We start from the raw sequence: 115343 nt of genomic DNA on the forward strand, positions 1-115343 counted from the left end.
TAAATTAACGATTTAGCAGTAATAATCAAGATAATTTTTCGAATATAGAAAATTCAGAATCCGAATCAATAGAACGAATAAATTACCTGCATATATGCAAAATCACTACATCGTATTCATTATCCAAAACGAAGGAAAGGGTTATTAATTTCTATACATTTACAATTCATGTAAAAAATATTATCTCCTAAAATAAGAAAAGACGGCAAGCCGTCTCTCCATTCATGTGTTATAGGAATGCTACTTATTTTTTTCCGCTTTACTTTTTCCTTTAAAATGGTATTCCATTGGCAATAATTTATCTATGCCGCCTCTCATTTAGTTATAACTCCAACGTCTCAACCTGCTGGACTGCTACAGCGCATAAATATTTTCTAACCGAATAGATAAAAGAATAGCATTATTCTCCGGTAGGATCAGTTTCCGAATGCACTATAATTGCATCAGTCCAAAGACCCGGATAATCTGTTTGTACAATACGTACATAAGGGTATTTTTCCAAGAATGAACGGTAGACTTTTACCCCTTCCAGGCTTGCTTTTTCATCATCATCCTCCAGACTATTCATCCAGAAATAAACACCCTGCTGCCGCAGGGAATTAAGCCTTTCTGTATCCGTAAACGACTCATCAAGATGGATGATTGATGTCATCTTCATCTGTAGAATCGCATTCAGTTCCTTCATACTCCGTGCCCGTGGGAAAAGCGTGATTTTTGTATTGAGCTTATAGATGCCCGGCATATCTTTGTAATCATAAAGAAAAAATAACACCTGATCTTCCATCCCTTCTTGAGCGATAAGATCATAGGTTTTGGCGACAAATCCCTTCCGTTCTTCCTTAAAATCCAGGTCAACAATAATTTTTCCTTTACAGACACGCAGCGCTTCCTGCAACGTTGGAACTGACAAATTAGACATTTCACCTTCAGCGGGGCCACGCAAACGCATTTTCTGAATTTCGGCGTAGGTATGTTTACTGACCTCCCCACTTCCATTTGTGGTACGATTGAGTGTATTGTCATGCATCAGTACAAGTACACCATCTTTTGTGGCGCGAACATCCAACTCCACAACGGAAGTACCCAAGCGAATCGCCTCTTCAATTGCAGCGATAGAATTTTCTGGATACGTCAGGTGTGCACCCCGATGTGCCGCGATATGTATACTCTTTTGATCCAGATTTTTTAGTAAATTCACAGACTGAGCATATAACATGGTAAGGGACATTCGCACTATACCCACCAAGATAATACAATAAAAGCTTTTTTTCATCCTTATAAATTTGTTTATTCGACAACCAATACTCCTATGGATCAAGGTCCATCGACTTTGTTTTCAGACGGAAATGATCCATAAGCGTATGTTATGATTATTTTTTTGACAGCTCAAACGAATCAAACAATTGTCCATTGAGCTTATAACTTGCAAAATAGAGCTTATTCGCCCTGAATTTTATCACCTGGTAGAGTTGTGATTGCGCGGTTGCAACATCCATCCATCGCTCAGAATCGGATTCGTACATCTTTGGTCCCGCTACTGACAACAGGTATACAGGTCGTTTTCGGCCAAGGCTACCCCGGGCATAGGTATGATCGTGGCCCTGTAAGACCAAATCAACACCATATTTCTCGAAAATAGGTTTGAACCGTTCTCTTAATATGGTATTGTCTCGACTTTTTGCTGTAGAGTACACCGGATGATGCATCACAACAATATTCCATTTTTTCGTGGAAGAAGCCAGCACACTCTCCAGCCATTTTTCTTGTGTAGAAGCCGCTACCGAATCCAGCATAATTAATTGGGAGTTTAGAGAAACAATGCGCAGGTCCTGATAGTCCAAATAGTAAACCGCATCCTGAAGTCCCACAGGTCCATTTTTTGGTAGGTTAAACTGTACTTTCCAATGCGGATCCAAAACCAGACTTCCTGTCGAATCGCGTCGGTATTCATGATTCCCGGGCGTGGGGATAGCAGGTATCATTTGATGAATGAACCCTGCCCCTTCATACCATTCAGCCCATTCTTCATCCGTATTGGAGCGATTGATCAGATCACCGGCATGAACAATAAAACGTGCATTTGATTCCTGCTGAAAAGCACGGCGAATCGTCCGTGACCAGCGCGAACGCAAATCATTCTGAGCATCCCCCAGGTAGATAAAAGAAAAATCACCCGATTGTGCCGCTGTTTTAAATTGATTCCACGCACTCCAATGGGTACCGTCACCTACGCGATAGGTATAGGTTGTTCCGGGTTTTAAATTCCGAAAGCTAACATGGTTATAAATATCCTTCTGCTCGCCCCTTTCCAAATACGATTGGGTACCTTCTACTGTATGCGCATTTGTTTCAAAATCGGGATTGCTTTGCTCTTCGGCAATCTGTCCTATTATTTTATCGCCATTACCGGTCGCGCGCCAGGAGACCGACTGTGTGCTGCTCGGATCGTCAGACCAGGTCAACATAATACGATCCGGCTGTTTATCTGTCACACTGGACTGTGCCTGACCATGCGCCATGGAACACCATAACGCTATTGCTAAAAAAAGAGATTTTATTTTCATTGTTATTTTAATCTATGTATCCTGTATATTTTACCAAGGTTTACCCGTTCCTTGCAATAACCAAGGTTTGGACCATGCACTATTTTCATTATCAGCCTGCGAATACGCTGTTTTCTCGATACGGCTTAACGCTTCTTCGGCATTCTTCTGATTCACGCTCATTTCTGTCTGCATGTAAGGTACACGTACCGGAAGCTGTGCACGGATCGCTGCCGGTCCAGCTTTTAAGTTTGGATACCCCGTTCTCCGATAATCAAACCAGGCCTGTGCAGCGGTAGACCAGCTAGCGATCCATTTTTGCTCGATAATCTGTACTTGTGTATTTTCAAAAGTCACACCCTTTTGGCGAATATAATCTGCGTAATTTGACGCTTTTCCCCAGCTTGTCAGCGAGGCTTGAATACCACGTTCATAATATGCACGCGCAGTCTCGGGTACAGCCCAGCCCTTCCAGGCCGCTTCAGCCAAGATAAACTCCACTTCGGCCGCAGTCAACAACCTCGCTTTGAGCAAAGTTCCTTTAGCTGAGCGATAAATATCATTGAGATAAGATACATGGGGATTGATTGAAGTCTGTCCGGGTGTCGGATTCAAATTATAAGCGGAAGGATTTTTAGATCCACTCGGTGGCAAACCCACATAATCTTTATCTGTATCAATAGGTATTCCCTTGATTACATCGGGTGACAGGATGCGAATGCCGTTAACAATTTTATCAGTACCAGGGGGTACCGTGCTGCTCACTTCGATTGGTATCTCTACCCTTTTTGCCCAAACGGCCAGTCGTGGATCATTCAGTTCCTGAAGTCGGTCGACAAATGTAGCACACATTTTCATTCTTCTGAAATTGCTTCCACTGGCATCATACACCGTATTTGACGGCCAGGAATCGGCAGCATTATTGCCGGCAAAATCCATCAGTACCTCATCTGCCGAACTGGTAATCAGTGGAAACTTATCGGGATTGGCCAGCATGTTTTCAACTCCCTGCCTGGCAAAAGTATTCGCCTTCTCTGAAATACGCATATAATACCTCAAGGCTAGGGAATTGGCAAAACGGCGCCATTTGGAGGCTTTACCACCAAAATACACATCAGCGCCCGCCAATACTTCATAGGATGCATCCGGTCGCGACAGCAATTCATTTGCCTGTTTTAGTTCCTCGATAATCCCTTTGTAAATCACTTCCTGGCTATCGTATTTTGGAAAATTATATTTGGTGTCCCCAAGTTCTGCTTTCAAGGCATCCGTATAAGGCGCATCGCCCCATAAGTCGGTGATCAGGCCAAACAGATAGGCACGCATCACCAGGGCAACACCCTGATGAAAATTCAGGCCCAATTTCTCGGCCCGTTTACGCATCAATTCGTTATCCCGCAGAAAACCATAGTAACTGTCCCAGCTCAAAATTCCCCCCGTCCATTCATAGTCATTATGCGAGTTGAACCAAGCATCAAACTGCGTATGTTGCATCACTCCACCAAGATCGGAGAAACTTAATTCATTGTATTTTTTTGCTGCTCCCGTCAATATCGTTGGCAATAGCAAATTGGGATTTGCATCCTCTTCACTCACTCCATTCGGATTGATATTGAGTTCTGTCAAGTCTTTACACGCAGAAATACTCAAAATCATCCCTAGCGCAATGATCATTTTCGTTAATGTCTTCAACTGATTTTTCATCCTTATTACCGGTATTAAAATGTCACATTTACTTTAAATCCTATCGGCATTGACCAAGGCGTCACGTTATAACGCTCAATTCCTTGTTTAAATCCGATGCCTGTTTCGGGCTGGAAAGCCATTTCAGGATCTATTCCCACTTTTGCTTTGGTCCATAAGATCAGATTGCGCGTATAGACCCCTAGGCTTCCATTTGCTATGCCGAGCCGTTTCAACCATTTTCCCGACAGATCATAGCTAACAGAAAGTTCACGAAGTTTGACAAATGAAGCATCGAATGTTGCTGCATTCATAAAATCCCAGGGATAATTATCTGAGTAAGCAATATATTTGGTCCCCTCGGCACCTAGATTTTCAGTATACCCTGTGATATTGCCTTTATCATCGTATTGGGCAATCACCCCGGGATTAAATACACCGAAATTTCCGGTGACACCACCCACATTCACAGGATAACCGCCATACTCTTCCCCCGGCCCCCCAACAATCGGATAGCGATTCCCTTGGACACGCACCAGATTATTATCTATCAGGTAATTTCGAAGTGTCTCTCCTGTCATTCCCTTGGGGTTGATCAACTGATCAAGAAAACGCTGTGTGGTCAGGTTGGATTCAAAATAGCGATAAGTTTGCGACATGAATTTTCCACCAAAACGCATATCCGCCGCGATATTCATTGTCCATTTTTTATACCTTAGGCTGGACTGCAGCCCCATGGTAAAATCCGGATTAAAGTTTCCGATCTTATTCCGGCTATTATTGATCCGGACGGCCTGCCAGGAACCATTTTTGTTCAGGATTGGAAATCCGTAATAAGGCGATGACTGATCTTCAACTGTGACCAGCTTCGAATCGTATAAATCGCCTATTTCTTCCCCTACATAGGTACGTGCTCCTCCTCTGCCGTCGGTCCAAAAAGTATAAAATTCTACTCCTTCCGATAATTCATCAATACGGGTACGGTTGCGGTGCCAGTTGAGTCCGAGATCCCATGACCAATTTTCTTTGGCGATAGGCCGCCCCGAGAGTGCCAGCTCGATACCACGGCTACTCAATAAGCCGGCATTAATATTTTTTGAATTGAAACCACTTGAACTTGGGAGCGTCGTAGAGATGATCTGGTTTTTATTCGCCAACTTGTAGTAGGTCCCCTCAAACTTTAAGCGATTGTTCCACAGACCGAGATCCATCCCCAACTCATAAGATGTTGCGATCTCGGGTTTCAGGTCAGGAATCAAGAGTGCTCCGGAGCGTGTCAGGCGCAGTACATCACCCCAACTGCCCGGATTACTCAGCACATTGGATAGGTTATAGGGATAGGTATCATTTCCGACCCGTGCAACGCCAGCTCTAAGCTTCATTAAATGAATCGCTTTAGGCAGTTTCAATACCTGATTGGCCAGTAGACTTAGTGATGCCGAAGGATAAAAATAGGATCGGTTATCCACCGGAAGCGTACTTGACCAATCGTTACGTCCTGTCAGATCCAGATAGACCATATCACGATAACTTAGATTCACCAATCCATATACGCTGTTTATTGCTCTTTCCGAGATGGAGCTGTAGAAGTCCAGATTCAGCGGACTGATGTTTGCCAATGTATATAAGCCCGGCGTGATTAGACCGGCACCATTTTTTGATGTATTTTGCACAGACTTACCACGATTGTAACGTAGATTGCCTCCCAATGAACCCGTCGCATGGAAATCACCCATTTTCTGTGTGTAAGTAGTCAGAACATCAATATTCTGCTCCATATTCATCAGATTCACAATCCCATAGGCACCCCGGGGCTCATTGGTGTAGCTATAGGGAATTTTTGTTTCCCTATTTTCCCAGTAAACATCTGTGGCATAGCGCAGCATCGCCGTCCAGTCTTTTTTAATCGTCCAATCCAGCCGTAGATTTCCAAATACGCGATCCCGGGTAAAGGCATTATTAACGCCATAGGCCAAAAAATAGGGATTATTATGATTGCCTATAGACTGGGAACGCTGTTGTAGCTGTTCCTGTCCGGGGAGCCAATAATCCTTTAGATCGAGAATATTGATGTGTGGAGCAACCTCATAAGCCGCCTGAATAGGATTTGTCCCCCGATTTCCAGCTGGTCTGTTATTCGAATTATTTCGGCTGGCATCCAGAGAAAGGCCTAAAGTCAGATTATTTCGAAGTCGCATGGTTGAATTGATATTTAACGTATTTCGAAAAAGGTCTGCATTGGGAATAATCCCTTTATTAGCCATATTAGAATACGAAAAACGGTAATCCAATCGTTCACTGCGGTTACTCAGGGAAATACCATTGGAACTTGTTATACCCGTTTGCACAAAATTCTTGATATTGTCCGGATACGATTTCAATTCCGTTGGGATCGGTTTCCCCTGTTCATCAAGCGGGCTATTCCATTGAACAGCTTTATATCCTTTATCTAAGGCTGGGCCGACCATGACAGTTGACTCCTCTTCGATGATCAAATTGCCGGGCTGGTCACCTGGTCTCCAAGGCATGGTACCGCTAGCAAATTTATTATGCAGATCAATAAACTTATAGGGAATATCAAATACCGTGTTGCTATTGACAGCAATCGTCATTTTTTCTGCATTCTTCCCTGTTTTGGTTGTAATTAATACGACGCCATTGCCCGCTCTTGAACCATAAAGAGCAGCTGCACTGGGTCCCTTCAAGATGGAGATATGCTCGATATCTTCGGGGTTGATATTGGCAATGGCATTACCATAATCGACTTTATTGTCATCCCCTATTTGACCGATATTATTCAGACTATTCATTAACGGAACGCCATCCACGACAAAAAGCGGCTGATTGTCTGTACTCAACGAAGAAGCTCCCCGAATCACCATATTGACTGTCGAGCCTGTTGGTCCCGTTGAACTGATCGTGACTCCCGGAACTTTCCCCGCCATTCCAACCAAAAAATTATCATTGTTGACGCGGTTGAGATCCTCGCCTTTGATCTTTCCGACTGCATAACCCAGGGAACGATCCTGACGTTTAATCCCAAGTGCCGTTACCACGACTTCATCGAGCACACTATCATTTCTTTTTAAGATCACCTGACGTACAGCAGTATTGTTATCATCCAGTTTTACAGGATGGAGTTCCTTTTTCTCATAGCCAACATGTGTGATCACCACATGATATTCACCAGGACTCAACTTGACCGTTACCTCCCCTTTAGCATTAGACAAGCTACTCTGCCCGGTCTCAATCACATGCACAGACGCGCCGGCTACGGGTTTGTTGTCCACATCTAAAATCTGCAATTTCAACGGATAAGAGGTTTGTTTGCCCGCATTTCGAACAAGGACAATCCCGCCCGTGACTTTCCTTGATTGAATGTCGGTACCTCTCAAAATATAGTTCAATACCTCATCGAGATGCACGTTGCGGAATACCTTTTCAGTTATTGCTATACGCTCCAGGTGGAGAATATTTCGATCATAACCAATTGCCTGACCTGTTTCCTGCGAAAGCTGGAGAACAGCTTCCGCAGCATTGCCACTACGGAGATGAATATTGATCAGATCGCCAGGTATCAGCTGTACGCTATCCATTACCCCGGCACGACTATTTGCTCCCGAAATAGAAAGCACTGAACAGAGCGCGAGCTTTACTGCCAGGCTGGTGAGCTTTGTTATTTTATACATATATTTGTATGAATGTTTTTTAACATGACTTATTAAGGTGCTCACTGGTCGATTTAGCGGTTTGCCAGATGAGCACTTTTCCTTTGGTAGATTTTCCGTCGTTTTCTGCTGATGCAGCTTATTTGTGTAAGATTATTTCATTTTTTTCCCTCCTAAATTTGATTTGATGAATAGTGCAGATCATATTCAAGACCTGATCCAAGGACTCAACCTGAGGAATCATCAGGGAGTAGTTGAATTTATCCGTATCAAGGTTGTCTGCAATCAATACAACACCATAACGGTTATAAATAATTTCTTTTAGCGCATCGAATCCCACATTATTCAATAGCATACCACCTTGTGTCCATAGATTCACAGTACTTGGATGCTGATCAAAAATTTCAAAATGTTTTTTTGCCAGACTGTAACGTGCCGCTTTACCCCTAGTCAGGATATGTTGTTCCCCATTTTCTTCAGCGAACACCTTTACACGTCCGGTTTTAACTTCAACCGTAACTTGTCCGGAAGCGTGTGAACGATTGACATTGAATGAAGTCCCTAATACGGCGACAGAAATAGCCCCTGATGCTATCTTAAACGGATGCAAAGTATCACGCTTGACCTTGAAGAAGGCTTCGCCACGATCTAAAAAAATGGTTCTATTTTTTCCGTAGTTTATCTTATCATAGCGAATCTGTGCATTTCCATTGAGAAAAACAGAAGTTCCATCGGGAAGAAAAATCTCCCGCAATTCACCGGCTTTCGTCACTGTTTGCATAAGCTGCGTTTCGGATACTGTTGCCCCGGAATTGAGCGCTGATTGATTGTCCCGGAAAAATAGAAGAGCTGAGACACCTAGCAATACGAATGCGGCAGCGGCAGATAGCCATCGAAACCGTTGGTTTTGAGCTGCTTTTTTTCTCTCGGCCCGTACAGCCGGTACAAGTCGCTCAAACAATTCGTCCTTTACCGCATGACGATGGGCCGTATCATGAAACGGATTAATATCTTCATCTGTAATAGACTGATACCAACTATCCACCCGTTTATTTTCCCCTTCAGTTAATTTTCCCTGTAGGTAGTATTGTATTATGCGTTTAAAATTCTCAATATTCACTGTTATTATTTTTTATTCTAATACAGGCGAATACCCTCGAAGTACTTTAATTCAATGTGTTTTTTATATTAAATAATAATGAAGCAGATAACTGCCTGCGAAGAGTAGAAAAATAGAATCACGTTCTGCAAATCGTTGGGTCAATTCCTGACGCAGGATTCTTCTTGCATCCGATAAATAATTTTTGACAGTCTGTTCGGCCAGGTTTAACTCTTTGGCGATTTGCGTTATCGAATAGTTTTCATAGCGCATCAAATAAACCGATCGCATCAGCTTGGGCAACCGTCCAATAGAGTCTTCCACAATGACCTCCAATGCCTTGTACTTTGCTAAACTATGATCATCTAAATTGGTAAATAGCTCCATTCGTAAGGCAGCCTGATCAAACACCTGTTTACGAACCCGCTCCGTCGCATAATAATTGAGTACTTTGTTTTTAACAGAAGTATAGAGATAGGATTTCAAGGAGTTATATTCGGTATTAATGAGATTGCGCCTTTCCCAGATGTGTATAAAAACTTCCTGCACGAGATCTTTTGCGGAGGCTTCATCCCTAAGATGACGAAAGACTGTTGTGTACAGCTCCTCCCAATACAAATCAAAAAAATAGGTAAAGGCTTTGGGATCACCTGCTTTAAAAAGTGACAAATAGTGGTTATCTACATGGGCTTTGGTCGTTTTCACCTTACAAAGATAGTGGCACAAGATTACGGGAATGTTAATTTTTCCGGAAGATTTCAAACACAATCTTCCCATTTACATGAGATAAGATCGATATTGTACAATAAGCCTTTATTTTTGTTGATAACCATGTTAAGTACCTAAGTATTAAAAGACATTTTGTTGAAAACCTGCCCAGCATCGGGTGGGCGAAGCCCGATTCTTTCAAAGTACCGAGCAATCGCTTTGTATAAAAAAAAATGTTAACAACACTGTTAATTTACTCTATATAAGTGCTATTTATGTTAATAACATTTTTACCGCATCCTATTTTCAAAGACAAAATAAGTCTATTTAAAAAAATTATCCCGGTCGCTAAGGGTAAAACGAAAGTTCGCTGTCATAAAAATAAAGCTTAATCAATATGAAACTAACATCAATCTTAATCATAGCAATGGCGACCCAGGCCACGCAATCACTTGCGCAGGTTCAAGATTCGACGAAGACAAACCGACGGATGGTGACCGAAACTGTCAAAGGGACTGTCCTGGACAAAAATACAAGACTACCACTGATCGGTGCCACCATTATTCTTTCTTCCAACGGAGATACAAAATCCGTTAGTACAGATCAGCAGGGGGTATTTAGGCTGCTGCAAGTTCCTGTAGGGCGTCAAGTATTACGGGTACGTATGGCGGGCTATAGACAGGAAGAGCTATCAGAACTGCTCATCACCTCTGGCCGTGAGAATATCCTTAATATTGAAATGGAACCACAGGCAAACACCTTAAACGAAGCCGTGGTTTATGCCAACACCGGAAAGCAACCATTAAATCAAATGGCGATGACCAGTGGTCGCTCATTTTCACCAGAGGAGACCAATCGGTATGCAGGGGCTTTCTTTGACCCCGCAAGAATGGCACAGAGCTTTCCCGGAGTTGTTGCCGGTGGTGACGACAATGAGATAATTGTGCGTGGAAATTCGCCTAAAAGCTTACAATGGCGATTGGAAGGCATCGAAATTGTAAATCCCAACCACTTTGGGGCCGAAGGTGCCGCCGGTGGAGGGATCAGTATGCTTAATACGATGGTTTTGGGAAAATCTGATTTCTATACTGGTGGACTGGCTGCTGAATACAACAACGCCATATCGGGAGTATTTGACCTTAAATTTAGAAAGGGAAATACCGATAAACGCGAATATACATTCAACGTCGGTGTGTTGGGGGTAGGTGCAACTTTAGAGGGGCCTTTCAAAAAAGGAAGCGATGCCTCTTATTTGATCAGCTATCGTTACTCCTCATTGAGTCTATTGGAAAAAGTAGGGGTAAAAGTCTCGGATACCGGTATCCCAAAATACCAGGACCTCTCCTTTAATTTTGTATTTCCAACCAAAAAGGCCGGAACATTTTCATTGTTTGGGATAGGCGGTCTCGGAAAAATAAAGGAAACTGCCAAACGCAATTTCCAGGAATGGGAGGAACGCACAGATGCACAGGACATGAACCTGGGATTTAACGCCGGAAGCGCTGGACTAAAACATCAATATATCGCCAACGATAGGCTGTATTTCACCAATATTATTTCGGCATCGGTCAGCCGCAATTCCAATAAAACAGATACCCTGACACAGGATTATGTTACTAGCCTGTATCATAAAGATAAATTTACAAATACCGCAATCCGTTATGCTGGAAGCCTGAATTATAGAGCAAACAGTAAAAACACGATCCGGGCGGGAATCAATGCCAGTCTGCTTCGATATGACCTCTACGCCTTAACCTATGATACCGAACTTGCCGCATTAAAAGAACGGATCAATGAAAAAGGGAATACCAGTACCTATGACGCTTTTGCACAGCTCAAAACTGAACTGTCCGATCGCCTGACACTAAATACGGGGGTACACGCTAACTATTTTGCCTTAAGTAAAAGCTGGACTGCAGAACCTAGACTGGGCTTAAACTGGAAAGTCGCGGCAGACCAGACGATATCCTTTGGTACGGGGCTTTACAATCGTTTAGAACCACTCAGTTATTATTTTGCCAAGAACGGAACCGGTCAAAATACAACAGACAATACAGCGCTATCCCCTACCAAATCCGCGCAGGCTGTTATAGGCTATGAAAAAAATCTAAGCCGCACGCTGAGATTTAAAACCGAAGTCTATTATCAACATTTATACAATGTCCCTGTATCCTCAGATCCAGACATGAACTTCTCCCTACTCAACGTGTCGGATATTTCGGCAATCGGAACATCGACCTATCGTCAATTGGTCAATAAAGGTACAGGCAGAAACTATGGCATTGAGTTAACGGTTGAAAAATCACTCAGCAAGGGGTATTATTTTATGGCCACCACTTCAATATTTGATTCCAAATTCAAAGCACTCAATGGCAAAGAATACAATACAACATTCAATACACGCTATGTCGGTAATCTATTATTGGGAAAAGAATGGACAGTGGGAAAAAATAAAAATAACCTATTCGGGATGAACGCCAAACTGATCTACGCGGGTGGAAGAAAATACTCTCCGGTGCTGGAGGATGAATCCTTGCGCTTAGATGAGGAAATCATCGATCAAAGCCGGATTAATACGCTAACTGCCGATCCTTATATTCGACTTGATTTTTCATCAAGCTACCGCATCAACCGCAAAAAAGTGAGCCACCTCATCATCCTGGATATTCAAAATATCCTCAATAGAGAGAATACGGTCGGGATGCATTACAACTTCAGCAAACGTGTTATCGAACCGCAAAAATGGACCGGGATCATACCGACCATTAACTATAGGATCGAATTCTAATAGACTAGAAACGTGAATAGCAAATTTCGGCAAATGAATGAATGAATGAATAAGGTCCAAGCTCTGTGGAGAACTTGGACCTTACTTTTTAATATTCACGGCAATTCGAAAGAATTAAATCTTTATTTATTACCCGTCGGGATTGTTTCTGATGAGGTACTACCCGCGTACTCAGCCTGCGGAAGCTTGATCTCGACAATCTGATTTACTTTTGCATTTTTATTGATGAGATGAATACGTATAGCTTTTTCCTGTTGCAGTGGATCTGCCACATCCAGCTTGAAGACGCTATTTCCCTTTGTGATTTGCAGAATAACCGGCTTATCCACCTGAATAGACCAAGCTCCAATTTGATAGGTACCAGACTCATAAAACACGGCCTGAATAGCGGCCAGACCCAGATGTTCTACAGCTTGAATCGCAGGCGTATTGTGCCAAATTTTTAGCTGCTGCATAGCCCGCTTATCGATCTGATCCACACCAGGTACCACGATGTAAGCATAACTTCCATTTACAGGTTTCGCTGCGTGCTCAACCCATAACTTAAATACCTTACCATGTACAGCATCTTTTGATCGGGAACGATTGATGCGGTACCAAGAGCCCGATTGTTCTTTTGCCGTCAGAGCGATTTTCATCGCTTCTGGAAAGTAATAGCCGACCTGATTGTGCATGACATATTCACCTTGTTTGACATTTCGAACCAGTGAATCGGTTGACATCTGCTCTTTTCCATTCCATACGACAGGACCATTCAACCAAGTTTGATTCAGTGTTGTTACGACCGGTTCCGCAGCACTACAGTTAATTCCACTGCCCAGACAAACAATCTCCTTATCAAAAAAGAACCATGCTTTTTGTGCAGCCAGTCCATCGTATTGAACAGACATGGCCGATGCGCCGATTGTACCATTGCTGACCCCACCAGAGAAACTATTGGCAGCCAGTACACCCCACTGTTCTTTCAGTTCCTGATCACCCTGATAATCTCGGGTTGTTGTCCCCGGAATTTTGTCCCATTCCCATACTGGCATGATATTATAGTATTCTGGACCAAATACCTGAATATTGGTTACACCATCTGTCATATTTTTTCCAAGCATATTTTCACCGTTTCCTGATTCCGATTTGTTGGTTCGCTTGCTTGCCAGACGCAGGTTGAAATGAAACTGTTTTCTGAGGTGTGTTGTGTAGTCTCCTTTCCAATAATGTCGATGGAGGGATTGATCTTCTGCATTAAAAGCCTGTATACTATCTAATTTTGCCAATCCTTTCTTCCAGATCTCATTTTTAGCTGGATCAATCAATTGCATCTGCTGCAATATGGCGACTTCCTGGTCCTTGCGCAATATATCTGGTCGTGATATCCCGCGCCCATGCACATTAAAATCAATATAACGTGAGCGTATGATCGGCAGGTAGGTTTCCAAAAGAAATTTTTCGAAGAGGGCCAATTTCTCCTTATTAACCGCATAAGGTGTCTCGCGAACATAGGCCATTACCTTAGAAATTCCCTTTAAAAACTCTTCGCCATAGCCCGCGATATACAATTGTGGTCCATGCTGTAAGTAAGAGAAATCATATTGCAACCCCTCTTTCCCATCCACCAACTGGATGGGAAAAAGCAGTTGTTCCATAGCAGCAGTCAGTAGACTGGCATCTTCCAAGATTAGTGCACGATAGAAATAATGCATGGCAATATCACTTTTGTTCGCGCCCGTTCTCTTATAGGGATCCCCTCTCTCCATCAACTTGACCAGTGCTGTTTCCACTGTAGCTGGGATTTTCTCCTGACCGAATTTCATCAGGATCAGACAGACACCTATTGCTTTAGGAGAAGCGATTTCATTGTGCCACCAGTTCGTTGATTCAAATCGGTTATTTGCCCAGTACTGAGCCGCCCGTACAATCTTGTCATAAAGCGACTTTTGCTGATAAGATTTACTCTTGGGCGAGACATAAGCTACGATCAAAGCTCTCAAGCGATCCAAGTGTTCTCCTGGAGGCCAGAGTGAAATTGATTTACTCGTGTAATCTATATCAGACCAAGTACCAGCTTCAGTCAATTGATTGATCCAGATTGTGGTTTTATCACCGTGAGCAGCCGAACTTTGCAATTCGTCCTCGTACACATGTTTTTTGATGCGATCAAATGTATGACGGTCCTGGGCTTTAGCCATGACAAGTCCAAATGCGAGTAAAAGTATAAGTATGATTTTCATTCGTTTTTATTTAGCTATCCGATTAAGGATATTGTTTTTCTGTGGCTCATCTGACCACCTCCATTCTGTGCTTCATGATCTGGTTCTGGTCATTATCCAAAACAGAACTCAACCATTTGGGCTTTGCCATTTTTTGCTTCCCATTCGGCACGTGAGGATGCGCAAACCGATGCAGATGCATAAACACACTGGAAACGAATCCCCTGCTTTGCCAGTTGGTCAATATGTGGAGTATGACCTTCTTTTCCGCCAAAGCAGCCAAAATCATCATAACCGCCATCGTCGCTCAAAATCACAATGACATTGGGCCGCTGCTGTGCAAAAACAGAAATTTCAACTAGAGAAAGTACACTCAACACCGCAAGTATACGATAGAACGTTTTCCCGTAGATCATCGCATTAGATTTATCCCTAAATGTAACCTTAAATGTATTGGATTTTTTGTAAAAAATCGAAAACGATTTCGTTAAGTCAATTTTTTTTAGTCCTTTAGATAAGTAAATCTAATGTGAAGCAGATGGAAACAAACGACAGAAATCAACTCGCAGTTATTGCTAAAGTTTTGGTCGGAAATCTTCAGGAGCAGGCTTTAACAGAGCCCCTGACAAGCCTACGCGAAAGTAGTCGGGAGTCCATCCTGCCAGACCTTTTTCAGTTTGTGGACAAATGGTCAAAAGTACCATTTCCAATTATGGTAGCGGAGCTCTGGGCAGACTTTACGAAGCTCATTTCCCTTCATTCCGAATGGGGTTTTGTGGTTATTGAAGGCGCATGTATTGCGGATATTCCGAGTTTTTACGCCGAAATCAATCGGGTTTATATGGCCGATGAAAATTGGAAAATTGGCAGTCTGGATGGTTTCGATGACCTGCTGTACGGTGGCTTTGGAAAAGTTCAGAACGCAAAAAAACATACAATCATTTGGAAAGACATCGATCACAGCCGTGCGGCATTAGGAGTGACAACCACCCTCGCTTACTATCAGGAAAAACTCGCTGCTAATTCACCTTTCAATCAGACTTATTTCCAGCAAAGACTAAGTGATTTACAAGCTGGAAAAGGACAGACCTATTTTGATATCGTAGCGGAAATAATACAATCGCATCCAAAGATTGACTGGATTTACTAAAGGATTTAAAGATTTCAAAATGTTATCTTTATTGAACCTAAACAGAATACCATGAAACATATAGTAAAGATATTTTTTTTGTTGACGATGCTATTTCAGCATATTGCTTATGCGAATAGTCCACTGAAAGTCGCTGTTGCGGGGCTCAATCACGACCATGTATATCTCCTGCTGAATTTATACAAAGAGAAAAAGGTGGAGATTATTGGAATAGCAGAATCCAACAGCGTCCTGGCTGACAAGATTCAAGCGCAATACCATCTTCCGAAGTCCGTTTTTTTCCCAGATCTCTCTTCATTATTAAAAAGGGTAAAACCTGATGTGGTTCTTGCTTACAACCCCACCAATGAGCATATCAATGTAGCGGAAATCTGTCTGCCGCTCAAAATACCGGTCATGGTAGAGAAGCCAATGGCGACCACATTGGCTGATGCCAAACGTATCGCCACACTCTCCAGGGAAAACAAAACACCTTTTTTGGTCAATTATGAGACAACTTGGTACAGGAGCAACCAGCAGCTCAAGCAATTGGTAGACCAAAATGCCGTGGGCCGTGTGACACGGATGATTGTAAAAGATGGGCATGAGGGGCCGAAGGAAATCGGATGTAGCAGTTATTTTCTCGATTGGCTGACGGATCCGCAAAAAAATGGTGGTGGTGCATTAATGGATTTCGGCTGTTATGGGGCGAATCTCATGACATGGATCAAGAATGGCGAACGGCCTATTTCTGTCAGTGCCATTACACATCAATTGAAGCCCGAAGTTTATTCAAAAGTCGAAGATGATGCGACCATTATCTTAAAGTACCGCGATGGCAGTACTGGTATCATCCAGGCATCTTGGGCATGGCCTTACAGCGTAAAAGATCTTCAGGTATTTGGGACAAAAGCCCAGCTCTATGCACAAAATGAGAAAAGGCTGGTAAAGTATACACAGCATAATGAGGAGCCGACAGTTATTCCAACGGATCAGCCTTATTTTGAAAACCATATCCAATATTTGGAACATGTTCTAAACCGAAAGCAGCTAGCTGAAGGCGATCTAGGTTCCATCACTAATAATGTGACGGTAGTTGAGATCCTGGAAGCGGCCAAGCGTTCCGCAAAAGAAGGAAGGACGGTAACATTAAATTGATCTTTAATAGAAAAAGGTATATCAATAAGGAATCCACATACCTTTTTCTATATTTACCAACATCGTTGACAAAGACATGTTGGATTTGTTTTGTCTTGTTCAATCTGAGTTCTGAAGTGAACCGTTAGGGATCCAGCGGCTCATCCGGATCAATTGTGAATGCTTCTTCTTTCGCCTGAAATTCGATGATAACATCCGAAATTCGTTTTCCAAGGCTGTAGGGTACATAACCCAATTCGCGGATACAACGGTCGACCATTTTTTCTACAGCATCGATATGTGCCTTACTGCTGTTAACAATGGCAAATTTATCTTTAGGAAATCCATAGGTCAGTAGTATACGGGCAGTATTGCGCAGATTTGTTGTTGTATGGCGAGCATGCGGATCGATCAAGATCGCTTGTCCGGGAACTCCCATGACATTGATCAGGTACTTTTTCATCTCGATTGCCTCGATATAAGCCGTTTTATAGGGATGTACCTTTCCGCCGGAAAGTACAATAAAAGGGGCCAATTTTTCAAAATAACTACGGGCAGCCATGCGTGCACGTAACATTCCGCCCGGACTGATCGGCTGTCCATAGCTTTCGGGGCCTGCCCCCAGCGTCAGCAACAGGCTGTAAGGATAGGCTGAAAAATCCGTCTTTTTCACTTGTTCAAACGCCTTTTTATTTTCCAGAGCCATCAGTGGCTCCAATTGCGCAGCATCCCAACGTTCATTGATCTCAAGCAGCCTTACCGCTGTCATCATGGTCATAAAAAGCGCCTCCTTAACAGTCGGAATATCTTTTAGCACATCCTGACGTACATCATCCAAAAGCTGAAAGTACGCCTTACGATTCACATCAAAAGAAATTGAATCAATCTTGGGATAGTTGGGCTTCTTGCCACCGGCATAGACATCAACAACATAGTTCATGGCACCAAAGTCCTGTAACAGCGCTTTCTTAAGATACATTTTTGCAGTCTCATCCCTTGGTATACCATAAGTCCTTGATGGCATCAATGTCGATTCAACCATTTCCTCCAATTTCCTGCTGCCTTTGATCTGACTGGAAATTTGTTCAGCCATGAGTTCGATCTCAGAATTTCTCCATTTAAAAGCTTCCAGAAAACAGCTGAGATCCGTGCAATGATCACTTCGCTTAAAACGGTCAAACCGCTGGTTCAACAATGCCGAAACAGCCTGGGACGCACAAAGCTGCTGTGTTAAGGCGGAATCCTTTAGCAACAGATAGCTTGCGTAATAATTTTTACGGATTACCCAGTCCTGAGGTCCAGCGGGATCCGGGAGCTGGCCTTTGGAAATATGCATTCCGCATATTCCCAAAGTCAACAAAAAGACCTTTTTAATGATACCTGTCATATCCGATTCTATTAATAACCCGGATTTTGATACATACGCTGTGGATCCAATTTATATTCATCGAAAGGAATTGGAAAATACCGATCCTTTGTGGATATATTGGAGATTTTAGCGTTCCCATAATCCGCCTGGTTTTTAGTTTTAAAGTACGTAACCAATTCCTGCGGATTATAGTTCCGGATTAAATCAAACCAACGTTGATTTTCGAAAGCCAGTTCCACACGGCGCTCGTGCAAGATCGCCTCCTTTAATGTCGGGTATTTTGTACGGTAGTCATTGCTTAACATTGAGGCTGCATAAGAAGGCAGGCCAGCACGTTCGCGCACCTGATCCAATAGCGCAATAGCCTCAGCTTCTTTACCCAGATGGTATTTTGTTTCGGCCAATAATAACATCACATCGGCATAACGGATCAAGATCCAGTCATTACCTCCCCATCCGTTGGTTCCAGCCTCTGCACTACTGTCCCTAAATTTAGTCACAAACCAGTCATTTACTTTCGCATCCGGTGCAAATTTGACCGAAAAATCTTTCCGGATATCATTTGGTTCATAATCCTTGATGAGATCTAATTTTACAACTTCTCCCGCTCCTGTTGAAGTAAATCGCGAATTAATAGACTCTCCTCTAGCCTGATAGTTACGCGCGATGCTTGAACTATAATTTTGATCACCCTGTAGGTACTGAATCTGAAAAACCAATTCTTTACAAGCCATCTTTTGTTTCACATCAAAAACCTCTGTATAAGGGATTTCTTTTAGTTGACCAAAGGTCCGCATCCCATAAGAAGCATTGAGATACTGTTCTGCTTTAACCAGGTTTTCCGTTGCACCTGTGGGTTGTGTGGCTGCTAAAGTTAAATATACCTGTCCTAGAATAGCATTCACTGCTGCTTTTGATGTACGCCCCACGGCATACTCATGCTGCGTATTGGGCAAATCACTTGTTAGGGCTTCGGTAAGATCCTTAATAATCTGTTCATAAATAACCGATTCCTTCTGACGAAACGCCAGTTCATTTGCCTGCTCTTTGTTTATTACCTGGACGGTTGCCATGGGAATATCACCGAATTTACGCACCATATGGAACAGCAATAAGGCACGGACAAATTTTGTTTCGGCCATGTAACGTTGTTTTAGCGCCTCACTTGAAAAAGAGACTTCGTCAATATGAGTTAAGATAACATTACAACGACTAATCCCAGCATACATTGCAGCCCAATGTGTTTTCAGATAGGTGTTGCTCGGCAATAACGAAAAGTCATTGAACTGGAATGGCTCTCCGGCATTTGACTGGTTATCATTTCGCCCGGTATTATCCGAGCGTTCTTCATTATAGAGGGTACTACCTTCACCAATTGTGTTACCTGAACGTAACGTTTGATAAAGGCCATTAACAGCTAATAATACGTCGTTTTCAGATTTAAAGTAATCATCAATCTGTACTGCATTAGGATCTTTCTGGTTTAGAAAATCTTTGCTGCATGAAGACATAGTAAACAACACAAGCGGTAATAAATATCTTTTTTTCATTGAATTATTTTTTTATTAGTGTGGCCATTCGATATGTTGTAAAAAATCATAACGGCCTTATGAACATGAAGATTAGAAAGTTACTTTTACACCGAGATTATAGGATCTGACCAATGGGTACAGTCCATAATCGACACCCGGAGTTAGGTTTCCCCGTTGGTTATAATCCGGTTCGGGATTATAGCCTTTGTATTTGGAGATCGTAAAAGGATTGTCCACCGTTGCATACACCCGTATTCCGGATAAACTCAATTTTTCAGCGATGTTTTTTGGCATATTATACCCCAGGGCAATATTGGTCATCCGTAAAAACGAACCATCCTGAAGATAGAAATCCGACAGACGCGTACTGTTACTTTGTGTGCCACCACGAGAAGCACGGTACACCTTGCCGTTACCCGGGTTTTGTGCCGAGCGGTAACGTTGAGCAACATCGGCATACTGATTGCCTGAACCTTCCATGTTATAGAGGTAGTAATCATAGCCATCCAGTACTTTGTTGCCTTGTGATCCATTGAAAGATGCACGTAAATCAAATTCTCTGTAGCGCGTACTCAACGCAAAGCCATAGGTAAAATTCGGATGGGGATTACCGATCACCCGTTTGTCTGCATCATTAACAATACCGTTTCCATCAACGTCCTCAAAATAAAGGTCTCCGGGTTGCAGCGGCGTAGATGAAGCTGCTGATGGCGCTACTGTTTTGTAATTTTCCTCCGTTGCCACGCCAAGAACTTTAAAGCCATAGAACATACCGATTGGACTTCCTTCTTGTGTGATATGGGTCAGATAGGAACGTTCTGCTCCATTGGTTAGGATCGTCGATGATCCCCCCAGATCCAATACCTTATTGCGGTTGACATTAATATTTCCACTGATGCCCAATTCAAAGTCACTTTTACGGATCAATGTTGCGTCCACTTGTAGATCAAATCCTTTATTTTGCACCTTAGAATTTGGCAAATTTGTCAAGATTGTCGTTGATCCAGATACTGCAGAAATTGGTTGATCAAACAATAAATTAAAAGAGCGGCTCAGATAAAAATTGGCCATGATATTCAAGCGACCTTTCAACAAACCAAGGTCAAGACCCGCATTGTATTGCGAGGTTGTTTCCCAGCTTAGATTGGGATCAAATACATCACCTGAGGTATAACCGGTTTTTACATCATTCCCGATAATAACACCTGCCGGCGAGTTAAAGACCGAGACTGAACGATATTCTTTGATATTGTTATTACCGCTACGACCCCAACTCGCCCGCAACTTTAACGTCGACTGCTGTCCTAACCAATCCGTGTAAAAGTCTTCTTTAGAAATTGTCCAGCCTCCAGAAACAGAGGGAAAGGTTGCCCATTTATTATTCGGACCAAAGCGCGAAGAACCGTCCGTACGGATGGAAGCTGAAAGGAAATATTTCGAATCAAAATTATAGTTTACCCTGCTGAAATACGATTGAAGCGTTGTTATACGTTTAAAAGTATCATCTTTCAACAATTGGAAATTAGATGGATTAGCCCCTTTATCCGTAATTTCGCCTATAGCATCATTACTGAAGCCGTTGGCTCTGACTCCTTGATAGTCATAGTCGGTGCGCTGTGCAGAATATCCTAAGAGTGCTGAGATCTGATGTTTCCCACCAAAAGTTTTATTGTAATTCAACGTTGTTTCCAGCAACTTATCCAGTTCATTTTTTGTTTTGGCGTCTGCGTAAGCTGCAGTAATAGCCTCAGGAGAATAAGGTCTTTTATCACCATTTGAAATACTTGTTGGGCGGTAATAATCGTACTTTTCATCGTAGGTAGATAAACCGCCATTTACTTTTAAGTTCAGTCCATCAATAATTTTAAAATCGGCGAAGGCATTATACAAACCTCTTTTTCCACGGCGGTTATTTTTGATCTTGGTAACATAAGCCAAAGGGTTTTCAGGGTTTTGTATACCAAAACTACCAGCGGATAACTCGCCCATTAAGAATTGTGCATACGTACCATCCTCGTTATAGACAGGCAATGTTGGAAGATAGATCAGGGCCGCCATAGAAGGGCTACGGTCGTACCTTCCCGTGGTCACTTCATTGTTGTCGTTGTAAGTAAAGGAAACATTGGCGCCCACCGTCAATCTTTCGTTAACTTTGCTATCTATATTGGCGCGGAAGTTAAATGTCTTTTGATCCGTGCCCAACATAATACCCTGCTGATTCTGATACGAACCGCTTAAAAAATATCTGTTTTTTTCATTGCCTCCGTAGGTTGACAAGTTATGCCTTTGAAAAGGAGCATTACGGTATAACGCGTCCTGCCAATCGGTGTCGTATTTTGATTTTTTTGCCGTACCTGTTGCAAAATCATAATATTCTTCTGGAATACTGACCGAACCTGCATTTCCCACATTCGCTACACGAGTTTTGTTATCATCAAGACGCTTACTATCGGTCCATGCAATTCCTTTTGCTGCCAAAAGATCTCTATAAGAATTATTACGACCATCAATCAAAAGGTCGATAAACTGTTCTGCATTCAAAACATCAATTTTTTTGGAGAGCTGACCAAAGCCACCCAGCACTTCATAATCCACATTGTTTTTACTTTCTTTACCGCGCTTTGTCGTGATCAATACCACACCGCCTGCCGCACGGGATCCATAGATGGCAGCGGATGCCGCATCTTTAAGGATATCTATAGATTCAATATCATTGGGATTAATATTTAAATTATTTCCAGCGGGATAACCATCGATGACGTAAAGAGGATCCGAGCCAGCATTAATGGACCCCATACCGCGTACGCGGATCTTGGTTCCGTCATAAGGGGCACCGCTTGTTTGCATGACCTGTACGCCGGCTACTTTACCAACTAAAGCCTGGGATAGTTTTGGTGCACTGAGGTTTAATTCTTCAGCCTTCACACTTGCAATGGCACCAGTAACATCAGATTTTCGTATTCTCTGGTAACCGATTGAAATCGTCACCTCTTCAAGCGTGTTTTCACTAGTTTGTAGTGCGAAGACCTGCCCCTTGGATTGCCCAACTGCCTGTACAAGGCTACTAAATCCCACATAGGAAATACTGAGTTGATCACCGATCTGTGCGTCAATCTGAAAGTTTCCCTGCTCATCAGACTGAGCTGATTTTTTTGTTTTTAGATTTAGGATCGTTGCTCCCGAAATTGCATTTCCCTGTGCATCGACCACACGGCCTCTAATTGGACTCTGCATTATCAGGAACTGCGGTTCAGTTAGGGAGAGCGGTTTGGCTTGAACAGCGGATGAGCTTGCTGCAATGGCACATAACAACCAAAAGACATTGTTGGTTTTAATTTTCATAAGTAGTGCATTTGATTTACGGGTACAAGGTTACAAATGCAATATGAAGGTAGTGTCAATTAAAGGTTAATAGTTTTTAACTAAACCGAGTTAGCAAACAATATAAACTTAACAATAGGATAACAATAATGAAAGCAGTTAGCTCCTCTTCTTAGCGAAGCGCGCGCGAAGCAACAACCGCAACAGTATATACATGACTACTGCAAAAGGGACATTACCGATCAGTTTGGGTGGTTCAAAATTTTCGAAGCTGGCATATTCATCGCTTTCGACATTGTAGCCTGTCCCGCTTGAATAAAATTCCCAAGGAAATCCTATTGTTAACTTGCCATCCACAGGTTGGTCATTCTGATAAGAAATGACAGTCAAAATAGCAAAAATACAAATGGTACCAGCCACTCCTTTCAAAATGGTTGGTACCATTAATGTTCTATTGCTAGGAATCATTGTATTCATTGGAATAAATATAATGATTGTTTTTTCATTCAACGCCAGCCATTTAATTAATACTGTTTATGGCTAGCTTACTGAAAATCCGGCAATAAAAAAGAATAACTATTTTCGATATTTCTAACAACGAGTTTGTTCTGTTGGATGAAGCTATACAAGACATTTTTAAGGTGTCGTGGGAAAATCTTTAAATGAACAAGACCGGTATGTTCGACCTGTCGAAACATTTGCAACGCTGTTGCACCATTTTCAAAGTAATTATTCTCCAGTAATGCTTCTAGTTTTTGTCGGACATGGAGCATGGCATCCGATTCAAGTTGAAGATCTTTCTCAGCTTTCCATTCTTCAAATCTCAAACCTGGCGCAGGTGGCTTTTTTTTACCCGTTAAAAAGGTCCAAGGCACCTCAATGGAATAACTCCATTTCACCTCATCCTCTTCGATTTTAAGACGTACCAAACGCTCCTGGGAAACTTCAAATTCTTCGCGATGGAATTCCATGGCTTCTATGTGTGAACTCGCATATATCCGATCCAGTAAAATAGATTCCTGTGTTAAAAACTTCTGGACTTGAAACATTTTCTCAAAATCCAGATAGGCATGATCAGGCTTGCCCAGTAAGAATGAAAGCTCCTCGGGCCGCCATTCTTTTTTTATCCGCCGCTTGAAATACGTATACCAAAGCTGGAAATCGTGTGAATACATCATTCCGGAGCAGGAAGTTTTTATTGTAGATTCGGTATTCATACTAAGTATTTTCTTCTTTGTCATCATTTTTCATGATCTCATGAATTCGATCCTCCAATACCTTTTTATGCCATTTTTCAAGAAGCTCTTTGGTCTTCCCGATAGGATCATCACCACCGGTTTCCATCATTTCCACCCAACTTTTCGCAAAATCCTCATATTCAAACATTATCCCCTTCGATTTTGTATATTGAATCATATATTCCATGGCAAATAAATTGGCCCATCGGTGAGGATCAAGGAATTCACACATATACTGTGCAATATCAATTTTATTTATAAATTCTTGAACCACTTCTTCGGGTGTGAAATTGAAGATATCACAGAACTGTGTAAATTCGGTGGTTAAATTAATTTTTTCTAATGTTTTCATTGGTTTTTTATAATATGTTATCCTCCGCTCTATTCTCCAAAAAATCGTCTAGCCATTCCTGATAAACTGCAACCCGTTTTTCAAGCCCACGATAAAAAAAATAGCGTTTATTCAGTTCCTGAATTTCCATAATAAAATTTTTAAATCTGGCTGAATTACGATATTCCAAATTGTTAATATTACCATAACCATCGTGAACCCGAATAATAAATCCAAGAATAGGATTATATTCGCCTTCATCCAAATGAAGTTCCGCAAGATAATCGGGTATGGAAACCAGCTTCATCATACTATTGATATAACGGGAAGGATGTGTATTATTTAAAATGCAGGTCAATAATAAATCCTTGTTAAGTTTGAAACAAGTATTTTCATCCAGATAAATGATATCTTTCATTTTTCTTCCTTTTGATAAGATATCATAAATTTGCCCAGTAATTACACGCCCTCTATTCCTTCGCTCTGTAGTACTATAATTTCTATTTAGGCCCAATTTCACCTGACGTTGTATCAATTTTACACCCCGCTCTTTTTCCCTTTGGTCCAATTTAATAGATAAAGGATCTGTTCCAAGTTTGAACTTATCATCAATAAAATGAATACCTCTGGTAGCCAGATTGTAGCTTGAGTTATCCACAAAATTTTGATCCATAAAAGAATAATGATCCAAAAACAACTGTATAAATGCAGGTACCGCTATACCAAAGAGCTCGCAGATCAGTTTAAAATTCCGAGGTACCACCAAGGGTACAGATTGCATATCTTCCATTTTTCTATTTGTGTTGAATATAGCGGTAACCAAAACTTCTGGACTTAGATTTACGAAGGGGGGCTACTCCCTTCTTTCCTAGCATAAGTTCCAGTTCCTGCTTTAAAATGTTTACCCGAATTCCGTCTCCGATATTTTTTTCAGCGCAACGCCAGAGCTGAAGAGCCGTACAATATCTCTTAAAGTACCCCTCTTCCAATAAACTCATCAGCAGCAAATTCGTAGCAAGACGCTCTATTTTAATTGTTTCAGCATCACGAAATTTATCTTTATTTATTACTTCCATAAGCCGAAAAAAAACAATGCTCTCCACCTCATTGATAAAATATTCCATTTGGTAATAGCGGATCCCCTCCTCCTCCCAGATGGATAATTCAAATAGATAATCAGTCCGATTATCAAATGCATCAATCTGCAATTTCCCTCGAACAAATACCCACTGGAGATGAACCATAACTTCTAAAGCACCAATGGGTATTTTGAATTCCTCCATATCTTTGATATAGTCCTCATTTTGTCCCATCAAGAAGGCCAATTCTTCACGGGTATAGCCAAAACTTATTCGATTCAGTATCAAAAGATAAATTGCACTTGCATAGTGCATAGAAAATTCGGCTCGAAATTTTCCAATTAGAGGATTGGTAATTAAATTATTCATTCTTTCCCTCTTTAATTTTGATTCGCTCCCATTCCCGATTTCATTTCCATATATCTTAAACTCTGCTCGCACAGATCAGCAAAAAAGGCTACAATCCGATTAGCGTTGGATTTAAAGTACTCCATTTCCAGCTGGTTCAATTCAGGAGACAGCTCATGTATCCGCCCTTTCATATCTTTTAATAGCTCTTGGCACAATAGAGCTTCGGCAGGTTCATTTGAGGTAAAAAAATCGCTTACTTTTTTATCACAGATACAGCTCCATTCGACCAACTCCTCCAACGTTGCATTCATTGGCGTGTAACCGATCCGTAGGTAGAGGTAGCTATGTATTCCTATTAGAATCAACTGATTTAACAACAGCACCGCCACTTGCTTGTTCGAAGGACGAGCATCAGAAAATATGGCCAGCAGATCGTGCATGAGCTTTACGTTACGTGTCCAGACATTTGTCGTTTTCAACAGCGTATCAGGCCAATTTACAGGAGTTAGCGAATTTGTCGGCTTATAGCGTGGATTGCGGTAAAGGACAACAGAGTCATTCCAGATCGTGTGCGAAAAGCGACTTCCTATATTTAATTTCGCTGCGATAAAGCTGCTGCTTAAAAATGAAATAACTGCTGCCGCCCGACCAAAAGAAGCTTTACGGAAGTAACATTGTCCAACCCATTTTTTAATAACAACTATGTAAATGCTGACATTTCCAACATCTTTTTGGGGATAGTCGAATAATCCCTTACCATGAGTTTTACTCACATAATAATTGAGTAACATCATCTGTTCAACCTGATTGTCCCTGAGGATCTGATAAAGGAGTTGCTGTATATCGGACTGATATTGTTCAGGCCAAGGGAATGTGTGAAAAGTAGATGGAGGGACCAACGTTTCCTGCTGTGCAATTTTAACTTTTTCTTCTTTCACCAATTTAGTCTTTGCAAGCTCCGCCTGAACGGCCGCTTCAGTCGCCAAATTCTTTTCGTATTCAGCCTGCAATTCCTCCATAAAGTAACAGAAGAGCTTTTCTATCGCCGCCTGCATGACGGCACAATGATCGTATAACTGTGAAGCCGCTATGGCAGAAATCTCCAGATCTCTATTTTGATTGACGGCATTAAAGGAAGTATCCAATAAGCGGAAGCGCTCTTTCTCTTCATCTCCCTCACCCATAAATACTTTTTTAAACATCGAAAAGTGTGTATCGAGGCTTCTTATCCTACTGTCCAGACTATGTACATTATTACCTTTCCCCTCCACCATCACTTGCAGCAATTTTAAATGGCTTTCCAGACTTTGATGGACCATAAATAATGCACGGAGATAGTTTGCTGTACCGGCAAATGTCTGTGCCGCCTGTAAAAATTCAGCGGAAGCAGCCAGCACTTTTTGATAATGCTTATCAGAGAGATCCAGTATACCCCTTATCTCTTTCGGTTTACTGATTGCGGTATTGTTTTCACCGGAACTAAAAATCTCATGCTTGGGCAAAGCCGCATAACAATAGAATAAACTTCCCATCTTGATTTTATTTTTCAGTTCAGGGGTAAAAATCAACTCAAATGAGATACATTCCTGATCCAACAGACATAATTCCACAATAGGTTTTAATATCTTATGTGAAAGGCCGCTCACAGGCTTAAGCGTCAAAACCAGGTGCTGATATTCCTGATCCAAAAACTGATATTTAACGAGATAAACCCGATCGAGATCCATACGTTGGGATAAACGGTCGATAATCAATTGGTTATTAATTTCCATAATAATGACTTAATAAGTATAAAATTTTACAATATACAGCCTACTGAACAACAAATGGTTACAACCAATTATTGTAAAAAAACAACAGCTATATTGGAAAAAAATCAGAAGCAACTACCAAGGTGATTAAATAGAAAATCAACAGGTAACATACATTTGCGTTTGCACCTTGGTTTATTTTAGGAAAGGTCGGCAATCAACATAAAAATCGTATTGAAATTTCAAATACACTCATGAAAGATAGCTATCTGTCTGCCGACAAAGAGACAGATAAGTTATTCGTGTTTTACATTATTCAAAAAACACTATTGCAATACAATTATATAGTTTATATATACAAATGTAGTAATTAAAAATATATCACACAAATATTTTAGAATAAAATGGTTTCGCCACGAATCGCATACCTTTCTTTTGCTTGAGCTGTCGCCACTAGCGCCATTAGCGTATATGTTGTAGCACCGCTCAAATTATGATATCCATACCCAATGAGATCCTTTATCGATATCAAATCAGTACTTAATCTATACTTAGTCAGTACGACAAGGGTGCCTCATCCGGTTTTGACGTCCCGTTTATCGCACTCCTTCGATCAGGAAATATGTGCTAATTATTGTTATGTTTAAGCGTAAATTGCGAGAGCGGGAACATAAGCTCATAAGGTTATGTAATTTATCATAAACGAATCATAAATAGCCATAAGCGAATTGTAAACCGCTGTCGCGTGCGATGTCATAGCATCGTATTTTTATAGTAGATTAAAATAGTACCGTTTTGAAGAATTATAGCGTCTAACAAGCCGGAATAAAACTTAATCCATTCCCGATTGGATTGATTTTGCTGTTCACTATATCTACGAGTGGCAATACATCATCAGGGAGCAAATCATATAGAGGAGAGTATGAAAAATATTTTTAAAATGGGAATTCTCAGCACATGCATCGGCTTGTTCTTCTCCTGCAAAGAGCAGGTCAGCCCTTTGTCCGAAGACTACTATAAAAAAAATGGAGCGATCTATTTTATCCCCGGAGGCAATGGTTTTGAACGCGGCTCAAGAAAAACGGAAGCAGACATAAATAGTTTTTCTGTGATCAAAGGCGTCTATGCCCGCGATAAAGACAAGATCTATTTTATGGGCTGTCCACAACAATTTGTCGATGTAAAAACTTTTCGACTGAAAGGAAAAATCCCCGTCGATCAGTCTCATGTATTCGATTTTGTTGGGTTTCCATCAGCTACAGGAGCATGCAGCAAACAACAACTCACCGTCATTACAGGCGCGGATCCCGAAACGTATACTACGCTGTATGATTCGGTCGCATCCCTATCTAAAGATAAATCACATTATTTCTACAAGGCCCAACCATTAGCGGTTGACTACACCTCATTTAAAATTTTGAATAAAAATTTTGTAAAGGACAAGAATAGGCTCTATGTGGTCACGCAGAAAAGTATCAATCCGCTCAGTTACACAACGGACAAGATTAATGTACTCAACAGCGAATACCTCATTATAGATGGTAAAACATTACTTTATTACGAACCTTATCAGAATATCGGCGTACTTGAAACGACTTTGCCATCGGCCAATAAAATCAAATTGTTAGACAAAAAATCAATCATTATTGATCAATTTGTTATTATTCAAGGAAAACGTTTTCCGTTCGCGGATGTTGATGCCGAAAGTTTTAAAATATTGGAAGGGATCGGTGGGAACTCCTTTTGGTCCGGAGACAAAAATCATATTTTTTATAATGAACAGCCGTTGGCGGAAGCCGATCCAAAAACTTTTGAAGTTCTTAAACGTGCTGTCGCCAAAGACGCCAGACATATTTTCGTCGGCGATAAAATTTTTGAAGGCCCCGATGTCAAAAGTTTCAGAGTTGTAGATAAATCAAAAACAAATCATGATTTCGAAGATGATCTGGGCCACAAGTACTGGTACCGGCCCAAAGAGGGAGGAGCCGAACTCATTCCGGTAGAGAAGAAATGATGCTATCGCTTGAATCTATTCTTTTAAAATCGGTCGTCTAACGGAGTATAAGTTCATAACGTACGGATCTTCCAAGCCCAATTTGTTCAACTATACCTTGCTCTTGCAGGTATTGCAGATCTCTTGTTGCAGTAGCTTTTGAGGTCTTCGTAATGGACATATACTTTTTTGCTGTCATACCACCGACAAATCCTTCAATCCCCTGTTCTAGCATACGATTAATAACCTTCATTTGCCGCTCATTCAATAAATCCCTGTTTCGATCAAAAAACTTTGCTTTTATTACTGTAAACTCAATCAGTTCTTTTGCTTCTTTTTGAGATTCTAAAATAACTTCGGTAAAATAGCCTATCCAACCTGTGATATCCAAGCTAGCCTGAGCAATTTTTAGATTTTCATAATAAGCCTGCTTATTTTTTTCGATAGTCTTTGATATCGACAACAAGACAGGAGCCTGTAATGTATTGGATAAAGTGTATTCTGCCAGCGCTCTTCCGATCCGTCCATTCCCATCTTCAAAAGGATGAATAGATTCAAAATACAAATGGACAATAGCTGTCTTGATCAGGGCGCCAATAATATACTCCGACTCTTTAATTTCATAGGATTTAAACCAGTGAACCAGTTGCTCCATCTCTTTTGGAACAACAACAGATGGAGGAGCTTCATAATGGACAACTTCTTTACCATACGAGCCGGAAATTATCTGCATAGGTTCATCACCTGTACGCCATACTCCCGCATTAATTTTCGGAAATCCTGCCATAAGTATGGCATGCCACTCCTGGATCAAATCGACGCTTAATTCTTTTACCGCACTCTCCCGTACGGTTGTCATCAATTTCGCAACACCAGTAACTCTTTGGTCATGAACGACTACGTCATCTTTAATACCGAGATTTCTTTTGATGGAGGACATCACGTCCTCTCTACTCATATATTCGCCCTCGATCTCTGAAGTTTTAATTGCCTCAGCGATCAGAATTTCCACAAATGCTTCCTGTTTTAGTTCCGCATTTAATCCTGTTAACAAACCATTTAGCTCTCCCATTTCTTTAGCAAATGCAACAGCTATAGGTAGAATCTCTTCGATACTATAGCTGAAATGGGGCCATTCTTTATATTGCCAGTTATACATTTGAGCCGATTTTAAACTCTAATCGGCTCAAATATAAGTAAATTTTGAGCCGATTAACCAATTTAATCGGCTCATCGAAAAAAATAATGCAGGGACAAACGGACTTAATCTGGCTGTCCAGCAACCAATCAGGTCGCTTTATAATCACTGAATTCGGCTATTTTTCCAAAAGCTTTTTTCGTCTACTTTAGCCTCAGGATCACATCATTTTGCATGAATCCTATCATAAAGCGTTGCATTGGCACAATGAGCATATACGAAACTTTTCGTTGCTCTATTAAACAGCGAACACTTTCTATTAAAAAGAAAAAAGATGATCAAATCAATATTAGTAGGTTTAATAACCATTCTTTGTATGACGGCCTGTGCACAAGAGTCCACCATACATCCATCCTTGGAATCTATCCATTGGATTCCGATGCAGACCAAGGACAAACAATTCGTCTATGTGGACAGCTCGCTCCAGCAGCAGCTGACACAAAAATTCTACGGAGCCGAACCCTTTACCCCTACTGGTTACGCTATCGTCTCCAATGAGAAGAACCAGCAGGCTTTAATTAATTCAAAGGGAGATTTTATAGAACATTATTCTGATACCGATCTTGGGCTACAACCACTAGATCAGGTAACGCTACTCATGAAACGTCGGGAGCGTGAGAAAAAACTGCCTTTCTGGAACTGGAACTGGAATATCATGGGTGGTGGCGTAAAGAAAACAGCGACCTATGTTAAGGTAGAAATCCGTGTGCTTGAAACCGATCAGATCCTGTTGGACAAAGATGTTCCCTACGACGAAAACGAATACAGTTCGGCTGCATACAATCTGGATGATAAACATTTCGTCCTAAATGGGAATCTTTATGAACTAAAAAACCAGCATTTGAAAAAGCTTAGTACAAAAATTGATATGCTTTTGGAAAATGGCCGATATATTCCCCCTGCTGAAAATCGTTTTGAGATCTACGATATTCAACATAAGCGGCCTATTTATTCCAATCTGGTCGGTGTCGATAAAATAGACTTGCTTTGGAACGGCCAGCCCTTACAGTTGGATTCCATCAATCAGGATCGCTACAAACCAACAGTGCCCAAATTGTTAAAAGACAACAACACAGGTGCCATCTATGTTTTCCCGCAATATGAGAAAGCTTTGCCAAAACAGATCAAACAGGCTACTGCAGCACAGCTGGCTTTCCTGAAAGAAGTTTCTCTCGTGTATTCTGTCAATAATTCACCTTACTTTATTTTGGGGAGATTTAATTATGACCACGAGGTATGGGCTTATGACTGGCTGTATCTTGACAAGGATGGCAATTTATTGGATAAAATCAACGTTAAGGATTTCTTTATTTTGGATCAGGTAGGTTATCTGGTCTGGCCGGATAAACATATGTTGTTTACAAAGAACACCCTTGAAAAAGATTGGAAAACGGGAAAAATAAAATACGTCTATCAAACCGAAGCATTATACCTCATCAACGTCAAAAAAGGTGAGCAGGATCCCACCATGGGCCTCTGGAATGCTAAGGCCAAAACATGGGATCTACTGCCAAATTTTCAGCATATTGATATCTTGGATGGCAAACAACAAATCTTTTCCTTACAGATACAAAAAGATGGCCCTTTTACGTTGTACAATAATAAAACGAAACAGCAGATTGGAACAAAAAGTTATCACACGATCAATCCGAGTGGTTTGGTACGGGTAAAAGGCGCGGAAAATAGAGAGAATTACTATTACATAGATATCTATACCGGAAAAGAGTACAAGAAGTAGCTTCTTTCCTTCGTCGCCTTTTAAAAGCTTTTTATCAATAAAGCCCCGTTGTGATATGATACACAAACGGGGTTCGAAATACGAAATAATTTAAAAATAAATTTACAGGATTAATCCATAGCAGACAAAATATACTCTTTAAGATTTATTAACTTTAAAGGAACATACGGTTACTAGTTTTGTCCAATCAAATTGATCCTGTGAGCGAAATATTAATAGCATTATTAAAGAAAGGTGACCATTTTGCAATGGAACAGATTTTTAATCTGTATTGGGAAACCATTTTTGATGCGGCTTTAAAAAAAACTGGTGAAGAGAATGTAGCTCAGGATATCACGCAGGAAATTTTTATCTCTCTTTGGGAAAATCGTGAACGGATCGCCCTCTCAGGTGATCTCTCAGCCTATCTACACGGGGCTGTAAAATTCAAGGTAATCAATTATTTCAGAAATAATACGGTTAAAAATGGGCATCAAGCGGAATTCGCGACACTAATGAACCAACAATATGCAGACGCAGCCGACGATAAAATCATCCTACAAGATGCCCAACAGAAAGTTGAAGAAGCTCTAATGCAACTTCCTGAACGTATGCGGCAAGTAGTTCTGATGAGCCGCAAGCAAGAAAAATCAATCAAAGAGATAGCAACTGAGTTGAATATCTCCGTGCAAACTGTAAAAAACCAAATTACCTCGGCGATGAAACTGCTCAAAAAAAGCCTTTCTTAGCATCTTCCTAATCCATTGATCTGTAGTTAACAAAAAATTAATATAACGCTAATATTTTCCTCTAGTACCATTTGCCATTTGAAGTGACATGTATTCAAATGATGGAAGAAAAAGCAAAACAACTACTGCAAAAATATCTAAATGGCGAGGCGAATGCAGCCGAGATCAAACAGGTTGAAGATTGGTATGCTCAACTGGATAATACAAAGAATAAGGTTTCGGAAGAGCGCAAAACTGTGCTCCGCGAAAAATTGTTAGGTAATATTCAGTCTGCCATTTCAGAAAAACAAATCAAAAAGCATTTCTTCTCGCGCTATCCGATTCTGAAAATAGCAGCAGCGGTTTTAATCATAGTGTCCGCAAGCTTTCTTGTTGGACGACTGAACGAACAAACTGTTTCTGCCGTTTCGCAAATCGTGACAACAACGCAGGCTGGGCAACGTAAAAAAATTACACTAACGGATGGCTCAGAAATCATCCTAGAACCTTCGTCCAAAATCTGTTATCCTAGTAAATTCAATGGCAACATACGCGAAATTGAGCTTGCCGAAGGTGAAGCGTTTTTTACGATCGCACATGATGAAAAGCATCCTTTCCATGTACAGTTAGCTTCCGACCTAGCAGTAAAAGTGCTTGGGACATCATTTCGAATTAAAGCATACCAAGCTTCCCAAAACGTAGAGGTACTCGTTGCAACAGGTAAAGTTGCCGTACAACGGGGAGATAAAGTCCTGGGTTTGCTGACCAAAAACCAAAGTTTGCGCTACAGCACACAGACCAAACAAGCATCCCGCAGTTTAACAAAAGATACCACGCCAGTGGCAATCGAATTTAATGGGACATCGTTACGGGGGGTGATACAACAATTGGAATATGTCTACAACATCGAAATCGTATTGAAAGACAAAGCACTTTCCACTTTAAAAACTACAGCTACCTTCAATAGTACACAAAAACCAGAGGAGATTTTGGATATTCTCTGTAGCCTACACCATATTAAATATAGTACGACCGAAAACCATAAGATATTTAAAATCCATAAATAATGTATAAAAAATAACCGCAAAAAAATCTTAGTCACCATGCGTAATTCATTACCTAATTATTACAAAAAAATGAAAACACCTCCACTCAAAAGAGAACTCTCTTTTTATCGGATCCTGAAGTATCCGTGCTTAACATTTTCAATTACGTCCATATTCTGCAGTTCTCTGATGGCATCTCCAGGAATGGCTCAAAGATTGGATAAAAGTAGAATAAACATTAAAATAAGCAAGGGACAGCAACTTAAAGAGATCCTGCATAAAATGGAGTACCTTTCGGGGCTAAGTTTTGTTTACAATCCCGATCTTCTGCAAGAACGCAATACTGCTGTCAGTGGAAATTTTAAAACGGAGTCTGTACGATCCCTATTAAACAAACTTGGTATCAGCGCATTAGAAAAAGACGGCCACGTCATACTTACTACGCAAGCCAACAGCAAAGCACAAAGCATCGTTACTGGTATTGTCAGAGATACCTTAGGTGCCGCTATTGCTGGTGTATCTGTAAAAGTAGTCGGAACCCAAGTTGGTACAACGACTGACGCCAAAGGTTCTTTCCGTATCGAAGCAGGGTCACAGGCGGTACTTTCGTTTTCCATGATTGGTTTCCGCTCAAAAGAGGTGGTTGTGGGCGACAATGAAGTTATTAATGTAACCTTAAGTGAGGAACGTTCGACATTATCTGAAGTTGTCGTTGTTGGTTACGGAACACAGAAAAAAGAGACTTTAACTGGTGCTGTAAGTGTGGTATCACTTGATAAATTATCCTCACGGTCAGTAAACAGTGTTGGCGAAGTGCTCGCAGGAAAATCTCCCGGAGTGATTGTGACCAACGAAGGTGGTGATCCAACTTCACCGCCACGTATAAATATTAGGGGCGCCGGGGGTATCAATGGCGAAAATGTATTGTATGTTATTGATGGCTCAATTTTCTTAGGTACCCCACAATTAAATCCCAACGACATCGAGTCTATTTCAGTGTTAAAGGATGCCTCTGCTGCAATCTATGGTGCAAGGGCTTCAGGTGGTGTAGTTCTGATCACAACAAAAAAAGGTAAGAAAGGGCAAATGCAAATCAGTGTTGACGCCAAAATCGGCCAACAAAGTGCATGGCGCAAACTAAAACCTCTAAATGCCCAACAACGTGCCGAAGTGGCAGCGACTGCGGCAAAAAATGGAGGCACGACCATCTTGCCTGCCTTCGACCCGACCAAGTATCCCGATGGACTTGTAACAAAAACCAACTGGATGGATGAGGTCTTTAGAAATGCAACTTTACAGGACTACAACGCAGCTATCAATGGTGGAAATGAAAAATCCAATTTTTATCTGAGTTTCAATTACCGCAATGCGGAAGGTATTGTACTCAACACCAAAACACAACGTTATAATTTCAGGATAAACTCAGAACATCAAATTACCCCTTGGCTGAAAGTAGGTGAAAATATGTCCTATAGCAGCACCAATGGAAACGGTGCAAATACGAGTAGCGACTACACTGGAGCGCTTCTCTCCGCAATTTATTACCCAACCAATGGGACGCCTTATAATCCCGATGGCAGTTTTGCAGGCCTACCTGGACCTTTTCCGGGTGATTATGGCGATATCATTAACCCAGTGGCTGAATTAAAGCGTATCGACATCAACAATCCCGTCAATGTACTCGTCATCAATCCTTATGCAAATATTCAACTTGCAGAAGGATTAACATTCCGATCGAATTTAAGTATTACCAAATCCAATTCCAGATACAAAAGCTTTACGCCAAAACGTCCTGAAATTGGCAAACCTGTGATGAGTAATAGCCTTGTAGAAAGAGCGAATGACATCAATGACATCCTTGCGGAGCAAGTCCTGAGTTACAAAAACAAATTTGGTGTTCATCAGCTGGATTTGACAGGTGGTTATACATTTCAAAAAACCAAAAGCACTTCTTTGTATGCGTCAGGCACAGGATTCGATGACGAATCCAAACAATACAGGTACCTAAATAACGCCAATACAATACAACCGTCGGAAAGCGGATACGGAGCAACAGCTCTTTCGTCGCTTTTCTTACGGGCGAATTATAACTACGATGAAAAATACCTAATATCCTTAATTGGCCGAAGGGATGGTTCATCTATCATTCCCATGAAAGAAAATAGAACGCGATACTATTATTCTACATCTGCCGGATGGGCCCTGCATAAAGAAGATTTTTTGAAATCTGTCGAATGGCTGAATGAACTTAAGATACGGGGTAGCTATGGTAAATTGGGTGGTCTCGCCAATCTAAATCCACTGGATGTAAACCCTCTTCTTATTCGCGCAGATGCCTATTTTGGCGAAAACCCCAAGCTACAAAATGGCTATGCACAGAACGTTTTACCAAATCTGGATATGCGATGGGCCGAAAGTAAACAAACCAACATAGGCTTGGATCTCGGCATTTTGAATGGATTGAGTTTAGTAGCGGATTATTTTATTAAGGAGACAAATAATATGATCCTGACCAAACCACTTCCGGGAACAGCGGGTTTGAGCACACAAACCATTAACGGTGGATTGGTAAAAGATAAAGGCATTGAACTTGGACTAACCTATAGCAGCGCGAAAAATAAGGACTTTTCGTACTCCATCAATGCTACCTTAACTAAATTAACCAACAATGTTGAAGAATTGGCGCCCGGCCTAAACAATATTGCTGTAGGCACCAATTTTAGAAATGAATTGGCGCCGCTGACAATTACCGTGGGCCAACCACTTTACAGCTATTATGTATTAAAAACAGATGGAATCTTTCAAAGTCAGGCAGAAGCTGATAACTACAAAAATGCCAATGGACAAAAAATTCAGCCCAATGCAAAAGCCGGGGATTTCAAATTTGTGGATATCGATGGCAATGGCTCCATTGGTCCTGAAGATCGCTATTATGCAGGTAGCGCCTATCCAGATTTCTCTTATGGTCTGAGTTTTAATGCAAATTACAAAAATTTCGATTTCAATATTTTTGCTCAGGGTGTACAAGGCAACAAGCTGTTCAATGCTGTCAAGAGAACAACCTATAGCGCCAGTGGCCCCTCTTACAATAAATTAGAAGGCATTCTTGATGCTTGGTCGCCAGAAAACCCGAATGGAAAAGTTCCGATTATTTCGAGTTCGGACGCTAATGGTAACTTCAATGCTTCAGATTTCTATATCGAAAATGGTTCCTTTCTTCGCATCCGTAACGTTACGTTGGGCTACACTCTTCCAAAATCTTTAGCGGATAAATTTAAGCTCGGGAACGTGAGAGTCTATGCCACCACAAACAACTTGTTCACATTCACAAAATATACAGGGTTTGACCCGGAGATCGGTATGGATAACAACGGACTTGACGTGGGTCGTTACCCACAAGCCAGAAGCTTCATCTTCGGTCTAAATGTCAATTTTTAATCTTAAAATAATGCCAACAGGAGCGAAAGGGGGTATAGTTCATTCTATAGCAATTTGGTTAAGCTCCTTATCAATCATTAAAAAAGAAAATAAGCAAACGATGAAAACGAATATAAAATACGTCGCATTAGCAGCTACAGCGCTCTTTGCATCGTGTACGAAACAATTGGATATTTCACCTGAAGGTGCACCCTCTTCACAGAATTTTTGGAAAACAGAGCAAGATGCCATCAAGGCAGAGGCCGGTATGTACGAAAAATACAACGAAGAAGATTACTATGGCCGAGGAATGTTCTGGTTTATCAATGCAAGTGACGATATGGTCACAGGACGCAATAAACCTGAAGCAGACAACATTAAAAATTTTAATCGAAGCTACATTGGGGGTGGTTATACAGAAACGCAATGGAGCATGCGTTATGCAATTATAAAGCGAGCAAACGATATTATTACCAATGTTCCGCGAATCACAATGGATGAAAATCGGAAAAAGCAAATTATCGGTGATGCTTATTTCAATGCAGGCTTAGTTTATTTCCAACTGGCAGCAAACTATGGAAACGACAAGGCTGGTGTACCAATTGTCACACCAGAAACAGATGCTACTGTACCAGTTCCACGGGCCAATAATGTTAATGAAAATTACGACTACATCATCTCTTTATTTTTAAAAGCAGCTGAAAATCTACCTTATTTTTCAGACATGAACTCGTCTGATTATGGCAAAGGACACAAAACTGCTGCTTGGTCTTATCTGTCAAAAGTCTATTTATACAAAAAGGACTATACAAATGCCGTAAAATATGCGGATATGGTAATTAATTCAGGCAAACATGATTTGGTACCAGCCTTTGTCGATGTGTTTAAAGCAGCTAACAACTGGTCCAAAGAATACATCTGGTCAGTGGTTTGTACACCAAATGGTGGTGGTACGGGTTGGGGAAGTAAACTTCCGGGGGTTATGTTGACCAATAAAGCTTGGGGAATTTACAATGGATGGGGATACTATCTACCGACCAAAGAATTATACGATTCATTCGAAACGGGTGACTTACGTCGTGAAGCAACGATCTTAAAACCCGGCGACAAATTCCAGTTCTTCGGAGCCGAGCGTACCTTTACAAAAGATGGCGGTGCGACATCCAACTATCAATTCAAGAAGTACATGGAACCCTTTTCATACAAAGATCCTATTCCGACACATGTCAACCCAAATGGAGATAATGGGACAACAGATTTAAATGTTCCATTGATGCGTTATGCAGAAGTACTTCTGATTAAAGCCGAAGCAGCCATAAATTTAAATGGATCCGGTGCCGGTGATACCGAATTGAATAAAATCAGAAAAAGGGCCGGTTTATTACCAAAAAGTGGAATGACATTGGTAGATTTAAAGCGCGAACGCAGAAATGAGCTTGCAGGTGAATGGGCAGACCGTCACCGCGATCTCGTCAGATGGGGGGACGCGCAAGCCACTTATGCCAAACCCTTACATGATTTCGATGGCACGATTATCTGGCCAGCCAGAACCTTCAATCCACAGGTACATGATGTGTGGGCGGTACCGCAACGTGAGATTGACAACAGCATAGGTGTAATCAAACAAAATGCAGGATGGTAAAAGGCAGTAAGTTAATTTGGTATTTATTTGTCAGTCTAAGTATTCAGTCAGTTTCTGCTCAGCAGAAACTGACTGCTAATGCGGGACATAGCCATAACGATTACAAACAGCAAATCCCATTGTCGGAGGCCTACTACGCCGGCATGGGATCTATCGAAGCTGATGTCTTCTATCGCAATGGAGAACTCTACGTCGCACACGAGAGTGGTGAAATCAAACCTGGGAAAACCTTAAAGAGACTTTATATAGAGCCCTTGATTGCCTTTTTCAAAGCAAATGGTAACCGCCCTTACGCCGATCCTAATCAAACATTGCAATTGGTGATCGATATTAAGGAAAATTACGAACTGGTGCTTTCTACACTGTTGGAAAATCTGAAAGGGTATGAAGCTGTATTTGATCAGCAGAAAAATCCATCGGCAATTAAAATCGTGGTCAGTGGTAATATTCCACCGGTCGAAAAATTCAATCGTTATCCACAATTTATCTACTTTGACGGCAGACCCGAGGAAGATTATACGCCAGAGCAGCTAAAGCACATCGGAATGATTAGTCAGAATATTGCTCACTATTCGGTGTGGAACGGAAAGGGAACACCTACTCCGCCTGATCTCGAAAAAATGAAAACTGTCATTGACAAGGCACATAAAATGGGGAAACCTTTTCGTTTTTGGGCTACAAAAGATAGCCCAAACAGCTGGAAAGAATTGGCGCACATGGGCGTAGATTGGATCAATACGGATCATCCAACGGCATTAAAAAATTTTTACCTAAATAATGCCAAAGTCGAATACAGTAATCCACAAGCATATACTCCTTACATACCAACCTACAAAAGTGATGGTGCCACAACCAACATAAAAAATGTTATTTTGCTGATTGGAGATGGAATGGGATTAGCACAAATCCAAGCTGGGCTAAGCGCCAATTTCGGTCAATCCAATATCATTAACATGCGGCATATTGGTTTTTCCCGCACCGAAGCATCAAACTCTGATTTTACAGACTCCGCAGCCGGCGGAACGGCTTTAGCAACTGGGCATAAAACCAACAACCGCTATATTGCTGTGGATGAGCATGGTAAATTAATTGCCTCAATTCCCGATACCTTGGCCACCTATGGAATCAAAAGTGGCATCATTAGCTCTGGAGACATTACCGATGCGACACCAGCAGCATTTTATGCACATCAAATCGACAGGACAATGTCTCAAGAAATTGCTGCAGACTTCCTAAACAGCCATGTCGATATCTTAGTAGGCTCCCGCCGGGAAAGTTTTCTAAATAATAAGAACGGAAAACTGATCCAGCAATTGAATGAAAAAGGCTACCAGCTAAAGACCACATTGAGTGAATTCGAAAAAGCCACTTCGGGCAAACAACTGGTACTCTTGGCAGACTCGGCAACCAGGAAAGTACTTGACGGACGAGGAGACATGTTAAAAACCTCACTTCAAAAAACCATACAGCTGCTATCTAAAGATAAGCAGGGTTTCTTTATTATGGCTGAGGGTGCACAAATCGATTACGGCGGCCATGCAAATGACCTATCTTATGTTGTCACAGAACAACATGATTTTGACAGACTTGTGGGCGAAGCATTAAAGTTTGCGGACCAAGATGGTGAAACCCTAGTCATCGTGACCGCAGACCACGAAACTGGCGGTTTATCCTTATTAGACGCCAATTATAGAAAGGGTACAGTCAGAGGAAATTTTAGCAGTGACGATCATACCAACATTATGGTTCCAGTCTTTGCTTATGGTCCCGGTGCCCAGAATTTTATAGGTGTATACAACAACACGGAAATATTCAAAAAGATTCTGATGGCTTATAAGCTGAACTAAAAAATATCAATTTACTGATCGAAAAATCCGATCACAATACCCGAAATATCCAAGACGATTTCATTACTAAACATAAAATCCTCTGATTGTAAAAATCAGGGGATTTTATGTTTAAAAAGATATCAAAACACTGATGATTTATTCCTCCTTCCTTTAAAACTCGATTTAGCATATCTATTTTTTTACTTATCTTGTTATCAAAAAAGACAACAACCTGTATGATACCACAACTCAGAAGAATCGCGTTCTTATCTTTACTAATTCTCAGCACATCAATAAGACTTCTTGCTCAGGACGACCGAAAGGCAGACTGGTTTAAAGATGCCCGTTTTGGCATGTTTATTCACTGGGGGCTATACAGCGCTGCGGAAGGAATATGGAAAGGTGAACCCCTCCGTTATATGAACAACTATGCGGAATGGCTGCGCTACCGCAACCGGGTATCAAAGGAAGAATATGGAAACTTGGCCAAACGCTTTGACTGGAGCAAAATAGATCCTGAACAATGGGTGCTCCTCGCTAAAGAGGCCGGAATGAAATACATCATCATCACCACCAAACATCATGATGGTGTAGCACTTTGGGATACCAAAGTAGGCACTTACAGTTTACCTAAACTCAGCGGTGCTAACCGCGATGCGATTAAAGAAATCGCAGCAGCATGTAAAAAACATGGGATGAAGCTCGGCTTCTACTACTCACATTGGATCGATTGGGAACATCCTTATGGCTGGAACCATCAACAGGAACTCTCCGGGCATGTTACGGATCCACAGTACAACCAATACTGGCAAGAAAAAGTAATCCCCCAGCTCCGTGAACTCATGAGCAACTACGGCGATATTTCATTAATCTGGTTTGATATGTGGATCCCCTATCAAAAATCCATCATTAAAAAAGAACAACTGCTCCAAGTAGTCAGGCTGATCCGTGAACTACAGCCAAATTGCTTGATCAACTCGCGTCTCGGCCTTCCTACAGATGCCGAAAATGTAGATTTCGAAACTCTGGGTGACAACCAGTTCGGGAGCAACTTTATTGCACATCCTTGGGAAACACCCGGTACCATCGCCCACTCCTGGGGTTATAATGGTCAGGAAAACGAATGGAAATCAACCAGCCAGATTTTCCAGTCACTGATCTCAAACGTCAGTCTCAACGGCGGGTTTACCCTGAATATTGGCCCTCGCGCCGACGGAACTGTTCCTTATGAAAGCGTAAGCCGTCTACATGATGTAGGCTCCTGGTTAAATACCTATGGCCAAGGGATCTATGGCAGCACTGGTCTTTCTTTAAAAAACAACCATTTTGACTGGGGTTACTTGACCACCAAAACCGAACAGCATAAAACCGTTGTCTATGCGCATGTATTTAACTGGCCGCTGGATCATAAGCTACGCATTACAGGAATTCAATCCAAACCATCCAATGTATCGCTAATGAAAGGTAATACTTCAACACCTTTAAATTATGATCAGAGCCTGAGTCTAATCCATGTTGACCTACCGGCGGACCAACCGGATCATTATGTTTCAGAGGTAAAACTGACCTTTGACGGACCTTTAGAACTGGACAAAAATACAGTCCCTGAATCCACCTTCGGCGGCTTTTCATTAAAATCAACCAATAGCCTGAAGGATGACCTAAAAATCGTGCGCTATAACGGTAAAAATCCAACCCATGCCATACTCACAGGAAACACAAAGATCGACTGGGAAGTAACTATCCCCGAAGCAGGGAGCTATACAATCGACTTTTCAGCCCACAATCCGAACAAAGAGCCTATTCCATTCGAAATTAACGTTGCCAGTCAACAACTAAAAGGAAGTTTTGGTCCGAACAAAAAAATGGTTGTCGAGCCAAATGAAAATAACTACACCGAGGAATTTGTAGAAAAACGCATCGGGACGTTCAAATTTGATAAACCCGGAAAATATATTTTGACCTACAAATCCCAACAACAGCTTCCACTCTGGTTTAATTGGTTGTGGCTGGAAAAAACAAAAAATTAAATTCCTTCGCAGAAAACGATGTTAAAAAATCAGCAAAAACCTTTGACTATTTCCCAAAGGTTTTTGTTATATTAAAGTAACTATATGCATAATGCCTTTTTGTATATAAGTTGCCTAGTTTAATATTTTTTTATTATTTCGCAGCAAATGTTACCAATTTTGTAAATAAAGAACAGATAAATCTCCTATCTTTATACATGAGTAAAATGATCCTAAATATTGTTGGTTAATGCATCTGGAACAGAACTCTTTATCTACACCTTCCGCTCAAACACAACGTTCGGGATTGGAGGGATTGATTACAACTTTGGAAGACGGCACCATTCTACATCTCAATGAACGCGCATGTGAGCTTTTAGCGTTAGACAATATTGAAGCGAAAGGCAAGAAATTACATCAGTTGACTACATTCTATTCATCTGAGGACGCATCGCCTCTTACAGCAGAACAGACTCCCTTTCAAATCGCGCTTAAAAACAATCCTTACGACAAAGAAATAATCTTAGGAATCGCAACAGGGGGTACGTTTAAATGGTTTGTTTTCCATATCAGCCGGTTCTCCGAAGAAAGTAAGTCCGGCCTTCTGGTATCTTTCATCGATATTTCAAAAGTTATCAATCAGAACCATGCCCTGAAAGATAAACAACAGCAGTTGCAACTGCTGGTTGCCTCCCTCAACGATCTTGTCTTTGAAGTAACCGATACCGGAGTGTTTAAAAACTATTGGACCAATGACCCCGGTTTACTATTCTACCCACCGGAGGAATTTTTAAACAAAAGCCTGACCGAACTTTTCCCGGCAGACCTGGCTATACCAACGATTCAACTGATCCAGAAATCTCTACAGTTAAACAGGGAATTTAAAATGGAGTTTCAGTCTCCTTCCGAACAGCATAAAGACAAATGGTATAGTCTACAGATCAAACCTATTCATCGATCACAAAACCGGATCGCATTGGTTGTCTCCGATATTACAAAGCAGATTGAATCAACCGAAAAAATCCGATTTAACGAACATAAATTCAATCAGGCCTTCCATTTCTCTGGTTTAGGCATTGCTTTGACAAATCTAGATGGTTATTGTATTGAATCCAACCATACATTAACCAAGATCCTGGGGTACACACAGGAAGAGTTGTCGACAATGAAATTCTCACACAACGCCCATCCAGATGACGTCGAACGTGACATCGGGCTCAGGAGACAACTTATTCGTGGTGAAATTGAAACGTTTACCGTACAAAAACGTTACCGACACAAACTCGGTCATTATGTGTGGTGTTCAGTGACAATTGCAGCAGTCTTTGATAATGCCAATGCCCCCCTATTTTTGATCGTTCAGGTTCAGGATATTTCTGAATCAAAGAAAAATATCGAAATATTAAAGCGGCAAAAAATAGAATCTGATCTGGTTAAAATGGACCTCGAAACCAAAGTCAGACAACTGGAAGAATTTACGAATATCCTTGCACATAACTTAAAAGGACCGTTGAGTAATATGCCGATGCTCATCGATGAGCTTAAAGTCTCAACAGATGAAAAGGTAAAGGCTGATTTTCTGGACCTTTTGAAGATCAGCACGGAGCAACTTACCGAAACGTTACACGACTTGGGTGAGATACTCGAATTGAGGTCGAATAAATCGCTCGTATTTGAAGACTGTGATTTTCTCCAAGTATTTTATAAGGTAAAACAGCAGTATATTGGAGAAATACAGCAAAAGAATGCCGTAATTTCTGTCGAATTCAATGTGACCAATATCCACTATCCAAAAATTTATCTGGAAAGTATCCTTGGCAATCTCATCAGCAACTCACTTCGGTTTACAGCGAGCGATAAAGCGCCATGTATTGAAATTAGGACTTCCCTAGAGAAAAATGGAACATTATTGACCGTCAAGGATAATGGATTAGGCATCAATCTACCTAAATATAAATCTCAGCTCTTCATGTTTAAAAAGATTTTCCATCGCGGGTTTGAGAGCAAAGGCATTGGTTTATTTCTTACCCGGTATCAGGTAGAATCATTGGGCGGTAAAATAGATGTCCAAAGTAAACCGAACGAAGGAAGTATCTTTTCCGTCAAATTTTTAGAAAGAAAATAATGAATCAGGAAAACAATAGAAAAATCATCCTCATAGATGACAATGCGATCTTACGCACTATTTTTGGCTACATGCTACAGGGATTTTCGGATTATCCAATTGAATTTTACCCTTTCAAAAATGCATTGGACGCACTGGATTTTATGGAATCGCATGACATCAATGCATCATCCGGACCAGCCGTACTGTTTGTTGATATCAGCATGCCCTTTATGACAGGTTGGGAACTGATGGACGTTTTAGAGGATAAAACCGATTTTATCAATCAGACCAAGATCTTTATCATAAGCTCTTCCACCAGCCAGAGCGACCAGGAACAATTGGCAAATTATCCTTTTATAAGTGGTTTTATTTTGAAACCTTTTGGCAAAGAATTATTATATGAAATTCTGAGAGCGCCCCATTAAAGATGATCGCTTCATCTCCAGAATGTTGGATAAAAGCATTCAACAGAATGCCATACCTATCATTGATGAAAAGGAATAGTGGGAAGACCGACAACAATTAGCCTGTTCTTTAGAGGCAAAAAAGGAAATAGACATCAGTTAAAATACGGATGCTTATTTCCTTTTTTTGTCTGCATTGTTAGATTGCCTTACATTTCTCTGCAAGCCAGTTCTTTTCTTCACTTGAAAGATGTGTTGATAACTGATCAAATACCCATTGATTGTAATTATTCAGCCAAGAAAGATGCCTTTTTTCCAACAGGGATTTCTCAATCAAGTCTGTCGCAATATAACATATTGTCAATGTCTCAAAATCCAAGAAATCACCGAATTCCGAAGAACCCGCTTTACGCGTCAATACCAAATTCTCGATTCGGATGCCGTGTTTACCAACACGGTAAAGACCAGGTTCAATGGAGGTAATCATACCCGGTTCAACAGCAACATCTATTGCGGCAGCATTAAATGTCTGCGGCCCTTCATGCACATTCAGGAAAAATCCAACACCATGCCCTGTGCCATGACCATAATTGCGCAATGTTTCCCACAATGGGCGGCGGGTAATAGCATCGATTTGATATCCACGAGTGCCTGCAGGAAAAATTGCCTGCGACCCCTCTATCGTACCTTTCAGCACCAATGTATAATCTTCTTTTTCCTCCTGTGTAAGACCTCCCAGTGAAACAACCCGTGTAATATCTGTTGTTCCTGTTTTGTATTGACCACCAGAGTCCACCAACAACAAGCCCTTTGGGCGTAATGTATAATTGGATTTCTCATTCGCTGAATAATGTGGCAATGCACCATGATCTAGATATCCTGCAATTGTGGTGAAAGAAACATCCACAAATCCGTCTTGGTCCTCACGGAATCCGCGCAGCTTATCAGCGATCGATAACTCCGAAAGCTCTTCACTGCCGACATTTTCTTCCAACCATTTAAAAAACTTCGTAAGTGCAACACCGTCTTTTACAAAAGTATGCCTGTTATTTTCAATTTCAACTTTATTCTTAATTGCTTTTAAGGTCGTAGAAGGATTTATTTTTTCTACGATTTTAATGCTATCAGGCACGCTGTCAAATACAGCAAAGCAAGTACGTTTCGGGTCAATTAAGATGGCCTTTGCCGATAATGTTTCAATCGTTTGATAGATGCTTTCGTATGCAGCTATTTCCACACCATAGCCTTTTAGTTCAGCAATTGTTTCGGTGCTCAACTTCGACGGCTCAATGTAGAGTGTTGCTGTATCCGCTGTAATCAATACGAACCCTAAAACAACAGGATTGCAGGGTACATCCTGGCCACGGATATTAAGTAACCAGGCGAGATCATCCAGAGAAGATATTAAATGTGCATCGGCACGATTTTTCTTCATTTCAGCCCGAACAGCCTCAATCTTCGCAACAGTAGATTGCCCTGTAGTACTTTCTGGCAACAGGTAAGCCTGCTCCCTTGGTAAGTCCGGTCTGCCCTCCCATAAATCAGATAACAAATCGATATGACCATCCACCTGAATATCTAGAGGCTCCAATGCATTTTTGACAGACTGAGCCACCAAAAGTGACGCCAGATTGCCATCAAAAGCAACTTTTGCTCCTGCATTCAATTTCTCTCCTAACCAATCCGCATATTCCGCCGCTGCCTGGACTTTCAGTTTAACTAATTCAAAACCTGTTCCTTCCAATTGCTCCACCGCTTGGACAAAATAACGGGAATCTGTCCAAAGGCCAGCAAAATCTTGCGTGATAGCCAAAGTGCCTGCAGACCCTGTAAAACCTGAGGCCCAGGCAATACATTTGTAACGTTCTGGTAAATATTCACTGATATGAGGATCTGATGACGGGATAATATATCCATCGATTCCTTGAATCTTCATAGCCTCACGAATAGCAGCTAATTTTTCGATATGCTTCATGTCGTCTATACAATTTTATGCAAGTTAGGATTTTTTAGGGTCGAATGCCTAACTTTAAGGCAAATAAAACAAACGGATTAAATGCGTATATACGCTAATTAAAATTATACATACATTGGACCAACGGTACAATATCAAAGAATCGTACAGTTCATGTTCAAAGAAATTACTTGTTGATGAAAAAAATCGCCATATATTCCATTACACTATCGACCTATGCATTTACCGCGGTGACAAGCTCCCTGTTTGCTCAGGATATCAGAACCAAGATCCAAGAAGCATTCAATCAATTTCAAAACCAAGAAAGCCTGAAGAACGCAATAAGTTCTTTGACAGTATTTGACGGAAAGACAGGTCAAACCATTTTTGCTGCCAACGAAAATATCGGGCTGGCTACAGCTTCAACGATGAAAGTCATTACAGCTGCTACAGCATTGGATTTTCTGGGCAAGAACTATCAGTTTAAAACGACCTTATATTATACAGGTTCAATCGATGAAAACGGGGTCCTCAATGGAAATATCATTGTTTCGGGCACCGGTGACCCTACACTGGGGAGCGACCGTTATCCGGAGACCAAAGCAGCTATTGTGCTAAACAAATGGATTACGGCCATTCAAAATGCTGGAATACGAAGTATCAATGGAGCTGTTATTGCCGATGATCGCCTCTATAACGGCAATCAACTCCCTGGGGGATGGATCTGGACAGATATGGGTAATTATTATGGCGCAGGCATTTCATCACTTAACTGGCATGAAAATGCTTTCGGAATTGATTTTAGTCCGGCGGCCAAAGTAGGTGCAAAAGCTGAAATCGTCAATTACACGGTTCAGGTTCCCTACTTGCAGGTTATCAACGAAACCACAACAGGCAAAGCTGGAAGCGGTGACAATGTCTATGCCTATGCAGCCCCGTATTCCACTAAAATATTCGTTCGTGGTACCTATGGGCAGGATTTAAAGAAGACCATCGAACTCGCTTCCCCGGACCCTGCATATGATCTAGCCTTTCAATTGAATGAAGGACTCAACAAACAGGGCATTATTGCTATCCAACCTCCCGCAACAGGTGTGAAGATGGATTCAATAGACGTATCCCAGAAACAAACACTGGATGTGCACCTGTCCCCTACCATGGATAAAATTGTTTATTGGTTTAACCAAAAAAGCATCAACCTCTATGGGGAAGCCCTATTAAAAGCTATTGCCTATACTACTGCTGGAAAAACGGGAACGGATGATGGGGCCAATTACATCCAGAAATACTGGAATGCCAAGTTAGGGATCAAACCAGGCGAGATCAATAGTGTGGACGGCTCAGGGCTTTCGCCACAGAATAGAGTTACGACCCTGGCCATGAACAAAATTATGCAGTATGCGCAAAAGCAAAACTGGTATCCCGTATTCTACGAAAGTTTGCCGACCTACAATGAGATGAAGATGAAAAGCGGAACAATTGCTGGTGCCTTAGGCTATACCGGCGTACACACCGCTAAAAATGGACAGTCTTTTACCTATACATTATTGGTCAATAATTATTCGGGATCAGGGGCAAATATGCGCAGCCAAATGTTTAAATTGCTGGACGTTTTGAAATAACATATTATTGTCTATTTATAATAAGATATTGGCAAATATTTCCAATTGTCAAAAAGAATGATAGATTTGTAGCCTTAAATTAATAAAATCGTAATGAGTAACACTAATCGTAAACAGGCAGCGTTAAATTACCACTCAATGGGTAGACCTGGAAAAATAGCTGTTGTTCCGACAAAACCAACAAATTCGCAAAGAGACTTATCGTTAGCATATTCTCCTGGCGTAGCGGAGCCATGTTTGGCTATTGCCGAGAATAAAGAAGATGCTTATAAATATACCGCAAAAGGGAACCTTGTTGCTGTTATCAGTAACGGTACAGCTGTATTGGGCCTAGGTGATATCGGCGCTCAAGCAGGTAAACCCGTCATGGAAGGGAAAGGTTTATTGTTCAAAATTTTTGCTGACATTGATGTATTTGACATCGAAGTGGACACCAAAAATGTTGACGAGTTCGTCAAAATCGTAAAAGCATTGGAACCAACTTTCGGAGGTATCAACCTGGAAGATATCAAGGCTCCTGAATGTTTTGAAATTGAGCGTCGCCTGAAAGAGGAAATGAATATCCCGGTCATGCACGATGATCAACATGGTACAGCAATCATTTCCGGTGCAGCGCTGATCAATGCCTGTGAAATTATCGGAAAAGATATCTCCAAAGTAAAAATCGTCGTCAATGGTGCCGGTGCTGCTGCGATGTCCTGTACAGCAATGTATATTTCCGTAGGCGCAAGCAAAGAAAACATTGTGATGCTTGACAGTAAAGGTGTCATTCGTACGGATCGAGAAAATCTGGACAGCATGAAAGCACAATATGCTACGGATCGTGATATCCACACCCTAGCAGATGCTGTCAAAGACTCCGATGTGTTTATTGGTTTATCTGCAGCTGACGTCATGTCTGCAGAGATGTTGTTGACTATGGCTCCGAATCCGATTGTTTTGGCGATGGCCAATCCAAATCCAGAAATTGCCTACGATTTGGCAATGGCTACCCGTAGTGATATTATCATGGGTACTGGTCGTTCGGATTATCCAAATCAGGTAAACAACGTATTAGGCTTCCCTTACATCTTCCGTGGTGCTTTGGATGTACGCGCAACAGCAATTAATGAGGAAATGAAAATTGCAGCTGTACGTGCTATTGCTGACCTGGCAAAACAACCCGTTCCTGAAGAAGTCAATCAAGCTTACAATACCAACAATTTAAAATTCTCTGAAGAATATATCATTCCTAAACCTACCGACCCACGTTTGATCACAGAGGTTTCTATGGCTGTGGCAAAAGCAGCAATCGAATCTGGTGTAGCGAAAACGGCAATTGAAGATTGGGATAAATACCGCGATGCATTGCGTAAACGTCTGGGTAAAGATGATGCGATCATGCGTAACCTAACGATGGCCGCTAAAAGAGACCCAAAACGTGTTGTCTTTGCTGAAGCAGATAATTACAAAACATTACGTGCTGCTCAAATCGTAAAAGAAGAAGGTATTGCGATCCCGATCCTATTAGGTAAGAAAGAGAAAATCCAACGTTTGATCCAAGAGTATGCTTTTGAATTGGACGGTGTAGAAATCATTGATCCAGTCGCTGAGGTTGACGGTGAATCAGAGCGTTCAAAAAAATTCATTGAGCACCTTTATACCAAAAGACAACGTAGAGGAATCTCCCGTTACGATGCGCGCAAACTGATGTTTGACCGCAACTACTTCGGTGCTTCTCTGGTTGAGTTTGGCGAGGCAGATACATTGATTTCTGGTATGACCAAAAATTATGCAAACACCATTCGTCCGGCATTGCATGTCATCGGTGCCAAACCGGGCAGCCGTGTAGCAGGTATGTATATGATGTTAACCAAAAAAGGGCCTATTTTCATGGGCGATACGACCGTGAATGAGGATCCTACTGCACAAGAGCTAGCTGATATCACCTTACTTTTGGACAAAGCGGTTAAACGCATGAATATCCAACCACGTATTGCTTTGTTGTCTTACTCCAATTTTGGCTCCAGTGAAGGAAAAACTCCTACCAAAGTGAGAGCAGCAGCACAGATCATTCATGAGCAGCACCCTGACATCATTGCTGATGGCGATCTACAAGCTAACTTCGCCTTAAATAGTGATATGTTGACCGACAATTTCCCATTCAGCTGTCTAAATGGACAATCAGCAAACACACTTGTGTTCCCGAACCTGGAATCAGGTAATATTGCCTATAAACTATTACAAGAAGTCGGTGAAGCGGAAGCTGTAGGTCCTATTCTTTTGGGGATGAACAAACCGATCCATGTACTACAATTGGATAGCTCTGTACGTGAAATCGTCAATATGGTGACTATTGCCGTAGTTGATGTTCAAGCTCATCTTAAAAATTTATAGAATCGCTTAAAATCTTCCTATATTCGTAGTACTATGTACGAATATTTCAATGGAAAATTAGCATATAAAGCCCCCACTCATGTTATTATCGACGTGAGTGGGATTGGCTATTATGTTCACATCTCTCTTTATACCTTTTCCCAAATCAAGGATCAGGAAAACTGCAAATTATTTATTTCACTACAAGTTCGGGAAGATTCCCATACACTGTATGGTTTTGCCACAGAAGGTGAAAAAAAACTGTTCGAGAATCTGATCTCCGTTTCAGGTATTGGTCCCAATACAGGCCGGATGATCTTATCGTCCAATACACCTGATGAAATACAATCCGCCATTGTCAATGGTCAGGTTGCTTTAATTCAGAAAATTAAAGGAATCGGTCCTAAAACAGCGCAACGTCTGATCCTGGAACTTCAGGATAAATTGAAAAAACAAGGTGTGGAAACACTTTCAACTACGATTCAATCGCAGTCTGTACCTGATGAAGCTTTATCTGCTCTGGTCATGTTAGGCTTCAATAAAGCTGCTGCCGAAAAAGTATTGAATACGATTCTAAAAACAGAGGCGAACCTCTCTGTCGAGGATATGATCAAATTAGCGCTAAAGAGGCTTTAAAAAACGGCGGGCTCAATTCGCTTAACAAAAAGAGGCTTACAGGTTTGGCTCAAATAAAGTTTCATCTGCTGTACTCCAATTTCAGGATAACTAGGATGCATCTTTATAAATGCCATGGGATTTATAGGGACTTCACAGAAACCTTATACGGACCCCATTCGGACTTTATTCGGATCAAAGCGTATAAAGTCCGTTTTATATCCTTATCAGCCTCATAAAAAAATATCTTATACAAGAGCTAAATCTGCATTTTGTTCAATCATTGAAACGAACCATTTGCCTTTTAATGAATTAGGCTGTCTGATACTGTAAACTCCGATAAAATTACGGATGAAATAAACTTTATTCGACAATAAATGCGCATCCAAATCTGATCAATCATCGGTACCCTCAGCGGGAAACGCAAACGATTGTTTTAATTAAAAACACATTAAATCAAACCACTGCAAAATACAAAGAAGAGTATTCTATCCTATTTCAACAGGCTATTTGTTACATTAAGCTTTTGCTAAATCGTATTTATTCCTTTATTTTTAGGGCTTCTTATTTCAGTTATAATCGCACTCATGAAAAAACTATTTTCACTTGCGCTTGCTTTAAGTATAGGAGCAGCAGTATTTGCGCAGGAAAAAAAAGATGTCACATTGAATATTGTGCCTCTACCGCAACATGTCCAGATCAAAAATGGCTCATTCAAAATCAATGCAAATACAAAAATTGCTTTCGATAGTGAAGAGGACAAAAAAGTTGCCGCTTTATTCCAGGATTTTCTAAAAAGCAACTACAATCTCAATTTAACGCTGGCAAAGTCGGCAGGTAAAAACAGCATTTATTTCTCTTCTAAAAGTGCAAAATCAGGCAATACCGAAGCGTATGATCTTAACATTGCTTCTGACCAAATTACGGTCAGTGGAAAAGCAGCCGGCCTATTTTATGGTATGCAATCGTTGATTCAATTGCTACCTGTCGATAAAAAAGCAGGTATCGAAATTCCCCAGGCATCCATTCAGGATGAGCCTCGTTTTGCTTACCGTGGATTACATCTTGATGTTGGCCGTCACTTCTTCCCCGTAGCATTTGTCAAAAAGTACATTGATATTTTGGCATCCTACAAACTGAATACTTTTCATTGGCACTTGACTGATGATCAAGGCTGGCGCATTGAAATTAAATCCCACCCAAAACTGACACAGATCGGTGGCTATCGTAACCAGACTTTATTGGGCAACTATAAAACTGACGGTGACTACGACAATACCCCTTATGGTGGTTTCTATACCCAAGACCAGATTAAAGAGGTCGTCGCTTACGCAAAAGCGAAGTATGTCACTGTCATTCCTGAAATAGAGATGCCGGGCCACGCTTTGGCGGCACTTTCGGCTTACCCAGAGCTAGGTTGTGGTGATCAACCGGGGCCATACACAGCTGCCCAGACCTGGGGTGTATTTGATGATGTCTTTTGTGCTGGTAAAGAAGAGACATTCAAGCTATTGGAAGATGTTATCGACGAAGTCATTCCATTGTTCCCAAGCGAATACATTCACATCGGTGGTGATGAGTGTCCTAAGACCAAATGGAAGACTTGTCCACATTGTCAGAAAAGAATCAAGGATAATAACCTCAAAGACGAACATGAATTGCAGAGCTATTTTATTCAACGTATGGAAAAATACATTAATAGCAAAGGCAAACGTATCATTGGCTGGGATGAGATCTTAGAGGGTGGATTAGCACCAAATGCGACTGTTATGAGCTGGAGAGGAGACCAAGGAGCCATCGACGCGGCAAACCAAGGACATGACGTCATTATCACAGCCAACAGTTATGGACTTTACTTTGACCACAAACAAGGTGCTGATCAAAATAGAGAGCCATTGAGCATCGGTGGACTTTCGACATTGCATAAAGTATATGCTGCCGACCCTATGCCTACCAAAATTTCAGAAAACAACAAGAAACACGTTTTGGGTGTACAAGCAAATATTTGGACAGAATATATCGGCTCTTCCAACAAAGTAGAGTTTACCATCTTACCGCGTGTACTGGCTCTTTCGGAAATTGCCTGGACGCAACCGGAGAATAAAAACTGGAAGAATTTTTCCGAACAACGTGCGGCACGCCAATTGGCAAAACTCGATCAGACAAACACATTCTATCGTGTACCTGAGGTATATGGTATCACTGACACGACGATATACGCATCAGAATATACCATCCGGGATTTAAAGCCATCTGTCGAAGGTGCGAAAATCTATTATACCTTGGACAATTATGATCCTTCAGAATTGGACCTTGAATATACTGGGCCAGTCAAAGTGACGGTTCCAAATAGTAAAGAACGTGTGTTCAAAGCCGTAGTTGTGACGCCTTCCGGAAAACGGAGCAATTACATTCGGGTAAACATTATCAATACAAAGAAATAATATCATTTCGCCCATGCGAAAGCGCTAATATTCTGTTAACTTTGAACAGAATATTAGCGCTTTTTTATTGGCGTGCGGTATCACTACAAGAATATAAATACGAATTCTATGGCTGAAGATCTGTTGATTGCCAAAGGCAGCAAAGAAGAACAATATCAAAACTTACTTCCACAGATAGGTGGATTGTTACAGGGAGAAAATAATCAGATTGCAAACCTTGCCAATATTGCGGCAGCATTAAAGGAACAATTTAATTTTTTTTGGGTTGGTTTTTATCTCGTAGACGGTACTGAAGAGCTTGTTCTTGGCCCCTTCCAAGGCCCTGTTGCCTGTACGCGCATAAAAAAAGGAAGAGGTGTATGCGGCGGTGCTTGGGCGCAGGCGAAAGTCCTTATCGTACCTGATGTAGAACAATTTCCGGGACATATTGCCTGCAGCTCACTTTCACGTTCAGAAATCGTATTGCCTGTTTACAAAAAGGGGGAAATTATCGGTGTACTCGATGTGGACAGCAGTGAATTGGATAGCTTCGACGAAATAGACGAAAAATACCTTACCCAAGTCTTGCAGTTGTTGGATAAATAACGTATTAAGCATTATTAGCAAAAAATATATAAAGCAAAAACCTAATAATCAAAAGTCGAATCCATTCATACACATGATTTCTACTGGAGCACTTACGGTCTTTATATTATTGTAATTCCCAAATTTTAACAAGCTTGTCGTCGCTGACACTAAAGAAATATTGGCCGTCTTCGGACCATATTCCTGCATTGACGGATAGATGATGGCCATCCTGCATTTTGTCGCGGCTCATATTTTTCAGCAGTGCAAAATCAGCATTAGACCAAAATTTCAACGACTTATCGCGGCTTACTGTTGCAAAAAATGGTTCAAAAGGGTGTGGATAGATCCCATACACCGTGAACATGTGTGGTATAAAGGAGAAGTTATTGCTCAGTTGATTGACATCGGAAATAATAAGCTGAGCATCGCGTCCACCGCTTAAGAGTTTATTTTGAAGAAAAGCCAAAGAGGTTGTGGGCAGACTATGCAACTTCATCCGTTCGATGACATGGAAGTCCTCGCTAGCCAACAAATATACCCAGCCATCTTTATCACCCAGAGCAATCTTGGTTTCATCGGCATCCACGGCAATACTTCGTACTGTCGTTTGGGATAGCTGTAGGTCATAGATACGCTTGTATGTTGCGAGGTCGATTACATAAAGCCGTCCTTCCTCCCCTACGGCGAGCAGCTCATTCTTTTGCTGGATATAGGAAAGTGCAAAGATGGCTCTATTGCCGAGCTGCAAACTCGCCACAAGTTTCTGTTCCTGTACATCCACGAAAAGCAACTTTCCCTCCCGCAGCGCGATTGCCAGTATCGCAGTTCCCGGAATCAATTTTAAAGCATACACGGAGGAGGTCACCGCGCATAGGATACGCTTAAAACCATTCTTTTCAATATCCCATTCGACCACGCCCTTGTCATTACCGCCGGTAAAAAAAGTATTTAGGTAATACCCTTTTTCTACACAAAAAATTGGGTTCTGATGTCCAGTTAAAGTCGATTTTAATTTAATATCCATAGTTATTTATCAAGAGCAAACCGCATTCTTCCTGGCATTCACCTCCGTCCCAAAAAAGTGCAGTATATCTACAAATATACTGTACTTCTTAGATTATTTTGTCATCCTAGCTTAAAGCCTTTCGCCCGAATCGGATTTCGTCCGAATTAAAATGGCGCATTGTCAAATTTAAGCTCTGGGAAAACATTGCCATTTCACATTTGCTTTGACCCCGAACGGGATTATTTGGTCCTGAACCGATAATTAGTTTGCATCCAAGGCTTACACATGGAGCACCGAAGCAAACACTTGCGCGCTTAAAGCATTATATTCGGGTGTTTTCTTAAACCTTCAGCGTGCGACAGCAAATACATGCGGCACTACCCGGATCACATCGTTGTCCACTACATCTCAGTTTGGCGTACAAGCAAACATATATAGCACACATGTAAGGTATATGACGATCGAATTGTTTGTCGCTGTAGTGGAAATGTTTGCAAGGTGTACCGATCCAATCGTCCGGGTGGTAGAAGAGATCAAGAAGAAAGGCAAAGCACCCCAATGCAAAGAAAAATAGAATCAGTCGAACGAAGTTGGTAATACAATAGCGGGATTTGATTTGCTTTGAAAAAGCAACTGAATATTATCGGTATGTCATTGGATTACTTGGTGGGATAATACGGAGTCATCGGATGCTAAAGAAGTTCCGATCACACACGAAGTGATATTGAGCTAATAGAAAATGACATTGATCCAGCTTGAAGCAATATCGGTCTAGTGGGAAGAAATACCATAACAGCTATCTTTGGACGCCTCTTTAAGTCAAGATCAGTCTGTCAATGGAATTAAAAACTTACTCAGCTTACCCGGAATTGGCCCCTACAGTACAGCCCTACTTATTACGCTCAATGAGCGCAAGATGCAGACGATACTAAAGTAAAAGCCCAACCAATAGGTCGGGCTTCACTTTTTAAAATGGTCTAATCATTCTTTATAAACCTTTTTTTGACGCTCAGTTCTTCTTGGGTCGATCGCTTGAGGTCCCTAACTTTTGTCGAGCAGGCTATTGATGCCTACTTTCAAGATTTTTCGCAATTGTTTCCAACGAAAATCCCTTCTCACGCAACAATACGATCAAATGGAACAATAGGTCAGAAGTCTCATTGATAAAGTCGGTTTCAGTTTCAGTTAATGCGGCAATAACCGTTTCTACAGCTTCCTCACCTACCTTTTGCGCGATCTTATTAATTCCTCTGGACCGCAAACGGTTAACATAGGATTCGTCAGAAGGATTTTCATAACGATGATTGACGATACGTTCGAGCTCCAGTATAAAATTCTGATTGAATTCTGTGCTGAAACAGCTCCGGCTTCCCGTATGGCAAGTTGGACCCACAGGATCAGCCTTGATCAATACGGTATCTTTATCGCAATCGATATGGATACTCTTTACGTTTAAAAAGTTTCCACTCTCTTCCCCTTTTGTCCAGAGACGATTTTTGCTACGGGAGAAAAAAGTCACGCGCTTCTCCGCCTGTGTCTTTTGCCAAGCCTCTTCATTCATATAACCCAGCATCAACACCTCCAGGGTTTGGGCGTCTTGCACAATCACTGGGACAAGTCCGTCACTTTTTGCAAAATCTAACATTGTATTGTATTTAGTATTGAGCTATGAGTATTTGAAGCTTACTTATGTCAGCCTAGGGCTTAGAAGCTTTGTCCCTACTCCTTACTCATTAATCAATTTTCTTATTCTGCAAGCCCTGATAGCTTACCTAATAGTATCATTACTCCTTTATCCTTACTCTTAATTCTTTACTGTTTTATTCGCGCCTATCGCACGACAATACCATTATGGCGCAAAGTCTGCTTAAGATCCGGAATCAATATTTCTCCATAATGGAATACGGAAGCTGCTAATGCTGCATCCACGTTGGCCTGTTGGAAAACATCGACAAAATGCTGTTGATTACCAGCCCCACCAGATGCGATCAGCGGAATATGAATACGATCGTTAACAGCCTTTAAAAATTTATTGTCAAAACCGTTCTTAGTCCCATCATGATCCATTGAGGTCAACAGAACCTCTCCGGCCCCGCGTTCTTGCGCTTCAAGGATCCAATCCAGGGTATTGATTTCCGTCTTGATGCGTCCACCACTTAAATGGACAAAATCCTGTCCTTCAATAGATCTCGTATCGACAGCAACCACTACAAATTGGGCACCAAAAGCGGCGGCCATTTGATTGATCAGTCCCGGATTGCGCACTGCTGCAGAGTTAATGGAGATCTTGTCCGCCCCAGCATTTAATAGGATATCCGCGTCACTGATTTCATTGATACCACCTCCTATTGTAAAAGGAATATTCACCTGACGAGCTACCGCTTTTACGAGATCTATCGTCGTCTTACGTCCCTCATGTGTAGCTGTAATATCTAGAAACACAAGTTCATCAGCTCCTTGCTGGGAATATTCATAGGCGAGTTCAACAGGATCACCTGCGTCACGCAGGTCGACAAAGTTGACACCTTTTACCGTACGTCCGTCTTTGACATCCAAGCAGGGAATTATCCGTTTTGCCAGCATGTTAAAATCGGATTAATGATTTGAGATTCCAGTCTTTGACTTCATCGATAGAGATACGATTCTCATAGATTGCTTTTCCTACAACCACAGATTCTACTCCACCTAGCTCTTGAAGCTTTTGAATGTCATCCATTGAACTGATACCCCCAGAAGCAATCAGCTTGATAATCGGAGAGTGGTTTAACAATTTTTGATACAATTCCACACCTGCGCCCCCCAGTTTTCCATCTTTGCTAATGTCCGTACAAAGGAATCTAAAAAATCCCAAAGCCAAGCATTTATCAATATACTCAATCAATTTAATTGGTGAACTTTCTAACCAGCCAGAGTATTTAATGACTTCGTCCAACACATCAATTGCAATGACAATATGATCTGCGTATTTGACTTTCCCTTCGTTAAGCGTTGCCAGTTCCTCCAAAAAAGAAGGATTTGTGATCGCTTGCGTACCGACAATCACACGGTATACACCAGCATCCACCAATTCCTTTACCTTATCAATGCTTCTGACTCCACCGCCATACTGTATTTTCATATCTGTCTTTTGGATGATATCGAATAAATAGGCCTGATTGCTAAAGTCACCTTTTGCACCATTTAAATCTATGATATGAACCAACTCCGTACCGTTTGCACGATAGTTCTCGATCTGCTCCTCTAAACTTATAGCATAAGTTGTAACGTCGTTGTAGTTACCCTCTCTTAAACGGACAACTTTTTTGTCCAAAACGTCAATTGCTGGAATGATATACATAATCGAATATTTTTAGTCTACTTGAATAGTTGAAAAATTGAGCAACAACTGCTCACCTGCTTTTCCCGACTTCTCCGGGTGAAATTGTACGCCAAAGAAATTTTCTCTGGAAATTGCTGCTGAAAATGGCACTCCATATTCACATTTAGCGGCGGTAAATGTCGTATCATATTCGATATAATACGAATGGACAAAATAAAAATAAGTCTGATCTTCTATATTCGCAAATAAAGGATTATTTGCTTGTACCGAAACGCTATTCCAGCCCATATGAGGCACTTTACCCGCTATGCCAGCTTCAAAATGTAACGTTTTCAACGGGAACAACTTCAGCATCTCGGCATCACCTTCCTCCGAATATTCCGTCAGCAGCTGCATCCCAACACAGATTCCAAGCACAGGTTTACGCAAATCTTTAATATAGGGTACTAATCCCGACTCAAGCAACTTATTCATTGCCGCCCCAGCATGACCTACGCCCGGAATAATAATCCGATCATAACGATCCATCTCCTCAGCCGTATTGATCATACCATAAGTCAACCCTACTCGATCTAGCGCAGCAGTCAGGGAAAAGATATTCCCGGCACCGTAATTAATAATTCCTATCATCTTACAACACTCCTTTTGTACTTGGCAGTTGCATGTGATCTGCATCACGGCGAACAGCTTTCTTAATAGATTTGGCAAAAGCTTTAAAAATTGCTTCAATCTTATGGTGCTCATTATCCCCTTCGGCCTTGATATTTAGATTCGACCTAGAGGCATCAGAAAATGATTTAAAGAAATGAAAGAACATCTCTGTCGGCATGTCACCTATTTTCTCACGTTTAAATTCAGCATCCCATACGATCCAGTTGCGTCCGCCAAAATCCAGTGCAACCTGTGCCAGGCAATCATCCATTGGTAAGGTGTACGAGTAACGCTCAATACCACGCTTGTCTCCCAATACTTTCAAAAATACCTCACCCAAAGCTATCCCTGTATCTTCAATCGTATGATGCTCGTCTATATGAAGATCACCTTTCGCTTTGATCGTTAAGTCCAATGCACCATGTCGGGCTATTTGATCCAGCATATGGTCAAAAAAAGGCAATCCTGTTTCGATTTCCGATTTACCGGAGCCATCCAAGTTTAGTTGAATAAAAATATCCGTTTCATTTGTCTTACGATGATGTTCGGCAGTACGCGTGCCCAGTTTAAGAAATTCGTATATCGTCTTCCAGTCTGTGGTTTCCAACGCCACCACTTTCGGGTCAATGTCAACGTTCTCCAACGCCCCCAATTGATCATTGGCACGAAGCCATATTGCTTTGGCACCAAGATTTTGCGCGAGCTTTACATCATTGACTCGGTCACCGATAACGAACGATTCACTTAAATTATATTTTGACGGATCGAAATATTCACCGAGCATACCAATACCCGGTTTACGAGTGTCAGCATTTTCATGCGGAAAAGTCTTATCTATATGTTCTTTGGCAAATACTACACCCTCTGCTGCAAACGTATCTAGCACAAAATGATGGACGGGCCAGAAGTTTTCTTCCGGATGGGAAGATGTTCCCAGGCCATCTTGGTTTGAAACCAAGATCAATTCAAAATCCAGTTCCTTCGCGATACGTGGCAGGTACTGCAAGGCACCGGGATAGAATTTTAATTTTGCAAAAGAATCGATCTGCTCATCTTCTGGTTCCAAAATTAATGTTCCGTCGCGGTCTATAAACAGTACACGTTTTAAGTTATCAGGCATAGTATTATTTATTGATTTGATTAAGTTTTTCTAATAATGTTTGGTTCTCTGCAGGCGTCCCGACTGTAATGCGCAAACAGCCCTCACAAAGTTCGACTTTAGACCGATCCCTGACAATGATCCCATATTGAACTAGATAGTCATAAACTTCTCTCGGCTGTTCCATCTTGACCAAGATAAAATTGGCATCAGAAGGAGTGATATATTGCACATAATCCAGTTCGAGGAGCTCGCGTACCAGTCGTTCACGTTCAGCTACCGTCTCTTTGATCCAGTCATTGACCTGATCCACATTATTCAGGGCCTCCAACACAATATCCTGTGTTGCCTGATTAATGTTATAGGGTGGTTTAATTTTATTATAAACTCCTATAATTTCTTTACTTGCAAATGCCATGCCCAACCGCAATGCTGCAAGCCCCCAGGCTTTGGACAAAGTCTGCAATACCACCAAGTTAGGGTATTCAGCCAATTCCTGTGTAAATGATTTTACGGCAGAAAAATTGATATAAGCTTCATCGACGACAACAAGCCCCTGAAAATTATTCAATATCGTTTCGATGTCCTGACGACGGATAGAATTTCCGGTCGGATTATTCGGTGAGCAGATAAAAATCAACTTGGTATGTGCATCTACAGCATTCGCTATTCCATCCAGATCCAACTGATAGTCTGCTGTAAGGTTTACTTTTTTGAAAGCGACATCATTGATATTCGCCGACACCTCATACATACCATAGGTCGGTGGAACGAGGATAACATTATCCACACCGGGTGTACAAAATGCGCGGTACAAGATATCAATCGCTTCATCGCTCCCATTGCCTAAAAAAATATTTTCAGCGGGAACACCTTTTATTGTTGAAAGTTTTGCTTTGACTTGATGTTGGAGTGGGTCTGGGTATCGGTTGTAATCATGGTTGAGTGGGGATCCAAAAGGATTTTCATTGGCATCAATCCATATGGATGCCTCCCCTTTAAATTCATCTCTTGCGGACGAATACGGTACGAGCTTCTTGATATTTTCCCGTAATAGGTTGTTTAAGTTGAATGGATTATCCATTATAAAAAAATTAGAGCCGTAAACTTAGATAAATTGTTTATCAAATGCAATATAATAAGCAATTTAAAAGCATTTGGTCGTAGAAATGTGGTATAAAATTCACAAAAAACTAAACTAAAAACCACTTCCCTTCGATCGAAAGTTCGGTATTGGGAAATACTGTTCGGGCTTCTTCCAACAAGGGTGCTAAATCCCGGTACCGTGCAGAGTAATGACCGAGCAATAATTTCTTTGCATGGGTTTCTTTGGCTATCTCTCCAGCTTCCAATGCCGTTGTGTGGAAAGTTTCTTTTGCCCGGTCGACCATATCATGTAAAAATGTAGATTCATGGTACATGAGATCGGCATGCTGAACATAGGGAAGGTAATTTACTGTGCGTACCGTATCTGAACAATATACATAACTTCTGGATTTGGGTGCAGGCAGGCTCAATTGATCCGCTGGGTAAACATCCCCTTTTTCGTCCACATAATCCATCCCTTTCTTGATAGCGGGATAGTATACTGTGGGAATATTCAACGCTTGAACCACATCACCGAGCAAGGTCCTAGCCCGTGGTCCCTCATCAAAACGAAAACCCGTGCAGGCAATACGATGTGTTAAAGGAAATGCGCTCACTTTCATAGTCCGGTTTTCAAAAATAATACCGGGCCCGTCGGGTGAAATCGGATGAAAAATAAGATTATAGCGCAAGACTGTCTCCGAATGCAGAAATTGGACATCCAAAATCTCTTTTAAGGCAGCTGGTCCGTATAAATGAAGATCACTTTTGCGGCCAACGAGATGCATCGAAGAGAGCAACCCCACTAAACCTAAATAGTGATCTCCATGTAAGTGACTAATAAAAATATGTCCTATACGATTGCTTTTAATTCCATAACGGCTGAGCTGCATTTGCGTCCCCTCCCCGCAGTCTATTAAAAACAATTGTTCATTAAAGTTCAGCACTTGGCTAGTCGGATGGCGATCAAACATCGGTGTCGCGGAACTATTTCCTAATATCAGAACTTCAAACTTCATATTAATCTTCAATTGTCCCCCGGTATTCAGATTCCAGTTCGTGCGCGAAGATCAAATCTTCTGCGACCTTCAGTGATGGAGCGATCTTTATCGATTTATCCAGGTGCGACACCCGAACCATATCCATTAATTTGGGACAAAGATTGACCAAAATAAATACGCCACCAACAGACTGACATAGGCGGTGCGCCAATATGCCCAAACGGATCCCAACTTCATCCGTCTTTTGGACATGAATCATATCCAGAACAATGTTGCGCTGGCCAATTGTATTGCGCAACAAAAACTCACCCTTGAGTTTCGCTGCATTATCCGCATCTATCACTTCGACATGAGGCTCTATGACAATATAGCGATCGTGTTTATCAATAGTATACTTCATAAGTCTATTTCCTTAGTTTGAGGATACAATGTACTAATAATTTAGCTTTTTTAAGGCTTTTGTCACATTTCTTTCCACACGTTCCAGTACATTTTCCTGATCAGGGTAAACAAATTTTTCGCCCACGATGTGCTCATATAGCTCAATATAACGTTCGGAAATTGAAGCAATGATCTCATCTGTCATCTCTGGGACCACCTGTCCATCTTTACCCTGAAATCCATTATCGATCAACCACTTACGAACAAACTCTTTTGACAATTGCTTTTGTGCTTCCCCTTTGTCCTGACGTTCTTGATATCCGTCAGCATAGAAATAACGGGAAGAATCCGGCGTATGAATCTCGTCGATAAGGACTATTTTGCCGTCTTTTTTACCAAATTCATATTTGGTATCCACTAGGATCAGCCCTCTTTGTGCTGCAATTTCAGTTCCGCGTTGAAACAATGCTTTGGTATATTTCTCCAGTTGCACGTAATCTTCTTCACTTACAATACTTTTTTTCAAAATATCCACCCGGGAAATATCCTCATCGTGACCTACTGCAGCTTTGGTCGTCGGTGTGATAATCGGTTCAGGTAATTTGTCATTCTCCTTCAATCCCTCAGGAAGAGACTCCCCACAAACTTCCCGTTTACCGGCAGCATATTCACGCCAGGCATGTCCTGATAGGTAACCTCGGATAACCATTTCAACTTTAAACGGTTCGCACATTTGACCTATGGTCACACTAGGATCCGGTACAGATACGACCCAATTCGGGATAATATCGGCTGTCGCTTTCAAAAATTTAGCCGCAATTTGATTTAACACCTGTCCTTTGTACGGAATAGGACGAGGAAGTACCACATCAAATGCGGAAATACGGTCAGAAGCCACCATTGCCAAGTAGGTATCTGCAATCGTATACACGTCACGTACTTTTCCTCTGTAAAAAGCAGTCTGGTTTTCGAAATTGAAATTTGTTTCTTTTATAGCGTTCATGTTCAAAGTAAAATTCAAATAAATAATTATTGATCAGTCTTTGTTTTCATTTCCGTGGCTGAAAACAAAGACTCGATTATGCATCCATGGCCTTTTCTAATGGTCCAAATGAACCAGTTTATCGTGCCTTTTAAAGACGATATGAATATCCAGATCCTCTTGGTCCGTACTGGGCTTCCGATCGGGGATATTACAATTGATCTATTTTTGCAACGAACGATTAAATGTCGCCGTATGCTTCCAAAATGCGTCGCACCAATTTATGACGAACCACATCGCCACCACTAAGGTGGATAATATCAATACCTTCAATATTTTCCAGCAAACGGATCGATGTCGAAAGGCCCGATTGATTCTTTTTAGGGAGATCGACCTGTGTCATATCACCTGTAACAATGAATTTTGCGGTCGGCCCCATACGGGTCAAAAACATCTTTAACTGCATATCCGTTGCATTTTGGGCTTCATCCAAAATGACAAAACAATTATCCAGTGTGCGTCCCCGCATAAATGCCAGAGGCGCAACCTCGATGGTACGGTTTTCTAAATATCCTTTTAATTTTTCGGCCGGAATCATATCGTCCAATGCATCGTACAGAGGTCTTAAGTAGGGATCTACCTTTTCTTTCAGATCTCCGGGTAAAAAACCGAGGTTTTCTCCAGCTTCCACCGCTGGTCTTGTCAGGATAATACGTTTGATTTCTTTATTGCGAAGTGCCCGGACAGCAAGTGCAACAGCCGTATAGGTCTTTCCTGTTCCTGCCGGACCAATGGCAAATAAGATATCATTTTTCGAAATACTATCGACCATCCGTCGCTGATTGGCTGTCCGTGCGCGGACAATCAAACCATTGGGTCCATAAACTATGGGCTCAGAACCAAAGACAGCTTGCTTGGCAGCAATTTCCTTTTCCTGTTGGGCAGCAGAACCTGCACTTGCCCCAAGGAGATTTTCAAAATCCAACAACGTAATGTTGTTAAATTTCTCAAGGTGAGCCATGACTTCCTTAAACGATTGCTCAAACAGCTCCAACTCCTTCGCATCACCTAACACTTTCATTTCACTTCCACGAGCCACAATCCGCAGTTTTGGGAATTGCTTCTTTAAATAATCAAAGTGCTCATTGTCTGCTCCCCATAATACGGGCAAATTCAGACCATCTAATGCAATTAGTAATTCGTTCAAATTTTATCCTATTTTAGAATTAATTAGATTGTAGCTACCACGCAATAGCTCTTATGCGTAATACTATTCAAAATTAACGTATTCTAATGAGAAAATAGACCATACCAAAGAGATTTTTGCAAAAAGAAAACCAAATTATTTTTTTCGTATTTTATACTTGAGTTTTGCTTTTAAAAGTGGATCTTCAGGGTGCGGAAACCAATTCTTTATTATTTAAATCGAAGCTATGTTTGTGTGTATCAACCGGAAAAAGATATATTCAAAATAAGTTCTTCAATTAGCTTTACAAATCAGCTGATAAATAGTAATTTTGCTCTCTATTTAAATAGATTTTTTAGCATCAGAACAAGTAAGCAACAGAAGATCTATTTCTATTCATTCAAAAAGGGAATTCGACAGCAATTCGGTCTACTTTAGATTATAATGGCAGTAATTACGTTAACGACAGATCTAGGACATAAGGATTTTTATCAAGCTGCGCTAAAAGGGAGCCTTTTAACGCAGTTGTCTGATGTTAATATTGTCGATATCACCCACGAGATCCCAGCATTCAACATTCCGCGCGCAGCCTTTGTACTTGGTAACGCCTATCATTATTTTCCCAAAGGGACCGTACATATCATCGGTATCAACACCTTATTTCATGAAGAATCCAAATACATCGGCATGAAATACAAGGACCATTATTTTGTCGGCGCGGACAATGGTATTTTCAGTTTGCTGTTAAATGGAAATGAGCCCCAGGAATTGTATGAACTCAATCTGATGCAGGACCTGCGATACCTCCATTTCCCACTCGCTGACATTCTTTCAAAATCAGCCTGTCATATTGCAAAAGGGGGAAAACTGAAAGATGTGGGCACGCCGATGCATCAACTGATAGAAAAAGTTACATTACAGCCGATCTTTGATAAGGATATGATACGGGGCAATGTCATCTACGTTGACGCCTTTGGCAATGCCATTACCAATATTTCAAAAGACCTGTTCAATAAAGTCCAAAAAGGGCGAAATTTTGTCTTGTATTTCAAGCGCAACGAAACGATCACCAACCTTTCCTGGCATTACAATGAGGTCGGCGAAGGCGAAAAATTATGTCTCTTTGGAATCAGTAATTATCTGGAAATTGCGATCAACAAGGGCAACGCGAGCCAGCTTTTGGGACTTCACGATGACGACTCCAATGTCATCCGTATCGAATTTAAAGATTAATTTCATAAATTCATTCTTAGAAATTATTTGCCCACATGTGTCAAGCCCCAAAACAGGGATAGTGCTTGTAGCAGTTCTGCTGCCAAGGCAAAGCAATTTCAGCAAACTTAATATGGGATTGATTGGTTCATTGTTTATGAAGTCTTTAAAATACACGCTACTGCCCTTTCTTTTATTATTTAACCTCGCGTATTTGATGGCGCAGGAAAATGCAGATTCTAGTGCTTTTGAAGTACAGCGCAAACGTGTCAATAGCCTGCTTGAGGCAAGACAACAGAAGTTCGGCGCTTATGATACGAGCCTCACTCAGAAAACAGGACTTTTTGGACTGTTTAAATCCAAGGGTGATATGCAAAAAAGCATCGATATCCTCAAAGATGTCGTGATCACAGATAACAACATCTTTTTGGAAACCCAACAGCTGCTCAAAATCAAAGATTTCGAAAAGGACAAATTCCGGCAGATGGCCACAGAATATGATAAGCAGATCTCAGCCTATATGGGCACAATTAATAAACTTCAGCTTGAAAATGAAAGACTCAGGACACAATTGGACAAATCAGCCGGAAACGGACTGTCCGGCAATGTATGGCTTTACCTGGCCTTGCTCGTCATCCTAGTGCTAGCAGTCTTATTGTATCGTAGCCGTACACAAAAATCAGTCCCCATCCCTAAAAATACGGACTAGTGCTTTTGGGCGTATAGCGATGACATGCACCACGAGAATTGGCTAAATGATAATTATTGTTGATTAAAAGCAGTCAAAAGCCAAAAAATTGACCAAAGTATGATAGCAAAATATTTTTAATCTCTTTACATTTGTCCTCGCAACAAAACATTGAAGTAGCGGATTATGGCAAGAGGTTTCAATAGTGGTAATAAACAAGAAGAAGATCTACCAAAACCAAAGTTAAATAAGGAGCTCCTGTTACGGGCTTCGAAAATAATGACCTATTTAAGGCCTTATCGGGTTAAGTTTGGAATCGGCATGTTATTTTTGGTATTATCCAGTCTTTCCATGCTAGCTTTCCCTGCACTTTTGGGTGCGATGATTGATGCCGCCCAAGGCAAGCAAAAATACACCTGGCTACCCCCTGAAGTGTATTACATTGGTGGAATAGCCTTTATCATTCTATCGTTTACGTCCGTCGTTTCTTTTTTCCGAATCCGTATCTTCGTCGAGATCGCTGAACGCGCTTTGTCCAAAATTCGTAAAGATACCTACCATAAGCTTATCTCCTTGCCGATTGAATTTTTCGCCAATCGCCGTGTTGGAGAATTAAATAGCAGACTTTCCGCTGATCTATCCCAGATCCAGGACACCTTAACCACTACATTGGCTGAAATTTTAAGACAATTGATCAGTCTTTGTTTTGGAGTATTTCTGCTCGTCTGGGTATCGCCCAAATTGGCCTTGATGAATCTCTGCATATTACCCGTCATCGTGGTTGCCGCAATTGTCTTCGGAAAATTTATTCGTGAATTATCCAGACAGGCGCAGGATAAGATGGCGGAATCAAATAGCATAGTTCAAGAAACTTTATTGGGCATTAGCAATGTAAAAGCTTTTGTGAACGAATACTTTGAATTCAACCGTTACAGTAATCAGATGGATTCTGTTGTCAAATTAGCGGTCAAGGGAGCAACATTCCGAGGAGCCTTTGCTTCATTTATCATATTCTGTATTTTCGGTGCTGTTATCGCCGTTATTTGGTATGGAGCCGCATTGGTTTCTATCCATGAGATGTCTGTCGGTGATCTAACAACATATATCCTTTATTCGATGTTTGTTGCCGGATCGATGGGTAGTTTCCCTGAATTATACGCAAACATACAGCGCTCACTTGGCGCCAGCGAAAGGATCCTGGAAATTCTTGATGAACCACAGGAGGATATCAAAGTTGAACCGAGTTGCAAGGAGATCAGTAAAAAGATGAGTGGAAATCTCCGTTTTAATCATGTGGCATTCGCCTACCCTAGCCGTCCGGATATTGAAATTCTCAAAGACATTAATTTTACCGCCAATGCTGGCGATAAAATCGCCATCGTCGGCCCTAGCGGCACCGGTAAATCAACCATTGCCTCTTTAATACTACAGTTCTATACCAGCAATAAGGGAGAAGTACTTTATGATGGCAAGCCTGCGTCGGACTTTGAGCTGTGCGATATACGCAACCAGGTAGCCATAGTACCGCAGGACGTACTGCTCTTCGGCGGAACAATCCGCGAGAATATTGCCTATGGTAAATTAGACGCCACGGAAAATGAAATAACAGAAGCTGCCAAACGCGCCAACGCCCATCAATTTATATTAAATTTCCCTGAAGAGTATGATACCGTGGTCGGAGAACGTGGTGTAAAACTCTCGGGAGGACAGCGTCAACGCATCGCTATTGCCCGGGCTTTACTCAAAGACCCAGCGATTCTGATTCTGGATGAAGCAACGTCTTCATTGGATTCCGAATCAGAACGTCAGGTACAAGATGCGCTGGAAGAATTAATGCGTGGCCGTACATCCATCATCATTGCCCACCGTTTATCGACGATAGTCGATGCAGACAAAATTATCGTGGTCGAAAATGGCATCGTCTCAGAAAGCGGAACACATTTCGAATTATTACAGAAAGAAACCGGGCTGTACCGCCACCTCTATACCCTACAATCCAAACAGCAGAAAGTAGATATGTAAAATTTTGTTAATTATTGATTCTTTTTAAACAAATTGTTCCAGTGATTGTTCATTTGGTATCATACTTGATTATCATTTGAATACACAATAAAATAGAAGAATTATGAAAAATAGCAAAAATGGATTAGTGGCATTTGCTTTGGTAGGATTGGCTGCGGGAGCTGCTGCATGGTATCTTTTAGGAACAGATGACGGGAAAAAGCAATTAGATCGTGCAAATGATGGCATCAAAAGCTTAACTAAGTCATTGAAAGATCTTTCGAAAAAAGAAGCTAGAAAAGCCCAAAAGTTAGCCAATAGAGCTTCGGCTGAGCTGGACAACTTAAAATCAAAAGCACAGGCTGCTTTCAGTAAAGCGACGGACGATGCAGATGCATTGAAAAACAAGGCAAAAGAAGCAGGCAGAGAAGCTTTGGACCACGCCAACAATGCAGCACAAAATTTAGCAAGTAAAATCGACAACACAACCGATGCTGCTAAATCAAAAATTTCTAATGCATAAGTAAAAAAAACGTTTTTTTAAGAATTGGTGGTTTGGCCGCCTTCGGTGGTTAAAATACATTTGTATCTTTGCGGAATATGACTTTACTGCAACAGGTAAAAACCTTAATTCTTAAAGACATCATTCTGGAATGGCGATCAAAATACGCCATCAACGGAATCCTACTATATGTCGTATCTACTGTATTTGTTTGTTACCAAGCATTCAAGTCAGTAGATACCACAGTTTGGAATGCTTTGTTCTGGATTATCATGTTATTTGCATCCATCAATGCCATCAACAAGAGCTTCGTTCAGGAAAATCCCAACCGACAACTCTATTATTATTCCGTAGTTGACCCACGGGCAATTATTCTCGCCAAAGTCATTTACAACATGTTATTGATGACCATCCTGGCTACCATTGCTTATTTCGTTTATTCGATCATATTTCAAAATCCTCTCGGGGATCCCACGCTATATTTCATTTCGGTCATTTTGGGCAGCATCAGTTTTGCCAGTGTATTTACTATGATTTCGGGCATCAGTTCAAAAGCCGGAAATAACAGCACGCTAATGGCCATTTTAAGTTTTCCGGCAATCATACCGCTGTTGATCGTACTGATCAAACTCTCCCGCAATGCAATAGAAGGTTTGGAAAGAGCAGCAAGCATGAGAGAAATAATCGTATTACTCGCAATTAATGTAATCACGATCACTATTTCTTTATTGTTATTTCCGTACCTTTGGCGAGATTAAATTTTAGGATTGAAACACATTAAATTCAATTTACCATGAGAAAAAAATGGTGGAAAATATTAGCTGTTCTGATTATCTGCGCAGTCATTATCAATGGTCTTTTAGGCCCTGTCCCCCGCCTATTTATCCTTCACGAAAGTATCCGTAATGTCTATTTCCATGTTCCGATGTGGTCTGCGATGATTGTGATGTACCTGATTTCTGTTATTTATAGTGTCAAATACCTTAATACAGGTAAACAAGAATACGATTTAATGGCCATAGAAGCCGTAAATACAGGTATTACCTTTTGTTTTTTTGGCCTGGCAACGGGAATGCTGTGGGCCAACATCACCTGGGGAGAGCCTTGGCCAAATGATCCCAAGTTAAATGGTTCGGCAATCGCGACATTAATGTACCTGGCCTATCTCGTACTCCGCAATGCACTCGAAGAAGAGCAGAAACGGGCGAAAATATCTGCTGTCTATAATATCTTTGCATTTCCGATCATTATTGTATTGCTTTATATTCTTCCAAAAATGACAGATTCTCTTCATCCCGGAAGCGGTGGCAACGCTACCTTTGGCCAGCTACAAATGAGCAACGAGCTCCGCCCGACATTCTATGCTGCAATGATCGGATGGCCAATTATTGCTTTTTGGATCTGTTCGATGCGTTACAGGGTGCGTCTATTGGAAAGAAAAGAGCAGGAAATCGATTCATAAAATAATAGAAACAGGCTATAACTGCCTTAAAATAGGCATTAGGACAATAAGTCCTAAGCTCATGAAATAAAATGGAAAAATAAGCATAAGCCCTTTGATTATAGCGGATCAAATGGCGATAACACTGATCAAAAATAAATTCTGATGAAACCGGAGATTTACCCGATTACTCATCAGTCATTAAAAGACAAATAATAGGATGAAAAAAATAACATTGTCAATTGCATTATTAATCTTATCAACTGTAAGCACCTTCGCTCAGGATGACGTTGATATGGCAACAGGATTACGTAGTGAGGGCAAAATCTATGTGGTTGTGCTCGTGATGCTGGTCATTTTTTTAGGTTTGGCCTTCTTTCTTTTCTTGCTCGATCGCCGCATTACGAAATTGGAGAAAAAGAATAAATAGTCAGCTATCAATCGCATACCATGATTATAAGTCAGTTCAGAAATTATACACCAATAAATATCCTATTTTTATCCTTTGTGGGTTTTGTATTATGCCTCGGCATATTCCTGCACCTTCCGGATAAACTGGATTCTGTTATTTTTGAACCGGCGCTTGGCAATCTATTGGGGGAAAACAATTTAATCAATCTATCTCCGGCAACCAATGTCTTTATCACGCTCATTCTGACCATTTTTCAGGCAACCATACTTAACCGGATCACAAGCCACTTCAACCTGCTCGGAAAACCTAGTTTTCTGGTTGCTTTGATGTACATGACATTGGCCAGTTTATTTTTACCTTTTCTGGTGCTGTCGCCTACGCTCATCTGTAACTTTATCTCAATATGGATGCTGAGTAAATTGCTTTCTTTGTATCGTCAGACCGATGTGAAAGCAGAAATGTTTGACTTGGGTATGATTGTCGGCATAGGAAGTCTGATTTATTTTCCTTTTTTGAGCATGTTCTTCTTGCTGTGGATAAGTCTGCTTATATTCAGACCATTCAATTGGCGCGAATGGATCACACCGCTTTTGGGATTGGTCACTGTTTATTTTATACTCGCCGTCATCTATCTATGGGTAGGTAAAATGGAATTATTTTACACCATATGGTTACCATTCACGTATAAGTTCCCAACTGCCATACGGATTCAATTGTTTGATTACCTCGTATTGGTCCCGATACTTTTTACACTGATCCTTTTCCTGTTGATCCTCAAGGATAATTTTTTCAAAAGCATCGTGCACATCCGGAAATCTTTCCAACTGTTGTTTTTCATGTTATGTCTGGCCGTGGCATCTTTCTATTGGAACAAGAAACTAACAGAAGCCCATTTTTTACTCTGTGCCCCCCCTATCGCTATTTATATGGCCTATTACTTCACCTATGCCAAAAAGAAATGGTTTTTTGAAGTTGTTTACGCCATTATTGTATTAACGATAATCTACTTCCAATTTTTCTAAACAACTGTACAACAGGTGTTTAACCTTTTTTAACAAAATCGGCTTAACAAGCTCACAAAAATTGAATAGTTTTGTATGCGAATAAAAGCAAAGAACATTTAATTACAGGAGTCAAAAAACTCAAAGATTTCACAAAAACTAAATAAACATTAGTTTCTCAATTTTATAGGTTGACCATGCAGAAACGCTTTATAAGCTCTCTAAGAAATAAATCACTCCAACTGTTGTTAGCAGGTGGAATTTTAGCTAGTTCTACTACCGCATTTGCCCAAAAAACAACATCAGCTTCGCCATATTCTCAATTGGGAATAGGTCAGATCCGTGAAGATTTATTGCCTCAGTACAGAGCTATGGGGGGAATTAATACAGGTATCCGTACATTTGACGGGGTATATAATACCAACCCAAGCAACCCTGCCTCTTACTCTGCAGCACGAGTGAGTATCTTCGATGCAGGTCTATATGGAAACTATACACAACTCAAATCCACTACCAGAGCGGACAATACCGCTGATTTTGCTTTTAGCCACATCACGATGACTTTTCCAATGAAGAAGTTCGGCGGTATCAGTATGGGTATATTGCCATTCTCAGATGTGGGTTATCGCACAAGTTCGCAGGAGGGTATTAATTCCGAAATCTATAACAAGGTATTTACCGGTGAAGGCGGTCTGACAAAAGCTTACGCCGGATGGGGTGTACGTGTTTACAAAGGGTTGAGCATCGGTGCGAATATGTCATACTTATTCGGTACCTTAAATGACTATAGCCGTGTTGAATTTCCGGTCACCTCTGGAGCTTTAAACCCGCAACGCCAGAATAAGCGTGAAATCCAAGGTATTATCTTTGATTACGGTTTACAATATGAACAACCTCTAGGTAAAGAGCATGTATTGAGCTTCGGCTATTCAGGATCACTGAACAACGATATCAAGGAACGCACAACAATTATCGACACAAGGACCGCTCCATCATCTGATCCGGACAATCAAAATATTCCGATAGATACGACTAATATGTCTGACCGAATCAGCAGGCATCTGACCCTTCCGTTAAAACACAATGTGGGGGTTACACTTGCTCGAAATGGCAAATGGCTAGTTGGAGCAGATTTCAAATATGCAGACTGGTCAAGATTTCAGGTCAGAAATGGTGAAAATAGACTCCGTAAAAATTATGGTGTAGCTCTTGGTGGACAATTGACTCCGGACAAATCGTCTCTTAACTATTTAAAACAGGTAGACTACCGTCTTGGATTCAGATACAACAAAACACAGTATTTTCAGGCCGGCGAAAACATCAATGATATGGCTGTGACTGTAGGTGTGGGATTACCATTAGCTAGAACGCTATATTTAGGTGCATTTTCAAAAGTCAATTTATCGGCAGAATTCGGACAGATGGGAAAAGCAGCCAATGGTCTCTTACGGGAACGTTATATCAACTTCAATATTGGCTTTACGCTCAATGACCGTTGGTTTAGAAGAAACCCAATTGACTAAAATCATGGTACGCAAAGTATCCGCAAGATCCATATTTCAAAATATATCGCCCCTGGTAATTCTATTTTTGCTAGGGGCGCTCTTATTGACTTCCTGTGAGCCGGACCTAAAGGAAGTTGACCGGATCGCTAATCTAAAAAAAGAGGAAGCCGTGGATATCTCACGTCATGTGGATATCATCTATAGTGATTCAACCCGGGTCAAAGCCAACCTCACGGCCCCCGAAATGCGAATCAAACATGATAGCACTGAAATCTATGAGTTTCCAAAGAGCATAAAAATCATATTTTATGATGAAAACCTCAAGGAAACCCAACGTATTACTTCTGACCATGCCGTCCGGAGAGAAAAAGAAAAAACAACAATCTTTACCAAAAATGTGGTTGTGACCATGGCTGATGGATCTATTCTGAAAACGGAGGAAATCGTCTATGACGAAGGTGCAAAAGACCCCAATAGGACTTTTTACAATAATCTACCAGTCACAGCATTCTTTAAGGACCAACGTGGTAACCTGTCAGGATCATCATTTACGTCTGACAAGGATTTACTGCATGCCAACATACAGAACGCCACTGGTGTCGTCATTATTAAAGACAACAGTTTATTCCCATCAATAGGTAGATAAACCGCCCCTGCTATTTATTTGTTTCAGGTATTGTTGCACCGCTACTTTTCCCCATCGCTTATATGAGGCCGGAAAACAACGTTCCGAATGGGAGTTAAGCCCCATGAGCAATAAATGGCTGTGACAAGCAAATCACGCTGCTACAGATGGCTTACAGCAGATTATGCTGACCTGATCATAAACTTTGTAATAAAAAACAGCAGAATACAAATAGTTTTCAAATTTGTTTTATTACATTCAGGAAAATATTCCGTTTTTTTTTATAAAAATTGTATCTTGCACCGCATTTTGCTATGCTATGCATAAATTAACGAAATACAAGTATTTACACAATATAAACACAATAAGCAGACTATGGGATTAATGGGCTTTTTGCGTAACAAAGCTGGTGTCATCTTGACCGCAGCGATGGCTATCGCAATTTTAGCATTTTTACTAGGCGATGTCGTTCGAGGAGGAGCCCCTTTTTGGGCGAGACATCAAAATCGTGTAGGGGAAGTCAACGGAACAGAAATTGAGTATCCTGCGTTCAACCAACAAGTGGAACAGGCCGAAGAAATGTTCAAACAACAAATGGGCGGAGCAGTTACTCCTCAAATGAGAACTTATGCTGTACAACAGGTTTGGAATCAATTCCTATCCAGAGAGATCTTGAAAAAAGAGATTGAAAAAATCGGTTTGACAGTAGGTAAAGATGAATTAAATGATCTAGTAAAAGGACCAAATCCTTCTCCTCAGATCGTACAGGCATTTACCAATCCACAAACAGGACAGTTTGACCATGGCCAATTGATGACTTTTATAAGTCAAATGAATACATCCGGTAACCAAGCGGTGGCACAGCAATGGGAAGTACTACTTGAAGGTGTAAGAGACGAACGCCTAAGCAGCAAGTATGGCGAATTGCTTTCGAACAGTGTTTACGTAACTTCATTGGAAGCTAACGAAGAATACCAAGAACGCAATAAATTGGCCAACTTCAAATACATCCTTTTAGATTACGCTTCTGTAAAAGATGCTGAAGCTAAAGTAACTGATGCGGATTTCCAGGAATACTATAATGAGCATAAAAACATGTTCAAAACACAAGAGGAAACACGTGCGATCCAATACGTTACTGTAGATGCAAAACCTCTTGCAAAAGATTCATTAGCTGTCAAAGAAGCGATCGACAAGTTAAAACAAGATCTTATTGTTGCGAAGGATGACTCACTATTTGCTTCCATCAATTCTGATAACAAATACCCATTCACCTACGTAAAAAAAGGTCAATTGAGCCCTTCACTGGATTCAGTTGTCTTTAACGTAGCAGCAGGTACTACGGTAGGTCCATTCTTAAGCAATGGTGCTTATGAAATTGCGAAAGTGGTTTCAACAGTGGTTGGTCCAGATTCAGTAAAAGCTTCTCATATCCTATTGGATGCTACGGCAGAAGGTGGTGTTGACAAAGCGTTGGCAAAAGCTGATTCAATCAAAGGCTTAATTCAAAAAGGAGATAACTTCGCAGCATTGGCCGTTCAGTTCAGCAGTGACCCGGGCAGTAAAACAAATGGTGGCGAACTTGGTACTTTTACAAGAGGCCGCATGGTACCGGAATTTGAAAAAGCCGTATTTGAAGGTAAAACCGGAGACATTAAAGTGGTAAAATCCCAGTTTGGCGTACACATCATCAAAATCGAGAAACAGATCGGTACTGCAAAATACGCTAAAGTTGCGGTTATCGACAAGGTTATCAACAGCGGCAAAGAAACTTTAAACAATGCACATAGCAAAGCGACAGCATTCTTATCTGCAGCTACTGCACAAAACTTCGCGCAAGAGGCTAAAAAACTTGGTTTAGAAGCTCGTACAGCATCGCGTGTTACAGCAATGGACAATGTGCTTGATGGTACTGAAGCGCCACGTGATTTGATAAAATGGGCTTTTGAAGCTAAAAAAGGTGATGTTTCAGACAAAGTCTTTGAAACTGAAACTTCTTATATCCTGGCGAGCTTAGTAAATGTACAACCGAAAGGGGTACTTTCTTTGGACGCGGTGAAAAAAGACATCGAGCCTGCAGTTAAAAATAAGGTTAAAGCTAAAGTCTTAAAAGAAAGATTTGACAAAGCTTTAGCTGGAGCTTCTTCAATTGACCAAGTGGCTCAAAAAGTGGGTAAATCGGCTATCCATGTGGAGAATGTGGTATTTGCCAACCCTGTTATTCCGGGTGTAGCCCTGGAAAATGCGGTAGTAGGTACTGTATTTGGTCTTCAACCAAATAAACCTTCGAAAGCAATTGAAGGAAACACAGGTGTTTATGTCGTGCAGGTGAATGGTTTCACAAATCCATCAGCAATCTCTGACATCAACGGACAAAAGAAACAAATGCTTGCAGCTAAAGCACAACGCGCTTGGGGATCTATTTTCCGCGCATTGCAAGACAAAGCTGAAATCATTGACAATAGAGTGAAATTCTTTTAGAAGATTTTTAAGTAAATTTGTAGCCGGACGAATTATCGTCCGGCTTTTTTTTGATAGAATAACTATGGAAATTCAAACAAATATTGTCAATAAAGTTGCGCAAAGTGGATTAATAACCGTTGATCTGGCGGATTATCATCCGAAGACCGACAATGTCCTATATGATATCAAGGACAATTTGTTCCATGGTCTGATGTTACGGGAAAAAGATTTCCGAGAATTCATCAAAACACATGATTGGTCACTGTATACCGACAAACATGTTGCCATCACCTGTACTGCTGATGCTATTGTGCCCACATGGGCCTATATGTTGCTGGCAAATAAGCTAGAGCCTTATGCTGCGGCTGTTATCTTCGGAGATTTAGATGAGCTCGTACGCATACAGTACGCTGCCGCTATTGACCAAATTGACATGGAGCAGTTTCGCGATCAACGGGTGGTCGTGAAGGGCTGTGGAGACACCTTCATTCCGGAATCGTCATTTGTTCAGTTCACGGTAAAACTTAGCAAAGTAGCTAAAAGTATTATGTACGGAGAACCCTGTTCAACAGTTCCAGTTTTTAAAAGAAGTCCTCAAGCGCCAAAAGCAGCTGACAAACAAGTATAAGCTACTGGCTCATGTGGGTTTCATCACCTTAAAAAGACAATTTATTCTGATGAAATTAACATTTCTTTTCAAACAATTTTCGTAAACTTACGTACATGAAACTTATATCGACATTGCTCCTATACTTATCAGTTTTTGTAAGTACAGTTTTCGCTCAGGATTTACCCCATTTAAAGGAATCGGCATTTAAAGGTGGAGAGAAATTAAAGTACAAACTCCGCTATGGTATAATTTCCGCAGCAACGGGAACGTTGACTGTCGGTGATACGAAAGACGGATTTGGGAATCCCTCCTTTCATCTGTATGCCGCAGGTAAAACAGCGGGAGCATTTGCCATTTATACTGTAAGAAACGAATATAACTCGTATATCAATAGTAAGACATTCTTGCCTTACTACTATACGGAAAACATCCGTGAAGGTGGTTACAGAAGGAACGATAAAGTACGTTTCAATCAGGATACACATACAGTGGTTGGTAATAAAGGAACATTTACATCCAAGGTGGATCAGACCTTTGATTTGCTGTCCTCCTACTACTTTGCCCGCAATCTGGACTTAAGTTCGGTAAAGCCCGGGGAATCCTTTAAACTGACCTATTTCCTGAATGACGAAATTGCGACACTGGGCATACAGTATATCGGAATCGAAAAAATAAAAACCGAATTGGGTACATTGGAGTGCCTTAAATTCAGCCCCGAAATTAAACCGGGACGTATCTTTAAAAAAAATAGCAAGCTATACCTTTGGGTAACCAACGATGGTAACCGCATTCCAGTGAAGGCCAATGTCGATATATTAATTGGCTCTGTCACGTTAGAACTTCTGGAAGCAAGCGGACTAAAATATAAATTGGGCCAAAAAGCAAGCTACTCAAAATAAATAGAATGATTGAAGTAGGAAATGTGTTGGTACACGAAGATCTGATCAATAATGACTTTGTGTGCAATCTATCAAAATGTAAGGGAATCTGTTGTATCGAGGGGGACTCGGGTGCACCTTTACTGGAAAGCGAAAAGGCCGTTCTGGAGGAGATCTATCCGAAGGTAAAACCCTATATGACAGAGAAGGGTATCGAGGCCATCGAAGAACAAGGCAAATATGTCGTCGATGTAGATGGTGATCTAACCACAACATGTGTTGATGGCAACAAAGAATGTGCCTATGTCACCTGGGAAAATGGCATTACCAAATGTGCGATCGAGAAAGCTTATGAGCTAGGCGAAGTTCACTGGCGGAAACCAGTCTCCTGCCACCTCTATCCTATCCGGACGACGCATTATCCAGAATTTGACGTACTTCATTACGACCGCTGGCATATCTGTAAAGATGCCTGTAGTTTTGGAAAGGAACTTCAGGTGCCAGTCTATAAATTTCTAAAGGATCCCCTGATCCGCACCTATGGCGAAGAATGGTACAAAAATCTTGAGCGGGCAGTCGACGAGTTGTAACAAAATTACTATCTTTAAGCTTTAACTTTTTTGGTATTTCATTCCAATTCATGTCAAAATTAACAGAGATCCAACGCCCTATTATACACGAACTTGAGGCTTTTGAAAAGAAATTCAAAGCATCTATGAAAAGCTCCGTACCATTGTTGGACCGTATCACGCAATATCTGATCAAACGCAAAGGCAAACAAATGCGGCCAATGTTTGTCTTTTTCTCAGCGGGCATCTGCAATGGGATTAATGAATCGACTTACCGGGGAGCCGCTTTGGTCGAATTATTACATACAGCTTCACTGGTACATGATGATGTTGTTGACAACTCGTATGAACGTAGGGGGTTCTTTTCCATCAATGCACTATGGAAAAATAAGATCGCCGTGCTGGTCGGTGATTTCTTGCTTTCAAGAGGTTTGTTGCTTTCTGTAAAACATCAGGATTATCACCTGTTAAAAATTGTTTCAGAAGCAGTCGATCAAATGAGTGAAGGTGAATTACTTCAGATCGAAAAGGCCCGCAAGCTGGACATCGAAGAATCCATTTACTTTGAAGTCATACGGAAAAAAACGGCTTCGTTAATCGCATCCTGTTGTGCCTGCGGTTCGGCTTCATCCAATGCGAATCAAGAGACGGTGGAGAAACTCCATCAATTTGGTGAAAAAATTGGCATTGCGTTTCAGATTAAAGATGACTTGTTCGATTTTGGATTAGATGATGTGGGCAAACCGCTCGGCAATGATATCAGAGAGAAAAAGATGACTTTACCCTTGATTCATGCCTTAAATCAGACAAGTTCCAGCGAAAAGCGGAGGATCATCAATCTGGTTCGAAACCATAATGAAGATCCGAAAAAGGTTGCTGAAGTCATCGATTTTGTACGCAACAGCGGTGGACTGGAATACGCAACGGACAAAATGCTGGAATACCAACAAGATGCTTTTCGGATCCTGGAGGATTTCCCTGATAACGAATACAAAGAAGGATTATTACAATTGGTAAAATATACAACAGAAAGAAAAAAATAATGAGTCACGAATTAATGTTTTTTGGAGGTTTTTTAATCTTCATCGCACTGATGCTAGCCATTGACCTTGGATTATTCTCCAAGGGTGATAAGCCTGTTAGCTTAAAGACCGCAGCAATTATGAGCGCAGTATGGGTATTGTTCTCTTTAGGCTTCTATTGGCTGCTACGCCACTATGGATTTGAATTGCATAATATCCATGATTTAAATCATCTACAAGAAGTCATCACCAAACATCACCACGAGATCAAAATTATTCCCGGCGATCTGGCGGCAAGTTTAGATGTCTATAATAAAAACCTGGGGTTGGAATATTTGACAGGTTATGTGGTTGAATATGCACTTTCAGTGGATAATATTTTCGTGATGGTACTCCTGTTCACCTCATTTGGAATTCCTGAGCGCTATTACCATAAAGTCTTGGTTTGGGGTATTTTGGGCGCAATCATTATGCGGTTCTTGTTTATTTTCCTCGGAGCAACCCTGATCGCTAAATTTGGCTGGATTCTATATGTCTTTGGTGCCTTCCTTGTCTTCACTGGTATCAAGATGTTTATCAACCGCAACCAAGAGGAAGAAGTCGATCCGCAAAACCACCCGGTGGTCAAATTTGCCTCTAAATATTTTAAGGTAACACCAAAATTGGATGGTGGTCATTTTTTCCATATCGAGAATGGCGTAAAATACATGACACCGCTATTCTTGGTCTTGTTAGTGATTGAATTTACCGATCTTATTTTCGCCGTGGATTCTATCCCAGCTATTTTCTCGGTGACCAAAGATCCGTATGTGGTATTCTTCTCGAATATCTTCGCCATCCTTGGATTGCGCTCCATGTTCTTCTTATTGGTAAATATTATTCATAAGTTCCAATATCTAAAAGTTGGTTTAGCATTTTTATTAGTCTTTATTGGTTTGAAGATGTTATTGCATCACTGGCTGGCAGAAGTTGGCTTTACAACGACGCATTCCCTGATTGTGATCATCAGTATACTTGCCTTAAGCATTATTGCTTCGCTGCTCTTTCCTAAGCATAAAGAAATTGCCGAATAAACATAAAAGCAAGGGGTCGTAAAAATTACGACCCTTTGCTTTTCAATAATTTAAGCCTAGTTTTTACGCCTATAATCCAACCTAGAATAAGGATGGAATTACAGCCTATTTTTAAGAACAATTATTTTACAGAGGAATTTACCTTACTAAATTTAATTTATTTAATTTAGCACCACTTTAAATTAACAAAATACTAACAAATGAATTGGAATAAATCGATTGTACTAGCCGCGTCTCTTTTTGCAGCTTCATTCCAAGTACAAGCACAGGACAATTTGATCAATGCCTTAAAAGCAAATCAAAATGACAATAGCAAATCCGGATTTACATTTACAGAAGTTATCAATTTAGGTAACACCTCGATCAAGGATCAAGGTTCTTCAGGTACATGTTGGTCTTATTCAGGAAACTCGTTTTTAGAATCCGAGATGATTCGTATGGGTAAAAAACCTGTGGAGATCTCTCAGATATATACAGCACGTAATACATATTTAGATAAAGCACGTACTTATGTACGTCTTCATGGCGGATTATCTCTGGGCGAAGGCGGTCAATTCCACGATGTGCTGAATTCATTCCGCAAATATGGTACGATGCCACAATCGGCCTATACTGGTCTTCACTACGGCAGCACACGCAATAACTTCGGTGAAATGACCTCCATGCTCGACGCGATGTTAGGTTCGATTGTAAAAGGTAAAGCTTTGACTCCAAACTGGGAAAAAGCCTATACGGCAGCAATGGACTCTTACTTAGGTGAAGTGCCTGAAAAATTCGATTACAACGGTAAATCATATACGCCACGTACATTCGCAGATCAGGTAATCGGGATTAATCCAGATGATTATGTTGGTATCGCTTCGGTGACCGATCACCCTTATTACAGCCAATTTGTACTGTTGATTCCAGACAACTGGTCATTTGACCGTTTCTACAACGTTCAGATGAATGATTTAACAGACATCATTGACAATGCTTTACAAAAGGGGTATACTGTTGCTTGGGCAACTGACGTGTCAGAAAAAGGATTCTCCTGGAAAAATGGCGTGGCGTATGTGCCAGAAAAACCATTCGAGCAAATGAGCGAGCAAGAAAAAGCAAGTATGTTTGTTGGTCCTAAACCCGAAATGAAAATCACGCCAGAGGAGCGCCAGAAAGCTTTCGACAATTGGCAAACAACAGACGATCACGGTATGCATATCGTAGGTCTGGTGAAAGATCAAAACGGAAAAGAATACTATATCGTTAAAAATTCATGGGGAACATCCAATGATTACAAAGGATATCTGTATGCTTCCAAAGAATTTGTACGCTACAAAACAACTTCTTTACTGTTACATAAAGACGGTCTGACCAAAGATTTAAAATCAAAGATAAATATCAAATAAGCGATTTAAAGATCCTTTAAAACACCTCTGAAATTAATCTTTCAGAGGTGTTTTTGTTTTCAGATTAATTTGATAACTTAAACATAAATTATAAATCTAGTTGTTCAGTGAGTATGAGAAGTATAATCACATTATGCCTTGCAATTTTATTTGGGAATTTAGCACAGTCCCAGACCAAAGGGGTGAAATTTGTAGAAGGATTAAGTTGGAAACAGGTCAAAGAAAGAGCGAAGGCAGAAAATAAGTTTATCTTCGTAGAACTTTTTGCAACCTGGTGTGGCCCTTGCCAATACATGAGTAATGAAATTTTCCCTTTGGAACAGGTTGGTGAGCCCATCAATCAAAATTTTATCAGTGTCCGGGTTCAGATGGACTCCACCGAAGCGGACAATGCTGCTGTCAAGAAATGGTACGCTGACGCCCGTGCCATTTCCAATGAGTACAATATCCAGTCCTTTCCGACCTTTTTAATCTTCAATCCAAACGGGGAAGCTGTACACCGCATTGTTGGTGCGAGCGATGCCCCTGAGTTTGTCGAACATGTATCGGACGGACTGTATCCAGAAACACAGTATTATACCCTATTAAAAAAATTCGAAAAAAGGCCTCAGGATATCTACACGGCCAAACAGATGTTAAAAGCGGCAAATATCGCTTATGATGAGAATACCGCCCGTAAAGCCGAGAATACTTTAGCCAACTCCTTGGGCACCGACGAGCTTTTTAAGAAAGAAAATGTACATATTCTATTGGCTGCGGCAAAGTTTACAAATTCAAAAGCTTTTAACCTGATTCGCAACAATAAGGAAAAAATAGATATTCTGCTGGAATCTCCGGGAATCGCCAACCGTACACTGGCAAACGTCGTTGTCAATGAGCTTTTCCAAATTAAAATAGACGCCAAACACGAGCCTAATTGGGATAGTTACCAAAGCGAGCTATCCGCAAAATATCCGGACATAGACTTTGTCCCCATGTTTAAAAAGATCAAGGCACACTATTATCTTCAGGTCAAGAATTATGTGGCCATGAAAAATACCATCAATGATTATCTATCGTCAGAGGATTTTACGGCCCATCAATTAAACACCTTTGCATGGACGATCTTTAATAACAGCAGTGATCCTGAATGTATCGACGCAGCGATCAGCTGGAGTAAAAAATCGATTATAGAGGACCCCAGTTCTGCATTCTTAGACACATATGCCAACCTACTGTATAAAAAAGGTGAAAAAGACAAGGCGATCAAGTGGCAAAATAAAGCGATCGAAATGGCCAGTGACGACGATCGACCGATCTATCAGGAGACATTGGACAAAATGACCAAAGGGATAAAAACCTGGGAAAATTAGAGATCGCCTTCAGGGATCCCGCGCTTGACTTTTTAAAGAATATGCTTTAAATGCAATGACCGGATCTTTAATATGTGGAATATAAAATAAGGCAATGTCGCAGAGGCATTGCCTTATTTTATTGATCCGGGTTTTAATTAGACCGATGCATCCATCGATGCCTCAAAATAGTAAACTCCTTGATTAATTTTTTTTACAATATTTTTCTCGATCGCAATTTTAATTCCGTAAATTAACATCTAAATATCAACGGATTATGAAAAAGTTAATTTTAATGTTATTCCTGATTCCAACACTCCTATTTGCGCAAAGTGAAGGTGTAAAATTTGAGCATGGCCTCAATTGGAATCAGATAAAAGAAAAAGCGGCCAAAGAAAACAAATTTATTTTTGTGGATTGTTTCACCACCTGGTGCGGTCCCTGTAAGTATATGGCAAGTACAATCTTTCCACAGGCAAAAGTAGGAGATTTCTTCAATGCCAAATTTATCAACGCCAAAATCCAGATGGATAAAACCAAGGACGACAGCGAGGAAATAAAATCCTGGTATGCAGAAGCAGATCGTTTTGCCAAAGATTATACAGTAAGAGCCTATCCTACATTCCTGATCTTCGATTCAAAGGGCAATCTTGTCCATCGGATTGTCGGTGGCGGAGAAGCAGATGCTTTTATCGCTAAAGCCCAAAAAGCGCTTGACCCAAATACGCAATATGAAACCCTATTGGCAAAATTCAATGCTGACCCCAAAAATATAACGATTGCAAAAGCCATGGCTGCGGCAGCAAAAGATGCCTATGATAAGGAAACACAGGCAAAAGCAGAAGGCGTTGTATTGGCTTCGCTATCAACGGATCAGATCTTTACCAAAGACAATGTCGAGTTGTTGCTTTCTTCGGCAAGTATTAAGGATTCAAAGGCATTTAACTTAATAAAAGATAACCCAGCCAAATTTGACGCCATCAGTGAGAAGATTAAAGCAAATGATTTCTTAGCTAAACTATTGATCGGTGAAGCTGTCAATACCAAAATACAGGCTAAAGAAGCCGTGGATTTTGCTGCTATCGAAAAAGAACTGGCTCAGAAATACCCAACGGTCAATACCGAAAAGGCGAGTCTGGAAATGCAACCCCGCTATTTCTCCTATACCAAAAACTATCCCGGTTTGAGAGACAGTTTTAACAAGTATATTGCCAAATACGGTTCAACGATCACTGCGATGGAACTCAACAATATGGCTTGGTCTATTTTTGAAAACTGTGATGACCCCGCTTGTTTAAAAGCAGCTTCGGAATGGAGCAAATTATCACTGGAGAAGGAAAAAGATACACCAATGTATCTGGATACCTTTGCAAATCTTCTTTATCGTCTAGGTGATAAAGATCAGGCTATCAAAACACAGGAGAAAGCGATCTCACTTTTGACAGCAAATGATAAAAAAGAGGATTATGTAGCAACGCTGCAAAAAATGAAAAAAGGCGAAAAAACCTGGGAATAATTCTTGTCTCCAAAATAAAAATATAAAGTCCAGATCAAGCATGTTGGTCTGGACTTTTTTATTGTCTTCGGATAAGCGCAATCGACAACGAAATCAAGCTGTGGAAAGTTCCTCCCGATATCCTTATTTCAATTCTTTGACCCCCATATTCCAGAGCGCAAAAGCATATTTATCAACTGTACTATTGATCAGCACCTCGGTAGATCGGCCAGCACCATGTCCGGCCTTTGTTTCGATACGGATCAATACGGGATTATCACAAGCCTGTTTGGCCTGTAATTCGGATGCAAACTTATAAGAGTGTGCCGGCACAACGCGGTCATCATGATCGCCGGTCAATACCATGGTTGCCGGATAACAAACACCTGCTTTCACATTGTGCACGGGTGAATAGGCTTTCAGATAGTCAAACATCTCTTTACTATCCGCAACTGTTCCATAGTCGTATGACCAGCCCGCGCCAGCGGTAAATGTATGGTAACGCAACATATCCAAGACACCCACTTCCGGCAATGCGACTTTGGCAACCTTAGGATCTATGGTCATTGTTGCTCCAACAAGCAAACCACCATTGGAACCACCAGACAATGCCGTGTATTCGGGTGAAGTATAACCATTCTCTTGCAGATAATGTGCCGCAGCGATAAAATCGTTAAATACATTCAGCTTGTTGAACTGTCTTCCACCATCATGCCATTTTTGACCATATTCGCCACCACCACGTAAGTTTGGAACTGCATATACACCCCCATTTGCCAGCCAAACCGCAACAGAAGTGCTGAAAGATGGTGTCAGGCTGATATTAAAACCACCATAGCCATATACAATTGTTGGATTTTTACCGTTCAGAGCGATGCCCTTTTTATACGTAATAATCATGGGCACTTTCGTTCCGTCCTTGGAAGTATAAAACACCTGCTTCGATTCATATTGATCACTGTCAAACTTGACATTCGGTTTGATATAGAGCGTCGATTGTCCCGAGTTGACATCAAACTTATAGCTTGATGAAGGCGTAATATAATTCGAGAAACCAAAGTAGATCTCTTTTTCCTTTTTCTTGCCCGAGAAACCACTTGCGGTTCCTACACCCGGCAATTCGATCTGTCTGATTTTTTTACCGGTATAGTCGTATTGGATCACAACCGAGACGGCATCTTTCAGGTAATTTGCGAATAGATAACCACCACCAGTACTGATTGAAAGTACATTTTCAGTTTCCGGAATCACGTCTTTCCAGTTTTCTTTGGCCGGATTTTTCAGATCTACTTTGACTAATCTATTATTGGCCGCCTTATAATTTGTTTCCAATAGAAAAGTATCCCCGATATTATCCACTACGCCTGTATTTGCATCAAAATGATCCTGTAGGCAGATGATTTTGCTATTGGGTTTACTCAGATCTTGGTAATAAAGCTCATTCCCCGTAGTTGTATTGGCTGCAGAGATAATCAGATAGCGTTGATCATCCGTTAATGAAGCGCCCACATAACGTCTCGGCGTTGCCGAACCGCCAAAAATCAGCTGATCCGTAGACTGTGCTGTTTTGAGCTTATGGTAATACAATTTATGCTGGTCTGTTTTTTCCGACAGTTCAGACCCCTTGGGTTTGTCATAACTCGAATAGTAAAATCCGTCGTTTCCTTTCCAGGCGATGCCTGAGAATTTCACATCCACAAGCGTCTCTCCCACTGGCGCTTTATCCTTAGCATTCAACACAATCACCTTTCTCCAGTCCGAACCGCCCTCAGAGATCGAATAAGCAACCAGACTTCCGTCCTTTGAAAAAGAAACATCGGCCAAAGAAGTCGATCCATCTTTTGAAAAGGTATTTGGATCAAGGAAAACCTCCTCTACACCATTCTCACCTTGTTTACGATAAAGTACGGAATGCTGCTGAAGTCCATTATTTTTAAAGAAATAGGTATATGCCCCCTCCTTGAAAGGAGTTCCTATTTTTTCATAATTCCAGATTTCCGTTAATTGCTCTTTCAATTTTGTCCGGAAAGGAATGGTATTTAGATAATCAAAAGTGACTTTATTTTCGGCTTGGACCCAACTTTTAGTTTCTGCTGACCGATCGTCCTCCAACCAACGGTAGGGATCGGCTACTTTCTCGCCCCAGAATTCGTCTACGACAGAGCCTTTGCTCGTCGTTGGATATTTCAACTGTTGTCCACAAACAGTAGTTGCTGTACCAGCCATACCGATCATCATCAGGATAAGACCAATTTTTTTGTTTATCATAAAAAACTTTATACTTGTTTCACCCAAAAATAACAAATATAATTTCAGATTTCATAACGATAGCTTAAAGTAATGTCATTATCAGGGGATATTGAACAATAATTCACGTCTTCAGACCAAAGGCCGGATCTCATCCTGATGAAATTTTCAGAATCCTTATTTTTACATCAGCTGAAATTTTTTTAGCTTTATTTAAATCTTTTAAATATTCAACAATGCGCAAAAGAATCGCTTTCCTTTACTTGGCCATTACCCTTTCTGCTATCGGTATGAGTCAAGCGCAGCAGCTTTCGGAAGATCAGCAATATCGTGCTACCCCCACGAAGGTCAACAACCTCGTCCATACCAAACTCGATGTCCGTTTTGACTATAAAAATCAATTTTTGAACGGGAAAGAATGGGTCACATTACAGCCGCATTTCTATCCGACAGATTCACTGCGCTTGGATGCCAAGGGCATGGATATCAAACAAATCGCGCTGGTCAATGGGCAGCAACTCGTTCCCCTAAAATATACTTACGACGATAATTCTCTTCTGATCAAACTGGACCGAAATTATCTTTCAAGCGAAAAATACACCATATACCTGGACTATACCGCCAAACCGAACCTGCTTAAAGTACAGGGCAGTGCGGCAATCAATGATGCGAAAGGACTCTATTTTATTAATCCCGACGAACGGACGCCCAATAAACCCCGACAGATCTGGACTCAGGGCGAAACAGAGGCTTCGTCTGCCTGGTTCCCAACCATTGACCGTCCCAACCAAAAGACGACGGCCGAAATTTCAATGACTGTACTGGATAATTATGTCAGTCTGTCCAATGGAGCTTTGGTCAACCAGCATAAAAACAACAATGGAACACGTACCGATACCTGGAAAATGGATCTTCCCCATGCGCCGTACCTCTTTATGATGGCCGTCGGAGATTTTAAGATTTACCGGGATAAATACAATAATATTCCTGTGGATTACTACCTGGAACCGAAGTATGCCCCTTATGCCAAAGATATCTTTGGTAAAACCCCAGCCATGATGGATTTCTATGGCAAAACCTTGGGAGTTCCCTATCCTTGGAACAAATATGCGCAGATCGTCTGTCGCGATTATGTCTCCGGAGCCATGGAAAACACCACGGCGACGTTACATGGTGAGCATGTGCAAAAGACCAAAAGAGAACTTTTGGATGAAAATGAAGAAGGCACCATTGCCCATGAGCTGTTTCACCAATGGTTTGGTGATCTGGTTACCGCCGAATCCTGGTCCAACCTAACGATGAACGAATCTTTCGCAACCTTTGGCGAGGTCATCTGGCATGAGCATGACGGTGGCAAAGAAAAAGGGGATAAATCAAGATTCGAAAAGTTACAGTCGTACCTCAAATCAACTCAGAACGGTAATAGTCCGGCACTTGCACGTTACTACTACCACGACAAAGAAGATATGTTTGATAATATCAGCTATGCCAAAGGTTCGTTGATATTATACGCCTTAAAAGAACAGATGGGGGATACAGCGTTCTATCAATCACTCAAAAAATACCTTACGGAAAATTCTTTCAAAACCGGCGAGCCACAGCAATTACGTCTGGCCATGGAAGAAGTTACTGGTAAAGACTGGGCTCCTTATTTTAACCAGTGGTATTACAAAGGCGGCCATCCGATCCTCAACGTGACACGCAAAAATGAGAACAATACACTTGTCCTCAACATCGATCAAGTACAAGATTCAAGTGTTCAAACATTCCAATTGCCACTCACCATTGACGTTTATACCAAAGAAGGCAAAATCCGTAAAACGATACAGCTCAACAAACGGGCGACAAAGCTGACGATTCCCTTGGCCAGTCCTCTTGAATTTATTGATATCGATCCCGAAAAAACGCTTGTCGGCGAGATCCGGATCGACAAAAGCGACGCGGACTATCTTTATCAATATAAACATGCACCATCTTTTACCAACCGTGTTACCGCGTTACTATTTGCGATGAAAAATCCAAAAACAACAGTCGGACGGGAACTACTGACACAGGCATTGGCTGATAAGGATGCTGACCTAATAGCGATGGCCATTCAGGGCACCGATCCAACCGATCCTGAAGTTAGGAAATCTACTGGGAACATCATCGCTTCATTGGCTGAAAAATCCACCGTCTCGGTCGTACGCGCTTCTGCGATCCGGAAGCTGGGACAAATCAAAGACAAAAAGTATAAAAATTTATTGTTTAACGGAATTAAAGATCAGTCTTATATGGTCATCGCAAGTTCACTCATGGCCATTAAGGATGCCTATCCTGATCAACTCCAGCAGGCTGCCAAGAATATAGATCCCGAGGCTTCGGAATATTTGAAATCCCTCCTGACAGATCTGTCCAAATTGTAAAAAATATATTGTGGAAGCGAATTTTGTATTCGCTTCCATTTTCTTTAGATTTGGGCACATGTCAACAAGAAAAAAAATCTATTTTGCCTCAGACTTCCACCTTGGATCCTATCCACTGGAGCACTCGCGCGAAAGAGAACAGGCTATTATTCAGTGGCTCGACGAAATCAAAGTCGACGCAGCACAGCTCTACCTTGTTGGCGATATTTTTGATTTTTGGTTTGAATATGCGACCGTAGTACCCAAAGGTTACATTCGCTTTTTGGGCAAACTGGCAGAAATTGCCGACCTGGGTATCCCGATCACTTTATTTAAGGGTAACCACGATATGTGGATGTTTGATTACCTCAAAAAGGAGTTAAATGCGCAGATCATTGCCAATGAACTCGAGCTTGAACTTGACAATAAACTTTTCTACATCCATCATGGGGATGGACTAGGCTCCGGGGACTACAAGTATAAATTGCTCAAGAAAGTATTTCGGAGTCGTTTCTGCCAATGGTTATTTGCCCGATTGCACCCCAATCTAGGAATAGGCATCGCCACCCGATGGTCCAAGCATAGCAGACTCTCCAATAATGAAGATGAAAAATTCCTAGGCGAAGACAAGGAATGGCTGATCGGTTATGCCAAAGAAATCGAGCGTAAACAACATCACGACTTCTATCTATTTGGTCATAGGCATCTTCCCTACGATGTCCAACTGGGTACTGAAAGCCGTATTGTCAACTTGGGTGAATGGATCAATTATTATACCTACGCCGTATGGGATGGGGAAACTTTACGTTTGGAAAAATGGGCGAAAAAGTTGTAATTTCTTTGGCAGACTGCTTCCAGGGTTACCATTTTCTCAACCCCCTGAGCATTGATCGGCTGGAGCAGATCAGTGAAAAACTTATCTGCAAAAGGAATAGTGTATTGATCCGGCAAGATAAAATACAGAAAGATATTTATTTCTTGGCTTCCGGATTAGCCCGTGTCTATTACGAAACTGCAGACCGGCAGATCACATTGGACTTTGTCTCTCCCGGTGGCACTTTAATCTCAATGAACAGCTATGTGCATGACACACCGGGCTACGAAAACATCGACCTCCTGGAAGACAGCATAGTTTACAAAATTGACCAGAAAAAGCTATTTATGCTCTATGAGAGCGACATTGCCATTGCTAACTGGGGCAGAAAAATGGCTGAACTAGAATTTATCAAAGCAGAGCAGCGCACAATGTCCAAACTTTTTAATACAGCCCAGGAACGATACGCCGAGTTGCTCGAAAAATATCCTCAATATATACAACGGATCAAACTTGGTTACATTGCCTCTTATCTGGGCGTTAGCCAAGTGACCCTCAGCCGCATCCGGGCAAATATCCTTTAAAATTTTTAACATTTGTTAAAATTATTCTGCGGAAAAACGTAGACCTTTGTTCCTGAAACAAAAAAACAGATATATGAACTGGGTATTTTTAATTCTTGGCGGAATATGTGAAATTGGTTTTACAACCTGTCTGGGAAAAGCCAAGGATGCAGAGGGCAGTGAGCAATGGCTCTGGTATGGAGCCTTTGTTGTCTTCCTATTTGCAAGTATGGGCTTGTTGATCAAAGCAACGCAGACACTTCCGCTCGGAACAGCCTATGCTGTTTGGACAGGTATCGGTGCTGTCGGAACGGTTTTAATGGGTATTATCTTCTTTAAAGAACCGGCAGATTTCTGGCGCATATTCTTTATTTTCACGCTGATTGCTTCCATTGTTGGACTAAAAGCAGTTTCCTCTCATTAATAGCTGGCTAGGTAGTTCAAAAGCAACAAAATTTCCTTACTTTTGTACTCTCAATAGTAATCTAGGTCATAAATTCCTAGAAGAAGCATTTTTGATATATGTTAGATAAATTACAAGCGATCAAAGAAAGATGGGAAGAAGTGGAAGCTGAGTTAAGCAACCCTGACACCATGCAAGATATGAAACGTTTTGCCAAATTGAATAAAGAATACAAAGATTTGGGCAAAATCGTGGATCAATACCATATTTATAGAAATATGGTCAGTAATATTGATACCAATAAAGACATCATCATGAACGAGAAGGATCAGGAACTTCGTGAGATGGCAAAGGAAGAGCTGGATATTTTATTGGTTGAAAAAGAGGAAAAAGAAGAAGAAATCCGTTTGATGCTGATCCCTAAAGATCCTGAGGATGCCAAAAATGCCATTATCGAGATCCGTGGTGGAACGGGCGGTGACGAGGCAGCTCTATTTGCCGGTGACCTTTACCGTATGTACACCCGTTATTTTGAAACAAAAGGCTGGCGCAATGAGGTGATGGACGTTACCGAAGGAACTTCAGGTGGTTATAAGGAGGTTATCCTTAAAGTAATCGGCGAGGATGCATATGGTCAATTGAAATATGAGTCTGGTGTACACCGCGTACAACGTGTTCCTGATACAGAGACACAAGGACGTGTACATACATCAGCAGCTTCAGTTGCCGTATTGCCAGAAGCAGAAGATGTGGATGTTGAAATCAATCCGGGTGATATCGAATTACAGACATCCCGCTCGGGGGGTGCCGGAGGTCAGAACGTCAATAAAGTAGAAACAAAAGTACAATTGACACATAAACCAACAGGTATTGTCGTCGTTTGTCAGGTAGAACGCTCCCAATTGGCCAACCGCGAGTTAGCGATGGAGATGCTTCGTAACAAACTTTATGAACTTGAACTGAACAAAAAGAACGGTGATATTGCTGCAAAAAGAAAAACTTTGGTGTCCACAGGTGACCGTTCAGCAAAAATCCGTACCTATAACTATCCACAAGGTCGCGTAACAGAGCATCGTATTGGTATGACGATGTACAACCTACCGGCGATCATGGACGGTGATATTCAAGGAATTATCGACGCATTACAATTTGCAGAGAATGCGGAGAAGATGAAAGACGGTCAAGTAGACTAGTTTTTTTCAAAAAATCTTTGCAGATACGTAAACAAACGCTATATTTGCACACCTTCTGAGGAGAAGGGTTGAGGTCTGGTAGTTCAGCTGGTTAGAATACATGCCTGTCACGCATGGGGTCGCGGGTTCGAGTCCCGTCCAGACCGCTTCAAAAAAGAGAGTAATCTCGGTAAGTTCTTTAACAAAATAAGTTTTTAAGATTTTTAGGTCTGGTAGTTCAGCTGGTTAGAATACATGCCTGTCACGCATGGGGTCGCGGGTTCGAGTCCCGTCCAGACCGCCAAAAATTATTAAAAACAATCTTTAAGATTTTAGGTCTGGTAGTTCAGCTGGTTAGAATACATGCCTGTCACGCATGGGGTCGCGGGTTCGAGTCCCGTCCAGACCGCTAAAATTTTAAAAACACACCTTGTTGGTCTGGTAGTTCAGCTGGTTAGAATACATGCCTGTCACGCATGGGGTCGCGGGTTCGAGTCCCGTCCAGACCGCCAACAAAAAAAGCATCATTTGAATAAAATGATGCTTTTTTTTGTTACACGAATTTCCTCCCTTATTTTTTTAATTCATACTGCAGCGCTCCCGAAGGACAACGCTTAATCTGATCAATCAGTTCCGCTGTGCTTGCATTTTGAACCGTAATCCAAGGCCTATCTTTTGGATGGTATACCTGTGGTAAACTTTTAACACAGACAGCGGCGTGTTCACATCGCTCAGGAATCCAAAGCACAGCGATCTCCCCATTGGGATGATCATATCTAACAATCCTTTCTTCCATAATAAAAATCTCTCCTGAAATACTAATGTCAATACGTACGATTTTGTTTTATGAAATCGGACGTCTCCGTTTGATCATCCTACTGACACGATAGAGCATAAAAATAGCCACTATAGAGAGTAACACGACAATGACACCCAAGCTTGGGTAATGTTCCAATGGGCTTTCCTTCGTCTGTTGAACAATGATCACACCGGCAAGTGACGCTGCTACTCCCCCAGCCAGCTGCTGCAGGGATGAGCTGATGCTCATAAATGCGCCCCTGTCTTTCATCTCGGGAACCGCACTGATCAAAGCCGAAGAAGGTGTCATACGGCTCAGGATACCAGCCATCATCAATATATTCAAAAAGATAACCAGATAAAACGGCGTAACTCCCAGATTGGTATAAATCAATACGACGACCATCAGCCATATCGAAGCTAGCGCAAAGATTTTAAATTTATCATAGCGGTCACTCAATTTCCCAACGATAGGCATAATAATCAATGAGGCGACACCGGATATCATAAATAATAGGGGCAATTGTTCATGACTAACTTTCAGGTTATTGACGGCAAAGGCACTTCCAAAAGGCATCATCATATAACCACCGATGGAGAGCAGCGCCGTCGCCAGAAAACCAACGCGGTACTCCTTTTGCGAAAAAGTAGTCCACAGATGCTTAAGTGCCGATTGATGTTTCTGCAGGCCGATATGTGCAGTTATAGGAATCAGTTTAACCGCAATAATAATGACAATGACCAAGGCCATCACAGCGATCCATAGGAAAGCACTATGCCAGCCCCAGTTGTTTGCAATATACAGGCCTATTGGAATCCCAAGTACCTGACTGGCGCCAAAGCCCATCTGCACAAAACCCATGACGCGCCCTCTTTGTTGCAGCGTAAATATATCCGTAATGATAGCCATCGAAATCGACCCAATGACACCACCAAACAAACCGGTCACCACACGGGCAGCAACCAAAGTCCAATAGTCATTGGCGAAACTGCAAAAAAAGGTTCCGATGATAAAACCCGAGTAAAAAAACAGCAAGAGCTTCTTCCGGTCGAAGCGATCGGCAAATCCCGCCGTCAGCAAACCCGATGCGCCGGCACTAAAAGCATAGGCTGAAACCGCTACACCAAATTGAGCTGGTTTTAGATCGATAGCCTTCATCAAAATATCGCCCATCGGTGACATCACCATAAAATCAAGCACGACGGTAAATTGTGTTATTGCCAGCAAAAATACAACGAGTTTTTGGTACGCCGTAAAGGGGGCATTCGCCTGTTGGTCTATTTCCATATGATAATGATGATCTTGGTTTGAACTGAGTAAAAATACAGAAGCGTCCGAACATTCTACGCAATAAGTCTATAAAAATTATTCAATATACTTTTTGACAGCTTTAGGGCCAATTTTCACCAAACCTACATGAGGTAAATAGCCCTGCCGCCGACTTTTTCCGCCCCTTAGTATCCTTTCTGCTTTAGCGATAGCTGGGACTCAACCGTCAGTCTTATCATGCAATAAACGCGCGCAACTGGTTTACTTAACACCTATTGAAACCGTGGAAGCAGCTGCGTTTGCTAAAAGCTGACCCACAAAATAAAAAAGCCAGCACTTGTGTTTCAGGTGCTGGCTTTGATCGCTTTTAATGTATTTTTTATTCGGCAATAACAGCAAATTCTGCGCCTGAAGCGAAATCATCGCCACGCTGCGAACTCAATGCGGTAAAGCGGATATAACGTCCCTTGACAGGCTTTTCGAACCGAACGGTTTTGAGCTTCTTATTCCGTTCGAATGCGCCCGACATCACGTCTTCCCAGTTTTTACCGTCTTGACTCACCTGAATCTTATAATCCTTGATATCACCATTTGCGCCATCCGGTCTCGGCAAAAATGTAAAACCTTTGATCGTCTTCACACTCGCGGCATCGAAATCAACCCAATGCGGATATTGTGCGACAGTGACTGAATACATCGTATGCCAGATCGACGAAGGATCTCCATCCAATAGGTTCTTGGCATCACCTTCACCGGTCTCCTGGCTGGAAGCAAAGACCACTTCCATCGGAACCGTCTCGATCTTGCTGTATTGTTGGGTTACTTTTAATTTTTCATTTCCCCGATACCAGGCCGTTATTGTTCCGCCTTGACGCAGATCAAAAGAATTCTTATAAATGTTTGCTTTTCCATTGTTCACCGTATACAGTACGGTCTCCGCTTTATTTCCCGAAAGAATGGATACCTCACCTGTTGAACTTCTGGCAAAAGAAATGGGGGCATCACCTGCGGTAGCCACCTGTGCTTTGGCCAAGTAGTCATTTTGTCGCACCGGACGGATAATAAATCCTATTGACGTGGGAACAGCTTTCACACGGTCTTTTTCCAATGGCGGCCCTTGACCGCAACTATTACCGCCGAGACCAGTGACTGCAGCGTCCAAGTGTAAATGCACACCGGAACTCTTTGGTAGCTGATAAGGGTGCGGTGCAAATGTCAATTCCAGTTCGCTGTATTCCAAAGCGGACGTCGCAAGATGATCTTTCGCAATAAAGATCGCTCCTTGTCCATCCGTATTGGTCAGGGATGTCCAGCGCACATCCTCATTGTTACTCATATTCTGCGGATTGGGCCATGGTACGAACTGATCTTTTACTGTACTTTTATGCAATTCGATAAATTGTGCCGTTTTACGATCCGCATAGTTATTGATCGGGCCACGTCCATAATAGGTATAGTTGCCAAATTCACCCGGCAATTGCAAGGAATAGCCCAGTCTTGCCAATACGACGCTTGCATTGTTCGAAGTGATACTAGATGACAATTCAATCGAACCATCCTGGTATATCGTCCAGATCTGATTGCTCGTAAACTTGAAATCATCATTGCCAAACGGTTTATCCGTATGCGCTTTGAGTGTATATCTTCCAGATGTTCCACCTAACAATGAAGCACCATGGGGAGCCTGAGACTCAATCGTAAATGCCAAAACTACTGTCCCGTCTTTCTTCGTATAGCTATTTGAAGATAAAACGTTATGTTTTAAGTTGTGCAAGCCCTTTTCAAACCATTGCTGATAAGCCCAGTTATCGTTATCAACAGGCGCACGCAAAGCATCCAGTTTAGGTCCTTCGCCGTCACGAATAATTTGCTTGCCAGCATAAGCCAAACTGTAGATTGACCCAGTCTTATTGTCAAATTTTGCGACAAACTGATCCCCTTTCACAACCTGAAGCTCACCTTCCTTGGAAAGTACGGGATTTTCACCTTTGGCAACAGTCGAAATCAACGGTTTATTTTCCGCGGCTTTGACAAACAGCTGCTCTTCCATTTGGACAAAGCCCCTATTTGCCCATGGCTTATCCTCGTTGAGCAGAAATTGAACCTTGACAAAATATTCAGATCCCGCATCCAATTTAGCATATTCGATCGGCAGGACAACCTGTTTTTTCTGACGTGCTTTGGGCAGATCAGCAGTGGCTATTGTACCTGTACTTCCGGCAACGGCTATCCCATCTTTGAACAGTGACCATTGAACCCGATAGTCACTAAGATCTTTGAAATAGTTTTTATTGAATAGCTCAATTTTTCCCTGTTGAATATCAATGGCCTTAATACCAACATTTTGATAAACCATTTTTACCTCATAATATTGCGGTTTGGGTTTCATATCGGCAAAGATCAACCCATTGTTGACAAATGTACCATCATTCGGCTTGTCACCAAAGTCACCACCATAAGCCAAAAACCGTTCACCTGTCTTTTTATCGTAATAATACATCGCTTGGTCAATCCAGTCCCAGATTGCTCCACCCATAAAGAAGTTGGTCGATTCGATGGCTTCCCAGTAATCAATTAAGTTGCCGACGGCATTTCCCATCGAGTGCGAGTACTCGGAGATATGAAAAGGGTACTTCAACTTGTAGGTTCCTTTGACAGCCCCTCTGACCCAGTCAATAGATGGATACTGATTTGAGCCCATATCCACAATCGCGTTGTTACGTTCGTACTGGACAGGTCTTGAGGTATCTATTTTTTTGATCGCATCATAAGCCGCTACAAAATTATCTCCGGGACCAGCCTCGTTACCAAGCGACCAGATCACGACAGAAGGATGGTTGATAGTAGCATGCACCATTTCGATATTCCGTGCTACATGGGCATTTTTCCATTCGGGAACATGAGAAAGCGATTCCTTTCCATAATAGTATTGATGGCTTTCAATATTAGCTTCATCCTCAAGATAGATGCCGTATTTATCACAGAGGTAGTACCAATAGGGCGGCTCCGGATAGTGTGAATTACGCACGTGATTGATATTGGCGCTTTTCATCAGCTTTACTTCGGCTTCCATCTGCTCCCTGGTAACGACTTTTCCATGTTCAGGATTCGTCTCATGGCGGTTCACACCTTTCAGTTTAACCGTTTTTCCGTTGATGTAGTAATAACGTCCGGCAAGGCCAAATTCGTCATCAGAAGCCTTGGTATCTTTAATTTCGACCTTCCGAAACCCGACATAAGTGGAAACCGTTTCAATCGTTTTATTTTTCCTGTCCTTCAATTCCGCAACCAAGGTATACCGATAGGGAAGTTCAGCGGACCATTTATCCGGATTTTTTACAGCTAATGTTGCTTCGATGCTATTCGAAGCATTCGCATCCAACTGTGGAATAATAGCAGACACTTCAGCCCGCTCTACCAAGGTATTTTCATCGCTATACAGTTTATTCTTATACAAGGAATAAACAAGGGTATAACCATCAGCTTTCTTACGGCTCAAATTACGGACGGTACCGGTAATTTTCAGGGCACCATCCTCATAGCGGTCATCCAATGTCGGAATTGCTGCCAGATCACGAATTTGGATTTTGGGTGTTGAAGTCAGTGAGACATCGCGAAATATTCCCGGCAGGCGAAACATATCCTGGGCTTCCAAGAATGATGCATCAGAGCTGCGGTAGACTTCTACCGCCAACACGTTCTCCCCTTCTTTTTTTAAGAAAGGAGAGATATTAAAGGAAGCAAGGTTTCTTGAATTTTTTGAAAAGCCAACATATTTGCCATTCACCCAAAGGTAGAAAAAGGAGTCTACCCCGTCAAAATTGAGAAATACCTCGCGACCGTCCCAATCCTTCGGAACGGTAAAATTACGGCGGTATGAGCCGACTTCATTACGGTATACATAAGTCGTCCAATCTTGTGGTGGCGTACGCATCACCCCTCCACGCCAGTCATCCACCTTCACCTGATGTTGAAAAATCACGCGCTGGTTGGTGTAAATAGGCACACCATATTTTAGGCTGCCATCCTTCTGAATACCGAAGATGTTCCAGCTCATTGGAACAGGTACGAATTCCCAAGCATTGACATCATAGTTAGGATCATAAAAATCTTTTGGTCGTTCTTCCGGTGTCTTTACCCAATGAAACTTCCAGGAACCGTTGAGCGAGCGCCAAAAGTTACTATGCTCGGGAAGTACTTTTCTCGCAGTTTCAACGTTTGAAAAGGAGAAGAACGAAGCGTGTGGCAATTCTTTGTTGAGTGATAATAACTGTGGTGATTCCCATTCATTACCTTTTGGAGATAAGATATCTTCATACTGGAAGCCTGCTATAGGAGCTGTGAATGACTGTCCTGTCGTCGAGGTCGAATGAAGGGACAGCAACGAAGCCAGTAAGGTTGGAAAAATAACGGATTTTCTTAACATCATGTATTTAAGCATTTTAGTTCAGGAAACCAAATGTAACTTCATTTTAGAGGAATAACAAGCAGATTATTAAAGCACTCGATTGCGAAACTTTTTCGATACATAAATAAACAACGGATGATTCAAGGGTCATCTGAAAATCGAAGCAAAAACAAATGCTTTCGGTTTCAGGGAATAAGCAGTATTTTTGGGCGTAGATTTCGCATTAAACAAATAAAAGTTTACGTTTGAAAATATTTTGAAGATTTTCATTTTTCAAAGGGTTACAATTTAGGCATTAAGGTATTAATAGGTGAGTAAATTCAGTAAATCAGTCCTGCTAGAAAATGATGAGCAGATCATTGAAGGCCTCAAACAAGGCAATAGCTTGGCGATAGATAGTATCTATAAACGATATTATCCATCCATAAGCCATATGATACTGCAAAACAATGGAAGTGAGGATGAAGCAAAAGATATCTTTCAGGAGGCTGTAATTGTGCTCTACGATAAAGTTGCCAAAGGTGACTTTGAGCTCAGCAGCAAACTCAAAACATATCTTTACTCGATTTGCCGAAGGCTTTGGCTTAAGCAACTCAATCGTGCTGGTTTTGGCAATAGTGACATTAGCGGTTATGAAGACTCTTTATTTGAGGAAGAAGATTTACAACAGCACCAAGAACTTGAAAAAAAGTTCGATCAAATGGAACTCGCGCTAGAGAAAATGGGGGAACCTTGTAAGACGATCTTACATGATTTCTATATCTTAAACCACTCGATGCAGGACATCTGTGAAAAATTTGGTTATACCAATACAGATAATGCCAAGACTCAAAAATATAAATGCCTACAACGGCTGAAAAAAATATTTTTTTCAACAGATTAAAATTTGAGTAACACCATGGGAACAATGAATCAAAAAGAATTTTTCGAATTGGCTGACCAATATCTGCGCGGGGAATTACCTACAGCGGAAAAAGCGGCGTTCGAATCTTTTTGTGCTGAAAACCCTTCGTATGCTGCCCAATTACAACAACACCGCAACTTTGTTGCCAATATGAAAGAAACTAGCCAAAGGCTCGATTTCAAAAAGGTATTGGCTAACTCAGCCAAGGAATATCATACATCCCAAGGTACGACCGCAAAAGTGGTTCCGATAAAACAATCTACCGTTATATCACTTTGGGAACGGATCAAAGCAAGCTCTTTAGTAGCTGCAGTTGTGGCAGTATTTGCGGTATTTGGCACTTTATGGCTTAGTGGCTATTATAGCAACCTGGAAAAAGCCTCTTCGGATTACAGCGCGTTGCGCCGTGACATGAATAATGTCAAAAAGAACGTCAATGCACATAATGCCGCAATAAAAGATATCAACGATAAAAAGTCGGTTAAAAGTAGCGAAAGCCAATTTGGAGCAACCGGTTTTATGTTGACAACAGATGGCTACGTCGTAACAAACTATCACGTCGTCAGTGGCGCTGATTCCATTTATCTGCAAAATAGTAAAGGGAACTCCTACAAAGCGCAAGTTGTTCATACCGATGCCAGCAAAGATTTAGCAATCCTATATATTGCCGATAAAAACTTCAAAAAGGCCAAAAGCTTGCCTTATACCTTCAAAACGTCTACTTCGGATTTAGGAGAAGATATCTATACAATCGGCTTTCCACGTGATGAAGCAGTATATGGACAAGGATACTTAAGCTCGTCAACAGGTTACGCAGGTGACACGATCGCTTATCAAATATCCGTTCCGGTCAACCCCGGAAACAGCGGTGGCCCCGTATTGGATAGCAGAGGCAATGTGATCGGTATTATCTCCGGTAAACAAAGAGGAATAGACGGTGCTGCTTTTGCCATCAAAACCAAGTCAATCATGAATGCGATTGCTGATATTCCGAGCGACTCATTAACCACGGGCGTAAAAATCAATAAAAAGAATGCTTTGGCAGGTTTACCAAGAACAGAACAGATCAAAAGAATACAAGACTATATTTATATGGTTAAGGTCTATTAAGACTGTATCTTTAATGCTTATAAAAAGGGCGGTACGTAAGTATCGCCTTTTCTTTTTTATCAAACGCTGGTTAAAGGCTGGATCCTGTCATTTTAAGCGACACAAAAGCTTGTCCAACGAACACAGCACCTCAAAAGGAATTCCCGATTCATCTTGTATAGGAACGCTCAAAATGATGTAGTCCAAAAAGAAACAGCAGACTCCGCTGCGTATGACAGCGGAAAAGGAGTATGTGAAAAAAAGGCAAAAATCAAAAAGGGAGTGTCCAAAAAGATAGGACACTCCCTTTTTATATCGGAATTTCACCTAATTGACTATAAATTAGGCTGTGGCGTTGTTCTCAAATAAGGTTTGATCTCCTTAAATCCTTTCGGGAATTTTGCCGGGATATCTTCTGTCTTGATTGCAGGTACAACAATTACGTCTTCTCCATGTTTCCAATCAGCCGGTGTGGCAACCTGATAATCAGCGGTGAGTTGCAATGAATCTATCACCCGCAAGATCTCATCAAAATTACGGCCAGTAGATGCGGGGTAAGTCAAGGTCAATTTTATCTTTTTATCTGGGCCAATAATGAACACCGAACGTACAGTAGCCGTTACCGAAGCATTCGGGTGAATCATATCGTAAAGCTCAGAAATATGATGATCTTCATCGGCAATAACCGGAAAATTCACTTCCGTCTGCTGTGTTTCATTGATATCCTTGATCCAGTTCAAATGATCATTTACATTGTCTACGCTCAACGCGATTGCTTTGACACCCCTTTTGTCAAATTCAGATTTCAATTTCGCCGTACGCCCCAGCTCAGTTGTACATACAGGTGTATAGTCAGAAGGATGTGAGAAAAATACCACCCAGCTATCTTTAATATAATCGTGAAAATCTATTTCACCGATAGTCGTTTGCGCTTTAAAATTTGGCGCTTCGTCTCCTAATCTTAAACTCATAATCTTATGTTTTAAATATGTTCAAAACCACATACTCTACAAATATAGTAGATTAAATTTAGCAAACAAATAATTCCCTACTTTTTTAGATTCAGATGAAAAAACAGAACTTATATACTATGCAAGCATAATATATATTTTGTATATTTGATTATAAGCGAGCGACTTTCAAATTGCCTTGAGAAACAGGGCCAAGGATACAACGTAAAATATTTTTGCTTCAAGGCTAGTTGTTCACGTAGGACTGAAGGAGTACATTACTGGAGAAATAAAGTTATAGACCATAAAATTGAGATATCATGAACTTTGAATTAAGCGAAGAACATAAAATGATCCGTGATGCAGCACGGGAGTTTGCTCAGGAACTAAAAGCAGGTGTCATACAACGGGATGAAGAAGCCCAATTTCCAACAGATTTTGTCAGACAAATGGCCGAACTTGGATTTATGGGTATCATGACCCCAGAGGCCTACGGCGGTGCCGGCATGGATACACTGGCCTATGTACTGGTATTGGAAGAAATTGCCAAAATTGATGCATCTGCGGCCGTTATTGTTTCAGCACATAATTCGTTGGTGCTTTATGGACTCAACGCCTACGGAACTGAAGAGCAAAAACAAAAGTATCTGGTTCCACTTGCCAAGGGAGAGAAACTGGGTGCATTTGCACTTTCGGAACCTGAGGCTGGCTCGGACGCTTCCTCGCAACATACAATAGCCGAAGACAAAGGCGACCACTATCTATTGAATGGCACGAAGAACTGGATTACAAACGGTGGTCACGCCGATATCTACCTCGTTATTGCACAGACTCATCCAGAAAAAGGTCATAAAGGAATCAATGTGTTGATTGTCGAAAAGGGATTACCGGGTTTCACCATTGGGCCAAAGGAAAATAAATTGGGAATTCGAAGTTCAGACACACATTCCTTGCTATTTTCGGATGTTAAAGTTCCAAAGGAAAACCGTATCGGTGAGGATGGTTTTGGATTTAAATTTGCCATGAAAACCCTTGATGGAGGCCGAATAGGCATCGCGGCGCAAGCCTTGGGTATTGCCGCCGGCGCTTACAATCTGGCACTTGCCTACGCCAAGGAACGCAAAACATTTGGAAAACCCATTTCAGAACATCAGGCTATCCAATTTAAACTGGCCGATATGGAAGTCGATATCGAAACGGCCCGACTGTTGACCTATAAGGCTGCATGGACCAAAGATCAGGGACTGCCGTATGGAAAGGAGGCCGCAATGGCCAAGCTTCATGCCTCTGAGGTAGCCATGAAACATACCGTCGAAGCTGTTCAGGTCCACGGTGGTTACGGTTATGTGAAAGAATATCATGTAGAAAGACTAATGCGTGATGCCAAAATCACCCAGATCTATGAGGGTACATCCGAGATACAACGGCTGGTCATTGCGCGGGAAATCTTGCGGTAAGAACGTACAGCATTGCTTAGCATAAAAAAATTCAGTTCGCATTTAAAGAAACGGACTGATTTTTTTTATTGGTTATTCAATTTACTATCTATCATCGATAGGTACTGATAATCCTGAAAAGAAAAACTCGCCGTCTCAGCCATCGCCAAATTTAAGAGGAGCTTTGCTTTACGCAATAAATTATGCTGTTCTTCACCCTGTACATTCAACCCATCAAAGAAGAAGGTCAATGCCAGTGGATGTAGTTGCTGTCCTTGCAATTCTTCTCTTGAATAGGATGTAAGTTCATCGTCAGAGAGCTGCAGATAAAAATTGCGATCTTTGTCAAAAAACTTTTGATAGGCATCTGCAAATAAAGCGGGGTCACTGGGTTCGGCAAAAGCATCATATCCTTCGATCCAAATACGAAGAAATTTTCCGATATCTTCAACCCAACGCACCATTAAATCTTTTTTAAAACTTACTCCCATTTTGAAATCTATTATCGGATCTGTCCATTGCCACGGACAATCCATTTTTCTGTTACCAATTTTTCCAGTGCAAAGGGACCACGTGCGTGCAATTTTTGCGTTGAAATACCTATTTCAGCCCCCAGTCCAAATTCCCCACCGTCCGTAAAACGCGTCGAAGCATTTGCATAGACTGCTGCAGCGTCCACTTCATTCAAAAACCGTTCAATAGCCAACTCATTTGAAGACACAATACACTCCGAATGTTTTGAAGAATACTTTTCGATATGCTCCAATGCTTCGTCCAATCCATTGACTGTTTTTATCGAACACTTCAAATCTAGAAATTCTCTTCCAAAATCCGCTTCTTCCGCCGCCACTAAATTTGAAAATCCATGCTGCTCCAATAGCTCAAATGCAAAAGGATCGGCGAAAACTTCCACGCCGGCATGCTCAAAATAAGGTGCCAGTTTAATTAAAAACTCTGGTGCCACCTGCTGATCCACTAAAACTGTATCCAAAGAATTGCAGACTGACGGTCTGGAGATCTTTGCATTGGCGACAATTTTTGCTGCCATTTCGAGATCGGCAGTTTGATCCACATAGGTATGACATACTCCTGCACCAGTTTCAATCACCGGAACTTTCGCATTTGCCCGTACAAAATTTATCAGGGATTGTGAGCCTCGCGGAATAATAATATCCACATATTTAGTTGCCTCCAGCAATTCAGACACATGTTTGCGATCGACCGGTAATAATTGTACGATATCTTTTGGTATCTCCTGCTCTTCGAGGACAGCATAAATGACCTCCAGCAAGGCCACATTTGTATAGAGCGCATCAGAACCACCCCGCAACAGACAAACATTCCCAGATTGTATGCAAAGGGCTGCGACATCAATTGTCACATTTGGACGGGATTCATAGATCACACCAACCACACCAAGAGGCACGGTAATTTTCTCTATTTCCAGTCCATTGGGCAGCACTTTCTTCAGCAACAGCTGATCCGTCGGGTCTGCCAAATCAGCAATCTGCTTTACACTATCGGACAGCGCTCTCAAACGATCACTATTCAGTAGAAGACGGTCTTTTTTGGGATCTTCATCGTCCATACGATCCAGATCCATTTTATTAGCCTTCAGGATCGGCGCTTCTTCTTCAATAAGAGCAGCAGCAATCGCATCTAATGTTTTCTTTTTACCTTCTGGAGAAAGCTGCTGCAAGAACTGTTTTGCCTTCGTTGCCGCCTTCAGTTGTTCAATTATTGTTTCACTCATAACAACACGATATCATTTGCATGCGCAATTTCTAAATTCTTTTTACTGGACTGGGATAACAAGGATGAATCCATTTTCGCCCGGGCCACAGCCACCGTCAGACCTTCGAGGTTCACAATATTCAGCACCTCCCCCTTCTCAAAATGTTCAACAATACGGGTTACCCCAACAGCCAATAAGCTTTTATGTTTTAATAAAGCCTCTTCGGCTCCACGATCAATCATCAATTCACCCTTAATTAAGCTTCCGCTCGCTAGCCATTTTTTTCGTGAAGAGATCTTTTTACTCTCAGGCAAGCACAAGGTACCCGTCTCATGTTTGATGGCTTTTGTGATTGCATCTTCGGTCTGCATGCTAAAAATAACCACCCCGATCCCCATCTGATTGGCAAGCCGTGCAAAATTCAGTTTTGAGGTCATACCACCTAATCCGACGGCAGATTTATCTTTCCTTGCCAATCCCAGAATATTCCGGTCAATGGTCTCAATAGTTTCTATAATTTTATTATTCGCATCCAATACCCCCGGAACAGAAGTACTAAACAATAATTTTTCAGCTCCAAATCCAACAGCAATAAGTGTTGCTAGTTCGTCGTTATCCGAAAACTTCAGCTCTTTATTGCTCACCACATCATTTTCATTGGCTACAGGGATAACATTGTTGCGCCACAGTTCCTCATAGGTATTCTTTAACTGCAGGAACTGATCCCTATTGGAAAAATGATGTCGCTCACATAAGCTTTGTGCCAATGAAATCTTAAAAGGCCTGAAATAGGTGGAATACGTATTAATCAATATCGGATTCCCAATGGCAGCTGCGGCTTTCCGCTCGGACAGCGTGCCTGTGTAACTGGGGAGAAAACGCTTGCCGGCAGCAACAGCACCCGAAGATACCAGGACAATATTGTACTTCCTCTGTAAAGAAGCGATCTGCCTGGCAATCTCCAAAACAATACGTTCATCAACTTCTCCCTCTTTCGTGGTAATAGAAGCCGATCCAAATTTGACAACGAGAATAGGCTTTTTCATTGTAAGTATGCTTTAGTTTAGATTAAAGCTCTAATTTAGTGAGAAGAATTTGATTTTTGCAAAATATGTTAATATTTGAACAATATAGCGCAATAAAATACCAGACCTTTCTGTCCAAAAAAACAGCTTACATGACGAATACATGGAAGATGTTTTAAAATAATATAGACTCTCAAAGAATAAATAGCTGAAATAAGCTGTGGAGAAATTCCGGTAAAGAAAACTGTCCAACCTTATTGGACAGCCTTCTTTTAAAGCAATTGTATCTTTACGATGAAAAGCGCTCTTCGTAGAGCTTCTCCAAAGAGAACATTTCGTCACGGTATTTTGCTGCTTCCAAGAAGTCCATTTCTTTTGCCGCTTTATCCATTTTCTTCCGCACATTGTCGATCGCTTTCTTCAGATCTTTCTCGCTCAGGTACTGCATGACTGGGTCCGCTGCAATAACCTGTGTAGGGTCTGGCTCAACGTAAATCTTCTGTTCAACGCCTGAAAAATCAGCAACAGAGGTCTGTTCCAGGATCTCTTCCCTGGTCTTACCAACCGTGCGTGGCGTAATACCATGTTCTATATTATAGTTCATCTGCTTATCCCGGCGCCGGTTGGTTTCGTCTATCGTGACACGCATACTATCCGTCATTTTATCAGCGTACATAATAACCCGCCCTTTATCATTCCGGGCAGCACGTCCGATGGTTTGGATCAGCGAACGCTCCGAACGTAAAAACCCTTCTTTATCAGCGTCGAGAATAGCTACAAGTGTGACTTCAGGCAAATCCAATCCCTCCCGAAGCAAATTCACTCCCACCAATATATCAAATTCACCCAAGCGTAATCCCCTTAAAATCTCCACACGTTCCAAGGTTTTAATTTCGGAGTGTATATAACGTACTTTCAGATTCAGCTTGGTCATGTATTTGGACAGCTCCTCCGCCATCCGTTTGGTTAGGGTCGTAGCCAAGACACGCCCCCCTTCCTTGATTGTTTTATCGACCTCCTCCAAGAAATCATCGACCTGATTGATCGCCGGACGAACCTCAATAACAGGATCCAATAAGCCTGTCGGACGGATCACCTGCTCAACAACAATACCTTCTGTCTGCTGCAATTCATAGTCTCCGGGAGTAGCTGAAACATAAATGGTCTGATTGGTCAGCGATTCAAACTCCGGAAAATTGAGCGGTCTATTGTCCAATGCTGCCGGCAATCGAAAACCATGCTCCACCAAAGATACTTTTCGAGACCGGTCACCGCCATACATAGCCCGTAGCTGAGGCAGGGTAACATGACTTTCATCAATAACAAGTAGGTAGTCTTCAGGAAAATAATCCAGCAAACAGAAGGGACGCATACCCGGTTTTCTACCATCAAAGAAGCGTGAATAATTTTCTATTCCTGAACAATAGCCCAGTTCACGCATCATTTCAAGATCATAATTCACCCGCTCTTCCAGACGTTTGGCCTCTAGCATAAGTCCTTCCTCTTCCAACTGTGTCTTACGCTGCATCAATTCATCTTGAATGGCCCAGATGGATTCCTTGAATTTTTCCTTCGGCGTAACGAAAAGGTTCGCGGGAAAAAGCGCCAAATCTTCCATTTTATTCAAGGTTTTACCGGATACCGGGTCGATCTCACTCAATTCATCAATCTCATCCCCAAAAAATGAAATACGTATTGCAAAATCCAGATAAGCTGGATATACATCAACTGTATCCCCTTTCACACGAAATGTACCACGTTTAAATTCAGTTGTTGTTCTGGAATAGAGTATCTCGACCAATTTATGCAAAAAAGCATTCCGGGTGATTGTCATCCCTACACCAAAACGAAAAATTGACCGCGAGAAATCCTCAGGATTCCCCATACCATAAATACAGGACACCGAAGAGACCACAACAATATCCCGTCGTCCGGACATCAGTGAAGAAGTCGTTGCCAATCGCAACTTTTCGATTTCCTCATTGATAGCCAAGTCTTTTTCAATGTAGGTATTCGTTGAAGCGATAAATGCTTCCGGTTGGTAATAATCATAATAAGAAACAAAATAGTTGACCGAATTATTCGGGAAGAACTGTTTAAATTCGCCATACAGCTGCGCTGCCAATGTTTTATTATGACTTAATATCAGGGTAGGCTTTTGGGTTTCTTGAATTACATTGGCTACAGTAAATGTTTTACCGGATCCCGTAACCCCCAAGAGCGTCTGATATTGCTCGCCCTGCTCAACACCTGCTACCAATTCTTTGATTGCCTCTGGCTGATCACCCGTCGGTCTATACTCTGATGTCAATTCAAATCTCATACAATTCCTATTTCTTAAAGAAGACTATTTTGACCTTTCGGTACACATCACAGCAGGAGCTTCACTGAATTTCTGCTAAAAAAGTCCTTCACACTAACACCATGATGTAATCTACTGACGCTGCGATTTTGCAGTATACGGTCCAGGCCCATATTTTAGATGGTCTTCATACAAATTTACTAATTTTTTTACCATTTTATATCAAACTATAATTATGCTGAAGATGTTATTACTTTCAGTTGATTATTTACTATCTTTAGCTTTAACTGAACTAGCACGCACGTCATGGTCACTATTCTATCTACCCAAAACAGCATTGCAAATCATTTTATTGCAGAATTGAGAGATGTCACGATTCAGCGTGACCGCATGCGCTTCCGTCGGAACCTGGAGCGACTCGGAGAAGTATTTGCTTATGAGATCAGCAAAACCATGGCATTTAAACCTGTTGAAGTTGAAACACCATTGGGCGTCGCCAAAACACATCTATTAATGGAACAACCGGTATTGGCGACCATTCTGAGAGCCGGACTTCCCTTCCATCAAGGCTTATTAAATATCTTTGACCAAGCAGACAACACCTTTATCGCGGCCTATCGGCACACCAAAAAGAGTGGTGAGTTTGAAGTTCATAAAGAATATGTAAATACCCCCAATTTAGATAATAGAACGGTCATCATCGTCGACCCGATGCTGGCAACCGGAAAGAGCCTCGTCTTATGCTGCAAAGATCTACTGGCTGAATACGAGATTAAAGAGCTTCATATTGTTGCAGCAATTGCTTCGGAAGAAGGGTTAAACCATGTCAAGGCTTTCGTTCCTACTGCGCATATCTGGGTAGGCGATGTCGACCACGAATTGACAACAAAAGCCTATATTGTTCCCGGTCTTGGCGATGCAGGAGATCTGGCCTATGGTGAAAAACTTCATTAATGTGGATAATTATTTAAAATTAAATTAACACTCAGCTCATTGAAATTCAGTAAATTTATGTCAATGATGAAGTTTAATTTTTTTATATCTAATTTATACCACTATGAGATGGCAAAAATACAATGGCGAATCCATTCGCTCCACGATTTTCGATGCTGTTGAGGAAGTCATTAAACGAGAAGATGCCCTCGGGAACAAGCTCAAGGTTTATATCGGTACCGATTCCCAAGTAAAGAGAGGAATCATCGACTTCGCCACCGTCATCGTCTTTCTCAGGGAACATAAAGGTGGATTTATGTTTATCCAACGGGACAAAAGGCATCACCGGATGAGTATTAAAGAACGGATGCTACTCGAAGTCCAAAAATCCATCGACATCGCCTACCAACTCTGCCCCCTCCTCGAAAAACACAAAGTAGACCTCGAAGTCCACGCCGACATCAACACCAATCCAAATTTTCAGTCAAATGTTGCCCTCAAAGAAGCCATGGGATATATTATGGGTATGGGTTTTGTATTTAAGGCCAAACCGGAGTCGTTTGCGAGTACCAATTGCGCCAATAAACAGGTGCAGTAGTTGATTTTTGGGCAGACTTTGTATCTTTAGGTGTAATTTTTAACACAGCAGATGCAGGATTTTTTTCAGCAGATTGCCAGTCAATTTGCCCAGACCACTTGGCTCGAATGGTTAGGTACACTAACCGGATTCCTTTGTGTTTATCTGGCCGCAAAGCAGAATATATGGAACTGGCCCATTAGCATCATCAGCGTGGTGTCCTATGCCATTCTGTTTTATGATGCAAAGCTCTATGGCGATACCGTATTACAATTTTATTTTCTATTCACGGCAGTGTATGGCTGGTATTACTGGCTTAAACGAAAGGAAGAAAAAAAGAAACCCATTGTTAAAGCCAATAAAAAACAGCTGATGCTAATCGTGCTCGCGATCATCTGTTTGACAGCCCTAATAGGTTACCTCTTGGACAATAAGACGAATTCCGATGTCCCCTATATCGATGCATTCTGTACCGCTGTTAGCTTTGTAGCCCAATTTCTAATGACGAGGAAAGTACTTCAGAACTGGCTTCTCTGGGTTTTTGTCGATATCTGCTATATTCCATTGTATATACACAAAGAGCTTATGCTAACAGCTGTACTGTATCTCGTATTCGCCATTATTGCCTGGAATGGCTACCGTGACTGGCAAAAAACCTATAAAAATTTTGCGTAATATTGCCTATCAAAAAGATAGATGTGGGAAAAGAGTTAATAAAAATTGCCGTCGTAGGCCCCGAGTCTACAGGAAAGTCAACCATGGCACAGTATCTCGCTGAAAAATTTCAAACGGTCTGTGTTCCGGAATATTCGCGCTATTACTGTCAGAGCCTCAATAATAAATATACATTGCAGGATGAGGTCAACATGTTTTATGGACAGGTTGCTTTGGAAGAAGCACTCCTCCCTTTGGCAAAGGATAACATCCTGATCTGTGACACCACTTTTATGACCGTGAAAATCTGGTCTGACTATCTATTCAAGCATACCCCAAAAGAAGTCACTGACAAGATCCGACAACATCCCTATGATCTCTACTTACTGATGGATATCGACCTTCCCTGGCAGGACGATCCCTTAAGAGATTTTCCGGAGCAACGAGAATACTTTATGAAGGTGTGGAAAACAGAATTAAATGCTGTCAATGGTCAATATCACATTATCTCAGGCGAGGGACAGCAGCGACTGGAAAATGGCTTAGCAGCTGTTAACGATTTTCTGACATTGATTTGAGACAAGCACCTTGACGAAGCAGCCTTTTACAGCTATATTTGTACTTGTAAAGTATACCTTTAGTGCAATGAACAAGAAAATTAAAATGTAACTAAAAGCTGTACGCTACCGAATTAAATTAGAATATTAACATTTTACTTAAGAAATAATGTATCCAGAATATTTAGTAGCTCCAATGCGTCAAGAGTTAGTTGATGCGGGATTCGAAGAATTAAAAACTCCAGAAGCAGTTGATACTGCAATCGCTTCAGAAGGAACCGTTTTTGTGGTTGTCAACTCCGTTTGTGGTTGTGCGGCAGCAAATGCACGTCCCGCAGCAAAAGCAGCTGTAAAAAATGAAAAACATCCGGCAAAATTAGTTACTGTTTTCGCAGGTATGGAAACTGATGCTGTTAACACAGCACGTAACTACATGTTGCCTTACCCTCCATCTTCTCCAGCAATGGCATTGTTCAAAGATGGTAAATTGGTACACATGATTGAAAGACATATGATTGAAGGTCGCCCGGCACAAATGATTGCTGACAATTTAGTTGCAGCATTTGACGAGTACTGCTAATCACGTATTTTGATTTTTGAATTAAAACGGCTATCCGAATTATTTGGATAGCCGTTTTTGTAAACCCCATCATATACTTTACGATATTCCAACCAGTTCATATTTCAAAGAAATACCCTCTCGCTTTATAAATACTTTTTTTATTTTTAGGATATGAGAAAATTTTCAGTTATCGTTTTCCTCCTTTCCATGATCTTCCTTGCCTGTTCCCCTCAAGAAAAGGTAGACCTGATAGTATACAATGCCCAAGTGTATACCGTTGATTCCAGCTTCAGCGTAGCACAGGCATTTGCAGTTAAGGACGGTAAATTTATTGCCATAGGATCAGACGAAGAGATTCAACGAAAGTATAAAGCCAAAGAAAAAATAGACGCTGAGGGAAAAGCGATCTATCCCGGATTCTACGATGCACACGCGCATCTATTTGATGAAGCCGAACTGATGGATCAGGCTGATCTCAGCGGCGCGGATTCTTTCGAAGAATTGATTCAACGGGTTAAAAGTTATCAGCAAAAAAATCCCAATAAAACCTGGCTCATCGGCGGTGGCTGGGACCAAAATCGCTGGAAAGACAAATCCTTTCCCACAAAAGAACTACTGGATAAAGCTTTCCCAGATATACCAGTGTACCTGATACGGGTAGATTATCACGCCGCTGTGGTAAACTCCAAAGCTTTAGAATGGGCCAAATTGACAAGCATTCCCATTATTCATGGTGGCGTTGTCGGTGGAAGTAACAATACACCGAATGGTCTTTTGATCGACAATGCAATGGATCTGGTCAACAAAACAATCCCGGTACCCCATGAAAAAGAGTACCTGAGAATGTTAAAGCGAACCCAGGACTCGTTGCTTTCTGTGGGACTTACTTCCATTGTGGATGCCGGTTTATCAAAAGAAAGACTAGACCTCTTAAAAAAATACTACCAGGATGGGGAATTGAAATTTAGGGATTATGCTATGATCCTTGGCAATCCGCAGAATATCTCCTCATTTATAGCGCAGGGCTTTTATGAAACGGATCGTTTAGAAATCAAATCATTCAAATTACTTGCAGATGGCGCATTAGGCTCAAGGGGCGCCTGCCTCCTCGCTCATTATCATGATGCACCTACACATGGATTCTTATTGCATAGCCCACAGGAATATGAAAACATGATCAAAGCGATTGCAGCCAGTAATTTCCAGGCGAATACCCATGCGATCGGTGATTCAGCCAACCGTATTATACTGAACATCTATGGTAAATACTTACAGCCGCATACAGACCGTAGATGGCGCATTGAGCATGCGCAGATTATCTCGCCAGTAGATTTCGATAAATTCCGAAAATTCCAGATTATACCCTCTGTACAACCTACCCACGCCACATCGGATATGTACTGGGCAAAAGACCGTCTAGGTGAAGAACGGATGAAAGGAGCCTATGCTTACAAACATCTATTGAAGGAGTATGGTAAACTCGCTCTGGGAAGTGATTTCCCGGTTGAACATTTCAATCCGCTATACGGCTTTCACGCAGCCGTGGCCCGTGTCGATAAAAAAGGATATCCAAAGCAGGGCTTCCAGATGCAGGACGCCATCAGTCGGGAAGATGCATTGCGCGGAATGACCATCTGGGCAGCATACTCCTGCTTTCAGGAGAAAAAACGGGGAAGCATAGAAGCCGGCAAAGACGCTGATTTTGTTATCCTCGAGCACGACATCCTCAAAATACCGAATGAGCAGCTGCGAAACGTAAAAACAATGCGGACGGTGATTGCTGGAGAAACTGTTTTCAATAGACAACAATAATAGTTTCACACACACGGAGCTTCACTCATCCCCTAGAAAAGTACAATTCAAGGTATAATAGTGAAAATCTACAATAATTTTTATTTTTACGAATATTTCGTATATTTACGATATAAACATAATTTTATGAAATATTCATTATCCTTCTTATTATCGCTGACGATACAGATTCTATTTGCTCAAGAAAATTCGCCAGCAATAGCTAAAGTACATTACGAATTCAAACACATTAATGACACCACGCAA

General features: G+C 41.3%; 92 protein-coding genes and 4 tRNA genes (1 of these 96 only partly in view). 57 read left to right on the plus strand and 39 right to left on the minus strand.

What is annotated here, in order from left to right; all coding sequences use genetic code 11:
• Positions 1-400: 400 nt before the first annotated feature.
• The 6 genes from DCO56_RS22750 to DCO56_RS22775 form a co-directional block, all read right to left on the minus strand.
• Positions 401-1273 (minus strand): glycerophosphodiester phosphodiesterase family protein, encoded by an 873-nt coding sequence (locus DCO56_RS22750; RefSeq protein ID WP_108636018.1) that lies wholly within the window; start codon positions 1271-1273, stop codon positions 401-403.
• Positions 1274-1370: 97 nt separating this feature from the next.
• Positions 1371-2564 (minus strand): purple acid phosphatase family protein, encoded by a 1194-nt coding sequence (locus DCO56_RS22755; protein ID WP_108636019.1) that lies wholly within the window; start codon positions 2562-2564, stop codon positions 1371-1373.
• Positions 2565-2594: 30 nt separating this feature from the next.
• Positions 2595-4247, minus strand: coding sequence for a SusD/RagB family nutrient-binding outer membrane lipoprotein (locus DCO56_RS22760; protein ID WP_108636020.1), 1653 nt, complete (start codon positions 4245-4247; stop codon positions 2595-2597).
• Between the two features lie 14 nt (positions 4248-4261).
• Positions 4262-7915 (minus strand): SusC/RagA family TonB-linked outer membrane protein, encoded by a 3654-nt coding sequence (locus DCO56_RS22765; protein WP_245935900.1) that lies wholly within the window; start codon positions 7913-7915, stop codon positions 4262-4264.
• A gap of 118 nt (positions 7916-8033) precedes the next feature.
• Positions 8034-9014 carry a FecR family protein gene (locus DCO56_RS22770; RefSeq protein ID WP_108636021.1) on the minus strand — a complete coding sequence of 327 codons (981 nt, stop codon included), beginning with the start codon at positions 9012-9014 and terminating at the stop codon, positions 8034-8036.
• 63 nt (positions 9015-9077) lie between these two features.
• Complete coding sequence (locus DCO56_RS22775) at positions 9078-9698, minus strand: RNA polymerase sigma factor (protein WP_165305597.1); 621 nt, start codon at positions 9696-9698, stop codon at positions 9078-9080.
• A gap of 400 nt (positions 9699-10098) precedes the next feature.
• Here DCO56_RS22775 and DCO56_RS22780 point away from each other — a divergent pair, with 400 nt between their 5' ends.
• Positions 10099-12489: a TonB-dependent receptor gene (locus DCO56_RS22780; protein WP_108636023.1), complete on the plus strand. Its 2391-nt coding sequence runs from the start codon at positions 10099-10101 to the stop codon at positions 12487-12489.
• Positions 12490-12611: 122 nt separating this feature from the next.
• On the opposite strand, the gene DCO56_RS22785 is transcribed toward DCO56_RS22780, so the two are convergent.
• A complete protein-coding gene (locus tag DCO56_RS22785; RefSeq protein ID WP_108636024.1) occupies positions 12612-14711 on the minus strand; it encodes a polysaccharide lyase 8 family protein in 2100 nt (699 codons plus the stop codon).
• 92 nt (positions 14712-14803) lie between these two features.
• Positions 14804-15106, minus strand: a complete 303-nt coding sequence (locus DCO56_RS22790) for a sulfatase-like hydrolase/transferase (protein ID WP_108636025.1) — start codon at positions 15104-15106, stop codon at positions 14804-14806.
• A gap of 122 nt (positions 15107-15228) precedes the next feature.
• Between DCO56_RS22790 and DCO56_RS29780 the strand changes: the two genes are divergently transcribed.
• Complete coding sequence (locus DCO56_RS29780) at positions 15229-15840, plus strand: barstar family protein (protein ID WP_245935901.1); 612 nt, start codon at positions 15229-15231, stop codon at positions 15838-15840.
• A gap of 51 nt (positions 15841-15891) precedes the next feature.
• The gene (locus DCO56_RS22800; protein WP_108636026.1) at positions 15892-16977 is read left to right on the plus strand and encodes a Gfo/Idh/MocA family protein; all 1086 of its coding nucleotides are present in this window, start codon (positions 15892-15894) and stop codon (positions 16975-16977) included.
• Positions 16978-17101: 124 nt separating this feature from the next.
• On the opposite strand, the gene DCO56_RS22805 is transcribed toward DCO56_RS22800, so the two are convergent.
• From DCO56_RS22805 to DCO56_RS22845, 9 genes are all read right to left on the minus strand, one after another.
• Positions 17102-18343 (minus strand): YdcF family protein, encoded by a 1242-nt coding sequence (locus DCO56_RS22805; protein WP_108636027.1) that lies wholly within the window; start codon positions 18341-18343, stop codon positions 17102-17104.
• An 11-nt stretch (positions 18344-18354) separates the two neighbouring features.
• Positions 18355-19875 (minus strand): RagB/SusD family nutrient uptake outer membrane protein, encoded by a 1521-nt coding sequence (locus DCO56_RS22810; protein WP_108636028.1) that lies wholly within the window; start codon positions 19873-19875, stop codon positions 18355-18357.
• Between the two features lie 72 nt (positions 19876-19947).
• Entirely contained in the window at positions 19948-23199 is a 3252-nt protein-coding gene (locus DCO56_RS22815) for a SusC/RagA family TonB-linked outer membrane protein (protein ID WP_108636029.1), read from the minus strand.
• 138 nt (positions 23200-23337) lie between these two features.
• Complete coding sequence (locus DCO56_RS22820; protein ID WP_108636030.1) at positions 23338-23655, minus strand: hypothetical protein; 318 nt, start codon at positions 23653-23655, stop codon at positions 23338-23340.
• A 68-nt stretch (positions 23656-23723) separates the two neighbouring features.
• Positions 23724-24356 carry a hypothetical protein gene (locus DCO56_RS22825; protein ID WP_181390651.1) on the minus strand — a complete coding sequence of 211 codons (633 nt, stop codon included), beginning with the start codon at positions 24354-24356 and terminating at the stop codon, positions 23724-23726.
• A gap of 40 nt (positions 24357-24396) precedes the next feature.
• Positions 24397-24768, minus strand: coding sequence for a hypothetical protein (locus DCO56_RS22830; RefSeq protein ID WP_108636032.1), 372 nt, complete (start codon positions 24766-24768; stop codon positions 24397-24399).
• A gap of 7 nt (positions 24769-24775) precedes the next feature.
• Complete coding sequence (locus tag DCO56_RS22835; protein WP_108636033.1) at positions 24776-25537, minus strand: hypothetical protein; 762 nt, start codon at positions 25535-25537, stop codon at positions 24776-24778.
• Positions 25538-25541: 4 nt separating this feature from the next.
• Positions 25542-26195 (minus strand): hypothetical protein, encoded by a 654-nt coding sequence (locus DCO56_RS22840; RefSeq protein WP_108636034.1) that lies wholly within the window; start codon positions 26193-26195, stop codon positions 25542-25544.
• Between the two features lie 11 nt (positions 26196-26206).
• Complete coding sequence (locus DCO56_RS22845) at positions 26207-27949, minus strand: hypothetical protein (RefSeq protein WP_108636035.1); 1743 nt, start codon at positions 27947-27949, stop codon at positions 26207-26209.
• A gap of 901 nt (positions 27950-28850) precedes the next feature.
• On the opposite strand from DCO56_RS22845, the gene DCO56_RS22850 reads away from it, so the two are divergent.
• Positions 28851-29942, plus strand: a complete 1092-nt coding sequence (locus DCO56_RS22850) for a DKNYY domain-containing protein (protein WP_108636036.1) — start codon at positions 28851-28853, stop codon at positions 29940-29942.
• Positions 29943-29979: 37 nt separating this feature from the next.
• Here the strand turns inward: DCO56_RS22850 and DCO56_RS22855 are convergent, their stop codons facing one another.
• Positions 29980-31080: a Fic family protein gene (locus DCO56_RS22855; RefSeq protein WP_108636037.1), complete on the minus strand. Its 1101-nt coding sequence runs from the start codon at positions 31078-31080 to the stop codon at positions 29980-29982.
• Positions 31081-31393: 313 nt separating this feature from the next.
• On the opposite strand from DCO56_RS22855, the gene DCO56_RS22860 reads away from it, so the two are divergent.
• The 9 genes from DCO56_RS22860 (at position 31394) to DCO56_RS22900 (ending at position 46039) form a co-directional block, all read left to right on the plus strand.
• Positions 31394-32857, plus strand: a complete 1464-nt coding sequence (locus DCO56_RS22860; RefSeq protein WP_146191119.1) for a hypothetical protein — start codon at positions 31394-31396, stop codon at positions 32855-32857.
• A gap of 200 nt (positions 32858-33057) precedes the next feature.
• The gene (locus DCO56_RS22865) at positions 33058-33585 is read left to right on the plus strand and encodes an RNA polymerase sigma factor (protein WP_146191120.1); all 528 of its coding nucleotides are present in this window, start codon (positions 33058-33060) and stop codon (positions 33583-33585) included.
• 98 nt (positions 33586-33683) lie between these two features.
• A complete protein-coding gene (locus DCO56_RS22870) occupies positions 33684-34631 on the plus strand; it encodes a FecR family protein (protein WP_108636040.1) in 948 nt (315 codons plus the stop codon).
• Positions 34632-34700: 69 nt separating this feature from the next.
• Positions 34701-38048 (plus strand): SusC/RagA family TonB-linked outer membrane protein, encoded by a 3348-nt coding sequence (locus DCO56_RS22875; protein WP_245935902.1) that lies wholly within the window; start codon positions 34701-34703, stop codon positions 38046-38048.
• A gap of 100 nt (positions 38049-38148) precedes the next feature.
• On the plus strand, positions 38149-39669 hold the full coding sequence (locus DCO56_RS22880; RefSeq protein WP_108636116.1) for a RagB/SusD family nutrient uptake outer membrane protein: 1521 nt from the start codon (positions 38149-38151) through the stop codon (positions 39667-39669).
• Positions 39663-41516, plus strand: coding sequence for an alkaline phosphatase (locus DCO56_RS22885; RefSeq protein WP_108636041.1), 1854 nt, complete (start codon positions 39663-39665; stop codon positions 41514-41516). Before DCO56_RS22880 ends, DCO56_RS22885 begins: the two co-directional genes overlap by 7 nt.
• 218 nt (positions 41517-41734) lie before the next feature.
• Positions 41735-43528 (plus strand): alpha-L-fucosidase, encoded by a 1794-nt coding sequence (locus tag DCO56_RS22890; protein WP_108636042.1) that lies wholly within the window; start codon positions 41735-41737, stop codon positions 43526-43528.
• Positions 43529-43757: 229 nt separating this feature from the next.
• Positions 43758-45632 (plus strand): PAS domain S-box protein, encoded by a 1875-nt coding sequence (locus DCO56_RS22895; protein ID WP_108636043.1) that lies wholly within the window; start codon positions 43758-43760, stop codon positions 45630-45632.
• A complete protein-coding gene (locus DCO56_RS22900; protein WP_108636044.1) occupies positions 45632-46039 on the plus strand; it encodes a response regulator in 408 nt (135 codons plus the stop codon). Before DCO56_RS22895 ends, DCO56_RS22900 begins: the two co-directional genes overlap by 1 nt.
• Before the next feature lie 178 nt (positions 46040-46217).
• On the opposite strand, the gene DCO56_RS22905 is transcribed toward DCO56_RS22900, so the two are convergent.
• Positions 46218-47993 carry an aminopeptidase P family protein gene (locus DCO56_RS22905; protein ID WP_108636045.1) on the minus strand — a complete coding sequence of 592 codons (1776 nt, stop codon included), beginning with the start codon at positions 47991-47993 and terminating at the stop codon, positions 46218-46220.
• A 176-nt stretch (positions 47994-48169) separates the two neighbouring features.
• On the opposite strand from DCO56_RS22905, the gene dacB reads away from it, so the two are divergent.
• From dacB to DCO56_RS22930, 5 genes are all read left to right on the plus strand, one after another.
• Positions 48170-49594, plus strand: coding sequence for a D-alanyl-D-alanine carboxypeptidase/D-alanyl-D-alanine endopeptidase (gene dacB, locus DCO56_RS22910; RefSeq protein ID WP_108636046.1), 1425 nt, complete (start codon positions 48170-48172; stop codon positions 49592-49594).
• A gap of 93 nt (positions 49595-49687) precedes the next feature.
• Positions 49688-51970 (plus strand): NADP-dependent malic enzyme, encoded by a 2283-nt coding sequence (locus tag DCO56_RS22915; RefSeq protein ID WP_108636047.1) that lies wholly within the window; start codon positions 49688-49690, stop codon positions 51968-51970.
• Between the two features lie 33 nt (positions 51971-52003).
• On the plus strand, positions 52004-52585 hold the full coding sequence (gene ruvA / locus DCO56_RS22920; RefSeq protein WP_108636048.1) for a Holliday junction branch migration protein RuvA: 582 nt from the start codon (positions 52004-52006) through the stop codon (positions 52583-52585).
• Positions 52586-53151: 566 nt separating this feature from the next.
• Positions 53152-55008, plus strand: coding sequence for a beta-N-acetylhexosaminidase (locus DCO56_RS22925; protein ID WP_108636049.1), 1857 nt, complete (start codon positions 53152-53154; stop codon positions 55006-55008).
• A gap of 108 nt (positions 55009-55116) precedes the next feature.
• Entirely contained in the window at positions 55117-55593 is a 477-nt protein-coding gene (locus DCO56_RS22930; protein WP_108636050.1) for a GAF domain-containing protein, read from the plus strand.
• A 106-nt stretch (positions 55594-55699) separates the two neighbouring features.
• Here the strand turns inward: DCO56_RS22930 and DCO56_RS22935 are convergent, their stop codons facing one another.
• Positions 55700-56599 (minus strand): WD40 repeat domain-containing protein, encoded by a 900-nt coding sequence (locus tag DCO56_RS22935; RefSeq protein WP_108636051.1) that lies wholly within the window; start codon positions 56597-56599, stop codon positions 55700-55702.
• Positions 56600-57383: 784 nt separating this feature from the next.
• Between DCO56_RS22935 and DCO56_RS29920 the strand changes: the two genes are divergently transcribed.
• Positions 57384-57518, plus strand: a complete 135-nt coding sequence (locus DCO56_RS29920; protein WP_281259432.1) for a hypothetical protein — start codon at positions 57384-57386, stop codon at positions 57516-57518.
• Positions 57519-57641: 123 nt separating this feature from the next.
• Here the strand turns inward: DCO56_RS29920 and hisIE are convergent, their stop codons facing one another.
• The 10 genes from hisIE to DCO56_RS22985 form a co-directional block, all read right to left on the minus strand.
• Positions 57642-58226, minus strand: coding sequence for a bifunctional phosphoribosyl-AMP cyclohydrolase/phosphoribosyl-ATP diphosphatase HisIE (hisIE, locus tag DCO56_RS22940; protein ID WP_108636052.1), 585 nt, complete (start codon positions 58224-58226; stop codon positions 57642-57644).
• A 185-nt stretch (positions 58227-58411) separates the two neighbouring features.
• Positions 58412-59164 carry an imidazole glycerol phosphate synthase subunit HisF gene (gene hisF / locus DCO56_RS22945; protein ID WP_108636053.1) on the minus strand — a complete coding sequence of 251 codons (753 nt, stop codon included), beginning with the start codon at positions 59162-59164 and terminating at the stop codon, positions 58412-58414.
• 1 nt (position 59165) lies between these two features.
• Positions 59166-59918: a 1-(5-phosphoribosyl)-5-[(5-phosphoribosylamino)methylideneamino]imidazole-4-carboxamide isomerase gene (locus DCO56_RS22950; protein ID WP_108636054.1), complete on the minus strand. Its 753-nt coding sequence runs from the start codon at positions 59916-59918 to the stop codon at positions 59166-59168.
• Positions 59919-59930: 12 nt separating this feature from the next.
• On the minus strand, positions 59931-60530 hold the full coding sequence (gene hisH, locus DCO56_RS22955; protein WP_108636055.1) for an imidazole glycerol phosphate synthase subunit HisH: 600 nt from the start codon (positions 60528-60530) through the stop codon (positions 59931-59933).
• 1 nt (position 60531) lies between these two features.
• On the minus strand, positions 60532-61671 hold the full coding sequence (hisB, locus tag DCO56_RS22960; protein ID WP_108636056.1) for a bifunctional histidinol-phosphatase/imidazoleglycerol-phosphate dehydratase HisB: 1140 nt from the start codon (positions 61669-61671) through the stop codon (positions 60532-60534).
• Positions 61672-61675: 4 nt separating this feature from the next.
• Complete coding sequence (gene hisC, locus DCO56_RS22965) at positions 61676-62734, minus strand: histidinol-phosphate transaminase (RefSeq protein ID WP_108636057.1); 1059 nt, start codon at positions 62732-62734, stop codon at positions 61676-61678.
• Positions 62735-62843: 109 nt separating this feature from the next.
• On the minus strand, positions 62844-63755 hold the full coding sequence (locus DCO56_RS22970; protein ID WP_108636058.1) for a ribonuclease Z: 912 nt from the start codon (positions 63753-63755) through the stop codon (positions 62844-62846).
• Between the two features lies 1 nt (position 63756).
• Positions 63757-64137, minus strand: a complete 381-nt coding sequence (locus tag DCO56_RS22975) for an STAS domain-containing protein (protein ID WP_104385068.1) — start codon at positions 64135-64137, stop codon at positions 63757-63759.
• 33 nt (positions 64138-64170) lie between these two features.
• The gene (locus tag DCO56_RS22980; protein ID WP_108636059.1) at positions 64171-65121 is read right to left on the minus strand and encodes a phosphoribosylaminoimidazolesuccinocarboxamide synthase; all 951 of its coding nucleotides are present in this window, start codon (positions 65119-65121) and stop codon (positions 64171-64173) included.
• A gap of 220 nt (positions 65122-65341) precedes the next feature.
• A complete protein-coding gene (locus DCO56_RS22985) occupies positions 65342-66307 on the minus strand; it encodes a PhoH family protein (RefSeq protein WP_108636060.1) in 966 nt (321 codons plus the stop codon).
• A 423-nt stretch (positions 66308-66730) separates the two neighbouring features.
• Here DCO56_RS22985 and DCO56_RS22990 point away from each other — a divergent pair, with 423 nt between their 5' ends.
• The 19 genes from DCO56_RS22990 to DCO56_RS23080 all read left to right on the plus strand — a co-directional run bounded on the left by DCO56_RS22990 (position 66731) and on the right by DCO56_RS23080 (position 86523).
• On the plus strand, positions 66731-67519 hold the full coding sequence (locus DCO56_RS22990; RefSeq protein WP_108636061.1) for an SAM hydrolase/SAM-dependent halogenase family protein: 789 nt from the start codon (positions 66731-66733) through the stop codon (positions 67517-67519).
• A 136-nt stretch (positions 67520-67655) separates the two neighbouring features.
• Complete coding sequence (locus tag DCO56_RS22995; protein ID WP_146191121.1) at positions 67656-68207, plus strand: hypothetical protein; 552 nt, start codon at positions 67656-67658, stop codon at positions 68205-68207.
• 165 nt (positions 68208-68372) lie between these two features.
• On the plus strand, positions 68373-70208 hold the full coding sequence (locus tag DCO56_RS23000) for an ABC transporter ATP-binding protein (RefSeq protein ID WP_108636063.1): 1836 nt from the start codon (positions 68373-68375) through the stop codon (positions 70206-70208).
• A gap of 103 nt (positions 70209-70311) precedes the next feature.
• On the plus strand, positions 70312-70710 hold the full coding sequence (locus DCO56_RS23005) for a hypothetical protein (protein ID WP_104385074.1): 399 nt from the start codon (positions 70312-70314) through the stop codon (positions 70708-70710).
• A 77-nt stretch (positions 70711-70787) separates the two neighbouring features.
• Entirely contained in the window at positions 70788-71447 is a 660-nt protein-coding gene (locus tag DCO56_RS23010; RefSeq protein WP_108636064.1) for a heme exporter protein CcmB, read from the plus strand.
• Between the two features lie 35 nt (positions 71448-71482).
• Positions 71483-72151 (plus strand): cytochrome c biogenesis protein, encoded by a 669-nt coding sequence (gene ccsA / locus DCO56_RS23015; protein ID WP_108636065.1) that lies wholly within the window; start codon positions 71483-71485, stop codon positions 72149-72151.
• 199 nt (positions 72152-72350) lie between these two features.
• On the plus strand, positions 72351-72560 hold the full coding sequence (locus DCO56_RS23020) for a CcmD family protein (protein WP_108636066.1): 210 nt from the start codon (positions 72351-72353) through the stop codon (positions 72558-72560).
• A gap of 20 nt (positions 72561-72580) precedes the next feature.
• Entirely contained in the window at positions 72581-73564 is a 984-nt protein-coding gene (locus tag DCO56_RS23025) for a DUF6427 family protein (RefSeq protein WP_108636067.1), read from the plus strand.
• A 176-nt stretch (positions 73565-73740) separates the two neighbouring features.
• A complete protein-coding gene (bamG, locus tag DCO56_RS23030) occupies positions 73741-75066 on the plus strand; it encodes a BamG family beta-barrel-assembly machinery protein (RefSeq protein WP_108636068.1) in 1326 nt (441 codons plus the stop codon).
• 4 nt (positions 75067-75070) lie between these two features.
• The gene (lptC, locus tag DCO56_RS23035) at positions 75071-75694 is read left to right on the plus strand and encodes an LPS export ABC transporter periplasmic protein LptC (RefSeq protein WP_108636117.1); all 624 of its coding nucleotides are present in this window, start codon (positions 75071-75073) and stop codon (positions 75692-75694) included.
• 354 nt (positions 75695-76048) lie between these two features.
• Entirely contained in the window at positions 76049-78154 is a 2106-nt protein-coding gene (locus DCO56_RS23040; protein ID WP_108636069.1) for a peptidylprolyl isomerase, read from the plus strand.
• 64 nt (positions 78155-78218) lie between these two features.
• A complete protein-coding gene (locus DCO56_RS23045; protein WP_181390652.1) occupies positions 78219-78764 on the plus strand; it encodes a DUF2480 family protein in 546 nt (181 codons plus the stop codon).
• Positions 78765-78859: 95 nt separating this feature from the next.
• Positions 78860-79645, plus strand: coding sequence for a DUF3108 domain-containing protein (locus DCO56_RS23050; RefSeq protein WP_104385082.1), 786 nt, complete (start codon positions 78860-78862; stop codon positions 79643-79645).
• A gap of 5 nt (positions 79646-79650) precedes the next feature.
• A complete protein-coding gene (locus DCO56_RS23055; protein ID WP_108636071.1) occupies positions 79651-80214 on the plus strand; it encodes a DUF3109 family protein in 564 nt (187 codons plus the stop codon).
• Between the two features lie 50 nt (positions 80215-80264).
• A complete protein-coding gene (locus DCO56_RS23060) occupies positions 80265-81236 on the plus strand; it encodes a polyprenyl synthetase family protein (RefSeq protein WP_108636072.1) in 972 nt (323 codons plus the stop codon).
• Positions 81236-82288, plus strand: coding sequence for a TerC/Alx family metal homeostasis membrane protein (locus tag DCO56_RS23065; protein WP_108636073.1), 1053 nt, complete (start codon positions 81236-81238; stop codon positions 82286-82288). Before DCO56_RS23060 ends, DCO56_RS23065 begins: the two co-directional genes overlap by 1 nt.
• A 200-nt stretch (positions 82289-82488) precedes the next feature.
• Entirely contained in the window at positions 82489-83676 is a 1188-nt protein-coding gene (locus DCO56_RS23070; RefSeq protein ID WP_108636074.1) for a C1 family peptidase, read from the plus strand.
• Positions 83677-83789: 113 nt separating this feature from the next.
• Positions 83790-85028, plus strand: a complete 1239-nt coding sequence (locus DCO56_RS23075; protein ID WP_108636075.1) for a thioredoxin family protein — start codon at positions 83790-83792, stop codon at positions 85026-85028.
• 256 nt (positions 85029-85284) lie between these two features.
• Complete coding sequence (locus tag DCO56_RS23080; protein WP_108636076.1) at positions 85285-86523, plus strand: thioredoxin family protein; 1239 nt, start codon at positions 85285-85287, stop codon at positions 86521-86523.
• A gap of 123 nt (positions 86524-86646) precedes the next feature.
• Here DCO56_RS23080 and DCO56_RS23085 read toward each other — a convergent pair whose 3' ends face one another.
• Positions 86647-88770 carry a prolyl oligopeptidase family serine peptidase gene (locus DCO56_RS23085; protein WP_108636077.1) on the minus strand — a complete coding sequence of 708 codons (2124 nt, stop codon included), beginning with the start codon at positions 88768-88770 and terminating at the stop codon, positions 86647-86649.
• A 215-nt stretch (positions 88771-88985) separates the two neighbouring features.
• On the opposite strand from DCO56_RS23085, the gene DCO56_RS23090 reads away from it, so the two are divergent.
• The 9 genes from DCO56_RS23090 (at position 88986) to DCO56_RS23130 (ending at position 94597) form a co-directional block, all read left to right on the plus strand.
• A complete protein-coding gene (locus DCO56_RS23090) occupies positions 88986-91154 on the plus strand; it encodes a M1 family aminopeptidase (protein WP_108636078.1) in 2169 nt (722 codons plus the stop codon).
• 58 nt (positions 91155-91212) lie between these two features.
• Positions 91213-91968, plus strand: a complete 756-nt coding sequence (locus DCO56_RS23095) for a UDP-2,3-diacylglucosamine diphosphatase (protein WP_108636079.1) — start codon at positions 91213-91215, stop codon at positions 91966-91968.
• A complete protein-coding gene (locus DCO56_RS23100; RefSeq protein ID WP_108636080.1) occupies positions 91893-92531 on the plus strand; it encodes a Crp/Fnr family transcriptional regulator in 639 nt (212 codons plus the stop codon). Before DCO56_RS23095 ends, DCO56_RS23100 begins: the two co-directional genes overlap by 76 nt.
• A gap of 73 nt (positions 92532-92604) precedes the next feature.
• Positions 92605-92934 carry a DMT family transporter gene (locus DCO56_RS23105; protein WP_108636081.1) on the plus strand — a complete coding sequence of 110 codons (330 nt, stop codon included), beginning with the start codon at positions 92605-92607 and terminating at the stop codon, positions 92932-92934.
• Between the two features lie 98 nt (positions 92935-93032).
• Complete coding sequence (gene prfA / locus DCO56_RS23110) at positions 93033-94106, plus strand: peptide chain release factor 1 (RefSeq protein ID WP_104385093.1); 1074 nt, start codon at positions 93033-93035, stop codon at positions 94104-94106.
• 72 nt (positions 94107-94178) lie between these two features.
• Positions 94179-94252: transfer RNA gene (locus tag DCO56_RS23115), tRNA-Asp, on the plus strand.
• A 60-nt stretch (positions 94253-94312) separates the two neighbouring features.
• A tRNA-Asp gene (locus DCO56_RS23120) sits at positions 94313-94389 on the plus strand.
• A 31-nt stretch (positions 94390-94420) separates the two neighbouring features.
• Positions 94421-94494: transfer RNA gene (locus tag DCO56_RS23125), tRNA-Asp, on the plus strand.
• A 26-nt stretch (positions 94495-94520) separates the two neighbouring features.
• Positions 94521-94597, plus strand: a tRNA-Asp gene (locus DCO56_RS23130).
• Positions 94598-94656: 59 nt separating this feature from the next.
• Here the strand turns inward: DCO56_RS23130 and DCO56_RS23135 are convergent.
• From DCO56_RS23135 to DCO56_RS23145, 3 genes are all read right to left on the minus strand, one after another.
• Entirely contained in the window at positions 94657-94881 is a 225-nt protein-coding gene (locus DCO56_RS23135; RefSeq protein ID WP_108636082.1) for a (4Fe-4S)-binding protein, read from the minus strand.
• 48 nt (positions 94882-94929) lie between these two features.
• Positions 94930-96171 carry an MFS transporter gene (locus DCO56_RS23140; RefSeq protein WP_108636083.1) on the minus strand — a complete coding sequence of 414 codons (1242 nt, stop codon included), beginning with the start codon at positions 96169-96171 and terminating at the stop codon, positions 94930-94932.
• A gap of 361 nt (positions 96172-96532) precedes the next feature.
• Positions 96533-100582, minus strand: a complete 4050-nt coding sequence (locus tag DCO56_RS23145; RefSeq protein WP_219929439.1) for a glycoside hydrolase family 2 TIM barrel-domain containing protein — start codon at positions 100580-100582, stop codon at positions 96533-96535.
• Positions 100583-100871: 289 nt separating this feature from the next.
• Here DCO56_RS23145 and DCO56_RS23150 point away from each other — a divergent pair, with 289 nt between their 5' ends.
• Both DCO56_RS23150 and DCO56_RS23155 read left to right on the plus strand, forming a co-directional pair.
• On the plus strand, positions 100872-101444 hold the full coding sequence (locus tag DCO56_RS23150; RefSeq protein ID WP_108636085.1) for an RNA polymerase sigma factor: 573 nt from the start codon (positions 100872-100874) through the stop codon (positions 101442-101444).
• Between the two features lie 24 nt (positions 101445-101468).
• Complete coding sequence (locus tag DCO56_RS23155; protein ID WP_245935903.1) at positions 101469-102575, plus strand: S1 family peptidase; 1107 nt, start codon at positions 101469-101471, stop codon at positions 102573-102575.
• A gap of 314 nt (positions 102576-102889) precedes the next feature.
• On the opposite strand, the gene DCO56_RS23160 is transcribed toward DCO56_RS23155, so the two are convergent.
• Positions 102890-103525, minus strand: a complete 636-nt coding sequence (locus DCO56_RS23160; RefSeq protein WP_104385099.1) for a peroxiredoxin — start codon at positions 103523-103525, stop codon at positions 102890-102892.
• A gap of 299 nt (positions 103526-103824) precedes the next feature.
• On the opposite strand from DCO56_RS23160, the gene DCO56_RS23165 reads away from it, so the two are divergent.
• Positions 103825-104961 (plus strand): acyl-CoA dehydrogenase, encoded by a 1137-nt coding sequence (locus tag DCO56_RS23165; RefSeq protein ID WP_108636087.1) that lies wholly within the window; start codon positions 103825-103827, stop codon positions 104959-104961.
• Positions 104962-105026: 65 nt separating this feature from the next.
• Here DCO56_RS23165 and DCO56_RS23170 read toward each other — a convergent pair whose 3' ends face one another.
• The 4 genes from DCO56_RS23170 to uvrB form a co-directional block, all read right to left on the minus strand.
• Complete coding sequence (locus tag DCO56_RS23170; protein ID WP_146191122.1) at positions 105027-105431, minus strand: hypothetical protein; 405 nt, start codon at positions 105429-105431, stop codon at positions 105027-105029.
• Between the two features lie 11 nt (positions 105432-105442).
• Positions 105443-106693 (minus strand): glutamate-5-semialdehyde dehydrogenase, encoded by a 1251-nt coding sequence (locus DCO56_RS23175; RefSeq protein WP_108636089.1) that lies wholly within the window; start codon positions 106691-106693, stop codon positions 105443-105445.
• The gene (gene proB, locus DCO56_RS23180) at positions 106690-107721 is read right to left on the minus strand and encodes a glutamate 5-kinase (protein WP_108636090.1); all 1032 of its coding nucleotides are present in this window, start codon (positions 107719-107721) and stop codon (positions 106690-106692) included. Before proB ends, DCO56_RS23175 begins: the two co-directional genes overlap by 4 nt.
• A 268-nt stretch (positions 107722-107989) precedes the next feature.
• Positions 107990-110023, minus strand: coding sequence for an excinuclease ABC subunit UvrB (gene uvrB, locus DCO56_RS23185; RefSeq protein ID WP_108636091.1), 2034 nt, complete (start codon positions 110021-110023; stop codon positions 107990-107992).
• A 285-nt stretch (positions 110024-110308) separates the two neighbouring features.
• Between uvrB and upp the strand changes: the two genes are divergently transcribed.
• The 7 genes from upp to DCO56_RS23220 all read left to right on the plus strand — a co-directional run.
• Positions 110309-110956 (plus strand): uracil phosphoribosyltransferase, encoded by a 648-nt coding sequence (gene upp / locus DCO56_RS23190; RefSeq protein ID WP_108636092.1) that lies wholly within the window; start codon positions 110309-110311, stop codon positions 110954-110956.
• A 103-nt stretch (positions 110957-111059) separates the two neighbouring features.
• Positions 111060-111533, plus strand: coding sequence for a ribonuclease H-like YkuK family protein (locus tag DCO56_RS23195; protein ID WP_046672303.1), 474 nt, complete (start codon positions 111060-111062; stop codon positions 111531-111533).
• Positions 111534-111584: 51 nt separating this feature from the next.
• Positions 111585-112187, plus strand: a complete 603-nt coding sequence (gene pnuC / locus DCO56_RS23200) for a nicotinamide riboside transporter PnuC (protein WP_108636093.1) — start codon at positions 111585-111587, stop codon at positions 112185-112187.
• Between the two features lie 23 nt (positions 112188-112210).
• Complete coding sequence (locus DCO56_RS23205) at positions 112211-112744, plus strand: AAA family ATPase (protein ID WP_108636118.1); 534 nt, start codon at positions 112211-112213, stop codon at positions 112742-112744.
• A gap of 148 nt (positions 112745-112892) precedes the next feature.
• On the plus strand, positions 112893-113303 hold the full coding sequence (locus DCO56_RS23210; protein WP_104385107.1) for a BrxA/BrxB family bacilliredoxin: 411 nt from the start codon (positions 112893-112895) through the stop codon (positions 113301-113303).
• A 153-nt stretch (positions 113304-113456) separates the two neighbouring features.
• The gene (locus tag DCO56_RS23215) at positions 113457-115097 is read left to right on the plus strand and encodes an amidohydrolase (RefSeq protein ID WP_108636094.1); all 1641 of its coding nucleotides are present in this window, start codon (positions 113457-113459) and stop codon (positions 115095-115097) included.
• 126 nt (positions 115098-115223) lie between these two features.
• Positions 115224-115343: the beginning of a GLPGLI family protein gene (locus DCO56_RS23220; protein WP_108636095.1), read on the plus strand. Its footprint extends 783 nt past the window's final position; 120 of the gene's 903 nt are visible here — the first part of the coding sequence; its start codon is at positions 115224-115226; the stop codon falls past the right edge of the window.

Origin of the sequence: Sphingobacterium athyrii (genome assembly GCF_003071065.1) — a bacterium.
Lineage (GTDB): Bacteria > Bacteroidota > Bacteroidia > Sphingobacteriales > Sphingobacteriaceae > Sphingobacterium > Sphingobacterium athyrii.

What these genes read in the sequence shown, in the direction of transcription:
- DCO56_RS22750 (WP_108636018.1), bottom strand. Translation starts at nt 1,273, where the DNA reads ATGAAAAAAAGCTTTTATTGTATTATCTTGGTGGGTATAGTGCGAATG.
- DCO56_RS22755 (WP_108636019.1), bottom strand. Translation starts at nt 2,564, where the DNA reads ATGAAAATAAAATCTCTTTTTTTAGCAATAGCGTTATGGTGTTCCATG.
- DCO56_RS22760 (WP_108636020.1), bottom strand. Translation starts at nt 4,247, where the DNA reads ATGAAAAATCAGTTGAAGACATTAACGAAAATGATCATTGCGCTAGGG.
- DCO56_RS22765 (WP_245935900.1), bottom strand. Translation starts at nt 7,915, where the DNA reads ATGTATAAAATAACAAAGCTCACCAGCCTGGCAGTAAAGCTCGCGCTC.
- DCO56_RS22780 (WP_108636023.1), top strand. Translation starts at nt 10,099, where the DNA reads ATGAAACTAACATCAATCTTAATCATAGCAATGGCGACCCAGGCCACG.
- DCO56_RS22785 (WP_108636024.1), bottom strand. Translation starts at nt 14,711, where the DNA reads ATGAAAATCATACTTATACTTTTACTCGCATTTGGACTTGTCATGGCT.
- DCO56_RS22790 (WP_108636025.1), bottom strand. Translation starts at nt 15,106, where the DNA reads ATGATCTACGGGAAAACGTTCTATCGTATACTTGCGGTGTTGAGTGTA.
- DCO56_RS29780 (WP_245935901.1), top strand. Translation starts at nt 15,229, where the DNA reads ATGGAAACAAACGACAGAAATCAACTCGCAGTTATTGCTAAAGTTTTG.
- DCO56_RS22800 (WP_108636026.1), top strand. Translation starts at nt 15,892, where the DNA reads ATGAAACATATAGTAAAGATATTTTTTTTGTTGACGATGCTATTTCAG.
- DCO56_RS22805 (WP_108636027.1), bottom strand. Translation starts at nt 18,343, where the DNA reads ATGACAGGTATCATTAAAAAGGTCTTTTTGTTGACTTTGGGAATATGC.
- DCO56_RS22810 (WP_108636028.1), bottom strand. Translation starts at nt 19,875, where the DNA reads ATGAAAAAAAGATATTTATTACCGCTTGTGTTGTTTACTATGTCTTCA.
- DCO56_RS22815 (WP_108636029.1), bottom strand. Translation starts at nt 23,199, where the DNA reads ATGAAAATTAAAACCAACAATGTCTTTTGGTTGTTATGTGCCATTGCA.
- DCO56_RS22820 (WP_108636030.1), bottom strand. Translation starts at nt 23,655, where the DNA reads ATGAATACAATGATTCCTAGCAATAGAACATTAATGGTACCAACCATT.
- DCO56_RS22825 (WP_181390651.1), bottom strand. Translation starts at nt 24,356, where the DNA reads ATGATGTATTCACACGATTTCCAGCTTTGGTATACGTATTTCAAGCGG.
- DCO56_RS22830 (WP_108636032.1), bottom strand. Translation starts at nt 24,768, where the DNA reads ATGAAAACATTAGAAAAAATTAATTTAACCACCGAATTTACACAGTTC.
- DCO56_RS22835 (WP_108636033.1), bottom strand. Translation starts at nt 25,537, where the DNA reads ATGGAAGATATGCAATCTGTACCCTTGGTGGTACCTCGGAATTTTAAA.
- DCO56_RS22840 (WP_108636034.1), bottom strand. Translation starts at nt 26,195, where the DNA reads ATGAATAATTTAATTACCAATCCTCTAATTGGAAAATTTCGAGCCGAA.
- DCO56_RS22845 (WP_108636035.1), bottom strand. Translation starts at nt 27,949, where the DNA reads ATGGAAATTAATAACCAATTGATTATCGACCGTTTATCCCAACGTATG.
- DCO56_RS22850 (WP_108636036.1), top strand. Translation starts at nt 28,851, where the DNA reads ATGAAAAATATTTTTAAAATGGGAATTCTCAGCACATGCATCGGCTTG.
- DCO56_RS22855 (WP_108636037.1), bottom strand. Translation starts at nt 31,080, where the DNA reads ATGTATAACTGGCAATATAAAGAATGGCCCCATTTCAGCTATAGTATC.
- DCO56_RS22860 (WP_146191119.1), top strand. Translation starts at nt 31,394, where the DNA reads ATGATCAAATCAATATTAGTAGGTTTAATAACCATTCTTTGTATGACG.
- DCO56_RS22870 (WP_108636040.1), top strand. Translation starts at nt 33,684, where the DNA reads ATGATGGAAGAAAAAGCAAAACAACTACTGCAAAAATATCTAAATGGC.
- DCO56_RS22875 (WP_245935902.1), top strand. Translation starts at nt 34,701, where the DNA reads ATGAAAACACCTCCACTCAAAAGAGAACTCTCTTTTTATCGGATCCTG.
- DCO56_RS22880 (WP_108636116.1), top strand. Translation starts at nt 38,149, where the DNA reads ATGAAAACGAATATAAAATACGTCGCATTAGCAGCTACAGCGCTCTTT.
- DCO56_RS22885 (WP_108636041.1), top strand. Translation starts at nt 39,663, where the DNA reads ATGGTAAAAGGCAGTAAGTTAATTTGGTATTTATTTGTCAGTCTAAGT.
- DCO56_RS22890 (WP_108636042.1), top strand. Translation starts at nt 41,735, where the DNA reads ATGATACCACAACTCAGAAGAATCGCGTTCTTATCTTTACTAATTCTC.
- DCO56_RS22895 (WP_108636043.1), top strand. Translation starts at nt 43,758, where the DNA reads ATGCATCTGGAACAGAACTCTTTATCTACACCTTCCGCTCAAACACAA.
- DCO56_RS22900 (WP_108636044.1), top strand. Translation starts at nt 45,632, where the DNA reads ATGAATCAGGAAAACAATAGAAAAATCATCCTCATAGATGACAATGCG.
- DCO56_RS22905 (WP_108636045.1), bottom strand. Translation starts at nt 47,993, where the DNA reads ATGAAGCATATCGAAAAATTAGCTGCTATTCGTGAGGCTATGAAGATT.
- dacB (WP_108636046.1), top strand. Translation starts at nt 48,170, where the DNA reads ATGAAAAAAATCGCCATATATTCCATTACACTATCGACCTATGCATTT.
- DCO56_RS22915 (WP_108636047.1), top strand. Translation starts at nt 49,688, where the DNA reads ATGAGTAACACTAATCGTAAACAGGCAGCGTTAAATTACCACTCAATG.
- ruvA (WP_108636048.1), top strand. Translation starts at nt 52,004, where the DNA reads ATGTACGAATATTTCAATGGAAAATTAGCATATAAAGCCCCCACTCAT.
- DCO56_RS22925 (WP_108636049.1), top strand. Translation starts at nt 53,152, where the DNA reads ATGAAAAAACTATTTTCACTTGCGCTTGCTTTAAGTATAGGAGCAGCA.
- DCO56_RS22930 (WP_108636050.1), top strand. Translation starts at nt 55,117, where the DNA reads ATGGCTGAAGATCTGTTGATTGCCAAAGGCAGCAAAGAAGAACAATAT.
- DCO56_RS22935 (WP_108636051.1), bottom strand. Translation starts at nt 56,599, where the DNA reads ATGGATATTAAATTAAAATCGACTTTAACTGGACATCAGAACCCAATT.
- hisIE (WP_108636052.1), bottom strand. Translation starts at nt 58,226, where the DNA reads ATGTTAGATTTTGCAAAAAGTGACGGACTTGTCCCAGTGATTGTGCAA.
- hisF (WP_108636053.1), bottom strand. Translation starts at nt 59,164, where the DNA reads ATGCTGGCAAAACGGATAATTCCCTGCTTGGATGTCAAAGACGGACGT.
- DCO56_RS22950 (WP_108636054.1), bottom strand. Translation starts at nt 59,918, where the DNA reads ATGTATATCATTCCAGCAATTGACGTTTTGGACAAAAAAGTTGTCCGT.
- hisH (WP_108636055.1), bottom strand. Translation starts at nt 60,530, where the DNA reads ATGATAGGAATTATTAATTACGGTGCCGGGAATATCTTTTCCCTGACT.
- hisB (WP_108636056.1), bottom strand. Translation starts at nt 61,671, where the DNA reads ATGCCTGATAACTTAAAACGTGTACTGTTTATAGACCGCGACGGAACA.
- hisC (WP_108636057.1), bottom strand. Translation starts at nt 62,734, where the DNA reads ATGGATAATCCATTCAACTTAAACAACCTATTACGGGAAAATATCAAG.
- DCO56_RS22970 (WP_108636058.1), bottom strand. Translation starts at nt 63,755, where the DNA reads ATGAAGTTTGAAGTTCTGATATTAGGAAATAGTTCCGCGACACCGATG.
- DCO56_RS22975 (WP_104385068.1), bottom strand. Translation starts at nt 64,137, where the DNA reads ATGAAGTATACTATTGATAAACACGATCGCTATATTGTCATAGAGCCT.
- DCO56_RS22980 (WP_108636059.1), bottom strand. Translation starts at nt 65,121, where the DNA reads ATGAACGCTATAAAAGAAACAAATTTCAATTTCGAAAACCAGACTGCT.
- DCO56_RS22990 (WP_108636061.1), top strand. Translation starts at nt 66,731, where the DNA reads ATGGCAGTAATTACGTTAACGACAGATCTAGGACATAAGGATTTTTAT.
- DCO56_RS22995 (WP_146191121.1), top strand. Translation starts at nt 67,656, where the DNA reads ATGAAGTCTTTAAAATACACGCTACTGCCCTTTCTTTTATTATTTAAC.
- DCO56_RS23000 (WP_108636063.1), top strand. Translation starts at nt 68,373, where the DNA reads ATGGCAAGAGGTTTCAATAGTGGTAATAAACAAGAAGAAGATCTACCA.
- DCO56_RS23005 (WP_104385074.1), top strand. Translation starts at nt 70,312, where the DNA reads ATGAAAAATAGCAAAAATGGATTAGTGGCATTTGCTTTGGTAGGATTG.
- DCO56_RS23010 (WP_108636064.1), top strand. Translation starts at nt 70,788, where the DNA reads ATGACTTTACTGCAACAGGTAAAAACCTTAATTCTTAAAGACATCATT.
- ccsA (WP_108636065.1), top strand. Translation starts at nt 71,483, where the DNA reads ATGAGAAAAAAATGGTGGAAAATATTAGCTGTTCTGATTATCTGCGCA.
- DCO56_RS23020 (WP_108636066.1), top strand. Translation starts at nt 72,351, where the DNA reads ATGAAAAAAATAACATTGTCAATTGCATTATTAATCTTATCAACTGTA.
- DCO56_RS23025 (WP_108636067.1), top strand. Translation starts at nt 72,581, where the DNA reads ATGATTATAAGTCAGTTCAGAAATTATACACCAATAAATATCCTATTT.
- bamG (WP_108636068.1), top strand. Translation starts at nt 73,741, where the DNA reads ATGCAGAAACGCTTTATAAGCTCTCTAAGAAATAAATCACTCCAACTG.
- lptC (WP_108636117.1), top strand. Translation starts at nt 75,071, where the DNA reads ATGGTACGCAAAGTATCCGCAAGATCCATATTTCAAAATATATCGCCC.
- DCO56_RS23040 (WP_108636069.1), top strand. Translation starts at nt 76,049, where the DNA reads ATGGGATTAATGGGCTTTTTGCGTAACAAAGCTGGTGTCATCTTGACC.
- DCO56_RS23045 (WP_181390652.1), top strand. Translation starts at nt 78,219, where the DNA reads ATGGAAATTCAAACAAATATTGTCAATAAAGTTGCGCAAAGTGGATTA.
- DCO56_RS23050 (WP_104385082.1), top strand. Translation starts at nt 78,860, where the DNA reads ATGAAACTTATATCGACATTGCTCCTATACTTATCAGTTTTTGTAAGT.
- DCO56_RS23055 (WP_108636071.1), top strand. Translation starts at nt 79,651, where the DNA reads ATGATTGAAGTAGGAAATGTGTTGGTACACGAAGATCTGATCAATAAT.
- DCO56_RS23060 (WP_108636072.1), top strand. Translation starts at nt 80,265, where the DNA reads ATGTCAAAATTAACAGAGATCCAACGCCCTATTATACACGAACTTGAG.
- DCO56_RS23065 (WP_108636073.1), top strand. Translation starts at nt 81,236, where the DNA reads ATGAGTCACGAATTAATGTTTTTTGGAGGTTTTTTAATCTTCATCGCA.
- DCO56_RS23070 (WP_108636074.1), top strand. Translation starts at nt 82,489, where the DNA reads ATGAATTGGAATAAATCGATTGTACTAGCCGCGTCTCTTTTTGCAGCT.
- DCO56_RS23075 (WP_108636075.1), top strand. Translation starts at nt 83,790, where the DNA reads ATGAGAAGTATAATCACATTATGCCTTGCAATTTTATTTGGGAATTTA.
- DCO56_RS23080 (WP_108636076.1), top strand. Translation starts at nt 85,285, where the DNA reads ATGAAAAAGTTAATTTTAATGTTATTCCTGATTCCAACACTCCTATTT.
- DCO56_RS23085 (WP_108636077.1), bottom strand. Translation starts at nt 88,770, where the DNA reads ATGATAAACAAAAAAATTGGTCTTATCCTGATGATGATCGGTATGGCT.
- DCO56_RS23090 (WP_108636078.1), top strand. Translation starts at nt 88,986, where the DNA reads ATGCGCAAAAGAATCGCTTTCCTTTACTTGGCCATTACCCTTTCTGCT.
- DCO56_RS23095 (WP_108636079.1), top strand. Translation starts at nt 91,213, where the DNA reads ATGTCAACAAGAAAAAAAATCTATTTTGCCTCAGACTTCCACCTTGGA.
- DCO56_RS23100 (WP_108636080.1), top strand. Translation starts at nt 91,893, where the DNA reads ATGGATCAATTATTATACCTACGCCGTATGGGATGGGGAAACTTTACG.
- DCO56_RS23105 (WP_108636081.1), top strand. Translation starts at nt 92,605, where the DNA reads ATGAACTGGGTATTTTTAATTCTTGGCGGAATATGTGAAATTGGTTTT.
- prfA (WP_104385093.1), top strand. Translation starts at nt 93,033, where the DNA reads ATGTTAGATAAATTACAAGCGATCAAAGAAAGATGGGAAGAAGTGGAA.
- DCO56_RS23135 (WP_108636082.1), bottom strand. Translation starts at nt 94,881, where the DNA reads ATGGAAGAAAGGATTGTTAGATATGATCATCCCAATGGGGAGATCGCT.
- DCO56_RS23140 (WP_108636083.1), bottom strand. Translation starts at nt 96,171, where the DNA reads ATGGAAATAGACCAACAGGCGAATGCCCCCTTTACGGCGTACCAAAAA.
- DCO56_RS23145 (WP_219929439.1), bottom strand. Translation starts at nt 100,582, where the DNA reads ATGATGTTAAGAAAATCCGTTATTTTTCCAACCTTACTGGCTTCGTTG.
- DCO56_RS23155 (WP_245935903.1), top strand. Translation starts at nt 101,469, where the DNA reads ATGAATCAAAAAGAATTTTTCGAATTGGCTGACCAATATCTGCGCGGG.
- DCO56_RS23160 (WP_104385099.1), bottom strand. Translation starts at nt 103,525, where the DNA reads ATGAGTTTAAGATTAGGAGACGAAGCGCCAAATTTTAAAGCGCAAACG.
- DCO56_RS23165 (WP_108636087.1), top strand. Translation starts at nt 103,825, where the DNA reads ATGAACTTTGAATTAAGCGAAGAACATAAAATGATCCGTGATGCAGCA.
- DCO56_RS23170 (WP_146191122.1), bottom strand. Translation starts at nt 105,431, where the DNA reads ATGGGAGTAAGTTTTAAAAAAGATTTAATGGTGCGTTGGGTTGAAGAT.
- DCO56_RS23175 (WP_108636089.1), bottom strand. Translation starts at nt 106,693, where the DNA reads ATGAGTGAAACAATAATTGAACAACTGAAGGCGGCAACGAAGGCAAAA.
- proB (WP_108636090.1), bottom strand. Translation starts at nt 107,721, where the DNA reads ATGAAAAAGCCTATTCTCGTTGTCAAATTTGGATCGGCTTCTATTACC.
- uvrB (WP_108636091.1), bottom strand. Translation starts at nt 110,023, where the DNA reads ATGAGATTTGAATTGACATCAGAGTATAGACCGACGGGTGATCAGCCA.
- upp (WP_108636092.1), top strand. Translation starts at nt 110,309, where the DNA reads ATGGTCACTATTCTATCTACCCAAAACAGCATTGCAAATCATTTTATT.
- DCO56_RS23195 (WP_046672303.1), top strand. Translation starts at nt 111,060, where the DNA reads ATGAGATGGCAAAAATACAATGGCGAATCCATTCGCTCCACGATTTTC.
- pnuC (WP_108636093.1), top strand. Translation starts at nt 111,585, where the DNA reads ATGCAGGATTTTTTTCAGCAGATTGCCAGTCAATTTGCCCAGACCACT.
- DCO56_RS23210 (WP_104385107.1), top strand. Translation starts at nt 112,893, where the DNA reads ATGTATCCAGAATATTTAGTAGCTCCAATGCGTCAAGAGTTAGTTGAT.
- DCO56_RS23215 (WP_108636094.1), top strand. Translation starts at nt 113,457, where the DNA reads ATGAGAAAATTTTCAGTTATCGTTTTCCTCCTTTCCATGATCTTCCTT.